Raw genomic sequence first — 113,795 nt, forward strand, 5'->3', positions numbered from 1 at the left:
TTCGACATCATGTCGACCTCCTTCTATCTCGGCCGACGCAAGCTGGTGCCGGACGCCAAGTCGGGCATGCCCTACTGGCAGGACCGGCTCTACATCGCGCTCGCCAACGCCGCCGCCAACCCTTCGGACTACTTCCGCCTGCCGGCGAACCGCGTGGTGGAACTCGGCTCGCATGTTATTATTTGATGGGTTGAAAGAGGGGCGCTTGCTTCGATCCTAGCTGTGCGATGTTTCGGATCTTCGGCCTTCGCGAAAAAGACCCCGCCCCAAACCCCTCCCCACAAGGGGGAGGGGCTTAACTTGCCGCTCCGGTGCTTCCCACTTTATCGTTTCATCCGCAGAACGGCTGATGTTTGTTGCGTGCGAGCGCCGCAAATTAGTCCCTCCCCCTTGTGGGGAGGGGTTGGGGAGGGGACTTTCGCAAGGTGGGGAGGGGACTTTCGCAAGGTGGGGAGGGGACTTTCACAAGGCTGCGACACACCTCATTCCACGAAACTATCAGCCACATTAGAACATCCAAAAGTTCCCACGGTCATATTTCGGCACAGCCCGTTAACCGGACATCAAGGTTAATGCGAGATTTTCAATGGAATGTTCCCGCGTTCCATGCCGGAGTCTGCGTTGCGTCGAAAGAGCCCTTCCCGTAGCAAGCTACGTCTTTTTCCCGAGAATTGGGTGTCGCCTGCAATCTTCGGTCTCGCCGGCTGGCTGATTTTCCCGAGTGTCGCATCCCATGCCGATCTCGCCGCTATGCTTGCCGGCCTCGATCATGAGGGTGAGAACTGGCGCATGGTGCTGACCAATTCGCCGGCCGGCTCCATCCACCAGGCCGAACTCGCCTTCGCCGAGCCGATGGTGACGGGTTCGATCTCCGCCGGTGCTGGCATGGTGCTGCCCGATGGCCGCAAGGTCGCTTTCACCGCCAAGGACAAGGGCACTGCCAAGGATAGGGGTCGCGAGGATACGCCGGACGAGGATCGCGTCAACCGCGGCGCTAAGAAGGGCCGGGTCGTCGCCGTCGAGCAGATGCAGCCGCCGAAGGATTTTTCCGCCGGCTCGATCCTCGAACGTACCAGGATGCTCTTCGCCCCGAGCTTCGATCTCAAGGACCGCTCGGCCTTCGTCAAGCCGAAGATCCAGGGCAAGGAAATCGAGATCGCCACATCTTTCTATAAGAAGCAGCCGGTGGCGATCGATAACGGCGTGCCGGCCATGCTCGCAAGCCTCGTCACCAGCGACAAGGCCGATGTGCTGGCCACCGCCTATGGGCCGACGGCACCCGACTATTCCCGCCAATCGCCCTTCGATTCGATCATGACCGATCAGGACAGCGGCCGCTTCGTTCCGGAGATCGGCCCGCACGACCATGCCTGGGCCGCCAGCATATTGTCGCCGAGCGTCTTTTCCGCTCGCGAACAGCAGTGCCTTGCCTCCGGTATCTATTTCGAGGCGCGTGGAGAATCGGTGAAGGGCCAGGCGGCCGTCGCCCAGGTCATCCTCAACCGCGTCCGCAACCCCTCCTATCCGAAGACCATTTGCGGCGTCGTCTATCAGAACGAGGATTGGCGCAACCGCTGCCAGTTTTCCTTCGCCTGCGACAGCATCAAGGACAGGGTGAACTCCGAATATCACTGGCGAGTCGCCCGCGATGTGGCGATGGCGGTGACATCAGGCAAGATCTGGCTGCCGCAGGTGGGCTCGGCGACTCACTATCACGCCGTCTATGTCAGGCCGAAATGGGCAAAGACCATGGAAAAGGTCGGCCGCATCGGACTTCATGTCTTCTATCGCACCTATGGCGGCGGCTGGAGCTGAGATAAATCGCTTGGGTAAGCCGATTTCCGGCCCGGAAAAGCGGATTCTTTCCGTCGAATTTCTGTGATCGACCCAGAGCCGATTTATCTCTTTGATTTAATGGAATTATTTTCTCGCTGGACAGAAGCTGTCTACGCCTTGACTATGCTAATCCCTAAAACTATGTTGCGCGCGACTTCAGAACGGGCCGGAAGGGTCTCAACCTTCGCGTCCGGGGTCCGAATGACCGGGGTAGCGGTAGTGCGGGCGACGGGCAAAGCGAGGAGAGATCCATGGCGGATGACCGCGAGGAAAGTCTTGAAAAGCGCCGTGCGCAACTGGGAGCGGAACTCGCGACCAAGCGTGTCGAGGCGGGAGTGGAACATGCAAGCGAGGCCCAAGCCGAGGTAAGCCGCAAAGGTTATGCCCAGGCGATGAAGCTTTCCAGCGAGTTCATTGCTGCAATCCTCGTCGGTGCTTTTCTTGGCTATGTTCTCGACCGTTTTGTTGGCACGGCGCCTTGGGGGATGATTGTTCTTCTGCTTCTCGGATTCTGTGCCGGCGTTCTGAACGTGCTGCGTTCTGCGGGGGTGGTGGCCCATCCTCTGGATGACGACAAGAAATAAGGACCGGTTCCTGGTCCAGTGCAATGACCCCGCGTCCTGCGGGCCAAAGAGAGAGAACAAGCGGTGTCTAACGATCCGACTCATCAGTTCCTGATCCAGAAGATTGTGCCGATCGAAATCGGCGGAATTGATTTTTCGTTCACCAATGCATCGCTCTTCATGGCCGTTTCGGCTGCCGCTGCCGCAGGCTTCCTCTATTTCGCGACGTCGAACCGCGCCACCGTGCCGGGCCGTTCGCAGTCGGTCGCGGAAATGTCCTATGAATTCATCGCGAACATGCTGAAGGAAGGCGCTGGCAAGCAGGGAATGAAGTTCTTCCCGCTGGTCTTCTCGCTCTTCATGTTCGTCCTGACGGCGAACCTGCTCGGCATGTTCCCGTATTTCTTCACTGTCACCAGCCAGATCATCGTCACCTTCGCTCTCGCGATTTTGGTTATCGGTACGGTTCTCGTCTACGGTTTCTATAAGCACGGCTTCAAGTTTCTGAATGTCTTCGTGCCCTCGGGCGTACCGGGCATTCTGTTGCCGCTGGTCGTCACGATCGAAATCATCTCTTTCCTCTCCCGTCCGATTTCGCTCTCGGTTCGTCTTTTCGCCAACATGCTCGCCGGTCACATCACGCTCAAAGTGTTCGCAGGCTTCGTCGCCTCGCTCGGAACCTTGGGTGCTCTCGGTGTCGGCGGCGCCGTTCTTCCCCTCATCATGACCGTCGCCCTGACCGGTCTCGAGTTCCTCGTCGCCTTCCTTCAGGCTTATGTCTTTGCGGTGCTGACTTGCATGTACCTCAACGATGCAATCCATCCGGGCGGGCACTAAGGATAACGACATCGACGTCAAAGGGCGTCAGTCATTTGCCGCAACAACCATTTCAAAGGAGTTCAACATGGAAGCGGAAGCAGCAAAGTACATCGGTGCAGGCCTGGCTTGCTTTGGTATGGCCGGTACGGCTCTCGGCCTCGGCAATATTTTCGGCAGCTACCTCTCCGGCGCTCTGCGCAATCCGTCTGCCGCTGACAGCCAGTTCGGCCGTCTGGTATTCGGCTTCGCCGTTACGGAAGCTCTGGGCATCTTCTCGCTGCTCGTCGCTCTCCTCCTCCTCTTCGCCGTCTGATATCGGCGAATAGATGGATCACGGCCTGCGATCGCAAGCCGTGATCCTTTGCATTTGCAGTCCACCTGGAGGTGAGCATGTTTTTTGTGACCCCGGCTTACGCTGAGGAAGCACCGGCGGCAGCGACGGGTACGGATGCGCATGCCGCTCCGGCCGCAGGCGAGGTCCATACCGAGACTGGTGTTGCCGAAGGCGGACACGTCCGCGGCCCGTTCCCGCCTTTCGATTCGACGACCTACGCGTCCCAGCTGCTCTGGCTGGTGATCACATTCGGCGTCTTCTATTTGCTCATGCAAAAGGTCATCGCGCCGCGCATCGGGGCGATCCTCGATCAGCGTCACACGCGCATTTCTCAGGATCTGGAAGAGGCAGGCCGCCTGAAGGCCGAAGCCGACGCCGCCGTCCAGACCTATGAGGGTGAACTGGCCGCTGCCCGCGCCAAATCCAACGCGATCGGCTCCGCCGCACGCGACGCCGCCAAGGCCAAGGCCGAAGGGGAACGCCGCGCTGTCGAGGCAAGCCTGTCGGAAAAGATCAAGGCTGCCGAGCTCCGCATCGGCGAGATCAAGGCCAAGGCCTTCGCTGACGTCGGCACCATTGCCGAGGAAACCGCGGCTGCCGTCGTCGATCAGCTGATCGGCGGCACCGTCGCCAAGGCCGATGTCGCCGCCGCCGTCGCGGCTGCCAAGAAGGAGGCTTGATCGATGGAATTTGCCTTTGATGCGACTTTCTTCGCCTTTGTCGGCCTCGTCCTCTTCCTGGCGCTGGTCGTTTACCTGAAGGTTCCGGGCATGATGGCACGGTCGCTCGACGACCGCGCCGACCAGATTCGCAACGAATTGGCCGAAGCCAAGCGTCTGCGCGAAGAGGCCCAGCACCTGCTCGCCGAATACCAGCGCAAGCGCAAGGAAGCTGAAGCCGAAGCGGCCCACATCGTTGCCGCCGCCGAACGCGAAGCCGAGATGCTGACTGCCGAAGCGAAGAAGAAGACGGAAGAATTCGTCGCCAATCGCACGGCGCTGTCCGAGCAGAAGATCAAGCAGGCCGAGGTCGAGGCGATGAAGGCGGTGCGTTCCGCCGCCGTCGATCTCGCAATCGCGGCCGCCGAAACCGTGCTTGCCAAGCGGGCCGACGTCAAGGTTCAGTCCGAGCTCTTCGGCAATGCCGTCGGCCAGGTCAAGACGCGGCTGAACTAAGCAACTTTGAAAAAGATTGAGAGGAAGGCCGGGCATGTCCCGGCCTCTTCTTTTGCTGGCAAGGCTTGGTCTTTACTCGGCTTGGGGCCGAGGACAATGCGGTACCGTTGAACCGGCATCGCCACCTTCGCCTGGGTCGAATCACGTTTCTCGAGCCGTCTTCGAACCGTTGTAAACAGGGCGAAGGGACATGCCGCAACGTCTCGATTCCCTCTTCTCCCCAGCGGGGAGAAGGTGCCCGTAGGGCGGATGAGGGGGCCGCGAATCCGATTTTTCCTACAATGCCGATGCGCGCTTCCCGCCCGGCTGGCATCGTCTCGACGTGTTCAGGGCGCTGGGACACATGGCGTTGCCGTCGCGGCGGATAGGTAAGTGGGAGCGTGATTGCCGTGCGGCCCCCTCATCCGCCTGCCGGCACCTTCTCCCCGCTGGGGAGGAGAGGACATGTCGCGACCTCTCCGTTCCTCGCGCCCCTTTCACAGAGCATACCGCGGGCTTTTCATTTGCCAGGTCTTCTGTGGGCGATCTATTCGGAAAGCAGTTCATCCGTCTCAGGACCATCTTCGACCTTGCGCAACGGCCTGAAGCTCATCCGGTGCAGCGAGCAGGGGCCGTGTCTCTCGATGCCGGCGCGGTGCTGCGCCGTGCCATAGCCCACATGCGCGGCAAAGCCGTAATCCGGAAATACCTTATGCGCTCGCGCCATCATCCGGTCACGCGTCACCTTGGCGACAATCGAAGCGGCGGCGATCGAGACCGAGCGGGCATCACCCTTGACCACGGCCTGTCCGGGGCAATCGAGGCCGGGCGGCACGTCGAGGCCGTCGGTCAGCACGTAGCTTGCCGGAATGGCGAGGCTGCAGATGGCGCGGCGCATGGCGTCGAGGCTTGCCTTGCGGATATCCGTCTCGTCGATACGCGTCGAACTGGAGGAGGCGATGGAAACGGTCGCAGTTGCCAGAATCTGCACGAACAGTTCCTCGCGCCGTTGCGCCGAAAGCTGCTTGGAATCGTTCAGACCCTCAGGGATGCGCCGGGGATCAAGGATGACGGCAGCAGCCACGACGGGTCCCGCCAGCGGCCCGCGGCCTGCCTCGTCGGCACCGGCGACCGGCCAATGGCCGGCCTTGCGGGCTTTGAGTTCCAGTCGGAAATCCGGCACGAGCGGAACCGTGTCGAAAAGCAGGGGAGAATCGGGTGGCGTGCGAGGTTTCATGCGGCTGAACCTCGCACGCCAACCCGATTGCCCGCAAGTCCCCGGATCAGGGCGGCGGCCGGGGACGCTCCGGCGGATGGTGGCGGTCAGGGCCATCCGCGGGAATTGCGCTCGGGGCTCGAAAACAGGGCGGTTTTGTCGAGCTGCCGATGCGCAAGCTAGAAGCAATTCCAGGAAAAGTGTGCAGCGGTTTTCCGTCCGGAATTGCGTAAAGGTTAGAGGAAATTCCAGGAAAAGTGTGCAGCGGTTTTCCGTCCGGAATGGCGTAAAAGGTTAGAGGAAATTCCAGACAAAGCGCGAAGCGGTTTTGCCGGAATTGCGTGGAAACAAAAGGTTAGAGCAGCGATAGTTGCACGCCGCTGCCGTCTGGCGGCACGAACAGATCGTCGCGTAGCGGCACGCTGCGGCGCGTCAGCTCGAAACGCCGGGCTGCCATTTCAAAGCGCCGGGCGATCTGCCAAGCATAGGGACCGGCGCCTTTCATGCGCTTGCCGAATTCGGCGTCATAATCCTTGCCGCCGCGCATCGAGCGCACCAGCGACATCACATGCCGGTAGCGATCGGGATAATGCTGCAACAGCCAATCGCGAAACAGCGGACTGACCTCGAGCGGCAGTCTGAGGATGACATAACTCGCCTCGGCAGCACCGGCAGCCTTGGCCGATTCGAGGATGCGCTCCAGCTCGTGGTCGTTCAGCGCCGGGATGAGCGGGGCGGCCATCACAGCCGTCTGGATGCCTGCTTCGGCCAGCGTGTGGATCGTCTCCAGGCGCCGCGGCGGCGTGGCGGCACGCGGCTCCATCGTCCGGGCAAGCTTGCGATCCAGCGTGGTCACCGAGATGCCGACACGCACCAGATTCTTGCTTGCCATCTCCTGCAGAATGTCGAGATCACGCAGGATCATCGCCGACTTGGTGACGATCGAAACTGGATGGTTCGCCTTGTTCAACACCTCAAGAATGCCGCGCATGATGCGCCATTCCTTCTCGATCGGCTGATAGGGATCGGTATTGGTGCCGATCGCGATCACCCGCACCTTGTAGCCGGGCTTGGCGAGTTCCCGCTCCAAGAGTTTTGCCGCATCGGGCTTGGCAAACAGCTTCGTCTCGAAATCGAGCCCCGCAGAAAGCCCCATATAGGCGTGTGTCGGCCGGGCGAAACAATAGATGCAGCCGTGCTCGCAGCCGCGATAAGGATTGATCGAGCGGTCGAAGGAAATGTCCGGCGATTCGTTACGGGTGATCGCCGTGCGCGGTTTCTCGACCTGCACTTCCGTCTTGAACGGCGGCAATTCTTCCCACGTCTGCCAGCCGTCGTCGACGGTCTCGCGCTGCTGCGCTTCGAACCGACCTGTCGGGTTCAGTCCCGCGCCGCGCCCACGCCGCCGATCGACCTCGACCCTCAGACCGGAGGAAACGATCATCGCATCGGCAATATCTGCCGTATTGGCAGGCGCGAATGCGGTCTGCCCTGCCAGGGACTGCTCTCTCATCGGATTCTCCCGCGGCGGAAAGCCATCGCTCCCGCTCGTTTTGCTGATTAAATTCCTATCCGCAAAACGAGAACAGTGCAAGAACAAAATGAGGAAAACGGCGCTGGCAAAAATTTGTGCGGCGCATTATAAATAGTCAATGTTGACAGTTGTTCTCGAATGTCAGGATCAGGAATCTGAGCTGGCACAGACTTTATCGGTATTGGTGGCGGGCGCGGTGGAGGGGCTGGTGAGCGATGTGGTCGTGCTCGATCACGGCTCGCGCGACGGCACCTCGCGGGTGGCCGACGCCGCCGGCTGCCGCTTCCATTCGCAATGGGATATCAAGGACATCGTCCGCGCCGCCCGCGGCGAATGGCTGCTTTTCGTCGAGCCGGGTGCAAGACCCCAGGCCGGCTGGATCGATGAGATCGCCGAATATGTGGCGCTGAACAAGCTGCCGGCGCGCTTCACCGCATCCCGCGGTTACCGGCGCCCGTTCTTCCAGCGTGTCGGCCGGACCGTGCCGCCGCTGGAACTCGGCTTTCTCCTGCCGAAGAAGCAGGCGCTCGCCATCGCCAAAAGCGGCATGCGGCTCACCGAATTCGTCAAGGGCCAGAAGCCGCGCCGGCTGGCGAGTGAACTCATTCCCTCCTGGGTCGCCCGCGCTGCGCGCTAGGTGTTGCGGCCTCTCCATCGTTCGCGCAAAAGATGGCGCCCAATAGGATTTCGCGCTATAATTCAAACATGGCGCCGTCGAAGCGCCTCGCTTCGCAACGGAATGGCCATGGAATGCCGGTGAACGGCAGAACAGGTCAGCAAAATCTCCTTTTCTGCCGGGTTCCCGGCGAAAGGAGGTGCGTCATGACACGCGGTAGGGTCTACGGCGTACGCAGTATGGTCTACGGCCTCATAGCCGTCATATCGCCGACAATGGTGATCGCGCATCCGCATTCGGCAGCATCGCAGATGATGCGCAGTTGCGCAGGCCGACCCGAAATCGTCAATTTCTTGGACAAGAACTTCGCCGAAAAGCTCACGGCAGTCGGACTGATCAACCAGAACGCCATTCTCGAGGTCTATGCCGCCGAAAGCGGCACCTGGACACTCATCGTCACGGATGTTCACGGCATAAGCTGCGTCCTGCTGTCGGGTGATAGCTGGGACACGATGCCCGTCCTGCCGGGCATTGCGACATAACGCATGTCGCGCAAAAGTGTGCTGCGGTTTTGCGATAACGACATGCGTAAAAACAACGACCTGAAGCGCAGGGAGCGAATCTGAAAGATTGCGACGCGCTTTAGGCGATGCCGCTGTTGCAGGCAGTCTATTTGGTCGCGCCGCGTTTCAGGTGCTCGTCCAGACGCGGCATGATCTCGACGAAATTGCACGGCACGCTGCGATAGTCGAGCTGTCCTTTCAGAATGCCGTCCCAGGCATCCCGGCAGGCGCCGGGCGAACCCGGCAGCACGAAGATGAAGGTGGCGTTGGCAACACCTGCCGTGGCGCGCGACTGGATCGTCGCCGTGCCGATCTTCTCGTAGGAGATCCGGTGGAATATGGCGGAAAAGCCGTCCATCCGCTTTTCGAACAAAGGTTCCAGCGCCTCGGGCGTCACATCGCGGCCGGTAAAGCCGGTGCCGCCAGTGGTGATGACGACGTCTATATCTTCGTTCTCAGTCCAGGCCTTCACTCGCGCGGCAATCTTTTCGCGATCATCGGGCACAATTCCCCGGTCGACCAGCCTGTGGCCCGCCTCCGTGATCCGCGCCGCCAGCGTGTCGCCTGACTTGTCTGTCTCCGGCGTGCGGGTATCCGAGACAGTCAGAACCGCAATGCCGACCGCGATGAAGGGCCGTTTTTCGTCCAGATCTGCCATCATGGGCCTCCCGAAACGGTTTCCGTCGCCTGGAAATACCAGTCAGGGCGCACGTCGTGAAGAGCTGCCGCCGCATCTTTGGCAGCAGTTATGCTCGCAAATATGCCGAAACAGGTGGCGCCGGAACCGGACATGCGGGTCAAAAGCGCGCCCTTCGCTTGCAGCATCGCCGAGATCTCCGAAATCTCGGGCACGAGTTCGCGCGCCGGCGGCTCCAGGTCGTTGCGGGCAGCAGCAATTACGGCGAGCCAGTCGGCAGTCTGAAGCCGGCTCGGTGCCAGGCGCAGAGCCGGATTGTTTTTCTCCGCCAGCCGGCGGAAGACCTCGGGCGTCGAGACGCCCTTCAGCGGATTGGCGAGCACCATGGCAAAGGCCGGCAGCTCCGGCACAGGTTCGAGCTCTTCGCCGATGCCGCGCGCAATCAGCGGCCGGCTCGCAAGGCACATCGGCACGTCGGCGCCGAGCTTCAGGGCGAGAGCTGCGAGCGCCTCCTCGGGCAATGTCGCGCCCCAGAGCCGCATCAGCCCGCGCAGCGTCGCGGCCGCATCGGCCGAGCCGCCGCCGATGCCGGAGGCAACAGGCAGGTTCTTTTCCAAATGGATGCGGACGGGGAAGGCGAGGGGACCGATCGCCTCGCGCAGGAGGTCGCGCGCCTGCAGCACCAGGTTGGTGCCGCCATCGCCGGCAAGTACCTCGCCGAAACGGCCAGACAGAAAAAATTCGTCGGCCGGCGACCGCGTGAAGCCCAGCCGGTCGCCATGATCTGCGAAGGTCACCAGCATATCGAGCAGATGATAGCCATCCGGCCGCTGGCCCGTCACATGCAGGGCCAGATTGATTTTTGCGCGCGCCTCCTCGGAAACGCTAGAAGCGCCGGTCAGGCCCTCGTCAGGCATGGCCCGTCAGGATTTCTTGTCGACCGGCGGCGGGATGACGGGCGCCGGATCCGGCTGCTTCTTGTCGGCCGCCTTGGCATCGTCGCTGGCGGGAGGCAGGCCGTTGGCGACCTTGTCCTTGATCTTCGGGATCTCGGTAGCTTCGGGCTCGGAGCTGAGCGCCCGGTTCCACTGGTAGACGGCCTCGAGCTTGCGGCCGACGCGCCAGTAGGCGTCGCCGAGATGGTCGTTGATCGTCGCGTCGCCGGCCTTGATCTGGGCGGCGCGCTCCAGCTCGTCGACGGCATCATCGAAGCGGCTGAGGCGGAAATAGGCCCAGCCGAGCGAATCGATGATGTAGCCATCGTCGGGGCGAAGGTCGACGGCCTTCTTGATCATGCCGAGACCTTCGTCGAGGTTGCGGTTCATGTCGATCCAGGAATAGCCGAGATAGTTCAGCACCTGCGGCTGGTCGGGATTGAGCTCCAGCGCCTTGCGGAAGTTCGGCTCCGCCTGGTCCCACTTCTTCAGCCGCTCATAGGCAATGCCGCGCTGGAAGAAGACGCTCCAGTTGGCGCGGCCGGGAATGGGGCCGATCGCTTCGACGGCCTTGTCGTAATTGGCGGCCATTGCCTCGTAGTCCTTGGCGTCGGAGAGCACGCTGCCATAGGCGAGGTAACTGCGGATGTCCTTCGGGTCGGAGGCGATCAGCGCCTGCAGGTGCTTGCGCGCCTCGTCCACCTTGCCGCCCTGGGCAAGGGCAAGACCGAGCTGCAACTCGGAGATGCGCCGCATCGGCGAATTCTCCGGCACCTTCTTGTAGAGCGCGATGGCGCGGTCCATCTGGTTCTGCTTCTCGGCGATGCCGCCGAGCAGCACCAGCGTATCGGCGCTGTTCGGATCGAGCGCATTGGCCGTCTGCAGGTACAGCGAGACGATGTCCTCGGCGCCGTCGCGGTTCAGCGCCCCGCCGACGGAGAAGAGCACGCCGGCAGCCCCTTCTTCGGCCGTCTTGACCTGCTGTTCCTGCTTCTCGTTCTTTTCAATGCTGTCGCGCAGCGCGTTCAGCGGCGCATAGTTCGGCAACAGGTTGTCGCCGACGGAAACGGCGTCGAGCGCCTTCTGCTTGTTGCCTTGTGTTGCTTCGAGGCGGGCAAGCGCCATCACCGCGCGCATGAAGGTATCCGGCGCCGTTGCGCCGCCTTCCTTGTCGAGCACGGCATCGTTCAGATGCTGACGGGCGGCTTTCACGTCGCCGGTGACGATGGCGATCGCCCCGGCATTGTAATTCTGGAAGATGCGGAACCAGTCCGGCCCCTTCATCTTCTCGACCATGGTGAGTGCTTCCTTGCCGCGGTCGGCGCCGACGCGGGCCCAGGCGAGCAGCAGGTCGTTCATCATCCGGTCGAGATCGTTCGGCCCCTTATATTTCAGGATGGACTCGGCGGTCTTGTAGTCGTCGCGGCGCACGGCATCCATGCCGCGCACGATCGTGGTGATGCGCTCGACGGAAGGATCGCCTTTCAGGTCGTTGGCATATTTGACGCCCTCCTTGATGTCGCCACTGAGCAGCAGCGAGATCATCAGCCGCTGGCGGATCTCGGGATTGCCTGGCTCGATCTGCAGCGCCTTCTTGTAGAGCTCGATCGCCGTTTCGTAGTCATGATCGACATCGGCGGTGCGCGCCGCGAGGAAGGCGCCGGAGAAAGTGGTCACGCTGTCCGCATCAAAGTGAGCGGCCGTACCGGCATCGTCTGCCTTGGCCGCATCCTCGGCGTTCACGCCGCCGACACTGCCCAGCGAAAGGACAGCTGCAAGCGCTGCGCTCGTAAGAAGACGGATGGCAAGTCTCTGCCGCATTAGGAAACCTTTCTTCGACAGCGTCCCGACAAATGCTGCCGGTCGCAAAACCAGTTGCGATCACTGATTCACAACAGGATGGCTTTTTTGAAGCGGCGCTGCAAGAAAATCAGCCTGCGATCAAGGACGTTTGATCAATTGACGCGCTCGATGCAGAAGTCGATCACTTCCATCAGGGCGGATTTCCAGACCGTATCGGGAAGGGGCGCAAGCGCGTCCCGTGCGATCGTTCCGTAATGGATCGCGCGGCCGATCGTGTCGCTGAGCGTGCCATATTTGGTGATCAGCCCCAGCGCTTTTTCCAGATTGGCGTCGGTGCTGTTGCCGGCTTCGATCGCATCGCGCCAGAAGGCGCGCTCGTCCTCGGTGCCACGGCGATAGGCCAGAATGACGGGCAGGGTGATCTTGCCTTCGCGGAAATCGTCGCCGACATTCTTGCCGAGATCGGCCGCCTTGCCGCCGTAATCAAGCGCGTCGTCGACGAGCTGGAAGGCGAGCCCAAGATTCATGCCGTAGGATTTCAACGCATTGCGGCCGGACCGGCCGATCTCGGCGACAATCGGCCCGACTTCGGCGGCAGCGGCAAAGAGGGCCGCCGTCTTGGCGCGAATGACGGAGAGATAATCGTCCTCGGTCGTCTCCATGTTCTTGGCGACGGAAAGCTGCAACACTTCGCCTTCCGCGATCACGCAAGCCGCGGAAGACAAGACGTCCAGCGCATCGAGCGAGCCGACATCGACCATCATCCGGAAGGCCTGGCCGAGCAGGAAGTCGCCGACCAGCACGCTTGCCTGGTTGCCCCAGATCATCCTCGCCGTCGATTTGCCGCGGCGAAGATCGCTCTCGTCGACGACGTCGTCATGCAGCAGCGTCGCCGTGTGCATGAACTCGACTGAGGTTGCGAGCTTGACGTGGTTTTCGCCCCTGTAGTCGAACAGCGAGGCGGAAGCCAGCGTCAGCATCGGCCGCAGCCGCTTGCCGCCCGATGAGATCAGATGGTTCGCCACTTCGGGGATCATCTGCACGTCGGAGCCGGCCTTGGACAGAATGAGCTGGTTCACTCGCTCCATGTCCGCCCTGGTGAGATCGACCAATGGCTTGATGGATGCCAGTTTGTTTTTGCTTTCTTCAAGCGGTATGACCACGCCCAACGACCCGGACTCCTGTTCATTCTTTGCATCTGACAATAGAAAGGGGCGATGGACGCGGCAAGGGGTGAATTGTCGCGCTGAGCGAAATTGGAAGGAAAACGACGGCAAATGCATGAACTTATCCGCGCCAACGACCCCGTTCTTCTCTCCTATGCCGAGAGTTTGATGAAGGATGCCGGAATTCACTGCTTCATCGCCGATCAGGGCATGAGCGTGCTGGAGGGCTCGCTCGGCATGCTGTCGCGCCGCCTGCTGGTGGATGAGGAGATGGCCGATCAGGCGCGCCGCATCCTCATCGATGCCGGTCTCGGCGGCGAGTTGCGCGAGCGGAAGTGAGCTCCGATGACCGGGGAAACCACTGACACCATCGATGCCTTTCATCGCGGCGCCTTCCACGTGATGCAGCCGAAGGGCAGGGGCCATCGCTCCGGCATGGATGCGATGCTGCTTGCGGCTCTGGTTGCCGACGATCGCCCGGTCAGGGTTGCCGATCTCGGCGCCGGCGCCGGTGCCGCCGGTCTTGCCGTCGCCTCACGGCTTGCCAATTCGCAAGTGGTGCTCTTCGAGCGCTCGGCCGAGATGGCCGATTATGCCCGCCGCAGCATCCTCTTGCCCGACAATGCCCATGTCGCGGGCCGCGTCAGCGTCGTCGAGGCCGATGTGACGCTGACCGCCAGGGCGCGCAACGATGCGGGGCTCACCGATGAGAGCTTCCACCACGTCATCATGAACCCGCCCTTCAACGACGCCGGTGATCGGCGCACGCCGGATGCGCTGAAGGCCGAAGCCCATGCGATGACCGACGGCCTGTTCGAAAGCTGGATCCGCACGGCCGGCGCCATCATGATCCCAGGCGGGCAATTGTCGCTGATCGCCAGGCCTCAGTCGATCGCCGAGATCGTTGCCGCCTGCGGCCGGCGCTTCGGCGGCATCGAGATCACCGCTATCCACCCGCGTCCGGGTGAAAACGCCGTGCGTATCCTGGTGACTGGTATCAAGGGATCGCGGGCGCGGCTGTCGCTGCGTGCGGCCCTCATCATGCACGAAGAGGGGAGCCACAAGTTCTCCCCTCTCGTCGATGATTTCAACAATGGCCGGGCGGCCTACGCCAGGCTCTAGACTGGCGCCACACTTTTCCTGGAATTGCTTCAGCCGGTGACGAAGTCGAAGAGCAGCTTGACGTTCAGCCCTGCAATGACGATCGCGATCAGATAGGCGATGCCGCTCAGCCAGCGGGGCGCCACGAGTTCGCCCATCTTGGCCTTGTTGGCGGTAAACATGACAAGCGGGAAGACGGCGAAGGAAAGCTGCAGGCTGAGTACCACCTGGGTGAGGATCAAAAGCTCCGCCGTGCCCTGGTCGCCATACCAGATGGTGACGATCGCCGCCGGCACGATGGCGATGGCGCGGGTGATCAGCCGGCGTATCCATGGCTTCAGCCGGATCTTGAGAAAGCCTTCCATGACGATCTGGCCGGCAAGCGTTGCCGTTACCGTCGAATTGAGACCGCAGCAGAGAAGCGCGATGCCGAACAGCGTCGGCGCGATGGCGAGGCCAAGCAGCGGCGACAGCAGCGAATAGGCATCGCCGAGTTCGACGACGTCGGTCTTGCCGTGCGCATTGAAGGCGGCGGCCGCCAGGATCAGGATCGAGGCGTTGATCAGCAGCGCGAAACACAGCGCCACCGTCGAGTCGATCGTCGCAAAGGTCAGCGCCTCCCTCTTTTCGGGAACCGTATGGCCGTAGGCCCGCGTCTGTACGATGCCGGAGTGGAGGTAGAGATTGTGCGGCATGACGGTCGCGCCGAGAATGCCGAGCGCCAGGTAGAGCATCTCGGGATTGGTGACGATCTCCGTGGTCGGGAAGAAGCCGGTGAGGACGGCACCCCATTGCGGGTCGGCAAGCAGGATCTGCACGCCGAAGCAGACCGCGATGACGCCGAGCAGCGCGATGATGAAGGCTTCCACCCAGCGGAAGCCGAGCTTCTGCAGGAAGAGGATCACGAAGACGTCGAGCGCGGTGATCAGCACGCCGAGTTCGATCGGGATGCCCATCAAGAGGTTGAGGCCGATCGCCGTGCCGATCACCTCGGCGATGTCGGTGGCGATGATGGCGATTTCCGCAAAAGCCCAGAGCGGCAGCGAGACATATTTCGGAAAGGCGTCGCGGCACGCCTGGGCGAGGTCACGGCCCGACGCGATCGCCAGACGCGCGCAGAGCGATTGCAGCACGATGGCCATCAGGTTGGAAAGCAGCGCGACGGTGAGCAGCGCATAGCCGAATTTCGAGCCGCCGGCGAGGGATGTCGCCCAATTACCGGGGTCCATGTAGCCGACGGCGACCATGTAGCCCGGCCCGGCGAAGGCCGCCGCCCTTCGCCACATCGAGCTGTGACGCCCGGTTCCGACGGTGCGGTAGACATCGGACAGCGACGCCTCGCCGCGTTCGTGCCGCCAACCGCTCTTTGCATTCGGATTAAGGACGTCCATGCGATTTCCACCTGTTTTATCGTCAGCGCACTATGACGAATTAGAATGATAATGCAAGTCATTCGCAACAACAAAATCAAACCTGATGTTTTCAGGAACGCGGGGATTGCGTTTGCCGTTCCAACGCATACATGGATGCCGATCGCGAACTGCGATCGTGCGACCCGAAGCGAAGGATGGGAAATGGCCGGATTCTTGAGAAAACTGCTGCCGAAACGGTTCCGCAAGGACGGCATCACCATCCCGGTCGTCCGGCTGCAGGGGGCGATCATCAGCGGCGGCGGCCAGTTCCGGCCGACCCTCAATCTCGCCAATGTCTCTCCGGTTCTGGAAAAGGCCTTCGCTATGAAGGACGCGCCGGCGATTGCCATCTCCATCAATTCACCGGGCGGCTCGCCCGTCCAGTCGCGCTTGATCTTCACCCGCATTCGCGAGCTCGCCCGCGAGAAGCAGAAGAAGGTTCTGGTCTTCGTCGAGGATGTCGCCGCCTCCGGCGGCTACATGATCGCGCTGGCCGGCGATGAGATCATTGCCGATGCCACCTCCATCGTCGGCTCGATCGGCGTCGTCTCCGGCGGTTTTGGTTTTCCCGAACTCTTGAAGAAGATCGGCGTCGAGCGCCGCGTCTATACCGCCGGCGAAAACAAGGTGATCCTCGATCCGTTCCAGCCGGAAAAGGAGAAGGATATCGAGTACCTGAAGAGCCTGCAGCTCGAAATTCATCAAGTCTTCATCTCCATGGTGCGCGAGCGTCGCGCCGGCAAGCTGACAGACGATGCGACGGTGTTTTCCGGCCTGTTCTGGAGCGGCACGCGCGGCTTGGAGCTCGGCCTCATCGATGGCCTCGGCGACATGCGCCAGGAGTTGAAGAGGCGCTACGGCCAGAAGACCAAGCTGGAGCTCGTCACCGCCGGCCGCGGCCTGTTCGGCCGCCGAATTCCCGGCGTGTCGCCGGTGTCGCTCGAGGGCGCTGCATCCGGTCTCGCAACAGGGCTTGTCGAAGCGGCGGAAGAGAGAGCATTGTGGAGCCGTTTCGGGCTTTGAAGGGAGCAAGAGAGGGGCATGCCGCAGTTAATTACCATTCTGATCCTGATCTTCTCAGCCTGGTGGCTCTACCGCCGCTTCGTCTCTGACGCCCGCAAGCTCGCCGAAAAGTCGCGCCGCGCCGAAAAGGAGCGCCAGACCGGCGCGATCGGCACGCTGGTCAAGGACCCGGAGACCGGAGAATACCGGCTGAAGCGCGAGGGAGAATAAAATTAAGAGCACAAATTAAAGGGTCTCGCCACTGCTCTGCCCCATCCAGCATCCTAGACCCCTCCCCAACCCCTCCCCACAAGGGGGAGGGACTAACCCGGAGTACCCGCCTCGCTCCTCCTTGAACGTCGAAGATCTGGAAAGCGGGCGCAGCAAGTTAAGCCCCTCCCTCTGGTGGGGAGGGGTTTTAGATCTCTCCGCCGCCGCAAAAGTCTTGACCCCTGCCGCCCTCCATGGCACCTGTCGCGCCGATAAATCCCACGCAATCGGTGCCGTTCGATGTCAGCTATCCCAGACCATATGAACCCGAAGCGCTCCTTTCAGGCGCTGATCCTGACCCTGCATAACTACTGGGCGGACAAGGGTTGCGCGGTGCTGCAGCCTTACGACATGGAAGTCGGCGCCGGCACCTTCCATCCGGCCACCACGCTGCGCGCCCTCGGCCCCAAGCCCTGGAAGGCCGCTTACGTTCAGCCATCCCGCCGCCCCTCCGACGGTCGCTATGGCGAGAATCCGAACCGGCTGCAGCATTATTACCAGTACCAGGTCATCCTGAAGCCGAACCCGCCAAATCTGCAGGAGCTTTATCTCGGCTCGCTGGCGGCGATCGGTCTCGATCCGCTGCTGCATGATATCCGTTTCGTCGAGGACGATTGGGAAAGCCCGACGCTCGGCGCCTGGGGCCTCGGCTGGGAATGCTGGTGCGATGGCATGGAAGTCTCGCAGTTCACCTATTTCCAGCAGGTCTGCGGCATCGAATGCTCACCCGTCGCGGGCGAACTGACCTATGGTCTCGAACGCCTCGCGATGTATGTCCAGGGCGTCGACAATGTCTATGACCTGAACTTCAACGGCCGCGACGGCGACGAGAAGATCAGCTATGGCGATGTTTTCCTGCAGGCCGAGCAGGAATATTCGCGCCATAATTTCGAATTCGCCAACACCGAGATGCTGCATCGCCACTTCGTCGATGCCGAGAAGGAATGCCGGGCGCTGCTCGATGCCGGCGCACCCGGCGACAACGCCAACCAGCGCCTGCACAAATGCGTCTTCCCGGCCTATGACCAGTGCATCAAGGCTAGCCACGTCTTCAACCTGCTCGATGCCCGCGGCGTCATCTCGGTTACCGAGCGGCAGAGCTACATCCTGCGCGTACGCACGCTCGCCAAGGCCTGTGGCGAAGCCTTCCTGCTGACCGATGCCGGCGGCGTCAATCTGGCCAAAGAGGCGGCGTGACGCAACAGCCAGCCAGCCGCATCATCCATATCAACGGCTGGCCGGGCACTGGAAAGCTGACCGTCGGCCGCCTGCTGGCGAAGAGGCTCGGCGCGCGGCTCGTTGATAATCACATGCTGCTCAATCCGGCTGAGGCCCTGTTCTCGCGCAGCGATCCGCTGCACGCATCGCTGCGGGGGCAGATCCGCCAGGCGGTTTTCGATCATGCCGTGCGCGCCGACCCGGCTGAAAGCTTCGTCTTCACCGATGCCTTGTCGGACGATGCACAAGACACTGCGACGTTTTCCTGGTATCGCGATCTGGCTGCCGCAAGAGGCGCCGATCTGGTGGCAATCCTGCTCGATTGCGCCCCGGAAGAGAACGCCAGGCGCCTTGTTTCTCCCGGCCGGTCCGAGGCGCTCAAGCTGACGGATATTGCGGTACTGCAACGGCTGCGGGCAAACCAGAGGCTGCTGCGCGGGCTGGCTGAACGCACCGCCGAAATCGACACGACAGGCCTTTTGCCGGAGCAGACGACGGCCCGAATCCTCGGAGATATCGGCGTTTGACGGCAGCCGGCAAAACCGCTTAGTGTCCGCCCGGACATTACTTCGCTGCGGGGGATTCGCGATGTATATTGCACTTGGCGTCATCGTTCTGGTCGCGCTCTATCTCGTCTTCATCTACAACGGCCTGGTTCGCGCGCGGCAGATGGCGGAAGAAGCCTGGTCGGGCATCGATGTCCAGCTCAAGCGCCGCGCCGACCTGATCCCGAACCTGATCGAGACGGTCAAGGGCTATGCCGCCCATGAAAAGTCGACGCTCGAAGAGGTGGTTGAGCTCCGCAACAAGGCGCAAGCCGTGCCATCAGGCGATGTCGCCGGCAGGGCGCAGGCGGAAGGCCTGCTCGGCCAGGCGCTCGGTCGTGTTATGGCGCTCGCCGAAGCCTACCCGGATCTCAAGGCCAACCAGAACTTTGCCGAGCTCCAGGCTTCGCTGGAAACCATGGAGGGCGAGCTGCAAATGGCGCGGCGTTACTACAACGGTGCTGCCCGCGATCTCAACGTCAAGGTCGAAAGCTTCCCGTCCAATCTCGTCGCCGGCCAGTTTGGTTTTGCCAAGCGGGAATATTTCGAAATCACCAACGAGGCCGACCGCGCCGTCCCCACCGTGAAATTCTGACGATCCGGCATTTTGCCTTTGCCAGAAAGCGATTAAGAGCAAGGGCAGTTCGCGGCCGGCGAGAACAGGATGATTTTAGGCCAGGTCGGCCTAAAATCTGAATCCTGTTCTCAATTAAAGAGTTAGAGCATGATGTCGCCCGAAAACCGCTGCACACTTTTCGGCATCATGCTCTGAGCATGTCGCGCAAAAGTGTGCAGCGGTTTTGCGATAACGACATGCGCAAAACCAAAGACCTAAAGCGCGGCACGCGCTTTAGGGACGCCCCACGGACGGAAGAAAATAGCATGACACGCACAGCCAAACTCACGATCATTCCGCCGGGCCGGCCGCTTTCGGGCCGCGCCATGCCGCCGGGCTCAAAGTCGATCACCAATCGCGCCCTACTGCTTGCGGGCCTGGCGAAGGGCACCAGCCGGCTGACCGGGGCGCTGAAGAGCGACGATACGCGCTATATGGCCGAAGCGCTGCGGGCCATGGGTGTTTCGATCGACGAGCCTGACGATACCACCTTTGTCGTCACCGGCAGCGGCAGGCTGCTGCCGCCGAAGGCGCCGCTCTTCCTCGGCAATGCCGGCACGGCGACACGCTTCCTGACGGCGGCTGCGGCTTTGGTCGACGGCACCGTCATCGTCGATGGCGACGAGCATATGCGCAAGCGGCCGATCGGCCCGCTGGTCGAGGCGATGCGCACGCTCGGCATCGACGTGATCGCCGAGACCGGCTGCCCGCCGGTCATCGTCAAGGGCACCGGCCGCTTCCAGGCCGACCGCATCCGCATCGATGGCGGCCTGTCCAGCCAGTATGTCTCGGCGCTGCTGATGATGGCGGCCGGCGGCGACCGGCCGGTCGATATCGAACTCGTCGGCGAGGATATCGGCGCACTCGGCTATATCGACCTGACCACGGCGGCGATGAAGGCCTTCGGCGCCAAGGTCGAGAAGACCAGCCCCGTCACATGGCGGGTCGAGCCGACCGGCTACCGTGCCGCCGATTTCATCGTCGAGCCGGATGCCTCGGCTGCGACCTATCTCTGGGCGGCCGAGGTTCTCACCGGCGGCGCGATCGATCTCGGTGTTCCCTCCGATACGTTCTCGCAGCCCGATGCGCGCGCCTATGACATCATCGCCAAATTCCCGCATCTGCCGGCAGAGATCGACGGCTCGCAGATGCAGGATGCCGTTCCGACCCTTGCCGTGCTTGCCGCCTTCAACGAGACGCCGGTTCGCTTCGTCGGCATCGCCAATCTGCGCGTCAAGGAATGCGATCGCATCCGGGCGCTCTCGACCGGCCTCAACCGCATTGTTTCAGGCCTTGCCCGCGAAGAGGGCGACGATCTGATCGTGCAGTCCGATCCCGCACTTGCGGGAAAGCGTCTATCGGCGGAGATCAACAGTTTCGCCGATCACCGCATTGCCATGAGCTTCGCGCTGGCAGGGCTCAAGATCGACGGCATTACCATTCTCGATCCCGATTGCGTCGGCAAAACCTTCCCCGCCTATTGGCGGACGCTCGCGGCACTCGGCGTGAAATACCAGGACAACGATTGACGGAACGCGCAGCCGAGGCTGCCGGCGAGGGGACAGGGATGGGGCGTCGGGTTTTCGGATTTTGCTTTGCGCTGCTGTTGATGCTCGCCGCTCCGGCGGTGTTTGCCGCCGAGGTGATCGACAGTTTCGCCTCCGATATCGCGCTCGAAAAGAGCGGAGCGATGACGGTGACGGAAACGATCACCGTTAATGCAGAGAACAACCAGATCAACCACGGCATCTTCCGTGACTTCCCGCTCTATTTCACCGATGCCGCGGGCCGCCGCCGCAGCGTTGATTTCGATATGGTCTCGGTCCAGCGTGATGGCGATAACGAGCCCTGGCACACCGAGTCGATATCAGGCGGCATCCGCATCTATGCCGGTTCTGCCGATGTGACGGTGACGCCGGGCCGTCATAAATATGTCTTCACCTACAAGACCAACCGCCAGATCCGCTATTTCGACGATCATGACGAACTCTACTGGAACGTCACCGGCAATGGCTGGATCTTCCCGATCCGCTCGGCAACGGCGACGGTGCACCTGCCGCCCGGTGTCGGCGCCACTGATACGATCTTCTTCACCGGCCCGGAAGGCGCGACCGGCAAGAATGCCCGCGTCAGCGAAACCGGCGCCGGCCTGGTCTTTTCGACGACCGAGCCGCTCGACGCACACGAAGGCCTGACATTCTCGATCAAGATGGCGAAGGGCGCCATCGATGCGCCGAGCGCCGATATGGAAAGCAGCTGGTGGTTGAAGGACAACCGCAATTATTTCATCGGCTTCGGCGGTCTCATCCTCGTCTTCGCCTACTATACGCGCTCCTGGCTGAAGGTCGGCCGCGATCCCGCCCGCGGCGTCGTCGTGCCGCGCTGGGATGCGCCAGACGGCATCTCGCCGGCACTGGTCAACTACATCGACAATAAGGGCTTCTCCGGCGGAGGCTGGACGGCGCTGTCCGCCACTGCGCTCAATCTCGCCGTCCGCGGTTACGTCAAGCTCGAGGACCTGAAGAATTCGATCGTCATCCACGGCACTGGCAAGCCGCTCGGCAAGGAGAAATTCCAGGCCGGCGAGATCGAATTGCTGAAGGTTGCCGGCGGCGCCAGCTCGACGCTGACGATCGACAAGGCCAATGGCGAGCGGGTGAAGTCCGTCGGCCAGGCCTTTCGCTCGGCGATCGAGAAGGAACACCGCGGCAAATATTACAATTCCAACCTCGGTTATACCGCAGGCGGCATCGTGCTCAGTGCCGCCGCCCTGGTGATACTGTTCGTCTTCGGTTCGCTGGAGCCCGAGACGATCGCGCTGATGCTGATTCCAATCGCCATCTCGGTCTTCGTCGCGGTGTTTGCCGCCAGCCTCGTCAGATCGGTGCATCGCGGCAAGTCGCTGTTCGGCAAGATCATCGCCATCATCTCCACGGCGATCGGCGTTTTCGTCGGCGTCAGCATCCTGGCGATCATGGTGATGGTGCTCACCTCGTCGCTGATGGAGCTCCATGAAACGCCGATGCTCTTTGCCGTCGGCGGCATCGTGCTTTTGAACATCCTGTATTTCTTCATCATGGGCGCCCCGACCCCGCTCGGCGCCAAGATGATGGACGGCATAGATGGCCTGCGCCAGTATATGACGCTTGCCGAGAAGGACCGGATGAACACGGCTGGCGCGCCCTCTATGTCGCCGCAGCATTTCGAGACGCTACTGCCCTATGCGGTGGCGCTCGGCGTCGAAAAGCCCTGGTCGCGCACTTTCGAGGCCTGGCTTGCGGCAGCTGCCGCCGGCGCGGCTGCCGCCTATGCACCCGCCTGGTATTCCGGCAATTTCAACAGCGGCGGTTTCTCCGATCGTATCGGCGGCTTTTCCTCGTCGATGGCCTCGACCATCGCTTCGACGATTCCTTCGCCGCCGCCGTCTAGTTCATCCTCCGGTTTTTCCGGCGGCGGCTCGTCCGGCGGGGGCGGCGGAGGCGGCGGAGGCGGGGGTTGGTGAGCTTTCCCGCTTGACCTTTCGGTCCTTCGCCCTTAACCGCCAGACGAAACAGGAAAGGGTCGCGCATGAAGGTTCTGTTGATCGGATCGGGCGGACGCGAGCATGCGCTCGCCTGGAAGCTGGCGCAATCGCCGTTGATGACGGAATTCTATGCTGCACCCGGCAATCCCGGCATTGCCGAACACGCCGTGCTGGTGCCCCTTGACATCGAGGATCACCAAGCGGTCGCGGCCTTCTGCAAGGACAAGGCGATCGATTTGGTCGTCGTCGGTCCGGAGGCGCCGCTGGTTGCCGGCCTCGCCGACCGGCTGCGCGCCGATGGCCTGGCGGTCTTCGGTCCCTCCGCTGCCGCAGCCCAGCTCGAGGGTTCCAAAGGCTTCACCAAGGATATCTGCGCCCGCTACGGCATCCCGACAGGCGCCTACCAGCGCTTCAACAATGGACCGAAGGCCAAAGCCTATATCCGCGCCGAGGGTGTGCCGATCGTCGTCAAGGCCGATGGCCTTGCCGCCGGCAAGGGCGTCACGGTTGCGATGACGCTCGAGGAAGCTTTGGCTGCTGTCGACGACTGCTTCGAAGGCGCCTTTGGCGTTGCCGGCGCCGAAGTCGTCGTCGAAGCCTATCTTGATGGCGAGGAGGCGAGCTTCTTCTGCCTCTGCGATGGCAAACATGTGCTGCCGCTCGCAACCGCCCAGGATCACAAGCGGGTGGGCGAGGGCGATACCGGCGTCAATACCGGCGGCATGGGCGCCTATTCGCCGGCGCCTGTGATGACCGCCGAAATGGTCGAGCGGACGATGAAGGAGATCATCGAGCCGACGATGCGCGGCATGGCCGAGAGCGGCCATCCCTTCTCCGGTGTCTTTTTCGCCGGGCTGATGATCACTAAGAAGGGGCCTGAACTCATCGAATACAATGTCCGCTTCGGCGACCCCGAATGCCAGGTGATGATGATGCGGTTGAAAAGCGACCTTCTGCCGCTGCTGCTCGCCACCGCCAGCGGCACGCTCGATCAGGTCAACGCCGAATGGAACGACGATCCGGCGCTGACGGTGGTCATGGCGTCCAAGGGTTACCCCGGCGCCTACGAGAAGAATACGCCGATCCTCTCCCTGCCTGATACGGGCGAGGGCGAGAAGGTGTTTCATGCCGGCACGGGTCTGAAAGACGGTGTGCTGGTTGCGACCGGCGGCCGCGTGCTGAACGTCACCGCGTCAGGTGGCACGGTCGCCGAGGCCAAGGACCGCGCCTATGCGCTGCTCGACAGGGTAAGATGGGAAAACGGCTTTTGCCGGCGCGACATCGGCTGGCGGGCGATCGAGCGCGAAACCGGCGCGGAATGAGTATAAACCGGCCCGTTCTTTAAATTTTTACCCTTTCCCCTGACGGGATAGAAACAAAGCTGCGCTAATTTGCTCCCAAGATGAGACGGAGTAGCGTTGATGCGTCAGATTTTCCTCGGTGCGGCAATCCTGCTGATGGCAGGTTCTGCGATGGCGTCCTCGATCGAGGTGGTCGGCAAGACTGCGCCGCGTGCTGAAGGCAGCATCGTCACCGAAACCTGCGCCCATTGCCCGCCGCTCCAGACCGAGCTGACCAAGAGGGACTATACGGTGCCGGAGCTGAAGCCCGGCGTCCTCGAGGCGAGTGAAATCCGCGATGTCGGCGGTGAAAAGAAGATCTTCCGCACCGAAGGCTGGATGGGTGGCTCGCCCGTCGTTTTCGTCAGCAAGGCGACGCCTGAATCCATGATTGCGGCCGCGCCGCCGGCGCCGCCGGTCGACGGCATCGACATGAATGCAACCACCGCGGCCGTCATTGGCGGCGACGCCAGGCCCGTTGCGGCAGGTATGGTGGAACAACCGGCAGCGCTTAACACTTCCGAATTCAAGCTGCGTTTCTAGGAGCAACTTCCGGCAAAAGTGTTGAGCGGTTTTGCGTCCGGAATTGCCTAAACAACAAATTCCCTGCCCCCGCCTGATCAAGGTTTCGATCGTTTGGGGGTCCACCACAGGTGGGCCGAATGCACCCTCGATGAGCAGCGGGGGTGCATTCATGTTTTGATGCACCGGGCACGCTGAGAATTCAAAAGAGAAATGATATTTGGCCGGCGGATGAAAATCCGGCGGTCGGCCTTGTAACTTTACCCCCTGATTTTCAGGGAAGTTCACATCGCGAACAATAAAATTAAAGCTTTTTTATAGGGTGAGCATCAATTGATACTTTACCCGGTCGCAGCATGTTTATTTTAGCAGCGGTAGACGCGTCCTCTTTTTCGGCGCGCTCGCACAGGCGGTAGAAGACCGCACCGGAATGCAGACATCCATTCCCGTTGCGAGGCGTCATGAAAAATTTGAAGATATCGAAGCAGCTCATATTGCTGGTCGTCGGCCTAATGATCGCCTTTGCGATCGCCACCTCCCTGCAGATCCGCTCCTCCGTCAATGCGATCTACAACGAACGCTACGACATGCTGCGGGCGGAGGTGCAGTCTGCAGTCTCTGTTCTCAAAATCTACCAGGCCAAAGTGACTGCCGGCGAAATGACGCTGGAAGACGCCCAGAAGCAGGCTTACGCCACGGTCAATGCGATGAAATACGACCCCGATGGTTATTTCTTCGGCTATAGCTACGACATCCAGATGATGTTCCATTATGATGCCGCGAAAGTCGGTCAGGTCAACAAGGGCCAGCCGGACAGCAAAGGCAAGCTCTATCGCGAAGAGATGGTCAAGCTCGGGCAGCAGGGCGGCGGTCTCGTCGAATATTATTCCACAGCCAAACCGGGCCACCCCGCTGGCGATTTTCGTAAGACGGCCTATGCACAGGCCTTCGATCCCTGGAAGGTCGTCGTCGTCACCGGCGTCTATATGGACGATCTCGATGCTCAGATAAACAGCACGATCCTGACCGCGCTCTCCGGCAGCATCGTTCTGTTCTTCCTTGCCATGACAGCCGCATACTTTGTCATCCGCGGTATATCGGGACCTCTCAACAACGTCCATGCCGCCCTGAAGGCCGTCGCCGAAGAGGATGTTTCGATCGCCATCCCACATACCGGGATGAACAACGAAGTCGGCATGATGGCGAAGGCGACGTTGTCGCTGCAGGAAAAGATCAGGGAACGCCATCAGATGTCCGATCGCGAGGCGGCTCAGCAGCTGGCGCTGGAAAGCGAGCGCGAAAACAATCTGCGCCAGCAGCAGGATGAGACGACGCTCCAGGCGCGCGTGGTGGCAACGATTGGCCAGGCACTGGCGATGATTGCCCGTGGCGATCTCACCGTCCGCTGCGCCGATCTCGGCCAGAAGTATGCCGCCCTCCGCGATAACTTCAACGATGCGCTGTCGCATCTCGAAGCCGCCATGGCCAAGGTCAGCGCCAAGGGAACCGACATCGGCACCAGCAAGGAAGAGATCCGCCGCGCTTCGAACGAGCTGTCGCAGCGCACCGAGCGTCAGGCGGCCAGCCTGGAAGAGACTTCGGCCGCCCTCGATGAGCTCACCGTCGCCGTCCGCCAGACGGCCGATGGCGCCCACGAAGCCAGCAAGCGCGTCCACTCGGTCAGCACCGAGGCCACCCACAGCGATGCGATCGTCACCCAGGCGATCGAGGCGATGAGCGGCATCGAGAAGTCTTCCTCGGAGATCACCAAGATCATCGGCGTCATCGACGAGATCGCCTTCCAGACCAACCTTCTGGCGCTGAATGCCGGCGTCGAGGCAGCGCGTGCCGGCGAATCCGGCAAGGGTTTTGCGGTCGTCGCCCAGGAAGTGCGCGAACTTGCCCAGCGTTCCGCCGCGGCCGCCAAGGAGATCAAGGACCAGATCGCCCGCTCTTCCAGTCAGGTCGACCATGGCGTCCGTCTGGTCGGCGAGGCAGGCGAAGCGCTGAAGCGCATCTCCGATCAGATCAAGGCCGCCAACGAGATCGTCGCCAAGATCGCCCACAGCGCCTCCGAACAGGACACGACGCTGCGCTCGATCTCCTCGTCGATGAACCAGCTCGACGCCGCCACCCAACAGAATGCCGCCATGGCCGAGGAGACCACGGCATCGGCAGAGACGCTGGCCACCGATACCGACGAGCTGATCGACCTCATCCGTGGCTTCCGCGTCAGTGGCGAAAGCGCTGCCCCGGCAATGCATCAAGGTCGCCGCGCCGCTTAAACGGCGCGGGGACAAAAGCGTTTTCATCACGAAATTCTTCGCGGCCGTCGGTTCTCCGGCGGCCGTGCCGTCTGAGGCTCACTGCGCGGTATGGTCCGGGCTATCTCGGCTTCACCACAGTATAAGATAGAGATCGTTCCACTCGGGATTCATGGCCTCGACTAGATCGATTTTCCATTGCCGATACCATCGCTTCAAGGATTTCTCGCGTTGGATCGCACTGCCGATGTCCCAGTGTTCCTCGTACCAGACGAGACGTGTGCATCCGTATTTCCAGGCAAAGCCCGGCGTTAGCCCTTCGCGATGCTCGTAGATGCGGCGCTCCAGATCGGATGTCACGCCAATATAGAGCGTCCCATTCTTCTGGTTGGTCACGATGTAAACATATCCGGCCATGCATGCAGAATGCTTGGGCATGGATGTTCGCGTCAAGTCTGAGCATGACAGGGTTTGAGGAGCGCAATCGGCGGAGACGCAGCTACGTCCGTATTCCGCCGTACGTTGCTCTAATTGCCACAGAGCTCACCCCACCCTCCGTCATGCTCGGGCTTGACCCGAGCATCCAGACGGCACCCGTGAGCGGTCGTGGCATGGATCCTCGGCTCAAGGCCGAGGATGACGGAATGTGCGGTGACGTTTCCGCCAAACTCGCCGCAGCGATGGAGGTGCCGGACCTCCTCCGTCAATTCCTGTAATGATTGTTTTGGATGATGTGGCCGCGATCGCCCGAGCCCTGGTAGTGCCCGCGCTGTGAATGTATCCTTCCGCCCGACCACCCTCCGTCATCCTCAGGCTTGACCCGAGAATTCATGCCGCAAGCACCCCGTTCGTGCAGACAGGCAACGGCATCCGGCCGAAGCCGAACATCACCCCGAAATCTTCGAGAAATCCGCAACCGTTCCCGTCGCCTCGCGGATCAGCCGCAGCAGGGCGAGACGGTTGGCGCGGATGGCGGCGTCCTCGTCGTTGACGAGCACGTCTTCGAAGAAGCGGTCGACCGGGCCGCGCAGCTTGGAGAGCGCTTCCATCGCCGAGCGGAAATCCTCGCGGGCGACGGCCTCCGACGCATCCTTCGAGGCGCTGGAGATGGCGACGAAGAGCTCCTTTTCGGCATCGAGCGACAGAAGCGCCTGCGACACGCCATCGGCGATCACCGTGCCCTTCTTTTCCTCGGCGGCAAGCAACTGCGTCGCCCGCTTGGTGCCGGCGAGCAGGTTCTTGCCGTCTTCCGAGGTGATGAAGGCCGTCAGCGCTTCGACGCGGCGCGCCACCATCAGCAGGTCGTCGGCATCTGAAGTCAGCACGGCGTCGATCAGATCGTGGCGAGCGCCCTGGTCGCGCAGATAGACCTTGAGGCGGTCATGGAAGAAGGAGAGCAGGTCGTCATCCCTTGTTGTTGCCAGCAGCGGCAGGCGGATCCTTCGCTCCAGCAGGATTCTGACGACGCCGAGTGCGGCACGCCTCAGTGCGAATGGATCCTTCGACCCCGTCGGCTTTTCATCGATCGCCCAGAAGCCGATCAGCGTATCGAGCTTGTCGGCAAGGGCGATCGTGATCGCCACTCTGTCCTCCGGCACGCGGTCCGACGGACCCTGCGGCTTGTAGTGATCCTCGATCGCTGCGGCAACGGAGGCATCCTCACCCTGCAGCACCGCATATTTGCGGCCCATCAAGCCCTGCAGTTCCGGGAATTCGCCAACCGCTTCGGTGCGCAGATCGGCCTTTGCAAGCACGGCGGCGCGATCGGTGAGAGCCGCATCGGCGCCGGTGATATCAGCCAATTGCTTGGCCAGGGCTCGGATGCGGGCGACGCGTGCGCCCTGCGTGCCGAGCTTGGCATGGAAGGTCACATCGAGCGCATCGAGCTTGGCCATGCGCTGGTCGAGCGGCTTGTTGATGTCGAGGCCGAACTTTGCCGCTGAAGCGGAGAGCATCTCAAGATCCGGCAGATTGCCCTGGTCGCGCTTCCAGAAATGCAGCGCATCGGAAAGCCTTGCCCGCACCACCTTGCCGTTGCCGTGGACGATTTCCTTGCCGCTGTCGCTCGCCTGGATGTTGGAGACGAGGATGAACTTGTTCGACAGCGTCTCGCTGCCGCTCGCGCGCGTCACGAAACACTTTTGGTTGGTCTTGATCGTCAGCCGGATAATTTCGGAGGGGATCGAGAGGTAATCCTCCTCGAAACTGCCCATCAGCACCTGCGGCCATTCGACGAGGCCGGAGACTTCCTCCAGCAGGCCTTCGTCTTCCACCAGCTCAAGCCCGTTGGCAAAGGCGATATCGCGGGCGTCGTGCAGGATGATGTCCTTGCGCCGCTCGGCATCGAGGATAACCTTCGCCTTTTCCAGGTTCGCCGCATAATCGTCGAAGCGTCGCACCGTGATCGCCTCGGGCGCGTGAAAACGGTGGCCGTAGGTGATGTTGGAGGCAGTGATGCCGTCGATCTCGAAGGGGATGATGGTGGTCTCTTCATGCTCCGGGCCGAAGGTGCAGACGATCGACTGCAGCGGCCGCACCCAGCGCAGCGCACCGGGCTTCGACGAGGCCTTGCCCCAGCGCATCGACTTCGGCCAGGGAAAATCGCGGATGATGCCGGGCATCACATCGGTGACGATCTCTTCGGTCGCACGGCCGGGCTTGGAGATGACCGCGACGTAGAAATCGCCCTTCTTCGGATCGCTCACCACCTGCGCCTCGGAGACCGAGGAAAGGCCGGCGCCGCGCAAAAAGCCTTCGATCGCCTTTTCGTTGGCGTCGGTCCGCGGTCCCTTGCGTTCCTCGCGCACATCGGCGGAGCGGGCCGTCAGGCCATGGATGTCGAGCGCAAGCCGCCGCGGCGTCCAATATTCGCGCGCGCCCTCGTAGGACAGGCCCGCTTCGACAAGCGCATCGGTGACGAGCTTCTTCAGGTCGCCGGCAGCCTTGCGCTGCATGCGGGCCGGAATCTCTTCGGAGCGGAGTTCGAGAAGAAGGTTTGGCATGTCAATCTTTTTCCTTGCGCCCGCGGGCAGGGCGATCCAAAAACGTTGCTTCTGCTATCAAAGAATGCCGCATCTGCACAACCGCAAAAACGGACGAGAGCGATGGGGTGGGGCGACCGGCGGGCGTGTTGCCGCGTGGCCCCCTCATCCGCCCTGCCGGGCACCTTCTCCCCGATGGGTAGAAGGGGAGTTGCGGCAGCGATCCATTCTTGCCACTGCCGTTTGTGATGGAGGAAAGCAGTGCGGCATATCCCTTCTCCCCTCGGGGAGAAGATGCCGGCAGGCAGATGAGGGGGCCACACGGCAACACGCCGATAATCCCCAATCCATTAACTTCCGCTGTGAAAACCACAGTCGGGCATTGCCTTGCCGCTTTTCGCCGCTATGGTCCCGCCACCTCTGTCGAAACAGGAAATCCCCAGGAACCCCATGGCAGCAGACCTCCGTTTTCTCGCAGCCCGCATCTCCGCCGAAATCAACGCCCGGCCCGAACAGGCCAAAGCCGCCATCGAGCTGCTTGACGAGGGCGCAACCGTGCCCTTCATCGCTCGCTACCGCAAGGAAGTGACGGGCGGGCTGGATGATACGCAGCTGCGCAATCTCGCCGAGCGGCTGGTCTATCTGCGCGAACTCGAAGCCCGGCGCGACGCGATCGTCGAATCGATCACCGGCCAGGGCAAGATGACCGACGAGCTGATGGCCAAGGTCGCAGGCGCCGAAACCAAGGCCGAGCTTGAAGATCTCTATCTGCCCTACAAGCCGAAGCGCCGCACGCGGGCCGAAATCGCCCGTGAACGCGGCCTCGGCCCGCTCGCCGAGACGATCCTTGCCGACCGCGCCAGGGAACCGGCGGTGTTGGCCGAAGGCTTCGTCACCGCTGATGTGCCCGATGTGAAGACGGCGCTCGAAGGCGCGCGCGACATCGTCGCCGAAGGCATTGCCGAAAACGCCGACCTGCTCGGCAAGCTGCGCGCCCATATGCGCCAGGCTGCGCTGCTGAAGGCCAAGGTCGTCGACGGCAAGCAGGCGGCGGGCGAGAAGTTTTCCGATTATTTCGACCATTCCGAACGCTGGGCGACCGCCCCCGGCCACCGCGCGCTCGCCATGCTGCGCGGCTGGAACGAGGAGGTGCTGACGTTGACGATCGAGGCCGACGCCGAGACGGCCTCCCCGAACAAGCCGGTCGAGCGCATGATCGTGGCGGCCTACGAGATCGGTACCAGCCGTCCCGGCGACCGCTGGCTGATGGAGGTCGCAAGCTGGACCTGGCGCGTCAAGCTTTCGATGTCGCTCTCGCTCGACCTGATGCGGGAACTGCGCGAAAGGGCCGAAGAGGAGGCGATCCATGTCTTCGCCCGCAATCTCAAGGACCTGCTTTTGGCTGCACCCGCCGGCTCGCGCGCGACGATGGGTCTCGATCCGGGCATCCGCACCGGCGTCAAGGTCGCCGTCGTCGACGGCACCGGCAAGGTGGTGGCGACATCGACCGTCTATCCCTTCCAGCCGAGGAACGATGTGCGCGGCGCCCAGGTCGAGCTGGCCTCGCTGGTCCGCAAGCACAAGGTCGAACTGATCTCGATCGGCAACGGCACCGGCAGCCGCGAAACCGAAAAACTGGTGGCCGACATGCTGGCCGATTTGCCCTCGCCGAAGCCGACCAAGGTCATCGTCTCGGAAGCCGGCGCCTCAGTTTATTCCGCCTCGGCGACCGCTGCGGCTGAATTCCCTGATCTCGACGTGTCGCTGCGCGGCGCCGTCTCCATCGCGCGGCGCCTGCAGGATCCGTTGGCCGAACTCGTCAAGATCGAGCCGAAGTCGATCGGCGTCGGCCAGTATCAGCATGACGTCGACCAGCAGAAGCTGTCGCGTTCGCTCGATGCGGTGGTGGAAGATGCGGTGAATGCCGTCGGTGTCGATCTCAACACCGCGTCTGCGCCGCTGCTCTCGCGCGTCTCCGGCCTCGGCCCGTCGATCGCCGACGCCATCGTTCGCCACCGCGACAGCGAAGGCCGTTTCGAGACGAGAAAGGATCTCCTGAAGGTCGCCCGCCTCGGCGGCCGCACCTTCGAGCAATGCGCCGGCTTCCTGCGCATTCCCAACGGCAAGGAGCCGCTCGATTCCTCTTCGGTGCATCCGGAGGCTTACGGCGTCGCCAAAAAGATCGTCGCCGCCTGCGGCCGGGATCTGCGCGCGCTGATGGGTGATAGTGCCGTCTTGAAATCGGTCGATCCACGCCAGTTTATCGACGAGAAATTTGGCCTGCCGACGGTCATGGACATCATCGCGGAGCTGGAAAAGCCCGGCCGTGACCCGCGTCCGAGCTTCAAGACCGCGACCTTCGCCGAGGGCGTCAACGAAATTTCCGACCTGACGCCCGGCATGGTGCTGGAAGGTACAGTGACCAATGTCGCCGCCTTCGGCGCCTTCGTCGATATCGGCGTGCACCAGGATGGTCTGGTGCATGTGTCCCAGCTTGCCGATCGCTTCGTCAAGGATCCCCACGAGGTCGTCAAGGCGGGCGATGTCGTCAAGGTGCGGGTTGTCGAAGTCGACGCCAAGCGCAAGCGCATCGGTCTTTCCATGCGACGCGACGATGGTTCGTCGGCGCCGCCGCCGCGCGGTGATTCTCGTCCAAACCAAGGGGCGCGGCCGCAGAATGAACGCCGGCCTGCGGCTCAGAAACCGGAAAGCCAGGGCGCATTCGGCGCGGCACTTGCCGAAGCCATGAAGCGAAAATAGGGGTTTAGCCGGCATTTCGGCAAAAATGCAACAGTTTGGCAGCGTTCTGAACGGAGTGCTAAATCCGGCGCTTGTAAGGCGAAAGAGAGCGACTAAGTTGATGTGACCATCCTGTCACATTTGCGAGGCGTGCATGGCGTCGGCATTCTTATCGATCGTCCAGCAAATCGTCCGCAAGGGTTCGTTGAAACTTACCCTTGCCAATGGCGAAACCCACACGATCGGCGACGGCATGGGTGAACCCATTGTCGCCCGCCTTGCCGATCAGGAGGCCGAGGACGCCATCCGGCGCGACCCGACCATGAAGCTCGGTGAAATGTACATGCAAGGCCGGTTCATTCTCGAACAGGGCAACATCTACGATTTCCTGTCGCTGGTGAAACAGAACACCACCAATGAAATCTTCGATTTCAAGATGGCGGCACTGCTGCTTGGCCGCATTGCCTGGCAGCAGCTGAAGAGCCGCGTGCCGGTCAATCGCAACAAGCACAATGTCGCCCATCATTACGACCTGTCGGCCAAGCTCTTCGATCTTTTCCTCGACGAGGACTGGCAATATTCCTGCGCCTATTTCGAACCCGCCGGCATCAGTCTCGATGAGGCGCAGCTCGCCAAGAAGCGCCATATCGCCGCCAAGCTTCTGCTCGAGCCGAACCAGCGCATCCTGGAGATCGGCTCCGGCTGGGGTGGCATGGGCATGTACCTGACGGAGGCGACCGAAGGTGCCGAGTTCACCGGCATCACACTGAGCGAGGAGCAGCTCAAGGTCTCGCGCACGCGCGCCGAAAAGCGGGGCCTTGCCGACCGGGTGCGGTTCGAACTGCAGGACTACCGCACCATGACCGGCCGGAAGTTCGACCGCATCGTCTCGGTCGGCATGTTCGAACATGTCGGCATCGGCAATTACGGCAATTTCTTCCGTAAGGTGTCTGACCTCCTCGACGACAACGGTGTGATGGTGCTGCATTCGATCGGCCGCCCGAAGCCGAGCTTTGCCACCAATGCCTTCATCGAGAAATATATCTTTCCCGGCGGCTATATCCCGTCCGTCGGCGAGGTCGTGCCGCCGCTCGAAAAAGCAGGGCTGCTGGTCAAGGATATCGAAATCCTGCCGATGCATTATGCCTATACGCTACGCCATTGGCGCGAGCGTTTCGTGGCACGCAAGGCCGAAGCGGTGGCGCTTTACGACGAGCAGTTCTTCCGCATGTGGGAATTCTATCTGGCCGGTTCCGAAATGGGCTTCCGCTGGGACGAGCTCTTCATCCTGCAGATTCAGATCGCCAAGAACCAGTTCGCCGTTCCCGACAATCGCAATTACATCGCCCGCAACGAAGCCAAGCTGAAGGAATTCGAGGCGAGGCGCGCCCCGCTGGAAAAGGTGACGTTCTAATCCCGCGGAAGTGCTGCTTCCGCTGGCGGTTTAGCCGAGGGACCGATTCTCATGAAAGGACGTGCCAATGAGCAGTGCGTTTCCCGAGACCTATCTAGTCCGCCACGGTGAAACCGAATGGAGCCTGTCCGGGCGCCATACCGGACGCAGCGATATTCCCTTGACGGCGAACGGCGAGGCTGCCGCCCGCAAACTCGCCGGCCGGCTGGCGGGCCTTACCTTCTCCGCCGTCTGGTCGAGCCCGTCCGAGCGGGCCCGCAAGACCTGCGCGCTCGCCGGCTTCGGATCGGACGCGGTGATCAAGGACGATCTCGCCGAATGGGACTACGGCGCTTATGAAGGCATCACCACAAAGGCGATTCTGGCGGAGCGCCCCGGCTGGCAGCTCTTTCGCGACGGTTGCCCGAATGGCGAATTCGCCGCCGATGTCGGCGCCCGCGCCGACGCCGTCATCCATGCGCTTCGCGAAACGGCCGGCACCATCCTGATCTTCTCCAGCTCGCATTTCCTGCGCGTCCTCGCTGCCCGCTGGCTGGGTCTGCCGCCGGAAGGCGGCGCGTATTTCTCGCTCGATACGACGAGTATCAGCGTGCTCGGCTACGAGCACGATCTGATCGAACCGGTCATCCGCCGCTGGAACCAGAGATAGGGAAGCGGGGGAGTGGTTTTGCGGAATTCGATAGCAGATGCCACCAGGGTGTGGCCCCCTTGCATGTTCAAACTGCATCCGTTGATGATGGGTGCGACCCCTGGGGGATGGCCATCCCCCAGGGGTCGGACGGGCGGGACCGTAACCCCCTTGGCGTGAACCGGGGATGAGCCTGGTCCGCCCGTCCTTCGCGTTTGTCCTGAACAGATAGTGGGGAGCAGGTCCCGTATGCAAGGCAAGGTATCGTCCGAACGCACCGCGATGGCGACAGTTTATGTCGGCATCGATGTCTGTAAAGAGTGGCTGGACATTCATCTGCATCCTCTCGGCCGCAGTTTTCGGGTGACCAACGACACGGCCGGCCTGCGCCGCCTCAAGCGGGAGCTCGATGCGCTTGACCAGATGCCGCGCTCGGCGCTGCGTATCGTCATGGAAGCGACCGGCAAGTGGCATCGCGCCGTCCAGCGCTCGCTGCATGCCGATGGCTTTTACGTGTCGGTCGTCGACCCGCTGCGCGCCCGGCTGTTTGCCAAAGCCTGCGGCTTTCTCGCCAAGACCGATCGGCTCGATGCGCGGTTTCTGGCCATCATGGGAGAAGCCCTCAAGCCCGCACAGACCCCACCGCCGGACCAAGCGCTGGAAGCCCTGCAGGAACTGGTCAATGCCCGATCTGCCGCCAATGGCGAACGCACCGCCCTGTCCAACCGGATGAAGACGGCCGTGACCGCCTTCCTGCGCAAGGAACTGACGCGCCGGCTTGCCGCGCTCGACACTCATATCGCAAGACTGGACGCCGAGATCGAGCGCAGCATCTGCGCCGATCCCGAGATGCGCCGCCGCCTCGACATTCTCATCTCCATTCCCGGCATCGGAGCCGTCACCGCCGCAAGCCTGATCGCTGGCCTTTGCGAACTTGGCGCCTGCTCCGGCAAGCAGGCCGCCATGCTGACCGGCCTTGCGCCGATTGCCTGCGAAAGTGGCGAGCGGGCCGGACATCGCTCCATCAGGGGCGGACGCCCAGCACCCAGGAACGCCATCTACATGGCCGCCCTGTCCGCCTCCCGTCACAACCCGGACCTCGCACGCTTCGCCGCAAGGCTGAAGAAAGTCGGAAAACCCAATAAGGTCGTCCTCGTCGCCGTCATGAGAAAGCTCATCGTCCTGGCAAACACCCTCATCACCAAAAACCGCATCTGGACACCAAATCCACCTTGACACCAAACACAGATGCTCATCCGACCCTTCGGGCCACCTTCTCCCCGAGGGGAGAAGAGGGGAGGAAGGCGCGCCGACACTGCCAAACGAACCCGCCTGCTCAACGGTACGCCATCCAATGGGGTTGCTGACGAAGCGGCATTCTCCCTCTTCTCCCCTCGGGGAGAAGGTGCCCGTAGGGCGGATGAGGGGGCCGCACGGCACCGACTTTCATGAGCGCCCTTTGTTTCACCGTGGTTAACATTGGGGTAACGACATCAGGATAGATGTAGCGAGCGCCGCTCTCCGCGGCTTTGTTTTTGCTTTTTCTGGAGTGCGGACGTGTCTCATCGATCAGTCGTATCGATCTCTCTGGCTATTGCCATTTCATCTCTAGGTTCGGCGGCCGCCCAGGAAAGCGGCCAGCACTTCTGGTCCGGCGACTGGTATTTGAGCGTCGGCGTCGCCGGCTTCTCCGCCCCGAAATTCGAGGGCTCGTCGCACAACGAATTCAAGTTCAGCCCACTGATCTCGGTTGGCCGCCAAGGCGCCGGCCAGCGTTTTTCCTCGCGCAACGATAATCCGTCCTTCGCCCTCGTCGACAAGGGTGCCTTCCGTGCCGGCATCGTCGGCAGATTCGTGCCGTCGCGCGATGACAGCGACGGCAGCGAGCTGAAGGGCTTGAAGAAGGTCAAATGGGGCGCGGAAGCCGGCGCTTTCCTAGAAATTTACCCGACCGATTTCCTTCGCGCCCGCGCCGAAGTCCGCCAGGGCATCCGCTCGCATGACGGCATTGTTGCCGATCTCGCGGTCGATGCCTTCACCGATATCGCGCCCGACCTGCAACTATCAGGCGGCCCGCGCGCGACCTTCGCCACCAGCGGCTATTACGACGCCTATTACGGCGTCAACGCCAAGCAGGCGGCGGCAAGCGGCCTTGATCCTTACAAGCCCTCATCTGGCATCCAGTCTTATGGCGCCGGCACGGCACTCACCTGGAAGGCGACTGAAAACCTCTCGGCCAGTTCCTTCCTCGAATATAAGCGGCTGGCAGGTCCTGCCGCCGACAGCAGTCTCGTGCGCGAGCGTGGCTCGAAGAACCAGGTCCTGGTCGGGGTCTCGGCGACCTACAAGTTCAATTTCTCACTGCAGTGATTGACGGCGCCGCGGTCCTTTCCGGATATGCGGCGCTGTAACGCTTTGAGTTGGCACATAACTTCACGCCTGGATCGATCCCGGTCTGAGGAACGATGCAAGTGGCATTGCAATGGTCGCTTCTTGACCGGATCGGCGGTCCGCCGCTAGATGAGCGGCATGCACGATACCGGCGATTTCAACGATCGCGTCTCCGACGCACCTTCCGATAACTGGGTCTACCGGATCCTGCCGCCATGGCTTTGGCCCTATGCGCAGCTCGCGCGCTGGGATCGCCCGATCGGCTGGCAGTTGCTGATGTGGCCGTGCTTCTGGTCGGCGACGCTTGCCGCCAATGCGGCGATCGGTGAGGGGATCTATTCCGGCAGTGTGCTGGTGTCTCACCTGTTCCTCTATTTCATCGGCGCGGTCGCCATGCGCGGCGCCGGCTGCACCTATAACGATCTCGTCGACCACGAGATCGACATGGAAGTGGCGCGCACGCGGTCGCGTCCGCTCCCCTCCGGCCGCGTCAGCCGCCGACGGGCGAAGATCTTCATCGGCCTGCAGGCGTTGGTCGGCCTCTTCGTGTTGCTGCAGTTCAACTGGCTCAACGTCTTCCTCGGCGTACTCTCGCTCGGGATCGTGGCGTTTTATCCCTATGCCAAACGCTTCACCGACTGGCCGCAATTCTACCTCGGACTTGCCTTCTCCTGGGGCGCGCTGATGGGCTGGGCCGGCATTTTTGGCGGCCTCTCCTTTGCAGCCATCCTGCTCTACGCCGCCTCCGTCGCCTGGACGATCGGTTATGACACGATCTATGCGCATCAGGACAAGGAGGATGACGAGCTGATCGGCGTCCGCTCCACTGCGCGCCTGTTCGGCGACAGGACGCGGCAATGGCTGATCGGCCTTTATGGACTGACGCTGGTGCTGATGTTTATCGCCTTCGTTCTCGCCGGCGCCAATCTCATTGCGTTCCTGGCCTTGCTCGGTGCGGCCGGCATGTTCGCCTGGCAGATCGTCCGGCTCGATATCAACGATGCCGACCAGTGCCTGGCGCTCTTCAAATCGAACAACCGCGTCGGCCTGATTATCTTCTTCGGCCTCTTCATATCGCTACTCTTCGCCATTCCCTGATTGGGACGATGGATGAAAACGATAAACCCGGCGCCGGCGCCGGGTTCAAAATGGTATTGCCAAATCGGGACTTTCGCGGTTTCGCTTAGGTCCGGGCGATGATTTCCTTGCCTTCGATCTTCATGGCAACGCCCAGCCGGCCGGTGGTGCGGCGCACGAGGAAGCGCGGACGGCGATTGGCAAAGTAGGAATGACGGCGGCGCGGCTTGAGATCGCTGGTGCGTAAGGCCCCGATGTGATCTTCGAGCGGCCGGGCGACACCATCGGCCTCGACCATCAGCATCGGAATGCGGAAGGCTTCGGACCAACTGCGCCAGTCGGCAGCGATGTCGCTGAGATCATGGGCGACGAGCAGCGGAATGCAGAGCTCCGGATCGGTGTGATGGAGTTCGAGGGTTACGGTGACATCGCCGTCGCCATGGTCGATGGCGCGGGCGGCGACACCTTTGAAAACGCGCTTCGGCAGCGCAATCGAGAGCGGCAGGCCGCTGGAGGGGAGGACCTTGCGCAGGACCGCACCGCGTTCGTCTATCGTGATATTGACGTCATCCGAACAATCGTGGATGGCGTAGCTGACCTGCTGGGGAAAGCGGGACGGATCGAGGCGCAACGTCGTGCCAGCCCAGGCGGGCTTCATAACGGGATTGTTCATTTCATTCTACCCTTGTCTTACCTGAGAGCCGATTTCCGGTCTTCTCCTTGGGACTTTTCGTCCTCTATGGCCGACAATAGGCAGCCGCCGTTCCGTACAGCTTAAAAATTGCGGTTAAGAAAACTTTGCCTCCTCTGATGGTTATCAAAACCGAATCCGGCAGGGTTTCCGGAAGGTGAACGGTGTGGTGTCCTGAAATGATGCATCCAGAGGTAAGCCTCAGGTAAGCTTTCCATGGCAAAATGTGCTCACCAGCAGTTCGTCTTTCTTTTAGAAATTTGGGTGAAAAGGGCGCTTTTCATGATCTCGGCTTCCCTCGCTTACACGATCCTGTCGCGGGATATGACGTCCAGCCTCAACAAGGTTGCGTCGCAGGCGACGGTCAAGAAGGATGCTCAGTACTACGCCGACCATATCAACAAGGTCGAAAACGTCGACGATTTCCTCGGCGACTACAAGCTCTACAGCTATGCAATGAAGGCCTATGGTCTCGAGGACATGACCTATGCCAAGGCCTTCATGAAGAAGGTGCTCGAAAGCGACCTCACAGACCCCGACAGCTACGCCAACAAGCTTTCCGATACGCGTTATCGCGAGTTTGCCGCCGCCTTCAATTTCAACGCGCCGGCCAAGGATGTGCAGACCGACGCGCAGGAAGATGACCTGATCGGCCTCTACAAACAGTCCTTCGTCGATGCCGACAAGGCCGCCAGCGCCGAGAGCACCTATTACAGCAACAATATCGATAGCGTGCAGACCGTCGACGACCTGGTCGACAACACCCGGCTGCGCACCTATGTGCTGAAGACCTTCAAGATCGATCCGACCTATGCGTCGAAGGATTTTCTGCGGCAGGTGCTGACGAGCGATCTCAGCGACCCCACGAGCGTCGTCAACACGCAAGGCGGCGACAAGTACAAGGCGCTTGCCGCCCAGTTCAGCTTCAATGCCGACGGCACCGTCACCGGCACGGCGCAGACCGCCGCGCAGAAGGCCTCGGTCATCGAATCCTACACCCTGAATTCCCAGTCCGTCATCATCGACAATTCGGTCGGCTCGGACGTCTATTACGTCGGCCAGACGGCGGCCGATTACAACAAGGCCTATTACACGGCGAAGATCGGCACGATCACCAATGTCGACGATCTGGTCGCCGACAAGCGCCTGACCTCTTATATCACGACGGCCTACAGCATGGGCGCCGACTTCACCGCCGCAGCGCTGCGCACAGTGCTGACCGATCCCGGCTATGCCCAGCTGATGGGCTTTACCAATGTTTACAACGCTTTCAACTTCAAGGCTGACGGGTCGGCCTCCAGCACGGCGCGCGTCCAGACGCTCGATCAGGCAAACAGTCTGAAGGCAGCCGCATCGAACACGAACAACTATTATACCGTCACCTCGCAGTCGAGCGGCATCACGAATGTCGACGACCTGCTCGCCGACAGCGTGCTGGCGCGCTACATCAAGGATGCCTACGGTCTCGGCACGAGTTTCAGCAATGCCGACCTGAAGAACATCCTGACCGATTCGGCCTATGCCGCCGCCCAGGGCCATGCCGATCTCAATGCCGACTTCAACTTCCAGGCAGACGGTTCGATCAACGGTTCCGTGATCCAGACCGCGGCGCAGCGGAAATCGACGACCGACAAGTCGACGGCGAATGCAGCACATTTCAACGGCATGATCGGCAACGTCACCAATGTCGACGACATTATGTCCGATGCGGTTGCGGTCAGCTATATCAGAAACAGCATGCAGATCGCAGACAGCGTCTCCGATGCGACATTGAGGACTTTCCTCGTCGACCGCACGGCTGCCAGCGCCCAGGGCTACAGCGACGTTCACGACCTCTTCAATTTCAAATCGGACGGTTCGATCGCGACCCTTTACGCCTCGCAGAGCGCGACGCAAAGTGCCAGCACCACCAGCAAGGCCGACAATGCGGCAGTCTACTACCAGTCGACCATCGCCGGCATCTCAAACGTCGATCAGTTGCTGGCGGACCAGAAGCTGAACAATTTCGTCCGCAACGCCTACGGCATCCCGTCGACGGTCAGCGACGTCGCTCTTCGCGCTATCCTGACCGATCAAAGCGGCACCGGAACCTATGCCGACGTCGCCGCGGCCTTCAATTTCAAGGCGGACGGCACGCTTGAGGACGGCATGGCGGCGCAGACGGCGACCCAGATCAGCAGCACGAAATTTGCCGCCGCGGCGCGCACCGATGATTATTCCGCCAGGATGTCGACGATCGGCAATGTCGATGATCTGCTTGCCGACAGCGCCATGACCAATTTCCTGAAGAGCACCTACAATCTGCCGTTCAGTATTTCGGACGCCGATCTGAAGAGCATCCTGACCGATGCGACGGCCGCTGCCGCAGCCGGCCATTCCGATCTCAATGCCGACTTCAATTTTGCCGCCGACGGATCGCTTCCTGTCCTCAGTTCGGCCCAGACGGCCGATCAGGCACAGACCACCAACGACAATTATGCGGCGCGCTACGACGACGAACGCGACGAGGCGATCGACGAGGTTGCATCCAACTACCAGAAGCTTATGGCCGACAGCAGCAGTCTGCTGAATTTCTCCGACGTCAACAGTGTCAATGATTTCCTGCGCAGCAATTCGTCGGCCGATTTCAGCAAGAGCAACGACAAGCTGCCGGATCTCTTCCATGTGGCGCTGCAGGCCTTCGGTCTGACCGACCAGGAGGTCTCGCGCTCGATGATGCGCAAGATCCTGACGAGCGATGCCTATGATCCGAATGGTTATGTCGCCTCGCTCAAGGATGAACGTATCACCAATCTTGCCCGGGCCTTCAATTTCGGCCCCGACGGCAAGGCGGCATCACCCTTCCAGGCGCTGCCCGACGCGACCATGGCCAAATACGCCACCGACTATCGATCGCATATCACCATGCTGATGAAGGACGGTCCGGTGAAGGACAAGGCGGCGAAGGACGCGACGGCTGAAGTCAACTATTTCGCCAAGGGCATGGCGAAGGTGAAGTCGCTCGACGATTTCCTCGACGACAGCCGCCTGACCGACCTGGTGCTGAAGGCGAACAACCTTGATCCGAAGGATTACGACAAGGCGACGCTCAAGAAGATCTTCACATCCGATCCAGACGACAAGAAGAGCTATCTCAACGCCACCGCCGATGCACGTTTCAAGGATATCGTCGCCGCCTTCAACTTCGACAAGGACGGCAATCTGACCCGCGCCAAGATCGGCACCATCCAGAACAAGGCGGCCGAGGAGCACACCCAGGAGCTCTATGTCAAGCAGACGATGGAAACCCAGGAAGGCGAAACCAACGACGGCGTGCGCCTGGCGCTCTATTTCAGCCGCAAGGCCCCGAGCATCACCTCGATCTATTCGATCCTCGGCGACAAGGCGCTCTATCAGGTCATCACAACAGCCTACAGCCTGCCGTCGCAGATCTCGGGCATGGATGTCGCCAAGCAGCGCGATCTCATCAACCGCTTCGTCAAGCTCGAGGATCTCCAGGATCCGAAGAAGGTCGACAAGCTGCTGCGCCGGTTTACCGCGATGTACGACGTCCAGAACGCCACCCAGCAGTCGCCGGCGCTGATGATCCTGACCGGCGGCGGCACGCAGCAGTCCTAAGGCAATTCCCAGCAGTACGCAGCGGGTTCCTCCACGTTTCGTCGTCCCAGGGCTTGAGCTACAGCTGTCTGGTTGGCGTCAATGACTGCCCCTCACCCTAACCCTCTCCCCCTTCTGACGGGGAGAGGGGACGTGCGCTGCGAGAGGTGAGCGAGGAACGGAAAGGTCGCGGCTTGTCCCTTCGCCGGGGAGAAGGTGGCGGCAGCCGGATGAGGGGCCGGCATCGGCGATCTCTTGGGCCGAGTGGCAGAAGATGGCATTGAACTCCCGCTCTCAACCATCCCCGTCTCTATAACGGCGCCGGCGACAAGATCTAAACCAGCACGACGATCGATGGGGTGACGAGCTCGACCGCCGTCGAATACGGACCGACAGGCAAGACCACGGCGATGAGCTATACGCCGACCACCCTCGTCGTCGGCAAAAGGACCTTGCCCTGGCTTTATAACGACGCCGATCTGCTTTCCAGGATCCCCGGGCTGATCGACTCGACGAGCTACGAGGCCGACGGCCAGACGAAGACAATCACCTACATCAATGGGGTGACGACCAGCTTCAGCTATTCGCCAACGCGTGCGCTGGCTGGACCGGGTGACGACGGCGAAGGGCACGACGGTGCTGATGGATAATCAACACAGGCGCGACTTGCTCGGCCGGATCAAAACGATCACCGGTCTGGCAGCCAACGACAACTGGACCTACGGCTACGACGATCTCTCTCGTCTGACCGGCGCCGACAATGCCGGCGACAACACGCTTGACGAGACCTACAGCTACGACACCAATCACAATCTTCTGTCGCGCACACGGGTCGGCGCCTATGTCTATCCGACGACGGCATCCGCAATCCGTCCTCATGCGGCAACGCAGATCGGTGCGAAGACCATCGGCTACGATACCAACGGCAACATGGTCTCGGACGGCACCCGCGCGCTGAGCTGGGATGGCACCAACCGGCTGTCGACCGTCACCCAGAACGGCGCCACCGTGAGCCGACTGCGCCGCATATTGGTAGACCTTCTGTACAGTTCAAGGTAACAGGGATGCCCACCGGCACGAAGCTTTGGCAACTGAGACTGAGGCCACCTTGGTGGGTGCAGGGGGCATCAGAACAAAGCGCAGAACATGGGTGAGCTGCCATTGGCCCCACTGTTGCCGGGCTCGATACTTGCCTCTTGGCAACCCTTGGCTTGATATCTGCGGCTCCTCGCGGGTGAGTTACAAACGCTGTTGATTCGATCCTTGCTTCCGCCTCAGAGTAAGCTGACGTGTGTCACACGCGAGTGGTTCCTGACCTGATCCGACGTCCGCTACTTCTTGCGCCAAGAGTTGATTTCTTTAGCGAGTTGCGGATCGTGTCGTAGTTCCTCAACCGCCTCTCTGCTGATAGTGGCTTTCGAGCGCCTTAAGGGTCCAATCAGCAAGAGGCGGCTTTCTCCATTGGAGGGATCTTTTGCCAATCGAATAAGGTCAGGGAGCCTCTCTTCAGTTACTGATCCGGAAAGCGCGCAAGCCAAGCCTTCCTTGAAACCCAGCACGAATTCCGTTTCCTCACCGGGGAAAACAGGGCCTTTGCCTTGTTTCGCGTTGATGTATTGCTGGACAAGGAAGTCCCAATATTCGCCGGCCGCGGGAACCGCTAGAGCTCTGGCAATCCCGCTTCGTGTTCGATCAGAGTAAGGCAATTGCAAATGCTTCATCAAGATCGGCACCAAATTCGGATATCCACTTCTGCTGTTAACTAGGTCCCAAACCGAGGTGATGTTCGCGCCTGCCTCGCGAAGGTCATTCACAATAGGTTGTTCCTCTTGAAGTAGGCGAGCGTCGCGAACGGCCCAAATATCGCTCATTCTATCCTCCTAAATCTACTGCACTCCCACAATGGTCACTGCCCTATGTCCCTACGGTTTATCAAGCCCTCGTCAATTGCCCTTTGGAGAGGCCCTGATCTTTGTGTCGTTGGTCGGTCGGAACAGATCGAAGCGCAACCCTCGAGATCTCGCGATGTCGATGTAATCTCTCAGAACCTGACTCGAAAAGGTTTCAACGATATCCGTACCGTGCCAAGCGTCGTGTCAGGACGCGGATGTGGGCGATAGGGATCCATGCTTCGGCTGAAGCGAGGGACTTTTCCCAATCCTTGGCCAAACGTCGGCATCTGCCAAGCCACGCGAAGGTGCGCTCCACGACCCAGCGACGCGGCAGAACCTCGAAGCCTTTTGCCTTGTCGGTTCGCTTGACGATCTGGAGAGTGAACTTTGCGATCTTTTGCAGTGCGCCCTTCAGCTTCGGTCCGGCATAACCACCGTCGGCGAAGATATGTCTCAGCCACGGCCAGCGCTTGAGAATGGTTTTGAGGACGGCAGGTGCACCATCGCGATCCTGAATATCGGCGCTGTGAACCATGAGGCCGACCATCAGTCCAAGCGTGTCGACGACGATATGACGCTTGCGTCCCTTGATCTTCTTGCCTGCGTCATAGCCCGAAATTCCACCGCTTTCCGTGGTCTTCACGCTTTGACTGTCGATCACGCCCGCAGACGGCGAGGCTTCCCGGCCTTCCAATTCACGCGCCTCCATCACAAGATGATGGTTGATCCGACCCCATAACCCTGTCGCTCGCCATTCATAGAAATAGGACTGCACAGTTGTAAAAGACGGAAAATCCTTGGGCATCATCCGCCATTGGCACCCCGTCGTGGCGATGTAAAGCAACGCATTCACGACCTCGCGAAGATCGGTGCTGCGCGGCCTGCCCAGCCGCCTCGGTTCGGGCAGGCAAGGCGAGATCAATCCCCATTCCCGGTCCGTCAGATCGCTTGCATACCGCATTGCGCGTCGGGCATATTGCCGACGGGTGAAATCAGTCCAGCCCATTGTGGTCTCCGTTCGTCCTAAGCAAACAAACAGAATCACAACTGGCTGATTTCACTCAACTCTTTTTCGGTCAGGCTCTCAGTTGCTGGGTAAGACTCAGTCTTCCGACGTTCTTAACCTCTGAAAGAGTTGATCGAGTCATCCCATCAGGAATTCGAACCCTTCGGGAAATGCCTGACCGTCGGCCTCACGAATCGAGGCTGACGACCTTTCCCGGATTCATGATATCGGCGGGATCGAAGGCGCGCTTGATGCGGCGCATCAGCTCGATTTCGATCACAGGCCGGATCGCCGCCAGCTCGTCGCGCTTCAGCTGGCCGATGCCGTGCTCGGCCGAGATCGAGCCGCCATGCGCAAGCACCCGTCCATGGACGATATGGTTCATCTCGTGCCAGCGGGCGATGAAGGCGTCCTTGTCGGCGCCGAGCGGCTGGGAAATATTGTAATGGATGTTGCCGTCGCCCATATGGCCGAAGGCGCAGATGCGGGCGCCCGGCATCGCCGCCATCACAGCTTCTTCGGCCTCGGCCATGAAATGCGGGATCTTCGATACGGGCACGGAAACATCGTGCTTGATCGAGCCGCCTTCCGGCTTTTGCGCATCCGACATGCTCTCGCGCATGCGCCAGAGCGCCTTCTGCTGCGCTACCGACGAGGCGATTGCCGCATCGAGCACCAGCCCGGCCTCGAAGCCCTGCTCCAGCACGCCATTCATCATCCGCTCCGCCGTCTCGGCCGAGTCCGACGTCGAAATGTCGATCAGCACATACCAGGGATAGGCGGTCTCCAGCGGATCGCGCACGCCGTCGATATGGCGGGTGGTGATCTCGACGCCGAAACGCGGCATCAGCTCGAAACCGGTGAGCGAGGCGCCGCAGAGACTGGAGGCGAGATTGAACAGGGCAAGCGCGTCCGCCACCGAATTCAGGCCGGCGAAGGCCACCTGATGGCCGAGCGGCTGGGGAAAGAGCTTCAGCACCGCACCGGTGATGATGCCGAGCGTGCCCTCGGCGCCGATGAAGAGATCGCGCAGATCGTAGCCGGTGTTGTCCTTCTTCAGCCGGCGCAGGCCGTCCCAGATCTCGCCGGTCGGCAACACCACTTCGAGGCCGAGGCAGAGCTGGCGCATATTGCCATAGGCAAGCACGGCCGTGCCGCCGGCATTGGTGGAAAGGTTGCCGCCGATGCGGCAGGAGCCCTCCGAACCGAGCGACAGCGGAAACAGCCGCCCATGCGCCTCGGCCGCCTTCTGCACCTCGGCAAGGATGGCGCCGCCATCGGCCACCAGCACGTTCGCCACCGGATCGACATCACGAATCCTGTTCATGCGCTCGAGCGACAGGATGATATCGCACTTGCCCTGACGCGGCGTCTGGCCGCCGACGAGGCCGGTATTGCCGGTTTGCGGCACGATCGCCGTTCCGGTCTCCGTCGCAAGCTTCATGATATCAGAGACTTCTTCGACCGAACCGGGTTTCAAGAGGAGAGGGGAGGAGCCGTGATAGAGCCCGCGGTTTTCGATCAGATGCGGTGCAAGATCTGCCTCGCTACGCAACGCGTATTTTTCACCGACGATGGCCGCGAAGCGATCGAGGAGTTCGGTGGAAATGCTGGAATTGCTCATCGGCCTCGGTTCTCCATCGTGATGCACTGTCCTTCAGTCGCGGGGCGCGGCTGCCCGCTGCAGCCGGTCGTTGATCGCTTCGCCGAGCCCATCCTCGGGAATCGGCGAAAAGGCGATGCTCTGGGCGCCGCTGGCATCGGCCCGCTTCATATAGTCGAATAGATTGGCCGCCGCCTCCGCCAGGTCGCCGCGCGGGCTGAGATCAAGGACGATCCGGGCACCGTTCGCGCCGGAAACCGCAGCGCTCCCGAAGGCAATCAGTGCCTCGCCGGGTTCCACCGCCGTCGCATTGAGGCGCACGGAAGCGCCCGGCGCGTAGTGTGAGGCGAGCATGCCCGGCGCCTCGATCGCCGCCGATGCCGTTTTCGGCCGCAGCAGCGGCTGGCCCGCGACACGCTCGATCTCGCGCGCCGCAAGTCCCCCCGGGCGAAGCAGCCGCAGCCGGCCGCCCTCTGCTTTGACGATTGTCGATTCGACGCCGACAGCACTTGGGCCCGCATCGAGGATCAACGGGATCCGCGCCCCGAGATCGGCTTCGACATGGGCAGCACTCGTCGCACTGATCCGGCCCGAGGTATTGGCGCTCGGGGCTGCGAGCGGCCGTCCGAAGGCGCCGATCAACGCGCCCGCAAAGCCCTTCGGCACGCGGATGCCGACGGTGTCAAGCCCGGCGGTCGCCAGCGAATGGATCGGGCTTTCTGGCTTCAGCGGCAGCACCAGGGTCAGCGGGCCGGGCCAGAAGGCTCTGGCCAGCGCCCGTGAGACCGGGTCGAACTCGGCGTGCTCTTCGGCCATGGCGAGATCGGCCATGTGGCAGATCAGCGGGTTGAAGCGCGGCCGTCCCTTTGTCTCGTAGATGCGGGTGATGGCTGCGGGATTGGTGGCGTCGGCCGCAAGGCCGTAGACGGTCTCGGTCGGGATGGCGATGGCAAAGCCGTCGGCAAGAGCAGCTGAGGCGGCCTCAAGCGCTGCCTGCCTGTCTGCCGTGATGTCGATTATGCGTGCCATATCCTGCCCGTGTTAGTCCTGGCAGTCATTAGGCTTTCCGCCGCTCGCGATCAATCGCTTTAGAGCTGCCGGATGATTTCGCGCAGCTGTTCGTTGCGGGCGCCGAGCAAGAGGATGTTGCGGATCGCAGCCTGCGGATCATGGGTGCGGAAGAGCAGGCCGTTGCCGCGCACCGACCGGTCGATGGTCATCTTTTCCGCGGAGTTCTCGCCAGGTTTGATGGCGACGGCGAAATACATGCGGGAATAACCGACATCGATGCGCTCGAAGAAATTATCGTTGTCGCCGATGTCGGAATAGAAATTGGCGATGTAGAAGGCCCAGCTTACCTCTTCGTAATGCGCGAATTTCGTCCGCGCGGCGGTGACGTGGCAATAGCCGAGATGCGGGCTGTCCTCCAGCGTCCGGTGGAAGATCATCTTCGGAAATTGGATCGAGTGGTGAAAGCCGTTGATGTGCTGATGCGTCTTTTCGCCGGCAACCTGCAGCTTGCGGCCGGTCTTTGCGGCGACCTCGTCATGGGTGAAATAGCGCTTTTCCTCGGCCAGCCAGTGCCGCCGCTCGCGGGGAATGCGGCCGGTGCGCAAAAATTCGGAATGCGCGGCAATCAGCTGCGGCTCTTGCAGTTTACCTGCTTCTTTCGCGTCGAAATACCGGAGTTTGGCCATGGTTCGCATTCTTCGGTCGGTCTGAATCAACAGCAGGATAGGACGGTATGCTTAAGGCGATGTTAAAAATCGCCATGGCGGCAGGCGGGCTGAAGGCAAATGCCGGTAGATGTCGCAAACACGACTGACATCGATATCAGGCAGTCGACCTCTTTGCGCAACGGGTCTTTACGCCATGTCGCAATTGAGGATAATTGCCGGGAGAGTCGGGCGAGGTGATCGACCGGGATGGGCCGCTTCAAGCCTTGCCGCATCCTGTCGTCAATTTCGAAGCCGATGTCGCATTACAACCAAGCGGCAGCCATGCTCGGTGATTAAATGACGCCATGAACAATTCTCCCGAAGGAGAAGGAAGCGGGCGCGCTTCCGCCGGCCTTCTTGCCGGAAGGCGGCAGCCGGGTGCACGAGGACATGAAGATGGATATTCGCAGCAACGTTTTGCGTCAGCTCAAGAGCCGCCGTGAGGGCTTCAGCCTCGAACAGCCGTTCTATATCGACGAGGAATATTTCCAGCTCGACATGGAGATGATCTATTATCGCGACTGGCTGTTCATCGGCCATGATTGCGAACTGCCGAAGCCGGGCGCCTATTTCACCGTCCAGATCGGCAGCTATCCCGTCGTCATCGTCCGCGGCCGCGACAATATCATCCGCGCCTTCCACAACAGCTGTCGTCATCGCGGCTCGCGCGTCTGCACCAAGGAGCACGGCTCCTCCGTGCGTCTCGTCTGCCCCTACCATCAGTGGACCTATGATCTCGAAGGCAAGCTCGCCTTCGCCCGCCACATGGGCGATGATTTCGACAAATCAGGTTTCAACCTGAAGCCTGTCCACTGCGAAACCGTCGCAGGCTTTGTCTTCATCTGCCTTGCCAACACCGCTCCGGATTTCCAGACGGTGCGCGACAAGATCGAACCCTACGTCGCACCGCACCGGATCAGCGAGAGCAAGGTTGCCTTCCAAAGCACGATCATCGAAAAGGGCAACTGGAAGCTTGTCTGGGAAAACAACCGCGAGTGCTATCATTGCGCCGCCAATCACCCAGAACTCTGCCGCACCTATCCCGAAGCGCCGAGCGTGACCGGCACGGATGGCGGCGCCGACGATCCCGAGATCGCCGGCCATTGGGCCCGCTGCGAGGCCGCCGGCCTGCCGAGCAAGTTCCAGATTTCGCCGGACGGTCAGTTCCGCACCGCCCGCATGCCGCTGATCGAGGATGCCGAAAGCTACACAATGTCGGGCAAGCGCGCCGTCAAGCGTCCGCTCTCCGACGATATCTCGATCGGCCATATCGGCACCATGCTGCTCTTCCACTACCCGACGACGTGGAACCACCTGCTCGGCGACCACGCCATCTCCTTCCGCGTGCTGCCGCTCAGCGCCAACGAGACCGCGGTGACGACTAAGTGGCTCGTCCACAAGGACGCCGTCGAAGGCGTGGATTACGATCTCGAGGAACTGACCCACGTCTGGACCGAGACCAACGATCAGGATCGCCGCATCGTCGAGGAAAACGCCTTCGGCATTCACTCGCCCGCCTATGAGCCCGGCCCCTATTCCACCCTGCATGAGGGCGGCGTCATGCAGTTCCTCGAATGGTATTCGAACTTCATGGTGAACCGTCTGCAGGGCGACCAGGCGAAAATTTCCGCCGTGGCCTGATCCATCGGCCCGGAACTGTTAGCGGTTCCGGGATCACGACATGCATGAACAGAGGACTGAAGTGCGTTCCGGGCGAGATCATCGAGGAAGGCCTCGCGGTTAATGCCCGGTTCAGATCGATTTCTTTAGACATACGAAAGCAGCCGGCCCCGGCCGCTTTCGGAACCATTCCGGCACGAAAGCGTTGCTGAGCAGGCGGTTATCGCTGTTGAATGGGAGAGAAGAATGTTCGGTTTGAGTAACAAGATCGCGACTGCAGTTCTGGCTGCGGCCGTCGTTCTGACAGGCTTCGTGCCGTCGCAGGCAATGCAGATGCCGACCGCCCCGCAGGTGGAGAAATCCTCCACCGTCGAGAATGTCCAGTACCGCCGCTATTATCGCCCCGGTTACCGTCCGGGCGCCTATTACCGGCCAGGCTATCGGCCCGGCGCCTACTACCGGCCCGGCTATTACGGCGGCTATCGCGGATATTCCTATTACCGCCCGGGCTATCGGCGTTATAACGGCTACTGGTATCCGCTCGCCGCCTTCGGCGCCGGTGCGGTCATCGGCGGCGCCATTGTCGCGCAGCCGCGTTACGTCGCGCCTGCGCCCCGCATGGGTTCGAGCCACGTTGCCTGGTGCGCCAACCGCTACCGGTCCTATCGCGCCTACGACAACACTTTCCAGCCCTATAATGGCCCGCGCCAACAGTGCTATTCGCCGTATTGATAAACGTGCTGTTCTCGAGAAACCTCTGCCCCTCACCCTAACCCTCTCCCCGTAAAAACGGGGAGAGGGGACGTGCCAAATGTGCAGCGTCGAGGTTGAGGAAAACGGTGCGGCATGTCCCTTCTCCCCGCCTGCGGGGAGAAGGTGCCGGCAGGCGGATGAGGGGCCGGTGCGGGTTGATCCCCATCGGATCGAGGCGTAGGTCCGCGAGCCCCGGCAGTCACGCCCGCACGTCCACCCTCAAAGAATATCCACGCGCCTCAATAACCACCAGGCAAAGGCGATGGAGGCGACGATCAGAGCGACGGCGTATTCGGTGCCGTAGTCGCCGACGGCGAAGGGCAGGTTTGCCGTGTTCATGCCGAAGAAGCCGGTCACCAGCGTCGGCGGCAGTAGGAAGGCCGTCATGATCGACAGCAGATAGAGGTGACGGTTGGTTTCGGAGGATTGTTTCGAATCGATTTCTTCGTGCAGCAGGCGTGCCCGATCCTGTAGTGCATAGATGTCGTGGTCGACCGTTTCCAGCCGGTTCGTCAGCCGTCGGGCAACATCGTCGAAGCCAAAGGGCATCTCGTCGTCGTCGGCCGCCGCCGCCCGGCGCATCAGCGCCAGCACGGTGCGCAGATGCCGATGCAGCCTGACCACGGTGCGCCGCACCGGCGCCAGGCGCCGGCGCTCGTCGCGCTGCGCGCTGTCGTAGACGATATCCTCGATCTGGTTCAGCTCTTCGGTGAGTTCGATGACGACCGCGATCAGCGTGCGCTGGAATTCGATCACCAGCAGTTCGAAGAGATCGACTGGCCGGGAGAATTTGCCTGGATTCTTCTCGATCAGGGCGCGTGCCCGTTCGACGCTGCGCAGCGGCTGCAGCCTCGTGGTGATGATGAAGCGGTCGGACATGGCGAAATGCAGCCAGCCGAGATTGTTGGTATCCTGGGCGAAATCGCGCTGGCAATCGACGAGCGTGCCATAGAGCATCTGCTCGTCGACAGTGATGGTCGCATGCGTATCGCGCGTCGTCAGCGCCGATTTCGCGTCCTCCGTCAGCCCGTCCAGCGTATCGAGCAAGGCTGGCACGCGGGCGTCGACAAGGTTGAGGTGCAGCCAGTAGAAACAGTTGTCGGCGGTCAGTTCCGCCACCGTTGCACTATTGTTCAGTCGTACCGCGGTCTTTTCTTCGGGTGAGAAGCGATAGGCCCAGACGAAACCGGGTATGTTGACGGGCAACGTGTCCATTGTTCGCCGGTCCTTTGCGAAGGCGATGTCATTCCTTAGAGTGTCTCCATGACGTGCATTTGTGCAAGGGTGCAAGAGCAAAGCGTCACGTCATGCGACTTATCGCATGACGGCCGAGGAAATCGAAATTGACGTTTACGTAAAAATCAATTAGCCCTTGCCTCGGAGGGGCTTTGCCGCTGTGAGGCCGGTCTGCGGAGGAAAAACCATGTACAAAGCGCCCGTCGAGGAAATCGCGTTCACGTTGAAGCACGTAGCGGGCATGGGCGAGGCAATTTCCAAGGGGCTGCTCGGCGATCTCGGCGAAGATCTGGTCGATGCCATCCTTGCCGAGGCGGGACGTTTTGCCACAGAGGAAGTGGCGCCGCTCGCCGACATCGGTGATCGTCAGGGCGCTCGTCTGGAGGGTGGCGAGGTCCGGCTGCCGGATGGCTGGCGCGAGCTCTATCGCCATTGGATTGCCGGCGGCTGGAACGGCCTGACGGCGCCCGAAGCTTTCGGCGGCCAGGCCTTGCCGCACATGCTGAATGTCGCAACACTCGAAATGTGGAATTCCGGTTCCATGGCCTTCGCCCTCGCCCCGACGCTGACGATGGGTGCCATCGAGGCCGTCAGCACCCATGGCAGTGCCGCGCTGAAAGCCAAATATCTGGAAAAGATGGTCTCCGGCGAATGGACCGGTACCATGAACCTGACCGAGCCGCATGCGGGCTCCGATCTCGGCGCCCTGAAGGCTCGCGCCGAGCGCCGCGACGACGGCAGCTACCGCCTGTTCGGCCAGAAGATCTTCATCACCTGGGGCGAACATGACGCGGCCGATAACATCATCCATCTGGTGCTGGCCCGTCTGCCGGACGCGCCGGCCGGCACACGCGGCATCTCGCTCTTTCTGGTGCCGAAGTTCCTGGTGAACGACGATGGTTCGCTTGGGGCTCGCAATGATCTCTTCTGCCACTCGCTGGAGCACAAGCTCGGCATCCATGGTTCGCCGACCTGCACGATGATCTACGGCGACGGAAAATTCGGCGGAGAAAAGGGCGCTGTGGGCTGGCTGGTCGGCGAGGTGAACAAGGGGCTCGCCTGCATGTTCACGATGATGAACAATGCCCGCCTCGCCGTCGGCATGCAGGGAGTGGCGATCGCCGAGGCCGCCACCCAGAAGGCGCTCGCCTATGCCAGGGAACGCACCCAGGGCAGGGCGCCGGGCTCAAGCGGCGCCGGCATGAGCCCGATCGTCGACCATCCCGATGTCGCCCGCATGCTCCTCACCATGAAGGCTCTGACGCAAGGGGCGCGCGCCATCTCCTATGCCTGCGCCCACGCGATCGACATGTCGCACCGGGCAGGCGACACCCGCCACCACTGGCAGGAGCGCGCCGCCCTTTTGACGCCGATTGCCAAGTCCTTTTCGACCGATGCCGGCGTCGATGTCGCCTCGCTCGGCATTCAGGTGCATGGCGGCATGGGTTTTATCGAGGAGACGGGTGCGGCGCGTTATCTCCGCGATGCCCGCATTGCGCCGATCTACGAGGGCACCAACGGCATCCAGGCGATCGACCTCGTCACCCGGAAGCTGCCGCTCTCCGGCGGCGATCAGGTGAAGGGTTTCATGGCCGAGCTTAAACAGATCGCCGAAGGCGTCCGCCGCTGCAATCTTAATGGTTTCGGCGAAACGGCTGTGAGGCTCGACGCTGCGATTGCCGATCTCGAACAGGCGACCGCCTGGCTGCTGAAGACGCTTGCCGATGAAAAGGCCGCCGAGGCGCTCTCCGGAGCCACCCCCTATCAGCGCCTGTTCGGGCTGGTGCTCACCGGCTGTTATCTCGCCAAGGGTGGTCTCGCTGAGGGAGCCGATGGGGCAGGCGAAAACCGCATCGCGCTCTGCCGCTTCGCCGCCGAAAACCTGCTTGCCGAGACCGCAGCCCTTCGCGATCGGGTCGTCAATGGCGCGGCAAGCCTTGCCGCCGCCCGCATACTGCTTGCCTGAGGAGACCTTATGACCGACCACATCATCGTCGAGCAGCCTTCCGCTTATCCCGGCGTGCAGTCCATCCGCTTCAACCGGCCGGAAAAGAAGAACGCCATCACCCGTGCCATGTACCGCACCATGGCCGATGCGTTGACTGCGGCCAACACGAACCCCGACATCCGCGCCACCGCTTTCCTCGGCACAGAGGGCTGCTTCTCGGCCGGCAATGACCTGAACGATTTTCTTGCTGCCGCGATGGGCGGCCGCGGCTTGGAGCAGGAGATCCTCGATTTCCTCTATGCGCTGGTGAAGGCCGAAAAACCCGTCGTCTCCGGCGTCGACGGCCTTGCGATCGGCATCGGCACGACGATCCATCTCCATTGCGATCTGACTATCGCCTCCAGCCGCAGCCAGTTCCGCACCCCCTTCGTCGATCTGGCACTGGTGCCGGAGGCCGGTTCCAGCCTCGTCGCGCCGCGCTTGATGGGGCATCAGCGCGCCTTCGCCATGCTTGCCGCCGGCGAAGCATTTTCGGCCGAGGAGGCGAGGGAAGCGGGTCTGGTCTGGAAGGTCGTCGACCCAGGCGAGGTCGATTCACTGACGCTTGGCCTCGCCGCAAAGCTCGCGGCCAAGCCGCCGGAGGCGCTGCGCATCGCCCGCGATCTCATTCGCGGCGATCGTGGCGAGATCATCGCCCGCATCGACGAGGAGGCCCGCTATTTCTCCGCGCGGCTGAAAAGCGCCGAAGCTCGGGCGGCCTTCGAAGCCTTCATGCGCCGCTGACCTCCGATTTCGGTCGTTTCCGAACAATCCATGGCACCAGTTCGGGAGCAACCGGACACCGATCAGACCGCCGGCACATTGAATACCTCGCCGGCCCTGAGCGGCCGGAACCGTTCCGGGGGAATATCATGCTCGCTCATGGCGTCTTGCAACGCTCTTGCCGGCGCGTCGACCGCTTCATTCGTCAGTTGGAACGTGGCGAAGTGGTGTCCGGCCACATAGGCCGCATTTGCCAACTTCATCCCGATCACCGCCTCCTGCGGATTCTGGTGCTGCCCTTTCATGAACCAGCGCGGCTCATAGGCGCCGAAGGGTAAAATGGCCAGGCGAAAGCCGCCATGCTTCTGCTGTGCCGCTTTGTAGTTGATGCCGTCGTGAAAGCCCGTATCTCCGACGTGATAAATCTTTCCGGCCGGAGTCGATAAAACGAACGACGCCCAGAGTGCCATCCGGCGATCGGCGGTGCCGCGGGCGGACCAATGGTGTGCAGGCTCGGCATCAATGCTTATTCCGGCGTGCGAAATGCGCTCGCCCCAGTCCATCGATGTCGTCTGTATATCGGGCACGGCGCGGCGCATGATCGTGTCATTGCCGAGCGGCGTCACGACACGCGGCCGATGCTTCGCAGCCAAGCGCCTGAGGGTTGCGATATCGAGATGATCATAATGATTGTGCGACACCAGCACGAGATCGATTGGCGGCAAATCATCGAAGGCGATGCCCGGTTGGACGACGCGCTTGGGCCCGGCAAAAGCGAAGGGACTGGCGCGCTCTGACCATACGGGGTCGGTGAGGATATTGAGCCCAGCGACCTGCACGAGCATAGTTGCATGGCCGACCATGGTCACTCTTAGGTCCTCGCCGTCGACGTATGAATCCGGTTTGGCCGCCGCGTACGGACTTGGGACCGACCTCGGCCAAGGCTCACGGCCACCGCCGAATTGCCACCGCAACACATCGCGGAAACCAAGCGGTTCGATACCTTCGGGATTGAAGAAATGCGTGCCGTCGAAATGATCGGACACTGGCCCCTTATAATAAGGGTTGCGTCTTTTGGCCTTACGCATGGCCGGTGACCAGGGCAACGCTTCTGTTTCTGTCGATCATGTTTCACATTTCATGGCGTGTGGATCACTGTTCGCCAATCTGTTACTATCTTTTCGATATCGCGTCACTATCGAAAAGATACCGATAAAAGCCTATCGATTCCGCGATGCCTTTCCGCTGCGGCCTTATCTGTGGCGATGTGCGTGGAGCATTCTCGTCTTGCAGGATGCACATCGGGGCCTCATCCGGTTCTACCAATATAGGAAGAGCCGCGGCATCGTGACCACTATGGCGGGCTCGGAGATCCAACCCATTGCAACAGATGCCGTTTCAGGCACACAAGCCGGGACTCGGGCAATGCGACGCAGCTCGGATCGGGACACGAAAACCGGAAACCGACAAGGTAGCTCCAACGCTAGGAAGACGGTTCGGGCACCACACCGCCGGCACAGAGAGCAAAAACTTAGCCGACAGGCACGCCTATTTCTCCAGCGTCGCCACCACCTCGACATGCGAGGTCCAGAGGAACTGGTCGATCGGCGTTACCCCAGTGATCCGGTAGCCGCCCTCGACGAGGATCGCGAGGTCGCGGGCCAGCGTCAGCGGATTGCAGCTGACCGCCACGACCTTCTTTACGCCTGAGCGGGCGAGCTCCTGGCACTGGAACTCGGCGCCGGCCCGCGGCGGATCGAAGACGACGGCGTCATAGGGCTTGAACTCCTGCGTCATCAAGGGGCGGCGGAAGAGATCGCGCTTTTCGACGGTGACCGGTTTCAGCCCCTGTGTGTTGCGGGCCGCATGATCGAGGGCTGCGAGCGCCTTTGCCTCGGCTTCGACGGCGTGCACGCGGCCGATCCGCGCCAGCCGCAGTGAAAACGTGCCGGCGCCGGCAAAGAGATCGGCGATCCGCTTCGACTTGCCGACATGAGCAAGTACCAGTTCGGCCATCGCCTCTTCCGCCGGCTTGGTTGCCTGGGTGAAGCCGCCCGGCGGCGGTGAAACCTGGACGCCACCGAATTCGACCATCGGCTTCGACGGCTCGACGAGGATTTCGCCGTTCAGCGAAACACGGGCGATGCCGCGCAGGCTGAGCGCGGTCTCGATCGCCTTGCGCCGCTGCGGATCGGAGAGTTTCTTCACCTCGTCGACTGATATGTCCAGGCCCGAAAGCGTTTCGAGCACGGCGACGCGGAAGGGTTCGGCGCTGGTCGCCAGCGATGCAGCAATCGCCCTGATCGCCGACAGCCGGGCGATGATCCCTGCCGACGAGATCGGACATTCCTCGATCGCGACGATATGGTGGCTTTCGGCCTGGTTGAATCCAACAAGCATGTCCTTCTCGGTCTTGCGCGCCGCAAAGACGAGGCGCCGGCGCTCGCCCGGCCGAGCCGGAACGATCTCGCCGACCTCTGACGTCAGACCCTTCGATTTCAGCGCATCGATCACCAGCTGGCGCTTGAAGGCGCGGTAGGGCGCATCTGCCATATGCTGCAGTGTGCAGCCGCCGCAGGTGCCGTTGACGCCATCCGGGCCGAAATGCCGGCAAGGCGGCTCCTGCCGGTCGGGCGAGGGCGTCGTGATCGACATGATCGTGCCCTGGCTCTTGACGCGGGCAATCGCCACCGTTTCGCCGGGCAGGGAAAAGGGCACGTAGACAGGGCCACCGGCGCTGCTGGCGATGCCGTCGCCCTGGGCGCCGAGCTTCTCGATCTTGACGGTTTCGGTGCTCACGGTTTCAATCCTGCCAGAAGAAATTCCTGATTGCCATCGCCGCCGGAAATCGGGGAAGGGATGAGGCCGAGGCTTTTCCAGCCCATGTCCTCTGTGAACCAGCGCTCCAGTTCCGCCGCAACGGCGGGAGCGGACGAGGGGTCCTTCAGCATCCCGCCCTTGCCGATCGCCTCGCGCCCGGCCTCGAACTGCGGCTTGACCAGCAGCACGGCGATAGCGCCAGGTTCGGCGATATCGAGAGCCGGCGCAAGCGCCAGCCTCAGCGTGATGAAGGCGACGTCTGAAACGATGAAGGTGGCGGGATGGCCGATATCCTCTGCCGTCAGGTTGCGGGCGTTGAGGCCTTCCTTGTTGGTCACGCGCGGATCGCCTGATATGCGCGGGTGCATCTGCCCATGGCCGACATCGATCGCGGTGACATGCGCAGCCCCGCGCTGCAGCAGCACCTCGGTGAAGCCGCCGGTGGAGGCCCCGACATCGAGACAGTGATGACCGGCGGGATCGAGCCGGAAATGGTCGAGTGCGGCGGCAAGCTTCAGTGCGGCGCGCGAGACATAGTCCTGGGCCGGATCGTCGATCTCGATTGCCGCGTCTGCGCCAAACAGCGCGCCGGCCTTGGTGACCACCTGGCCGCCGATCCTGACGGTGCCGCGCTGCACGGCGTCGCGGGCGCGTGAACGGCTGGCAAAGAGGCCGAGGGAGACGAGAAGCTGGTCGAGGCGTTGGGTGTTTTGATCTGACATCGGCTGTGCATGACCGGCAAAGCCGCCGGTTGCAAGCATTTTGTTCCCAAGACCGTCATTGACCCTCAAAAGCTTTCGGCGATAATCCTGCCGCGGCGACCGCGCCGCAGACACGGGGGTGTTCCATGCTGAAGCTCTTCACGCTGATTGCCGCGGCAGTGATCGCATCGCCCGCGCTCGCGAACGACACGATGGCCGAGGTCAAGACCGGCGGGCTGATCTTTGCCCAATCCGACGATGTCAGCATGGCTGAAGAGGATCTCTTCATCTCCGCTTCGGAAGTGCGCGTCGACTATATCTTCGAGAATAGTTCCGACAAGGATGTCGAAAGCCTGGTCGCCTTTCCGATGCCCGACATCACTGGCCAGGTCGACAACAATTCCGCCATCTCCGATTATGACAGCGACAATTTCCTGCATTTCTCCACCGTGCAGGACGGCAGGCCGATCACCGCCAAGCTGCAGCAGCGCGTCGTCTCGCTCGGCATCGATGTGACCGACGAGTTCGCCAAGCTGGGCATTCCCGTCCTTCCCTATAGCCAGAAGACGACCGAGGCGCTCGCCAAGCTTCCCGAAACCGTCCGCAAGGACTGGACCGCCCGCGGCCTCGTCTATCCCATGGCCGAGGGCGATGCCGATGGCGTCGCAAAGGTTGATCTCGTGCCGCTCTGGACGCTGCGCTCGACCTATTGGTGGCGTACCACTTTCCCGGCGAAGAAGAAGGTCAGCGTCCAGCATCGCTACAAACCGGCCGTCGGCGGCACCGTTGCCATCAGCTTTCTCGAAGGTGGCGAGCCGAAGGGCGAGCGTTTCGATGACTATTCGCGCAAATACTGCCTCGACGGAGATTTCGTCAAAGTTGCCCAGCAGCGTGCTCGGGAAGCCGAGGCCGGGGGCGCCAACTATACCGAAAGCTGGATCTCCTATGTGCTGTCGACCGGCGCCAACTGGGCGGGACCGATCAGGCGCTTCCAACTGACGATCGACAAGGGGAAGCCGGGCAGCCTCATCAGCTTCTGCGGCAGCAACGTTCGGAAGATCGGTCCGACGACCTTCCGGATGACATCAGAGGATTTCGATCCCACAAAAGATTTCGACATCTTGATCCTCAATCCTCCGGAAACGGCACAATAATCCGCGCGCTCGGCCTCGGTTGCAGTGCACAAATTTAAACAAATTTAAAGCCTGCCCAGATAGGTTCGGCGTGATTGCGGCGGTTCATCTGAACTGCTCGGCGCCATGAAGGCGCACGCGTTTCCACGCCAATCATGTTCTCAGTTTCAAACATCCCGGCGGTTGCGTCTCGCGCGACCTGCCTCTCGCCGCGTCGACTGTCGTCAGGAGAAATCACCGATGTCCGCCAAAAACATATCCTTGAACGGTAAACTTGCGGCCACGTTCGCAGCCCTCATTCTCATTTTCGTCGCCGTTTCCGCTTTCGTTTACTCCAAGGCGACGGCGTCCGCGGCCGCGTCTGCCGAGCAGGAAAAGTCCGAGCTGCTCGTCAACCAGATCGACGATGCGCTGCAGGCGATGCTCGAACAGGCTGTCAATCTGCGTGGCTTCATCCTCTTCCGCAGCGACAGCACCTATGGTGATGTTTTCGCCAATCGCGAGCGCATGCTGAAGGCGATTGCCGCCACCAAGCAGACGGCGGCCGGCGAGCCGCAGCTGGTCGAGATGATCGACGGCATGCAGAAGGCCGCCGATCTCTATTTCCATGAACTTGCCGAGCCGCAGACCAAGGCGCGCAAGGAAAGCGATATGCCGATCGAAGAGGTCGTCAAGATCGGCGTCAACGCCACCAAGGGCCAGCTCGACGGTTTCCGCCAGGCCTCGGCCAAGATCAAGGCCACCGCGCGTGAAAAGTCGGAAGCGCTTGCCGAGATCCGGGCTGATGCCAACAGCGATCTGAAGATCACGCTGCTTGCCGGCGGCATCCTCGCCTCGCTTGCCGCTGCCATGCTCGCCTGGCTGATGTCGCGCATCATCGTCCGCCCAGTCGTCGGCATGACGAGCGCCATGGATCGCCTCGCCGGCGGTCAGAACGACATCGAGGTTCCGGCTACCGACCGCGGCGACGAAATCGGCCGGATGGCCCAGTCGGTCCTGGTCTTCAAGCAGGCGGCGATCGAGAAGCTGCGCCTTGCCGGCGAGACCGACCGGATGCGCGACGACGCCGAGCGCCAGCGCCGGGCAGGTGATGAGCAGAAGGCGCGCGAGGAAGGCGAGATTCGCTATGCCATCGACGCTTTGGCGGGCGGCCTTGCCGAGCTTGCCAACGGCGATATGGCCGGTCGTCTCCAGACGCCGTTCGCCTCGCAATATGACAGCCTGCGCAATGACTTCAACCATGCCGTCGAAAAGTTGCAGGCGGCGCTGCAATCGGTCGGCCGCAACGCCTCGGCGATCAATGCCGGCGCCGGCGAAATCCGCTCGGCTGCCGACGATCTGGCCCACCGCACCGAGCAGCAGGCTGCCGCCGTCGAACAGACCGCCGCCGCACTCGAGGAAGTGACGACGACCGTCCGCGACAGCGCCAAGCGCGCCGAGGATGTCGGCAATCTCGTCGAGCGCGCCCGCCTCGGCGCCGAAAAGTCAGGCGAAGTCGTCCGCAAGGCCGTCTCCGCCATGCAGCAGATCGAGAAGTCCTCGGGTGAGATCTCCAACATCATCGGCGTCATCGACGACATCGCCTTCCAGACCAACCTGCTTGCTCTGAACGCCGGCGTTGAAGCCGCCCGCGCCGGCGATGCCGGCAAGGGTTTTGCGGTCGTCGCCCAGGAAGTGCGCGAGCTCGCCCAGCGCTCGGCCAAGGCCGCCAAGGAGATCAAGGCTTTGATCACCACATCGGGCGAACAAGTCGTTGCCGGCGTTGGCCTCGTCGGCGAAACCGGCAAGGCGCTGGAGGTCATCGTCTCCGAGGTGCAGGAGATCAACCACCACGTCAGCGCCATCGTCACCGCCACCCGCGAACAGTCGATCGGCCTGCAGGAGATCAACACTGCCGTCAACAACATGGACCAGGGCACACAGCAGAACGCCGCCATGGTCGAGGAGCAGACTGCGGCCAGCCATGCGCTCGCCCAGGAGGCAAACGCTCTCGAAGAATTGCTGCGCCAGTTCAAGCTCGGCCAGCTGGCCCCGGCGCCGCGCGCAAGCGTTGCCGGCACCAACGCCCGCCCGGTCGCCTCCCCGGCCCACGCTTTGACCCGCACCGTCGCTAAGGCTTTCGGCGGAAGACAGGCGAGCGCTGCGGCCGTGAAGGAAGACTGGACGGAGTTCTGAGAGGGGCTTCTCTTAGAGCGGTTCATGTTTTGACTGAAGCGTATCCTGCATTGCGGAAGTAGTTTTCGCATTCGTCTGGTTTGATGGTTTCGACGAGGTGCCCGAGATGGCGCCATGTATCCTCGCTGGTTCGCTTTTGAGCTTCGCGCATCCAATGCTTGATTTTGGCGAATGTCTGTTCGATCGGATTGAGGTCGGGCGAGTATTTCGGCAGGAACCACAGCCTTGCCCCGACCGCCTTGATGGCATCCCGGATTGCTTTGGATTTGTGAGAACCGAGATTGTCGGCGATGACAATGTCGCCGGATTTGAGGGTAGGAATCAGTTGCTGGCTCACATAGGCGCGGAAGCACTCGCCGTTGATCGGGCCGTCGAAGACGCAGGGCGCGGTTAGCCGATCGCAGCGGAGCGCGCCGAGGAAGGTCAGCGTTCGCCAGCGGCCATGCGGGGCAAAGCCGTGCAGCCTTTTGCCCTTTGGCCCCCAGCCCCGCAACGGCGTCATGTTGGTTCTGATCCAAGTTTCGTCGATAAAGACCAAACGACTCGGGTCGAAACGGCTTTGCCAGGCTTTCCAGCGCCTGCGGTGCCGGGCGATATCGGCACGGCCTTGCTCAAGGGCGAATAGTGTTTTTTTTAAAGCTGAAGCCTTCGCGACGCATGAACTGCCAGATGGCGTTGTGGGAGACTGTCACGCCGTGCGCCGCCAGTTCGTCCTTCAGACGATGCAGCGTCAGATGCGAGGTCTTCTCAATCCGCTCGATGATGAAGGCACGATGCGGCTCCAGCACCCGCCGGCGATGGCCGCCCATCTTCCCAGGCGTAACGCTGCCCGTCGTTCGATAACGCTGCGACCACTTCACCACAGAGGAAACAGCTATATCGAACCGATCCGCCACCACCCGGCAGCTCTGACCGGCCGCAACTGCAGCGACAACTCTTTCACGAAGATCATTGGAATATGGTCGTGTCATGGATACTGGCCTCCTTTCCAGTACCCATCAGGAATCACATATTTGCTGATTCGAGAATCTAGCGATTCCGAGAAGCGATGAACCGCTCTAGGGACGTTAAATGAAGAGGGCGGTGCAGTGATGCGCCGCCTTTATTGTTGAGAGGACCTGCCGGGCAGCCCCCTCATCCGCCCTACGGGCACCTTCTCCCCGAGGGGAGAAGAGGGAATCGAGACGTTGCGGCATATCTCTTCTCCCCTCGGGGAGAAGGTGCCGGCAGGCGGATGAGGGGGCCACACGGCACGCCCTCACCAAAGCATTACCCCGCAACCCCAACCGCAACACCGCGCCCCAGCGCCCTGAACACCGTCGAGACGATGCCGGCGCGGTCGAGGCCGGCGTGGGCGTTCATGGCTTCGGGCTTGGCCTGCTCCATCCAGATGTCGGGCATGACGAGCGAGCGCAGCTTCAGGCCGTTGTCGAGCAGGCCCTCGTTGGCGAGGAAATGCATCACGTGGCTGCCGAAGCCGCCGATTGCGCCTTCCTCGACGCTGATCACCATCTCGTGGTGGCGGGCAAGCTGGCGGATCAGGTCGTGATCGAGCGGCTTGGCGAAACGCGCATCGGCGACCGTCGTCGAAAGCCCCGCAGCGTCGAGATCCTCGGCGGCAAGCAGGCAGTCGGCAAGACGCGTGCCGAAGGAGAGCAGCGCCACCTTGGTGCCTTCCTTGACGATGCGGCCCTTGCCGATCTGCAGGATTTCGCCGCGCGCCGGCATGTCGACGCCGACGCCTTCGCCGCGCGGATAGCGGAACGAGATCGGCCCGCCATCATAGGCGACAGCCGTTCGCACCATGTGCTTGAGTTCGGCCTCATCGGCGGCCGCCATCACCACGAAGCCGGGCAGGGTGGTGAGGAAGGTGGTGTCGAAGGAGCCGGCATGCGTCGGCCCGTCGGCGCCGACAAAGCCGGCACGGTCGATCGGAAAACGCACCGGCAGTCCCTGGATCGCCACGTCGTGCACGACCTGGTCGTAGGCGCGCTGCAGGAAGGTCGAATAAAGCGCTGCGAACGGCTTGTAGCCTTCCGCTGCCAGGCCGGCAGCGAAGGTCACGGCATGCTGTTCGGCAATACCGACGTCGAAACAGCGCGACGGAAAGGCCTCGGCGAGCTTGTCGAGGCCGGTACCATTCGGCATGGCGGCGGTGATGCCGACGATCTTGTCGTCGAGGGCGGCTTCCTGCACCAGCGCTTCGGCAAAGACGCTGGTATAGCTCGGCGCATTCGGCTTGACCCTTGCCTGGGCACCGGTGATGACGTCGAACTTGTTGACGCCGTGATATTTGTCGGCCGCGGCTTCCGCCGGCGGATAGCCCTTGCCCTTCTGGGTGACGACATGGATCAGCACCGGTCCGCGCCCATTGTCGCGCACGTTGCGCAACACCGGCAGCAGGTGGTCGAAGGAATGCCCGTCGATCGGGCCGATATGATAGAAGCCCATCTCCTCGAACATCGTGCCGCCGGTGACATAGCCGCGCGCATGCTCGACGGCGCGGGTGATCGCCCGGTCGATGTTCTTGCCGAGATAGGCCGTCAGCTTCTTGCCGAGATCGCGGAAGCCCATATAGGTGCGCCCCGAGGCAAGGCGGGCGAGATAGGCGCTCATGGCCCCTGTCGGCGGCGCGATCGACATGTCGTTGTCGTTGAGGATGACGATGAGGCGCGCATCCAGCGCCCCGGCATTGTTCAGCGCCTCATAGGCCATGCCGGCCGACATCGCCCCGTCGCCGATGACGGCGATGACGCGGCGGTCTGATTTGTCGAGGTCGGCGGCAATCGCCATGCCGAGGCCGGCCGAGATCGAGGTCGAGGAATGCGCGGCCCCGAAGGGATCGTATTCGCTTTCGGCCCGGCGGGTGAAGCCGGACAGCCCGTCTTCCTGGCGCAGCGTCCGGATGCGGTCTCGCCGGCCAGTGAGAATCTTGTGCGGATAACATTGATGGCCGACATCGAAGATCAGACGATCATCAGGTGTGTCGAAGACGCTGTGGATGGCGATTGTCAATTCGACAACGCCGAGACCGGCGCCAAGATGGCCGCCGGTGCGCGACACCGCATCGATCATTTCGTCCCGGACTTCGCGGGCAAGCTGCGGCAGGTCGCGATCCTCGAGCTTGCGCAGGTCGGCGGGATAGATGACCTGGTCGAGCAGGGGGGTCTTCGGCAGTTGTGTCACGGGCGGGCGCTCTTTCTTGCTTTTCCTTGTTCCGCTTTTATTCGATTAGATTGCGGCAAAACAAGTGCATTTCAGGAACCGAAGGTTTTCACCTTAGAGCATGATGCCGAAAAGTGTGAGCGGTTTTCGGATAACATCACGCTCCCACTGTTAGAGCATGATGCCGAAAAGTGTGAGCGGTTTTCGGATGACATCATGCTCCCACTGTTAAAGCATGATGCCGAAAAGTGTGAGCGGTTTTCGGCGGAGATCCAGCTCTATTTCTCGATCCCGATCCGGAGGATTCGGATCATTGGGATCCATTTAGCCTTCCGGCAAAGGCACGAATTCCTCTTCGTCACCGGGAACGATATCGAAGCGGCCGGTGCGCCATTCCTCCTTGGCCTGTTCGATCCGCTCCCTCGATGAGGAGACGAAATTCCACCAGATATAACGTTTCGAATTGAGCGCCGCCCCGCCGAAGAGCATCAGATGGCAGCCATCGCGGCCGGCTTCCAGCGTGATCTGATCGCCCGGCCGGAAGACCAGCAGCTGATCGGCAGCGAAACGGTCGCCTGATATGACGACCTCGCCCGACAGCACATAGACGGCGCGCTCTTCGTGGCCCGCGCCGAAGGGAAATTTGGCGCCCGGCTGCAGATCGAGATCGACATAGAGCGTGTCGGAGAAAACGCCGACCGGCGATGTCATGCCCTCGAACGAGCCGATGACCACGCGCCCGCGCACGCCTGCCGTCTCTATCAGCGGCATGGCGGACTTTTCCGTATGGGCGAAGGCGGGATCGATCTCTTCCTTGTCGTCGGGCAGCGCCAGCCAGGTCTGCAGCCCCGACATCAGCAGCGGATGGCCACGCAGATTGTCGGGCGTGCGCTCGGAGTGCACGATGCCGCGGCCTGCCGTCATCAAGTTGATATCGCCGGGACGGATGACCTTTTCGGTGCCGAGGCTGTCGCGATGGCGGATCTCGCCGTCGAACAGATAGGTGACCGTCGACAGCCCGATATGCGGATGCGGCTTGACGTCGAGCGCCTCGTCGGGCTTCAGGATCGCCGGACCCATGCGATCGAAGAAGATGAACGGCCCGACCAGCCGCCGCTGCCGGCTGGGCAGCGCGCGGCGCACCTGGAAACCGCCGATATCGCTGGTGCGCGGGATGATCAGGTTCTCGATCGCGTCGCAGGCGAAGGCATCGCCGGGCAGGGGATCTTTACCGGGAAAAAAGGACATGAGGGATCTCCGATCGCTACAGGGCCGCGCGTCATCGCCCACAGATAGCGCCTGGAGCGCCGCGCGTCCAATCGGATGCGCAAAGGACGCTCCAGCGCTGGAAAGTGCGCCGCGCGTCCAATCGGATGCGTTAAGGATGCTCCAGCACTGGAAAGTGCACCGCGTGCCCAATCGGACGTGCACTCGCTCAGATTGCGGTAAAACCATTGTCGACGAAGAGATGGGCGCCATTGACGAAGCTCGATTCGTCGCTGGCGAGATAAAGCGCGGCCCGCGCCACGTCTTCGGGTTCGCCGATCCGCCCCTGCTGGGCGGCAATGGCGGCATCCGAAACGTCGACGCCGAGCGCCTGCAGGTCGGCAACCTCGCGCAGGCCGTGCGGCGTGCGGATGAAGCCGGGGCAGACGGCGTTGCAGCGGATGTTGCGGTCGCGGAATTCCACCGCGATGGCGCGGGCAAACATATGCACGGCACCCTTGGTCGTGTCGTAAAGGACTTCCATCGGCGTGGCGGCGACCGCCGAGATCGACGAGGTGCAGACGATCGACCCGCCACCGCTCGCAATCATCTTCGGCAGCACGGCCTTGGTCATCAGGAACATCGAGCGCACATTGACGGCGTGCAGCCAGTCCCATTCCTCGACGGTTGTTTCGAGAAAAGGTTTGATGACGATCGTGCCGGCGTGATTGAAGAGCACGGTGACTGCGCCGTAGCGTTCCTCGACACCGGCGACGGCGGCATTGACGGCGGCTTCGTCCGAGACATCGGCCGTCCAGCAATCGGCCTCGCCGCCGGAATCACGGATCGCCTCGACTGTCTCGGCTGCTGCTTGCCGATTGCGGTCGATGATCGCAACGCGCGCGCCTTCCGCCGCAAAAAGCTTCGAGGCGGCACCGCCCATGCCGGTTGCGCCGCCCGAGATAATGGCGACCTTGCCCTTCAATCTGTCCGTCATTCCGCTGTCCCCTCATTGTTTGGGAGGGGATCATAGATCGGTCCGAAGCCGATAGCCAAGCGTCTTCAAAAGGTAGTTTGCTGTCTCAGGCGCCGTCGAGCGGCTCGACGCCCTGCGGCTTGCCGGCGCGGTCGAGCCGGATCTTCTCGATGCGGTTTTCGGCGGCCGAAAGCAGGGTCTCGCAATGTTTCTTCAGCGCTTCGCCGCGCTCGTAGATCTCGATCGATTCATGCAGCGCCACATCGCCGCGTTCCAGCCGGGCGACGATGCTTTCGAGTTCGGCGACCGCCTTTTCGAAGGAAAGGCCTGATACCTCAGGCTTGGCGCTGTCAGTCATTCTCAACCCTTCATCATTCTCAGAATATGCATGCCCGCCGATTCGGCGAGTCCCTCGAGATCATAACCGCCTTCGAGCAGGCTGACGACCCGGTTCTTGGCGTGCCGGTCCGCCAGTTCGAGCACCCGCCCGGTCGCCCAGTCGAAATCCTCGCCGGTCAGGTTGATCTGCGCCAGCGGGTCGCGGTGATGCGCGTCGAAGCCGGCGGAGATGATGATGAGATCCGGCCGGAAATCGTCAAGGGCGGGCAGCACGCGCGATTTGAACGCTTCGCGAAAATGGTCGCTGCCGACATTCGGCGAAAGCGGCGCATTGACGATGGTATTGTGCTTGCCCTTCTCGTCCTTGGCGCCGGTGCCGGGATAGAGCGGCATCTGATGCGTCGAGCAGAACAGCACCGAAGGATCGTCCCAAAAGATATCCTGCGTGCCGTTGCCGTGATGAACGTCCCAGTCGACGATGGCGATGCGCTCGGCGCCATGCGTCTTTTGCGCATGCCGGGCGGCGATCGCCGCATTGTTGAAGAAGCAGAAGCCCATCGCCGTCATCTTCTCGGCATGGTGCCCCGGCGGGCGGGCGGCGACGAAGACATTGTCGGCCCGGCCGGTAAAGACGTCGTCGACCGCCGCCATCGCCCCGCCGATGCCGGTCAATGCCGCCTGCAGGCTCTTGCTGCTGGCATAGGTATCGGCTTCGATCTGGTTGATCTCACCCTCTTCCTCGGGAATCTCCCGCATCACGGCGGTAAGATGCTCCTCCGGATGCGCCAGCAGCACCGCATCCTCATTCGCCTGCGGCGCCTGCCGGCGCTCCAGCCGCTCGAAATTCGGATGTTCCAGCGCGACATTGATGGCGCGAATCCTGTCCGATCGTTCCGGATGGCCAGCGGGTGTCACATGTTCCAGGAAGATCGGGTGTTCATAAAGACGGGTGCTCATGAAGACACTCTATCGGTCGCTTATGTCATGTGCCACAGCAGATGGGGCATCGCCTGACGATTTCAACAAGCGCTCTTGCCGCGCCGTCCGACCGTTCGCTTATCACAACTTTCTCGTTTGTGCCGCTCCCGTCGATCAGGGCCATTGCAACGGCCCGCATCTTTCCTGTACGTGAAGGACGCTGTAACACTTTGAACTATTGCGTAATTTTATCCTTAAGCCGGTTCCGGTATAAGCTATTATGAAGTAGTGTTGCCATGGGAACTCTGTAAGGCAGATCTGTTGATGAGTCAGTCGAAACGTCCTGATGTGGCGGAAATACGCGTGCCGTTTCGCGATGTCGATATGACCGGCCGGATGTTTCTGGCCTCCTATATTTCCTATGCCGAGTCCGTGCTCGCAGGCTTCTGGTCCTCACGGCCCGATGTCGACGACGAACCCGTCTATAGCCCCAGCAAGGTTTCCTGCTTTCTCCACCGCCCGCTGCACTATGACGAGCGGGCAACCTTCACCGCCACCGTCGACAAGATCGGCGTGCGCTCCATCGGCTTCCTCATTTCGATCGAGACGGGCGAGGAGCGCGCCGCCGAGGTGGAAATCATCTGGCAGGCCCACGCCCCCGAAGACGAATCGCCGGCTCCGTTGCCGGAGGAGACGCGCGACTGGCTTTATCGGTTTTTGAATTAGGGGATGCCAGAAAAAGTACAAAGTAGGTTCCTCGTGAATTGCGTAAGAACAAAAGGCTAGCGTTCGGTCCATGTCGGGCAAGGGTGGCCATCGTGGCGATTTATTCATGCCGAAATGTCAGTAAATTTGCTCCGATGGCCAAGCTTTCATATGAAAGCTTGCGGCGTTTTCCTGAGGTAAATCTTCAGCGATTCAAGTTTAAACGAAAAAGATTGGCCGGTGAGAAAATATGTTCCACTAAACATCGGGGTCGCCATTCGGGCTAGCACCAGCGACCTCCATTCCTTCCGCTGGAAGACCGGCAAACGCGTCGAAGCAGACTTTCTTATCGATGACCTCCAACATTTGCTGAGGGTCTCATTTGATGGTCCCTGTATCGTCCGATTGATTGATGGAATGCCGCTGAGCACCGAACACGAGCACAGTGCTGACGAAGGCTTGGTTCGCGACCATTTCGCATATCAAGTGGAGGAAGCTGCCTTCAATAAGTCGCAGTCTGAAATCTGGAAGACGGCTGTTGGCATACACGGCCCGACTTTACACTTCCGCTTCGTAACTGGCTGGACGTGCATGGATGTTGTGACACCAGCCACGCCCGAATTTGAGATAGTCCCCAAAGCCATTGCACAACAAACCTAACCTGCATCGGGTTGGGATTTGTGCAATCAGGCAAATCTAGATTCAGGGGGGCGTGATGCTGCTTGAATCACCGTAAAATGATGCGCGTCATATGACATCCTGATTGCCTTAGACGAGCAGGGCAGTCCGTCCCTGTGGCCCTTCACGTCGCCCTGGACCGGATCACCCACGACGCGCGATCGGCCGGAGCCAATGCCCGGCTATGCGATGACCGGCTCCGAAACGCTCTTTCGCGAACTCCACTCTTCGTTGGTCTGCGTCTTGACGTCGAATTGGTCGCGTGTCCTCGCATATGTGTGGCCACCCATTCTTCCGACGGCGTCCATCAGTTGCTGGTCGATATGCAGGTTGGTCGGATTGACCGCATCGCTTCTGACATAGACGCCGAGGACTTCGCCGAGGATGATTTCTCGCGCCGGGCCGACCTGCAGTGTGGTGTGGCGGCGGCATTCGAGTGCTGCGGGCGCGGCCACGATGCGCGGGCTTTTGACCATCTGTCCCGGCGCCGTTGCCAGTCCGGCTTCGGAGAGCTCATCGACCTCAGGGCCGAACTTGATGGCGCAGACCTCCATCTGCTCGACAAGGGCGTCATCGCAGATATGGACCGTGAACTCGCCGGTCTCGCGGATGTTGCGGGCGGTATCCTTGAAGCGCATGTCGGCATAATTCTCGACGCCGATGGCGACGATTGCAGGGTCGTGGGTCAGGACGTTGAAGAAGCTGAACGGGCCGGCATTCGGCTGGCCCTCCTTGCTCAAGGTGGTGACCAGCGCGATGGGCCGCGGAATGACCGTGCCGATGAGGATCTTGTAACGCTCGCGCTCGGTCAGCTTGGCGAAATCGAAATGCGTGTGTTTGTTGTTGGTCATGTCAGGCCTCGGCAGCGACGCGGTGGGTTTCAAGCGGGGTATGGCGGCTGAGGTTCTCGAAACCGTCCTTGGTCACGACATACATGTCGCCGATATTGCAGCCGGCCGACAGCGGCTCCAGCCATTGCGTGTGCAGCACGAAGACCATGCCCTCCTCCATCCTGTCGTAGTTATGCGAGGAGATGTTGAAGCTGTTCTGGCCGCCGGCCATGCCGACCGAATGGCCGAGGTTCGGATTGTGCGGTCCGTGCGTTGCCGGGTAGACGTGCATCAGCTTGCGGCCCTGCGCCTCCCAGTCGATGTCCTTCACATGCTGATGGGGGATCAGGCGTGCGCCGCCGTCTTCCATCGGCGACCAGTTATAGGGCATGGTGCGCGCTTCCGGTGACGAAAGCATGCCACGCTCGATCATCGGTTCGAAGGCGGCATTGTTGACGTCGCGCATCAGTGCGCCGGGCTTGATGAGCTTTTCGGCCCGCTTGACGCCCTCGGTGCAGGCGGCAAGCACGACTTCCTGACGGCTGGTGATGTCGCCAACCGCGATCATGCGGGCGGTCTGGGCCGTATAGCCGCGATAGGTGACGTTGGAGATATAGAGATTGATGAGGTCGCCCGGGCGGACAATGTGGCCATAGGGCTTGCCGCAATGGGTGCCGAATTCGTTGATGCCGATCTGATAGCCGTCGCCGGTTTCGCCGCCGAGCGCCATCTGCGCATAGGTGAAGGCGGCCAGGATTTCATGGTCGGTGACGCCTGACTTCGCCACATGATAAGCGGCCTGCGTGCCGATGCTGATCAGTTGGGCGGCGGCGCGGAACATCTCGATCTCGCGCGGAGAGCGGACCTTCTGCATGCGGTCGAGGATGGCGTTATCGGCGACGAACTTGCTCTTCGGCATCAACTCGTCCAGGGCAGACCAGAAGGTCAGCGACGTGCGGTCGCCGATCCTGCCGATCTGGGCCTTAGCAAGACCGAGACTGGCGAGAACCTCGGCGCATTTCTCGGCGGTCTTGATGACGGAATCGCCGGGACGGTCGGCATATTCGCGGCCGATCGGGCCGATCTGCCAGATTTCGTCGACGAGCACAGGCTCGCCGCCCGGCGGCAACAGGACGGATTGGGTGAAGAAGGAGAGAAGCACCGTCGCCTTGTCGGCATCGGTCGGAATGATCAGCACGCCTTCGCGCATCCAGTCGCAAATATAGCGAAGATAGGCGTTCGAAGCGTGGAACCAGCCGACGCTGCCGGCATGAACGATCAGCGCGTCATGACCGGCTTCGACCGCCTGACGGCGAATTCTGCGAAGGCGATCCTCGAACTCTTCGACAGGAAGCGGCAGCGGGGCGGAGAAATCGAAATCCGGCTGGAAATCGACCAGCAGCGATCCCATCCCGCCGCCTGCGTTTGTCGCGCGCATGTTCATGAGTTTGTTCCTTCCAATTCAAGCATAGGTCAAATGGCGGATCGTTCAGGCCTGCCGCGGCGGCGCGAGAACGCGCCGGGCAACCAGCAGTCCGACCAGCGTCACGGCGATCAGAATTCCGGAGATTGCCGCGACGCGCACATCGAGCGATTCCTCGATCAAAGCGAACATGCGGAGCGGCAAGACGGTCGTTCGGGCGTCGGCGAGGAAAAGCGATACCGACACATTGTCGAGCGACTGGATGAAGACGAGGAATGCGCCGGCCAAAATGCCGGGCATCAGCAGCGGCAGGGTCACGCGCCGCAACGTCATGAACCAGCTGGCGCCCATCGTCGTCGATGCCTCGGCAAGCGAGGGGTTGAGACCCTGGGCGACGACGGAGGCGGCGCGGTACATCAGCGGCCCGAAGACGACGACATGGCCAGCCACGGTCAGCCAGAGCGACGGCTTGAAGCCGATGAAGTTGGCGACGATCAAGGCGGCAAGGCCGTAGACCAGGCTCGGCAGGACGAGCGGGGCGAGCAGCAGCGGCTCGATAGTGCCGGCGGCGCTGAGCTTCATGCGCGTCATGCCGATGGTTGCCGGAACCGCAAAGATCAGCGATCCGAGGACGGCAAGGCCGGCAATCTTCAGCGAGTTCCAGGCGGCGATATGTTCGGTTGCCGAGCGAACGGGATCGAGCAGCGCCGCGTACCACCGGAGCGAAAAGCCCTGCGGCGGATATTTCAATGTCTGCCCCGAGGTGAACGACATCGTCAGCGCAATCACGATGGGTGCCACGAGATAGATGACGCAGAGCCCGCCGAAACCGTAGACGAATGCCTTGTAGAGCATGACGGGAATGGGATTTTCGCGACGATCAGGCATGACCGAACAACCTCCTGTGACGGGACATCATGGTAAGGGCGACCAGCAGGCAGCCGGTGGACAGCAGCAGGACGACGGCGATGGCCGAGGCCAGCGGCCAGTCGAACAACGTGCCGACTTCGCGGTAGATCAACTGTGGAACATAGACGTTGCGCGCGCCGCCAATGACGGCCTGGGTAACGAAGGAACTGCTGGTGCTGGCAAAGACCAGGATCCAGCCCGCCAGCAGGCCCGGCAGCATCAGCGGCAGAAGCACGGTGACAAAGATGCGCCACGGACCGGCGCCGGAAACCTGGGCCGCTTCCGTCAGTTGCACCGGCGTGCGCGACAGGATGGCGATCAGCGGCAGGATGATCAGCGGCAGGTCGATCTGGCACATGGCCATGACCAGGCCGAGTTCGGTAAACAGCAGGCTGGTCGGCATGCCCGTCAGGCCGAGCCCGACCAGCGCTTCGCTGATCGGCCCCTGGCGCCCGAGGATGACGATCCAGGCGAAGGTGCGCACGACATTGCTGGTCAGCATCGGAATGAGCGTCAGGAAGATCAGAATCTGCCGCAGGTTTCGGCCGCCGTGCCAGTAGAGAAGCGCGATCGGCACGCCGAGCAAGGTCGTGCCGATGACGGTTTCGAGCCCGAGCCTTGCAGTATTGACAAGGACGCGGAAATTGAACGCGTCGCCGAAGAAGCGGGCATAATGTTCGAGGGTCGCCCCGCCGGGGCCGGCGAAGCTGAAACCGACGAGGACGGCGAGCGGCGTTGCAAAGAACGCCACGGAAAGCAACAGCATCGGCAGGACGTATGGGAAGCCGCTCGCCTTCATCACGTCACCTCAACCGGCAACGAGAGCGTCGAACTGGCGGATCCAGTCGTCGCGGTTCTTGTTGATCGCCACCCAGTCCGGATAGACCATGGTCTTGATCTGGTCGCGGGTGACATAGGCTTCGATGCCCGGTGTCAGCGCCACGTCCTTGTTGGTCGGGAACATCTCTGTCGGCGGCTCCTTGAGCTGGTCCTGGGCGGCCTTGGAAATGGCGGCATCCATATAGGCATAGGCCGCGTCGAGATTGGCCGAGCCCTTGGTCAGGTGGATGTTGACGGGGGCTGCCGGCGAGCCGGTTTCGGGGTGGACGAATTCGGCATTGAGGCCGAGGCTTTTCAGGTGGGCGACGTTGCCGGTCGAGCACATGAAGACGGCGATTTCGCCCTGCTGGAACAGCGTCATCTGATGGTTGGTGCTGTCGACCACGCCCTTCAGATGCTCCGGATGATCCTTGAACAGCTTGAAGACGGCATCCATGTCGTTCGGGCCGGAACCGAAGATCTTGGCGATCTCGGTATAGGCCATGACGGCGGTGTTCGAGGCAAAGCCAGTCCAGGAAACCTTGCCGCTATAGGCCGGGTTTTCGAAGAGATCGCGATAACCCTTCGGCTTCGGAACGAGATCGGGATTGTAGGCGATGCCGTTGACTTCGATGGTCACGGTCGGGCCATATTCGCCCTGGAAGGACGGATCGAGCATGCCCCAGTTCTTGAGCTTGCTCGGATCGATCTTCTGGATGAGATCCTTCTCGATGGCGACGGCCATCTGGCCGGGCGACATCAGCAGCGTGTCATAGGGCGGGTTGCCGGGGCTTGCCATGATTTTGGCAAGCTGGTCCTGCGCCATCGCCGGCGCAATGGTCAGGTCGTAGCCTGCATCCTTGACCATCGGCGTCAGCACTGTGCGGTAGGCATCCTCCCAACTGCCTGGGAAAGTGGCGGCAACGGCTCCGCTGCCGGCGGCGCGGGCGGCAAATGGAAGCATGGCCGATGCGGCAACACCGGCTGCCAGGAAACCGAACCCACGGCGGGTAATCTGAAAGTCCTTCATCTCGTTCACCTCTGTTGAATTGTTTCTTCACTCATGATTTCCGGTTCGGCCGGAAAGGCGTGACACCTTGCGGTGTCGATCTCGGCAAATAGCTGCGTTCCCGGTTCGGGAATGAATGTGGTGGGGCCTCTGACCTCGGAGGCGCGCAGGCCCGTGCCGTCTTCCAGAACAAGGTCATGGACGAGGGAGGGGCCGAGCGGCACGGAAACCGTCATGTGAACGGGCAGGGTACTCTCGCCCGGCTGCGTCGACAGGCGAACCTCTTCCGGCCGGAAGGTGATCATGACCTTCGAGCCGAGGGTGAAATTCAGCCGGCGCGGCAGCAGCAGGGTCCGGTCATTCGCAAGGCCGATCAGCGAGCTCTCGGCATCGAGCCGCAGCACCGTTCCATTGAGCAGGTTGGCCTGGCCGATGAAGGTGTTGACGAAGAGCGTCTTCGGGCGGTCATAGACGGTCATCGGCGTGTCGATCTGTTCGACATTGCCCTTGTTCATCAGCACCAGGCGGTTTGCGAGGCTCTGGGCCTCCTCCTGGTCGTGCGTGACGATCAGCGTCGTGATGCCGAGCGTCTTCTGCAGGTGCAGCAGCTCCACCTGCAGATCGAAACGCAAGGCGCGGTCGAGCGCGCCGAAGGGTTCGTCGAGCAGAAGAAGGGACGGGCGCCCGGCGATGGCACGCGCAACGGCGACGCGCTGCTGCTGGCCGCCGGAGAGTTCGCGCGGCAGGCGGTTGCCATAATCCTTGAGCCTGACGAGAGACAGCATCTCCTCGACGCGCACCTTGCGCTCGGCGCGAGGAAGCTTCTGGCAGGCCAGCGGATAGGCGATGTTTTCTGCGACCGTCAGATGCGGAAACAGAGCATAGTTCTGGAAGACCATGCCGACGCCGCGTGAGCGGGCCGAGACCTCTGCCAAGTCTTTCTCTCCGAGCACAATCCTGCCGGTCTTCGGCTGGATCAGCCCGGCGATGGCGCGCAGCACGGTCGACTTGCCGCAGCCGCTCGGCCCGAGCAGAGCAACGATCTCGCCGGCCTCGATATCGAAGGCCACGTCGCTGATGGCGTTCTGGCCACCGTAACTGTGGGTGAGGCCCTGAACGCTGAGCCGCTTGCGTTCAGCCATATTCGGTATGCCTGGCATAGGGCCTCCCTGGTTCTGGGTCGAGGTCACGGATTGCTGTGCTGTCTCCGGCACAAGACGGAGATGCGGTCCGGCGAGAAATTTTGCGTCGAGCTTGTTCATGAGAAACGAATTGCAAGCGGCATGCCAGTTTTGCCGTTCGTCATTGTCGTCAATTCTAAGTCAATGAAAATTAAGCAACATTTTAGATTTATAAAGTTTCGAAAGTTCATAATAATACATATGAGATTTAGAATTCGCATTTAGCTTTTGTATAAATTTTCGCCAGTGTCGTATATTAAATGGGCATCAGATAGAAACAGCCACGGCCCCTGAACGGGCGATCAAGCGCCGAAAAGCGCGGGATTTGGCATCTGAAGAGGTGTTTTTGGGTCTCGTGAGCCAATGAGGCGGTCAAAAGTGATGCGGCAGGGCAGGGGAGCGTAAAAATTGTGCATCATACGTTCGAAACTTAATGCGAATTATGTTGCGAAACTCTATCCGAAATATCGTCATCAACAAAAATCATGTTGATATCAGATATTTATCGACGCGCCACTGCAGGTGGCACGGCGATTGCATGGATGATCCCCGAGACTTCACCGACACAAAAATGAAAGGGGATCACATGATGCGCATCCAGAAAATCTTGAAGGCCGGGGTTGCCGGAGCGATGGTCTCTTTGATCGCGGCCTCTGCTTACGCCGCCGGAGGTGCCGCCGAGAAGATGACGGCCGATGCCGATGTCGCCAAGCTCCCCGGCGTCGTCCTCACGCAGAAACTGGCCGACGGGCTGCCGCCCTCCATCAAGTCGCCGGGCGTATTGAAGGTCGCGACCGACCTGACGCCGCCGATCAGCTTTCACGGCGAGGAGGGCAAGCTGATCGGCATCGATGCCGATATCGCTGCAGCACTCGGCGTCATCCTGGGCGTCGATGTTGAGATGACCGATGTCGGGGCGGGTGCGGCGATCGTGCCCTCGATATTGGCAAAGCGCTTCGACATCTCCATCTCGGGTATCAACGACGATCCGGAGCTGGAAAAGCAGGTCGACGTCATCGACTATATGTATGACGCAACGACGATCATGACGATCAAGGACAATCCTCTCGCCATCAAGGGCATGGAGGATCTGTGCGGCAAGAAGGTCGCCGTTCCCGTCGGCACCTTCCAGGCGAAGATGGTCGAGGCGGCATCGGCCAAATGCGCGACCCCGGTCAATATCATGTCGATCCCGAAAATGCCGGATGTGCTGCAGGCCGTCCGCACGGGGCGGGCCGATGCCACGGTCAATGGTTACGCCACCAGCGTCTACACGACCGAGCACCAGACCGGAAACGGCAAGGGCCTGCAGGCGCTGCCGGATATCCGCCTTGCCGTCGGTTATCTCGGCATGCTGACGGCCAAGGACAATTCGCAGCTGCGCGACAGCGTCGTAGCCGCCTTGCAGCAGATCGTGGACTCCGGCGCCTACGAGACCATCATGAAGAAGTGGAGCCTCGGACCGCTGGCCGTGAAGACCGTCAAGGTCAATGATGCCGCCAGCATGCCTGCGGATTGACGTCGATGGCCCTTTTTCAAGCGTCACCCATATCGCTCTCCCTTGCGCCATCGGTCGGAAGACCGATGCATTGGGGGCAGATCGCAACCGGTGCCATCGCGATGTCAGCGCTGGCCTTCTTCGCGCTCGTCGTCGGGCAGAGCCAGAGCATCCAGTGGTCCGAAATCCCCCGCTATCTGGTGGATCCTTCGATCCTGCGCGGCGTGCTGCTGACGCTTGAACTGACGGCTGGCGCCATGGTGTTCGGCATTGTGCTCGGATGCCTGCTGGCGCTGATGGCGACGAGCCATAACCTCGTTCTCAAGGTGATCGCCGCCGGCTTCGTCTGGTGGTTTCGCGGCGTGCCGCTCATCGTCCAGATCTTCTTCTGGTTCAATATCGCCCTCTTCATCCCGCAGATCGGGATGGGAAGCTTCACCATTTCGATCAACGATCTGGTGACGCCAGCCCTGGCCGGCTTCCTCGCACTCGGACTGCACGAAGCCGCGAACATGTCGGAGATCATCCGCGGCGGCCTGGTCGCGGTCGATCGCGGCCAGCGCGAAGCGGCCACGGCGCTCGGGCTAAAAAAGACACAGACTTTTTTCACCGTCATCATGCCCCAGGCGACGCGTATCATCGTGCCGCCGACGGGGAACCAGGCCATCGGCATGCTGAAAGCCAGTGCCATCGTCTCGGTCATCGGCATGCAGGATCTGCTGACGCAAGCCCAGGCGATCTACGCCCGGAACTTCCTGGTCATCGAACTGCTGTTCGTCGCTTCGATCTGGTACCTCGCCATCACGAGCGTCGCATCCATAGGCCAGCACTATCTCGAAAAGAGTCTTGTTCCGAAAGGCCGGACAGCAACGAAGCCTCGCGCTCCCGGACGGGTGTGATCGCGGATCCATCGACGTGAATTGAGATCAACAACGAAGGGGTCGCCAGTGCAGCGCGCCCCATCAGGAAACAGCAGAGGAGCATGACATGAAATTGGGTATCGACAGCATAAAGCTGCCCGAGGCGAAGAAGCGGGGGCCTCTGGCAAGCCTTGATCACGTCAAGGAACTGGGGCTCGCAGGCCTTTTCTTCAGTACGGCGCTGGACATGAGTCCTGACCTCGACAGCGGCCTGCTGCGCGAGATCAGGGCGAAGGCTGACGACCTTGGCCTCTATCTCGAAAGTGGCATCGGCAAGATCAATCCCTATTGCAGCGCCGAGGAACCGGCCCTGCGGGCAGCCGGCGGCGGCGATATCATTGCCGGTTTCACGCGCATGATCGAGGCAAGCGCCGCGATCGGCTGCCATGAGCTCTGGGTTGCTCCGGGCAATTTCAAGAGCGAATATCGCGGCCGGCTGGCCAATGACCGCTTCCGCACCGATGTGACCTGGGAAGATCAGTTGCTCGGGATCGAAAAGGTCCTCCGCAAGCTCGCTCCCGTCGCCCGTGCCAATGGCGCGCACATGAACATCGAAACCCATGACGAGATCACCTCCTTCGAGATCCTGAGACTGATCGAGAAGGTCGGCGCCGATTGCGTCGGCGTCGTCTTCGACACGGCAAACGGACTGCAGAGGGGCGAGCATCCGGTCTTCGCCGCCAAGCGGCTGGCTCCCTATATCCGCCAAACCCATATCAAGGATGCCTATGTCGGGCGCGCTCCGGGCGGTCTCGATTTCCAGACCAGACCCGTTGGCGGCGGCATCGTCGATTTCGCCGCGATCCTTCCCATTCTTGCCGACGCCAACGCCGCGCTGAACCTGTCGCTGGAAGTCGCCCAGTCTGTCGCCGACAAGCCCCGCAAAGCCAATCCGCGCCAGTGCATCGAGATCGACGATCCTATCTGGCGCGCCGGCCACCCCGACCTGACGGCGGATGAGCTTTCGGCCTATATGGCGATGGTGGATGCCTATGAGAAACGCGTCGCCTCAGGTGAAATTCCGGACTGGGTCGCCTATGAAAGCAGCCAATACGGCTACCCGACTTACGAAAATCAGTCCTACGGCTTTGCCGAGGCGATCGGCTTCATCCAGCAATCGGCGCTTCATGTCGAGGCGGTTTGCGCCGAAAAGGGCATTGCCCTGTCCGCATCGGTGAAGAAGCAGAAAGCGGCTTGATTTCCCAAGGCGGTGTCGGCGTTTTCGCCGGCACCGTCGATCGAAATGCATGTGCCGAGATGATCTACGCAGGAATATTCTTATGGAAATAATTATCGGGCACGGATATCTGGTGATCGATCGAATCCACACCGGGCCGCCAGAGGCAATTTGGAGACTGAAATGAGAAAGATGCGCCGTCAGAGTCCCAAGGCGATGACCGCGGCCAATGGGTCGGTAGAGAGCGCCGATACCCATGACGATGTTTCGGAACGTATCCGCGCCACACTTGCCGCCGCCATCGGCGAGGGTGCGCTCAAGCCCGGTACCAAAATTCTGGAGGAGGCGATCGCCGAGCATTTCGGTGTCAGCCGCACCGTCGTGCGCGGGGCGCTCGGTGTGCTTGAGAGCGACCACCTGCTGGAACGCAAGAGAAATCGCGGCACCTTCGTCGCCGAGCCGAGCGTCGAGCAGGCAAAGAGCCTTTTCGAGGCGCGGCGGAAGATAGAGAGGCTGCTTCTGGAACTCGTTATCGCCCGTGTCACGCCGGAGCAGCTGGATGCATTGCAAAAGCTGACGGACGAAGAAGAGCACATCCATCACCATGGCGACGAAAAGTCGAAGACGGTTCTGTCCGGCAAGTTCCACATCGTGCTTGCCGAAATCGCCGGCAACCCGGTGCTGACGGAAGTGCTCGCCAAGATCGTTGCTCGGCTTTCGCTCGTCATGTCCTTGTACGAAGAGGACCGCAAGGACGACTGCGGCGCGGACCACCATCGCATGATCGTAGCTGCCTTGAAGGCAAAAGACCTCGCCAAGGCGCAACAGCTGATGGACCACCATCTCGCCGACATCGAGGGTCGCGTGCGCCTGACCGAAGGGCAGGGCGACCGGCACACATTCCTGGCCGTACTGGAGAATTTTTCCTGATGGAGATCCGCGCGTATCGCTGATGCTTGCTCCAGGACTTGAATCAACAAGAGTCCGGCGCGCTATCTGCCGGCGGGTTCGTGCGTACAGCCCTCGCGGCTGCCTGGAGACGGCAAAAGAGGGCAGTCATCTTCGGATTGGCTGACAGCGGACATTCGCATGAACTGTAGGATCGACGAGACGTCTGTCTTCGGTCACATCGCAACGGCCAAAATTCCAGTGTAGGTCAGATGATGCAACAACTGATCGGCTCCGTGCGCGGCCCAGTAAGGACGGCTTGTCATGGCAGCCGGATGGCGGCGCGCGTGAACGGCCTTTACGTGATCAACGGTAAAGTGAATTAGAAATTCGCCTAGCGCCAAGACCGTGATCGTCACGCCATCCAGCCCGAACAAAAGCAATCCCGGAAGGGTGCCCGCTACGTGGATCGCGGCATGAATATAGCCTCCCGGGTGGCGGATATCGCCCTTGCCCTGCAGAATCCAGGCCGGCTGCAAGAGATAGTCGGCGGCGAAATGTTTGACCTGCAGCCAGGCGAGTAAGCCAATAAGGAAAGATGCACTTTCCATGATCCATCCTCCCTCAAATCGGGGGCGATTTCCGGTCCAGGGTAAAGATCGGCACCGGTTGCGATTTGCCGCGCACCACCGTCTCTCCCAGCGAGCGGGCATCGAGCCGCCGGTCTGCCCGTTCCCACGTCTCGCCACTCAACACGATTTCAACGCCTTTGTCTTTGGCGACGCCGACCAGGCGGCTTGCGAGGTTTACGGCATCGCCAATCGCCGTGTAGCTCAGGCGTTCGGCCGAGCCGATATTGCCGACGAGTGCCGTCCCGCTGTTGATGCCGATCCTGACCCGCACTGCGTCGTGCTGGGGCGCGAGCGGCGGCATGGCGTGCATCGCGTCACGGATCGCGGCTGCCGCACGGCAGGCACGCGACGCGTGATCGGGCTCGTCGTTCGGCGCATTCCAGATCGCCATCACAGCGTCGCCGATGAATTTGTCGACCGTGCCGCCCTCGGCATGGATCGCGGCGATGGAAAGCGTCAGGAAGCGGGTGAGATGCGGTTCGACCCCGGCGCCGAGTTCCTCGGTCATCTCCGTAAAGCCCGGCAGGTCGGCGAAGAGAACCGTGATGTCGGTAAGCTTGCCGCCGGGTCTGGGCTCGATGCCGCCGTTGACGAGCGGCTTGACGACATCGAGCGGCATGAAGCGGGCGAAGGCCGATAACCCTGAAGACATCCGTTTCAGCGCAACGGAGAAGTCATTGAGTTCAACCAGCACGGTGGGTGTGTGGCTGACGGCATCGAGTTCGAAGCGTTCGACCGCATGCAGTTGTTGCGCCAGGCGGGCGAGCGGCCGGGCGAAAAGCAGGCGGGCGAAAATAATCGCGGTGACAGCGGCGAGTAGCGCGATGCCAACGACGATGAAGAGCACGCGCTTGGTGTTCTCATCGATATCGCCGGCGAAAGTGGAGCGCGGAATCGCCGTCAGCAGCCGCCAGTCTTCAAACGGCAACGTGCTGGATGAAATGAACACCGGCCCGAGAGCGGCACTTTGTTGCAGCGTGCGAAAGACGTTTTGAGGATGGGTTCGGCGCGCGGATGCGACGGCAGCGGAAAGCACGTCGGTCGTCGGAAAATCGGCGAGATGGGCGGCCATGATCCCGTCCGACGGTTCAGATGTGGCGAGGACCACATCGTCCTTCGCGAGCACATAGACTTTGCTCTCCGAGGGCATGTTGAGATCCTGCAGCGTCAGCGACAGCCGCCTGAGGCTGACCGCTACCATGACGACACCTTCGAGCCGCCCGAAGGCTTCGACCCGTTTTGAAAGAACGATCGAAGGCTCGAAGCCGCTTGGCAAGATGTCCACGACGGTCCAGACCGGATCGGTGCGGTCCTTGCCCTTGCGATACCAGGTCGCGCCCTCCGTCACATAGGCGCTCTCGGTCTCGACGCGTTCTTCGAAGAATATGTCGCCGGGGATCGGCTTGTATCGGTCACGGCGCAGCGTGCGAGGTTCGCCGGGCGCGGCTTTTCCGATTTCGATCATCTCGATCCGGCCGTCGAGGGCGGCATGTGAACCGAAGAAACGCCCATCGGTGAAACCGAACCCAATCCAGGCGATCGCCGGCTGCTCACGCAGCAGCGAGAGAAACAGGAACTCGCGCTTGACCTCGTCATCGGGCTTGATGGCGCCCTGGAAGAAGACCGAGCGGATTATTTCCGCGGTACTCGATACCAGTGCGAATTGCGAGGCGAGTTCGTTGCGGACGGCGCCGGTGCTTTGCGCATCGAGCGCTGCCACGACATTATCGACATTGGCACTCGCGGTGCGTTGCCAGATCAGATGTACGAGGACAGCCGTCGAGATGACGGCGAGCAGCAGCAGGATAGTGACTGCGCGGCCCATCTTCACGCGTGGAAGGAAATCAGCGCTCATGGCGGTCGGTGATGAGGCGGGCGCTCCGCTCGTAGCGAAGATAGGCCAGGCCCCAATCCATGAAAACCACGAGGCGATTGCGGAAACCGACGAGGAACCAGAGATGGGCGAGGTTCCAGATCAGCCACGCCGAAAACCCGGACAGCCTGATCCGTCCGAAATCGGCGACCGCCGCCTTGCGGCCGATCGTGGCGAGATTGCCGAAATGCCGATAGCGGAACGGCTTGACCGGATTGCCCGCGATGAGCGCCCGGATGGCATGCGCGGCATGCTCGCCCATCTGCTTGGCGGCCGGCGCTGTGCCTGGCACGGGGCGGCCGTCCTCGCGCTTCGCCGCGGCGGTATCGCCGATGACGAAGATGTTGTCGTGGCCGGGGACATTCAGCCGTTGGTCGACCACCGCGCGGCCGGCGCGGTCGGCCCCGGCGCCGAGCCATTTGGCCGCTTTGGATGCCATGACACCTGCCGCCCAAAGTACGCATGCCGAGCGAATCTGGCGGCCGTCGCCGAGCATGACGCCTTCGCTATCGCAATGGGTGACGGCAGCGGTGGGCAACACTTCCACGCCCAAGCCTTCGAGGTGACGCTGCGCCTTTGCCGAAAGGCAGGCCGGCATGGTGGGCAGGATCCGGTTGCCGGCTTCGACCAGGACGACGCGCGCCGAAGCGGCATTGATGCGACGGAAGTCGCGAACCACGACCTTGCGGGCAAGTTCGGCAATCGCACCGGCCATTTCGACGCCTGTCGGGCCGCCGCCGACCACGACGAAGGTCAGTAATGCCTCGCGCCGCTGATCATCCTCAGTGACTTCGGCGCGTTCGAAAGCGGAGAGAATCCGGGCGCGGATCTCCGTCGCATCGCCGATCGTCTTCAGGCCCGGCGCGCTTTCGGCCCACTCTTCATGGCCGAAATAGGCATGACGGGCGCCGGTCGCGACAACAAGATAGTCGTAAGGGATGGTCCGCTCGGCGGTGTGAACAAGCTGCGTGGCTTTGTCGATCCGCTCTACCCTTTGCATCAATACCGTCACATTCTTCTGGCGCGACAGGATGCGACGGATCGGCATCGCGACTTGAGCGGGGGATAGGCCTGCAGTCGCCACCTGGTAGAGCAGCGGCTGGAAGAGGTGATAATTGCGACGGTCGATGACGGTGATATCGACCTGGATATTCTTGAGCGCCATCGCGGCGGCGAGCCCGCCGAAGCCGGCACCGAGAATGACCACGCGCGGGCGGCCATTCCCGGGCATTGGGCGGATCATGTTCGGCGCACCGCCCGTCATCGCGCCCTCGGCTTCGATCCGCATGGCTCAGCGCTCCCGCGAGAAAAAGCGGCCGGCGAGATGGTCGAGCGAGATGACCCCCGCGCCTCGCGCGAAAATCAGCAGCAGCGGAGCCGCCCACGTCAGATGTTCGCCCCAATGGGTGGGATAGACGAAGATCTGGATCGTCGCCACGACCCCAAGCAGCATAAGCGCCGCGAGTCGCGAGAAGAGGCCGAAGAAGATCAGAATTGCACCCGACAGTTCGGCGGCCGTGGCGAGCAGGGCCGCGACACCGGGATCGAGTACCGGCAGGCGATATTCCAAGGCGAAGAGCTGGACCGTGACGGGCCAGGAGGCGAGCTTGCTCTGCGACGATTGCCAAAACACGTTCGCAACAGTGAGCCGGGCGACGAACTGCACCGCCGAAAGCGGCACGGATGAGGCTAGCCGGAGTGCCTGCGAATAAAGGCCGGCGAAACCGCCTCGTTCGGGCATGGATGTTGGGGTCATCATGGTCATCGATCCATTCCTTCTCAGTTGATGTTTGCAGGTTGGTGGCGGACGCGGGTGACGAGGCCGTCAGCAAAGAGACCGCCGAGCGAGGAGACGAGGTCGAAATTCGGATCGCGCGCGGCGGCTTTCCGGACTGCATGTTCAAGTCCGCGGCCGCTCTTCAGCGCCTGCAGAAAGGCGTAATGGGCGCCGCTGAGGCGGAGAAAGCGAACGCTGTCCCGGTTCCGCCACAGCGCGATCCGCTGCGGTTGCCTTCTGATGCCGCCAAGCTGTTCGAGATCGCCGCTTGCCTGGTGCGCCGACCAGATGTCGAGCGCCGGCCAGCGGCAGAAGAGCAGTCGCAACGACGGCTGGAGGATCAGGTCGGGCATGGTGTCTTCGCCACCCCGGGAGAGTTCCGCCATATTCGCAGGCGGCAGCGCCGGCGCATCGAGCGCCTCGGCGATCAACCATTCAAGCCGCGCCGTATCGGCGATGAAGGGCATAGGCTTGAGGTCTTCGAGCCGGCCGAGGAAGTCGGCGAAGTCGCCGCCATAGCGTACCAGCCGCGCTTCGGAGGGCGGGCTTACGCGAATGAAGCTCGCGGCAATATGGCGGAAATACCGCTCTCCAATCAGGCTGACGGCGACAGGAAAGACCGACACGAGCGTGGCACTCAGCGATGCGAATGTGTTGTTGCGGTAGATGTTGAAGCGGCGCATCGGGTCGAAGCGGCCGCCCGTATCGAATGAGAGGCCGAGATCCGGCCCTCGGCGGTTAAGGATAGCATCCGCGACGGCGTGCTGCAGTTGTTCGAGTTCAGGCAGCATAACGCGCCCTCCGTGTGACGGAGTTGCTCGCGAAGACCGACGGTGTGATCGTCGTCAAGGCCGAGATCGCCGGCATGGCGCCGCGTGCGAGATTGCTCGTGGAGAACAGCTCGATGCCGTGGAACCGGCGGTCCGGCTGCTGGGCGATCTGCGGCGGGCCACGCTTTTCGAAATCGATCGAGGCGGCCATCATGTCGGCCCACATTGCTTCGCCGAGCAGCACATCGAGCGCGGGAACCTCGGTGTCCCATTCAATCAGCGTCGGTCGTGGGCCGATCTTGCGCAATACGTGCGCATAGAGCGACCAGACGGCCGGCGGCACGCGGGAGCCATGATCGTCGATCAGCACGATGTCGCCCTCGACTTCGTTGACTGCATGGCCGGCGAGATGGATTTCGCCGATGGCATCGGCGGGCAGGTCGTCGATGAAGGCCTTAGCGTCGAAATCGAGATTACAGGCCGAGACATAGACATTGTTGACGTCGAGCAGCAGGCCGCAGCCGGTACGCTTGACGAGCTCGGCGAGGAATTGCGCCTCGGTCATCGTGGAATTGGCGAAGGCGATATAGGCCGACAGGTTCTCGATGAAGACGCGGCGCTGCAGCCTGTCCTGCAACTGATCGACATTGGCTGCAACGCTATCGAGCGCATCGTCGTCATAACGGAGCGGCAGGAGATCGTTGAGATAGGCGCCGTCGGCAACGCTCCAGGCCAGATGTTCCGAGACCAATGCTGGCTGGAACCGGATGCACACGCTCCGCAACCGTTCCAGATGGTCCCGATCAAGGCCCGAAGCGCTGCCGAGCGAGAGACCGACGCCGTGCACCGACAGCGGATAGGTCTCGCGCAACTTTTCCAAAGCATCGACGGCGGCGGAATCGCCCATGTAGTTTTCAGCATGGACCTCCAGCCATCCCGCCGAAGGCCGGCGGGAGATCATATCGGAAATATGCCGGGAGCGCAGACCAATGCCCGCGGCATCCGGTACTGGAAGATTAGGAAATATCTTGGACATTGGTCACTCCTTCATATGGGTTGAATGAAGCTTGGGAGGCCTCAGGCCTTGGGTTCGATGGCGCCGCCGGAAATCTTGGCGCAGGTGCCGGCCGGCACGTAGACCCAGGCATCACCCTGGTTGTCGGCCGTCGAGGTGCCGGCGCAGGAATGGGTGGCCGTCTGGCAATCGTTGAGGCCGGCCTTGACCACGCCGTAGCACTTCTCGAACGAGAATTCGGGCTGTGCAGCCGGGCCAGCAAAGGCGCTGGAGGCAGCCATGGAGGTGATGGCAGCAAGGGCGGAGCCGATGAGGATGCGGGTCGAGTTCATGGAAATGTCTCCTGGTTGAGGTTGGATCAAACCGGTTTTCGGCTTGACTGGAATTACTTTCCCGCATTGCCGGTGATGTTTGAAATGCTGTTGCGGCATGGTTTTGATAGGCTGGCGCTATGCGCGGCGGCGGCTGGCGAGAAGGCAAAAAATACCCCCGGGGCGACCGGGGGTAGAAGTGGCGTGGCCCGCGACGGAGGGAGCGGAGCGGAGCCGGCGACGCGGAAGGAAGTCCTTGGAAAATCAGAGATATCGTTCGCGAATGTCGACCGTCGATCGCTTGCCGATGTCCTGGTAGTTGGCCAGCAGCCACATGTCGGCGCATTCCCGGCCGCGGTCGCGCAGATCGACCAACGCCCCCCAGTCGGCATTGAGTTTGCTCGACACGGAAAGGCTCTTCATCGTCTCGTCATCGGAGATGCCGTGCACGAAGATGCGCTTGAGATTGCCGGTACTTTCAGGAGATGCATCGATCAAATCGGTGACGAAAGCCACCGCCCGCATTTCCCGCAGCAGCGATGAATTGAAACTGATCTCGTTGATGCGATTGAGGATCTCGGAGGCGGTGTGCGGCACCTCGGCCCGCTCGATCGGATTGATATGGACGACCAGCACATCCGGCGTGTCGCAGCCATAGATCAGCGGAAAGATTGCCGGATTGCCCATATAGCCGCCATCCCAATAGGACTCGCCGTCGATTTCGACAGCCTGAAACAGAAAGGGCAGGCAAGCCGATGCCATGACGGCGTCGATCGACAGTTCGTCATTGCCGAACACCTTGACCTTGCCGGTTCGGACATTGGTAGCGCAGATGCTGAGTTTCACCGGACAGCGCGCCGTGCGGATCGCATCCATGTCGACCGATTGCTCCAAGATCTGCCGCAGCGGATTGAAATTGAAAGGGTTGAACTGGTAGGGCGACATCAGTCGCGTCACCATGTCGAACATCATGAAGGCCGGCGAAAATTCCAGCGCCCGCGATCCGGTTATCTTGTCGAAGATCGTCGGCTGCAGAGGTCCGGATGCCGACGCATGGCTGACGCGCCGCCAGAAATTGGCGAGCGCGGTCTGCGCCCCGCTCCGCCCGCCTTCGGCCAGGCCATAGGCCAATACGGCGGCATTCATTGCGCCGGCGCTGGTTGCGACGACACCTTCCAACGACAGGTTCGGCTCGTCGAGCAGCCGGTCGAGCACGCCCCAGGTGAAGGCGCCATGCGCGCCTCCGCCCTGGAGCGCCAGATTGAGCGTCCGCGGCTCTCGCTCAGAGGAGGCGACAACCGCGCTGTCGGCGATAATTTTCTTCACACCTGTGTGCTTGTTCATGGTCCTCACTCCCCGATTTGTTGGTGTTGAGATTTTCAATGCGCCGTCCAGCCACCATCGACCGGAATGGCCGTGCCGGTGATGGAGCCTGCGAGATCGCAGCAGAGAAAGACGCTGAGCGCGCCCATTTCCTCGACCGTCGCGAACCGCTTGGTCGGCTGGTTCTTGAGAAACACGTCGCGGATTACTGCGTCGCGTGCGATGTTATGCGACTTCGCCTGCGCGTCGATCTGCTGCTCGACAAGCGGCGTCCAGACATAGCCGGGGCAGACTGCATTCGATGTCACGCCGAATTCGGCACCCTCAAGTGCAATCGACTTGGTGAACCCCACCATGCCGTGCTTTGCTGCGACATAGGCCGACTTGAATGGCGAGGCGACAAGGCCGTGCGCCGAGGCGACATTGATGATGCGGCCATAACCGCGCTCGCACATGCCGTCGAAAGTGGCCTGGACAAGATGAAAGGCGGCCGACAAGTTGATCGCCATGATCGCATCCCACTTCTCAGGCGGAAATTCGCCGATGGGAGAAACGTGCTGGATGCCGGCATTGTTGACGATGATATCGATTTGGCCGAATCGAGCCTTGGCGCGCTCCACCATCATCAGGATAGCGTCGCGCTTCGACATGTCGGCGCTGTCATAGGCGACATCGACATCGTTGCTCTCGGCCATCTCGGCGCGCAACGTTTCAATGCCGGCGGGATCGCCGAATCCATTGAGCATGATCGAGGCACCCGCCCTTGCCAGCGCATGGGCAATGCCAAGGCCGATACCGCTGGTCGAGCCGGTCACGATCGCCGTACGACCCTCGAGCATCTTGCGGCCAGCCAGGGGTTCAGTTTCGGTAGCAAGCAGATTGAGCATTGCGTTCTCCATTTTTAGACGCCACGATGTGTAGCTTCCCGTTCAAAATGGCGCGGTTGCAGTCATAAGAGAAATGCCGCTCACTAATGGAATTGATAATTCGGTGGCATTGGCCGAATATAGCGCCGGGGACCAGAGTAGATGCATTGGCTTACTTTGGAATTGTTGGGGAGCGGATATGGATATCCATCACATCCGGTATTTTCTGGCCGTTTGCGAAACGCGCAACTTCACGCGCGCGGCGCAGAACTGCAATGTCACTCAGCCCGCGCTGAGCAGAGCGGTTCAGCAGCTCGAGGACGAGGTGGGCGGGCTGCTTTTCCGTCGCGAACGAAACCTCACCCACATCACCGATCTCGGCAATCTCTTGCGTCCGCGTTTCCAGCAAGTGCAGGACGAACTCCTGGGCGTCAAAACCGAGGCATCGAAATTTCTCTGTCTCAACGACGCGCACCTCAAGGTCGGCATCATGTGCACGATCGGACCGCGGCGCTTTACCGGCCTGCTCACCGATTTCAACATGCGCCACAAGGGTATCCAGCTCCAACTCGTCGAGGGCATTCCGGCCAAGTTGGCGGGATTGCTGGAGCAGGGCGAACTCGATATCGCGATCATGTCGAGCGCCGACAATTTTCCGGAGCGCTTCGATGTGACGCCGCTGTTTCGGGAACGGTTCATGCTGGCCTTTCCGGCGGGGCACCGGCTTAGCCAATACGATGCCATTCCGATCGCCGCGATCGATGGCGAGATCTATCTTCGCCGTGTCAATTGCGAGTACTGGGACTATCTGACGGATCTCTGTGACGCTCAGGGTGTGAGCACTATCGTCTCCTATTCGAGCGAACGTGAGGACTGGATTCAGAATCTTGTCGCTGGTGGTCTCGGTATCTGTTTCATTCCTGAATACAGCGCCGTCGTGCCTGGCCTGCAAGTTCGGCCGGTCGCCGAACCGGAGGTAACCCGCGAAGTCTGCCTTGTAACCGTAGCTGGCCGCCGCTTCTCCCCCGCCGTCTCGACTTTCGTCGGCGCTGTCAAATCTTACGGCTGGGCCGCGCTGCCAGGCCGCTCACATTGAAAGCATAACGAATAATGAACTGTGCTCCGTGTCCTGGCGATGCGGAGCGTCCGCACGTCCTGCGTTTCACGATAGCCTCAGGCTATGGAATTGAGAATGAGGCGGCATTTCTCATTCGCCATCACCTTCTCCATGCTCCTTGTCATGCCCGGCGCGAACGCTTCATCCGGGCCCAACCAGGAGAACTCTGATGAAATTCGAACTGAATGCCAAGCGCCTGACGCTCGCCTCCGTCCTCGCTCTCGCGTCTTTCACCACCATGTCCACAGGCCAAGCCTATGCCGGCGAATGCCCGGCCGGCCAGGTCGCCGAAAACGGCATGCAACCCGGCGAAATGATGCCGAAGGGTGTGACTGACAAGCTCATCTCATCGATTGACCTCGCCTCCAAGGGAGACGCCTGGAAGAACAGCGCCCTGCGGATGCGCAAGCTGGTCGTGCAGCCTGGCGGCGTCGTGCCGTGGCATTCGCATGAGAGCCGTCCGGCCAACATCCTGATCGTTTCGGGCTCGATCACCGAATACCGCAGCACGTGCAAAGTGCCGATCGAGCATAAGGCTGGCGACGTGACTGCCGAATTCGGCATGCTGTCGCATTGGTGGAAGAACAACGGCAGCAAGCCGGCTGTTCTCTACTCCGCCGACATCCTGACCTCGGAAGAGCAAAAGAACGAATCCATGTGAGCCGCTTCCGAACTCGCTGACAGCCATCTCCGGCCCGCCAAGCCGGAGACGGCACACGCATTCACCCGACACTTGGAGTGATCGCCATGACCGGCATCGAACATGTCCTCAATCCGCCGAGAACGACCCTCGGCGCTACCGCCGCCGATGGCTGGCGCTTTGCCGTCATCGCGCTGATTTCTTTCCTGACATTGGTTGATCTCTTCGCGGCTCAGGCGATCCTGCCCGCGCTTGTGGAGAAATTCCAGGTCAGCCGCGCCGCCATGGGCTTTGCCGTCAATGCCAGCACTTTCGGCATGGCCGTCGCCGGGCTTGGCATAGCTTTCTTCGGTCGCAGGATCGATCGCCGCAGCGGTATCTGGATCAGCCTTGCGCTGCTTTCCCTTCCCACGACAGCTCTGGCCTTTACCCACGATCTGACGGTTTTTGCCATCCTCCGTATCGTCCAGGGCCTCTGCATGTCGGCAGCCTTCACGCTGACCATTGCCTATCTCTCGGAACACTTCTCGCCAGCCCAGGCGACAGGCGCCTTGGCGGCCTATGTCACCGGCAATGTCGCGAGCAATTTCTTCGGCCGCATCCTCTCTGCAATAGTGGTCGGGTTCGGTGGGCTTGAAATCAACTTCCTCACCTTCGCGGCCCTCAACATCGCCGGCGCGCTGCTTGTCCGGCTCACCCTCAAAAAGACCTCGGCCATGATGCAAACCAGCGAAGACGGCTCATTCAACATGCGCCGCTGGACTTATCATTTCGCCGATGGCGAGCTGCGCCGTGTCTTCGCGATCGGCTTCCTCATCCTTTTCGTCTTCATCGGAACCTTCACCTATGTGAACTTCCAACTCGTGGCTCTCGGCCTGTCGCCGATGACACTCGGCCTCGTTTACCTGGTATTCCTGCCGTCGATGCTAACCACGCCGATGGCAGGCAAGCTCGCGGTCCGAATCGGAGCAAAACTCGGGATCATCTCGACGCTTGGGCTCGCCATTGTCGGCGTCGCGGCACTTCTGAGTGTCAGCTTGCCTCTGGTGTTGGCCGGACTGGCGCTGGTGGCAATAGGGACATTCCTCGCCCAAGCGATCGCCACCGGTTTGGTTGGCCGACGCGCGGTTACGGACAAGGCAGGCGCCAGCGGAATTTACCTCGCCTCCTATTACACCGGGGGTCTCGCAGGCAGCCTCGTACTCGGTCAGATCTATGATCAGGTGGGCTGGCCGGCCTGTGTCGGCATGCTCGTCGCAGCACTGCTTGCGGCCATCGTGATCGCCCTTCCCATCGGCTCAACGCCCGGTCCAATCCGGCGATGATCCAGGGCCATCGAAACGCACATCGAACGGCATTCTACAGTGTCGAGACGGCCACAGGCGGGAACGCAGGCAGAGCGACCGAAAGCTATCCGAGGGGCAAGTGGACGAACCGATCTACCGTCCGGATCAATCCAACGGCATCACAAAGGTGAAGCGCGTCTCCTTGTCATCGGAACTGACCGTGATCGTCCCGCCATGGGCGCGGGCGATTTCCGAAGCGATGTGCAGACCCAGCCCCAATCCTCTTTGATTTGTACCGATTTCGCCTCTGAAATAAGGCTGAAAAAGCCTTGTCATCGCATCGCAGGAAATCGGAGGGCCGCTGTTGGCGATCCAAAGTTCCAGTCTTCCGCCGACAGTTGCCGCCGAGAGCCGCACCGGTTCGTTCGGCGTCCCATGGGTAAGGGCATTTCCGAGCAGGTTGGACACCAGCTGGCCAATCCGGCCGCTGTCGCAGTTTATCGGTCCGGCGAAGTCGATACTCACCTCAATTGCGCGGTCGAGATGACAGGAGCGGAGTTCTCCGATGACCTGTCGCAGGATCGGTTCGAGATACTCCGCTCGCCTCTCGATCGTGATGCCGCCACCCAATCGTCCGCGCGCGAAGTCGAGAACGTTGTCGATCAGGCCGGACATGCGAACGACGCTGCCCTGCATCAAATCGAGAATGTTGGTCGAGCGATCGGTCTGCTCCTCCTTTCGCAGCATGCGAGCCGCAGCGGCAATCGAGGCAAGCGGATTGCGCAGGTCATGGCCAAGGACAGCGATAAACTGCTCCCGCAATTCGGCGGTTTGCTGTTCAAGGTCGAGCTGGGATTTGACGATGGCGCCGGCTGCGTCCGCGGCTGCGCGCGCCTCGACCAGCTCCCGTTCATAACGGCGACGCTGGGCAGCCTGGAACATCGTCACGCGGGTGAAAAGCAGGGCACCGTCTTCTGCGCGTCTTTCCATTGCATTGGCGAGCACGGGCAAGGTTCTGCCGTCGGCCGTCACAAGATCGAGAGCAACCTCATTGAAAACCCCCTGCATGCGCAGCAGAGGCGCAAAATGGGTCTCGTAAAATATCCGGCCCGACGTATTGAGCAGGTCGCGAAGTCGTTTGCCGAGGAGTTGCTCGGCAGGGATGCCGATCCAGGTCGATAGCGTTCGGTTCACCTTGACGATGCGCCCGTCCGGCTGCAGCGAAAGATAGCCGCATGGCGCGTTTTCGTACAGGTCCTCAAGGTCTTCCGCCGGCATGACGATTTGCGTGTCGCCACCGGTCATCGGACGAACCGCCGGATTGCGGATATGACCTCGTCGGGAGCGCTGAGATTGGGGCAGTGGCCCCTGGCGTTCAGCACGACCAATTGACTGTTTGGGACCTGCTGATGCACGAATTCGCCGACCGGGGCGACGAAGCGCCCCATATTTTGGTCGCACCCGAATCCATGCGAAAAGATCATCGCACGCTGGCCATCGCCCCGGACTTGAACATGATTTCGATCGATGACGGTCATCTCGCCCTCTGCCCTGCTTTCATAGCATGTTCAGCCTGTTTTGGATTGAGGAAAGAATTGGGCAATGGGTTCGATGGTCTTGTGCCGCGATGTTCCAGACGTGGCCGCCAGCCATTTGCTGCATACCTCAGTCCGTCAATTTCCGGAGCTTGAAGAAGAACCGCCGAGGGTCGCCGCGCACGCACATCATTCCGGCAATCTCGTCATCGTCAATCCTGCGGAAATAGTCCACGATCGGCTGTTTGTCGTAGATCATCGCAGCCGTTTCGACGCCGTCGAGGGCCTGAAGCCGCAACGAAGCTGTGGTGCCTCTCGCTCGAAGCATCTTCTGCAGGTATGAGAACCAGCCGCGGGCAACGAATGTCCGGCCAAAGGGCGCCATCTTGATCGCCAGACCAATGGGTAACAAGCTTGGCTCGAGCGGCACGAGTCGGCCCGGTTTCCATGTGAAGAGCAGGGCGTCCGCCCGCATATTGGAATAAAAGCGCTTGCCAAACCAGCTGAGGTTCTCGAGCACGCCGTCCAGTGGATGACCTGACGGGATACCGACGCCGCTCCAAAGGCCGACCATGTCCTTCGGCTGGACAGGATCCAGCGACCGGAACCAGGCAGCCACCTCCTCCTGCCGGTCGCCTCGCATGGGTTCTCCTTCAGGGACGTTCATTGCAGAAAAATGAAAAGAAGGCTTGGAAGTTCCCGCTCATGCGGACCTGGCGGAAGCGCAACGGCCCCCGAGGGGCCGTCAGGGTATCCACCGGACAGGACTGGCCTATGCCTCAGGCGCGCGACGGCAGCAAGGGATAGCCGACCATGACGGCGCGGCCGAGCAGGGCTGCGACGAAAGCCTTGATCACATCGCCGGGAATGAAGGCCATCGAGCCAATGAAGGCTTTCGTGAAGCCGAGGCCGGCGACGGTGGCGAGATAGGTGATGCCGAAGGCGTAGAGCACGACGATGCCGCCGACCATGGCGGTGAGGAAGAAGCTGACCGTCTGCACCAGGCCGGATTGCTGATGGTTGACCAGCCGCTCGCTGAGATAACCGGTGACGAAGGCGGCAAAGATCCAGCCGATCAGGAAGCCGGCCGTCGGCGACGCGAAGATCGCAAGCCCGCCGCGGCCGCCGGAAAGCACTGGCAGGCCGATCGCGATCAGCACCAGCACGATCAGCACGGCAATCGCGCCGCGCCGGGCGCCGAGCACGACGCCGGCCATCATCACGCCGAGGGATTGCGCCGTGATCGGCACCGGAATGAAGCCGAGGGAGATCGGCGGCAGCAGGCCAAGCGCCACGATGATCGCAGCAAAGAGGGCGGTAAGAACGAGGTCGCGAGTGCTCATCATGAATTCCGTGTTTATCAATCGTTAACTCACATGCCGCCGAATGCCGCGCGCGTCAATCGCCGCGGCGATATTATCCGCATCCTTGAGCGTCAGGATGATCAGCGGCGCAAGCAGCGTCGTCGGCCGCACCTTCAGCCCGCGTGCCTTGTGCGCCTCGCGGATCGCCTGATAACGGCCGACGATCTCCGGCACGAAACGCAGCACCAGCCCAAGCGCCAGGCCGATATCGTCGGCCTGCACCCAACCGGTGCGTTCGAGCGGGCGGGCAAGCGCCGTCACCTCGTCGATGAACTCGGTGATCGACGTCGTCGCCGTCACGGTGGCGGCAAGCAGCATCAGCGCCGTCAGCCGCAACAGGGGCACGAGCGCCTCCTGCCAGGGATTGAAGATGAGGTTGAAGAGTGCGACGACCGCGATCGTCAGCAAGACCGGCCGCAGCCGTCTGAGCCCATCCGCAAACGGCAGGCCGACCATCCTGTAGAGAACCGCCGTCAGCAGCACAGCGATCGAAAGCAGGGCGAGGTTTCCGCTGATGAACAGCACCACGCCGAAGATCGTCAGCGACAACAGCTTCACCCGCGGCGAAAGCCGGTGCATCACGCTGTTGCCTTCGACATAGAGCGATTGCATCAGGCGGCGATCTCCTTGTAGCGGGCGATCGCCTCGGTAGCCGGCGCATCGGCGGCAAGCCGCCCTTCATGAAACAGCAGCACCCGCTCGAAACCGGCGATCAGCTCCAGATCATGCGTGATGATGATGGCGCTTTCCGGCAGCCCGGCGATAATCCCTTCGACCAGCGCCCGGTTCTTGAGGTCGAGCTGGTTGGTCGGTTCGTCGAGGATAAGAATGCCAGGCCCAGTCGCCAGCACCGAGCAGAGGGCCGCCACCTGCAGCTCGCCGCCGGAAAGCTCATGCGCGCGCCTGTCGGCCAGCGCCTCGGCGCCGAACCGGGCCAGCACGCCCTCGACCTTCGCGTCGATTTCCGCCTTGCTGAAGCCGCGCCGCTTCAGCCCGAAGGCGATGTCGTCTTTGACGATCGGCAGGATGATCTGGTTCTGCGGCGACTGGAAGATGAAGCCGACATTGGCCACCGCAGTCTTTTCATCGCTGGTGTCGCGGCCGTTGACGGTGACGCGGCCGACCGATGGTTTGGTCAACCCGTTGATCAGCCGCGCAAAAGTGGTCTTGCCCGAACCGTTCAGCCCGATGACGCCGATGCGTTTTCCACTGATGCCAAGCGTCAGCGGCTGCAGCGCCACCCGCGCCCCGAAACTGACACCGGCACCTTCGAAACGAATATCCAAACCAATCCCTCGCATCCTGCGTGGTACGTCTTCGACGCCTTGCCCCAGGAGATTGCCGCCCGACCCTCATCCGCCTGCCGCCACCTCTGCCTGGGTCGAGCCACATGTCTCGACCCGTCCTTCGGACCCCCGCTCGCGGGGAGAAGGGGATATGCCGCACCCGCTTCCTCAATCTCGACGCTGCGTTTGGCACGTGCCCTCGCCCCGCAGGCGGGGAGAGGGTTAGGGTGAGGGGCAGTCATCGGCGCCAACCTGATAGCAGTGCTTCTATACGGGGAACCCGTGATGATGAAAGTGCAATCTCGCTCTCGATATTGGGAGGATATCGGGTGGCTAGGAAGATTTTCCGGATTATGATGGGGTCATGACGAATCTGCTTTCCAATTCCGACGCCCGCCGTGTCTTCCTCGCCAAACAGGGCCTCAGCGCCCCGCCGAACCGCGCCTTGACCAAGGCCGGCCTGCTGCAGCTCATCCATGAGCTGGGTTTCGTCCAGGTGGACAGCATCCAGACGGTGGAGCGGGCGCATCATCAGATCCTGTTTTCCCGCAACCAGACCTACAGGCGCGAGCATCTGAAGGCGCTGCTCGAAAAGGAACGCGCGTTGTTCGAGCACTGGACGCACGATGCCTCGATTTTGCCGAGCGCCTTCTTCGTCTATTGGAAACACAAGTTCCGCCATCAGGAAAAGGTCCTCGTCGAACGCTGGCGCAAATGGCGCGGTGAGGGTTTCGAGGCAGCCTTCGAGGAGACCTATGAGCGCGTGCGTCGCGACGGCGCGCTGCTGGCGCGCGACGTCAAGGCCGACGGCCACGTTTCCGGCGGCTGGTGGAACTGGCATCCGAACAAGACGGCGCTCGAATATTTCTGGCACACCGGCAAGTTCGCCATCGCCGGCCGCTCGAACTTCCAGAAGATCTATGACCTGGCGGAGCGCGTCATCCCGGCCGAGTTCCGCGAGCCCGAGGTGAGCCGCGAGGAATTCATCGACTGGGCCTGCCGCAGCGCGCTCACCCGCCTCGGCTTCGCCACCCACGGCGAGATATCGGCCTTCTGGAACCTCGTCTCGCCCGATGAGGCCAAAGCCTGGGTTTCAGCCCATCGCGACGAACTGATCGAAGTGCTGATCGAACCGGCGCTCGACGGCAAGGCGCGCCCATCCTGGGCCTTTGCCGATTTCCCATCGACGCTCGACAGCTATCCCGATGCTCCGCCGCGCATCCGCGTTCTCAGCCCCTTCGATCCGATGATCCGCGACCGCAACCGCACCGAACGCCTGTTCGGCTTCTTCTACCGCATCGAAGTCTTCGTGCCCGAGCCGAAGCGCGAATATGGCTATTACGTCTTCCCGCTGCTCGAAGGCGACCGACTGATCGGCCGCATCGACATGAAGGCGGATCGGAAGAAATCGACGCTCGACATCAAGCGGCTGTGGCTGGAGCCGGGCGTGAAGCCGTCGGCCGGCCGGCTGGAGAGGTTGGAAGCGGAGTTGGAGCGGGTCGCGCGGTTTGCCGGCGTGGAGAAGGTCGTGTTTCTGGAGGGCTGGAGAGGGTAAAGCTTTCGCCGGAGCAGCAGCATCCTGCGCGAAAACCCCTCCCCAACCCCTCCCCACAAGGGGGAGGGGCGGCCGTGTGGCGCCCGTCGCATTTCATTCCAGACGATCCGGCATGTGGCGGCGTATTTTGGTGGCAGGACTATGCCGCGGGTTAGTCCCTCCCCCTTGTGGGGAGGGGTTGGGGAGGGGTCTTTGTCTCTGCCTTGCCGACGGCGGGCTCCCCTCTAGCAGATTTCCGTCGTGCTGATCTTGATGCCGAAGCCTTCGAGGCCGACATAGTGGCGCTCGCGGCTGGTCAGCAGCTTGATTGAGCTGACGCCGAGATCCCTGAGGATCTGTGCGCCGAGGCCGATTTCCAGCCATTCGCTCTCGCGGGTCTGGGCTTCGGAATGGGCCTCGCGGCCCTGGTTGCGGGCCTTGCGGCCGTTGTCGTGATGGCCGACGCCGACGGAGCCTTCGCGCAGGTAGACGATGACGCCGCGGCCCTGCTCGGCAATCTTCTGCATGTAGAAATCGACCGGACTGTTCTTGCCGAAAAGATCCTCGGCGACATTCTCCGGATGCAGCCGCACCGGAATGTCGACCCCGTCGCGAATGTCGCCGAAGACGACGGCGAGATGCTGCATCGGATCCCAGGGCAGGGAATAGGTATGGGCCTTGGCCTTGCCGAACGGCGTCTCGATGTCGAAGCTGGTACCGAGTTCGATCAGCGTTTCCTTGCGCTGGCGATAGGCAATGAGATCGGCGACCGAGACGAGTTTCAGCCCGTGCTGTTCGGCGAAGTCGACCACCTCAGGCCCGCGTGTGACGGTGCCGTCGTCGTTGACCAGCTCGGAGATGACGCCGATCAGCGGCAGGCCGGCGAGCTTGCAGAGATCGACGGCGGCTTCCGTGTGGCCGGAGCGCATCAGCACGCCGCCTTCGCGGGAAACCAGCGGGAAGATGTGGCCGGGGCGGACGAAATCGGAGGCGCCGACATTCGGATTGGCGAGGTTGCGCACCGTCAGCGTCCGGTCGTCGGCCGAGATGCCGGTCGTCGTGCCGTGCTTGAAATCGACCGAGACGGTGAAGGCCGTCGTATGGGCCGAATCGTTTTCCGCCACCATGGCATTGAGGTTGAGGCGTTTTGCCTCTTCCTTCGGCATCGGCGCGCAGACGATGCCGGAGGTGTGACGCACGATGAAGGCCATCTTCTCGGGTGTGCAATGCACCGCGGCGACGATCAGGTCGCCTTCGTTCTCGCGGTCATTGTCGTCCATGACGACGACGATCTCGCCGGCCTCGAAGGCCCTTATGGCGTCGACGACGCGCTTCTGGTCATAAGACATGGGGCAAGCGCTCCTATTTCAGGCGGCCGGTCTGGCCGCGGTCGCGAAGATAATGATCGGCGATGGCGCAGGCGACCATCGCCTCGCCGATCGGCACGGCGCGGATGCCGACGCAGGGGTCGTGCCGGCCCTTGGTGCGGATATCGACATTCTTGCCGTCCGCATCGATCGACTGGCGTTCGGTCAGGATCGAGGACGTCGGCTTGACGGCGAAACGCGCCACCACCGGCTGCCCGGTGGAGATGCCGCCGAGAATACCGCCGGCATTGTTGGAAAGGAAGATCGGCGTGCCGTCATTGCCCATGCGCATCTCGTCGGCATTGTCTTCGCCCGACGTTTCGGCGGCGGCAAAACCATTGCCGATCTCGACGCCCTTGACGGCGTTGATCGACATCAGCAGCGAGGCGATATCCTGGTCGAGCTTGGCATAGATCGGCGCGCCGAGGCCGGCCGGCACACCTTCGGCGATCACTTCGATGACCGCGCCGATCGAGGAGCCGTTCTTGCGGATGCCGTCGAGATACTCCTCCCAGACCGGCACGATCGCGGCATCGGGCGAGAAGAACGGGTTCTGATCGATCTGGCCCCAATCCCAGTTGCGGCGGTCGATCTTGTGTTTGCCGATCTGCACCAGCGCCCCGCGCACGGTAACGCCTGGTACGACAAGGCGGGCGATGCCGCCGGCGGCAACCCGGGCAGCGGTTTCGCGCGCCGAGGAGCGGCCGCCGCCGCGATAGTCGCGAATGCCGTATTTGAGGTCATAGGTATAATCGGCATGGCCGGGGCGGTATTGCCGGGCGATCTCGCCGTAATCCTTGGAGCGCTGGTCGGTGTTTTCGATCAGCATGGAGATCGGCGTGCCGGTGGTCGTCATCGTCTCGCCATCGGCATCGAGCATGACGCCGGACAGGACCTTCACCAGATCGTCCTCGCGCCGCTGCGTCACGAACCGGGATTGCCCGGGCTTGCGCTTGTCGAGCCAGACCTGCAGGTCCTCGAGCTTGAAGCGCAGCCCCGGAGGGCAGCCGTCGACGACACAGCCGAGCGCCGGACCATGGCTTTCGCCCCAGGTGGTTACGCGGAAAAGGTGACCGAATGTATTGTGCGACATGTGTTCCCACGGTGGCGCGCCAAAGCCGGTCGCTGCCGGCTGCGCCATTGCTTGAAAAGGCGCGACACTCATAGGCCAAAAAACCGCCGAGGCAAAAGCCTTTCTTTGCGCCAAACCGGCAGCTCAGGAAATGCTGTTTCCGTCCGTTGTGATGGACGGGCGGTGCATTGTGCCGCCATTCTCTCTGCACAGGCGGGGAGGGGTCAGGGCTGGGGGCGATCGGCAGGCAGCGATCAGGACGCCAGCCGCCACCCCGTTCCGGTGGCTTCCTCGGTGAAGTCGTCGAAGGAGAGCGGCCGCGAGAAGGCATACCCTTGCAGGATATCGCAGCCGAGATCGCGCAGCAGTGCGGCATGTGCCGCCGTCTCCACCCCTTCGGCCACCGTCTCGACCCCGAGCGAGCGGGCGATTTCGATGATCGAGCTGACGAGTGCCCGCTCCTGCGAGGCATTGACGATCGGCTGCACCAGCTGGCGGTCGATCTTCAGACGCTTCGGCTTCAGCTTCAACAGGCTGACGATCGAGGTATGGCCGGTGCCGAAATCGTCGATCTCGATATCGATGCCGAGCGCCTTGATGCGCTCGAGATTCTGCGAGACGACGTCCTCGCTCTCGTCGAGGAAGATCGATTCCACCAGTTCGAAGGAAATCTCGCCCGGACGGATATGCAGGTCGGCGAGTGATTCCAACAGGCTGCCGTCATGCAGCCGCCGCGCCGAAACATTGACCGAGACCTTGGGCACCACAATGCCACGGGCTGTCCAGCGCACCTTGTCACGCAGCGCCGTTTCCAGAACGATCCGGTCGAGCATCTGCACGACATTGATCTCGTCGGCAATGCGCAGGAACTTGTCGGGGGCGAGCCACCCCTTGGACGGGTGGTTCCAGCGCACCAGCGCCTCGACGCCCGTCAGTTCCATCGTCCGGGCCGAGAATTGCGGCTGATACCATGCGGTGAATTCGCCATTGTCGATGCCGGCAAGGATCTCGTCGGCGGTGCGCTTGGTATTGATGATATCGGCCTGGAGATTGTGATTGAAGAACTCGAAGCGGTTGCGGCCCATGCTCTTGGCGCGGTAGAGCGCGATATCGGCGTTGATCAGCATCTTGCGCGCATCGACATGGATGCCATTGGCGAGCGCAATGCCGATCGACACGCCGCAGCGGCAGGAAAAGCCCTGGAAATCGATCGGCTGGCGCATCTCCTCGATGATCCGCGTCGAAAGTTGCGCCATCTCCTTGTCGCCGACGTCGAGGGCGAGGATGACGAACTCGTCGCCGCCGATGCGCGCGACGACGTCGCTGCCGCGGACATTCTTGGCGAGCACCTTCGAGGCGTGCACCAGCATCGCATCGCCGGCGGCATGGCCGAGCGTATCGTTGATGTCCTTGAAGCGGTCGAGATCGATATGCAGGATCGAGAATTTCTGCCGCTCTCGGCGTCCGTCATGGGTCAGATTTTCGAGCGCGATGTCGAGCTTGCGGCGGTTGGCGAGTGCAGTCAGCGGATCGTGCAGCGAGTTGTGCTCAATCCTGTTCTTGGCAAGCTCGAGCTCGATATTCTTGGCGACCGCCTCGTCCTTGGCGGCCTTCAGCCGGATCGTCATCAGCACGTCTTCGGTGGCGTCGAAGGCGATGCCCATGACCTTCATCTCGCCCGTCCCCGTCTGGTGGACCTTGCCGACCGAGCGCACATAACGCACCGAGCCGTCGTCGACCAGCACGCGGCAGACGAGCGTGTGCGTATCGCCGTTCTTCTTGAAGTGGCGTGCGCTTTCGAGCGCTAAGGCTCGATCCTCGGGGTGGATGCAGCCAAGCCAGATCTCCTCGGTCATGAAGCCGTTGCGCGGCGCAAGCCCATAGAGCTCGTGCATCCGCTCGTTCCAGATCGAGCCGCCTCGGCCGGGCCGGGCTTCCCATATGCCGCACTGATAGGAATCGAGCGCCAGGTCGAGCCGGCTGGAAAGCTCGGCCAGCTGCCCCTCGCGGCTCGAGAGTTCTTCAAGCGCCAGCTCCAGCTCGGCATTCTTGACCTCGCTCATATCCTTGGCCTTGCGCAGCCTGTCGGTGATCTCCGCATCGGCTGTCACGTCCCAGACGATGCCGATCGTCTTGCTGATGCCGCCGGCATCCGTATAGAAGGCGCCGACCGAGCGCAGGTGGCGGATACCGCCGTCGGCAAGCATGATGCGGTATTGTGCCGTGCAGGCAGCACCGGCGATGCTGCAGCTGAAGAAATGCACTTCGGCGATGTCGCGGTCCTCGGGCAGGACAGCCGCCAGCCATTCGTCGAGCGCCCAGCTTCCTTCCTCGGCCGGCTTGCCGTGCAGGGCCGCGGCGCGCGTGTCCCAGAGCAGGCTGCTCGAATCATCCTGCAGCTCCCAGATGCCGATATTCGAGGATTCCAGCGCCAGATTGAGCCGCTGCGACAGTTCCAGCAGTTTTGCCTCGCGCGTCTCCAGCGCGGTAATGTTGCGATTGCGCTCGCCGAGCAGGAGGGTCGCGAAGAAGATCGGCACGATGATGACGAAGCCGCCGGCAAGGATGATCAGGCGCAGCTCGGTGCGGTTTTCGGGTATCGCGTCCCAGCCGCTGTTGGGGACCGCGGAAAGCTCCCACTTGCCGCCGGCAAAGCCGATCTTCTGGCGCATCGGATGCTTGTCATCGATATCGGACGAACCGAAGAACGGTGCCGGCAGAGCAGCATTGGTCGCGGCCGCCGCGCCGATATCGCGGATGGCGATCGACAGATGGTCGAGATGCGGATAGCGTTCCCGGTTCTCGCGGTCGCGTGCCGGCATCAGCCCGGTCGCCTGGTAGAACATCGTCTGGTCGATGGCGACTTCGACCGCCCCCCAGAGCCGCCGTTCGCCGTTCTCCCTGACAAAAACCGGGAAGAAGATGGCAAAGGCGTCGCGGCTGTCAATGCTGATCGGGCCGTAGAAGCGCGCCGACTGGTCGCCGGCCGCGCCGGTCATCGCCTGGCGGAAGAACAGAGCCTCGCGCACGTCGCGGCCGATCCGCTCATTGCCGGATTGCGGCGGGTGGATGTCGCGGACGATGAAATCAGGCGCGACGGCGATATGAATGAAAGAGGGGTTCTGGATCAGCAGCCAGTTGATCTGGCGCTCCATCTCCTCTCCGTTTACCGTGCTGACGGAGATCAGGTTCGTCAGGTCGCGCACGATGCTGAGGTCCATATTGATCTCGGCCATGACGCGGGCGCGGATCAGGTTCGTCTCGTTTTCGGTGCGGATACGAAGTTCGCGCACATGAGACGCAGTATTGGCCTGGTCGAGCCCGAAGCCGACCACGATGACGACCAGGGCGACAAGCGACGAAACCACAAACGAGACGCGGCTATTCTTCAACACGCGCCGCAACTGCTTGCTGTCGCTGAGCCTGGATAACAAAATGAAACCCCCATGTTGACGAGCAACTCTAGGGCGCGCGGGTTAATTTACGATTGCCCGCCGTCGATTCCGGGAAGGCGAAGAAAGGCGTAAAAACCCGGGTTAACGCGGCATCTTGATTATATTTAAAATCCTATTCATCAATTGGGCGGGGAAAGCCATTCTTCCGGGCAATTTTCGCCATATTCAGGAGCTTATCTGTGGCCAGTCAGTTTCTCGTGCAGCGTCTTATAAGGATTGTCGCCATGCGTTTCGTCGTCGCCACGCTTTTGGCAACAGCAAGCTTCCTGTCCCCGATGAGCGGTTTTGCCGAGAGCGCCGATGTCGAGGCGACGATCAAGAAGGTCGACACGGCCAACCTCGTGCTGACCCTAGATGACGGCAAAACCTATCAGGCGCCCGAGGAATTCAATTTCGACGGCCTCGAAGCCGGCGTGAAGGTGATCGTCTTCTATACCGAGGTCGACGGCAAGCGCGTCATCAACGATCTCGATATCGTCAAATAGGCAGCGTAACGCCTAGATCGGCGTATAAAATTCACTTCCATTCCACTACATATGTACACTATGCCACGTCGGCGTAGTGCCCACAGTGGTGCGCAACCTCGTAGGACAATCGTGTCCGCTATGGAGACTGATCGTATGAAGCACGCCTCGATCATAGTGCGCGCGGATTGGGATGAAGAGGCTGGTGTTTGGGTTGCCAGTAGCAACGATATCGAAGGGCTGGCCGTCGAGGCCGACACCCTCGAAGCCCTCGAGCCTAAAGTTGTGGCAGCTATAACCGACCTTTTCGAGCTTAACGGCTTCACCTCGAGTCTGCCGGAAATCCCCGTCCATATCATGGCCGAACAGCTCGTTCGCATCCCCAATCCGACCTACTGAGCGCATGGCCGGCTATCTCCGCGAACTCAAAGAGTTATTGCTGAAAGCCGGCTGCGAATACGTGCGACCGGGAAAGGGTGATCATGAAATCTGGTACAGCCGATTTCTAACCGCCACTTCACGGTCGACCATGGTGTAAAATCCCGCCATACGGCCAATGAAACGCTAAAACAGGCCGGACTTCCGAAGGCTTTTTGATCGAGGCGCAATGGCAATGCCTACAGCCAGACGATCGTCCGCTCCGTGGTTTCGATCCTGATGATCCGATCCTGTGGGATCGCACCTTCCGCAGCAGTGCTTTTCGGCAGGTCGGCGATCGTCTGGAACAGCGTGCGGATGACGCCGCCATGCGTCACGCAGACCGTCGGCCGATCGACCGAGTTCAGCCAAGAGCCGGTGCGCCAGGAGAGGATTTCATAGCTTTCCGCATCATCGCCGGGCGGGATAAAATCCCATTTCGAGGCGTTGCGCTCCGCTACCCGCTCGCGCTGCGTCGCCTTCAACTCCTTGATCGTTGAGCCTTCCCAGTCGCCGAAGGAAATTTCCACCAGCCTTGGATCGGTGCGATAGGCCAGCGGCGGCAGGCCCATGGCGGTGCGCATGATTTCCATCGTCGCGCGCGTGCGCTGGAGCGGGCTTGCGACGAAATCGAACTGGTCGATCGTGTCGCCGAGAATCCCGGCAAGCGCGATGCCGTTCTGCCGGGCCTGTTCCAGGCCCGTGGCATTCATCGGGATATCCTTCTGACCCTGCAGGCGGCGCTCGGCATTCCAGGCGGTCTGGCCGTGTCTGATCACGTAGATAAGCACGGTCTCGCATCCATATGGAGAAATCAGTCCTTGATGACGGAAATGTCGGGCGCGTCGACCGCCTTCATGCCGATGACATGATAGCCGCTGTCGGCGTGATGCACTTCGCCGGTGACGGAGCGCGAGAGATCCGACAGGAGATAGAGGCCGACATCGCCGACTTCCTCGATGGTGACGGTACGGCGCAACGGCGCGTTATATTCGTTCCACTTCAGAATATAGCGGAAATCGCCGATGCCGGAGGCGGCAAGCGTCTTGATCGGTCCGGCCGAAACGGCGTTGACGCGGATGTTCTGGGGGCCGAGATCGACGGCAAGATACTTGACGCTGGCTTCGAGCGCGGCCTTGGCGACACCCATGACGTTATAGTTCGGCATCACCTTTTCGGCGCCGTAATAGGTCAGCGTCAGCATGGCGCCGCCATCCGTCATCAGCTTCTCGGCGCGGCGTGCGACCGAGGTGAAGGAATAGACGGAGATCTGCATCGTCTTGGTGAAATTGTCGGGCGAGGTGTCGACGTAGCGGCCGGTCAGCTCGTCCTTGTCGGAAAAGCCGATCGCATGCACGAGGAAATCGATCTTGCCCCAGAGCTTTTCGACGTTTTCGAAAACGGCGTCGATGGTTGCTTCGTCGGCGACGTCACAATGGCCGACGAGCGTCGCGCCGATTTCGGCGGCGAGCGGCTCGACGCGCTTCTTCAGCGCATCGCCCTGGTAGGTGAGCGCAACTTCTCCGCCCTGCGCATGAATGGCCTTGGCAATACCCCACGCAATCGAACGATTGTTGGCGACACCCATGATGACGCCGCGTTTGCCTGCCATGAGGCCGGATGCTTGAGCCATATTTCGCTCCCTAGGATTCTGATCGATCCTGCCTATGGCATAGGCCGTTAATCGGTTCAAGCTTGGCCGGGATCATCAACTGTTAGGGATCGTAATAAAGGGTGCGAATGTCATAAAAATTTCATAGGAACAGGCCTTCGCGCATGCTCCGCATGAGATCGGTGATTTTGTCGTCGGGTTTTTCCCACAAGATAATGCGCAATTCGACGACGAGATCGCCTCTGCCGCCCTCTTCGCGGGGCAATCCCTGGCCGGGAACACGGATCGTCTTGTCCGAGCCCGACCATGCCGGGATCGTCACGTTCAGCGGGCCGCTCGGTCCTTCGATACGCGCCTCGGTGCCGAGCACGGCATTTTCGATGCTGAGCGGCAGCACGGCGTGCAGATCGAAACCATCGACCGTGAAGCGCGGATCGGGTGCAATGCGAATGTTGACGACGGCGTCGCCGCGCTGCATGCCCGGCAGTTTGAAGCCCTGTCCCTTGAGCCTGATCTCGTGACCGTCGGTCGTGCCTGCCGGCAATGCGAAGCCGACTTCGCGGCCCTCCGGCAATGACGCCGTGATCCAGCCGCTCTTCAACACGTCGTCGATAGTGACCGTCGCCGTTGTCACCTCATCCGGCGCCCTTTCGAGGCCGGTGTCCTTGGCGCCGGTGAAACGGCGCACCAGATTTGTCAGGATGCTGAGTGGCAGCGACAGGTTGGCGGCGGCATTTGCCGCCGCTTCGCCCGCTTCCTCGTCGCCCTTGGTGTCGGCCTCGGCGGCGTCGCCATCCATGCGCTTGCCGGCGTCGCCCTGGGCGTTTTGTGTCTGCTGATTTTGGGCCTGCTGATATTGCGTCTGCTGGGCGCGACCCTGCGCTTGGCCGCCGGCGGCAGCCCGGGCCTGGGCGCCGAAAATGCGATCCACCATCTCATCGGCCGCCTCAGCGGAACCTGCCTGTTGCCTGGAGCCGTCGGCGGCAGCCTTCTGGGCGGCGGCGCGCGCCAGCTCTTCCATCACGCGCTCGGCATTGGCCTGCGCCGCCTTGGCGCGCACGGCCGCCTCGCGGGCGGCCTGGCGCTGCTGCATGATCGTCTGTTCGTGCTTCTTGGCTTCGGCCATCCGCAGGGCATTGTCGAACAGGCTGCGTTTGCGCGGGTCCTTCAGCGTTTCATAGGCGCGGCCGATCTCGGCGAATCGGGCCGTTGCTGTCGGATCGTCCTGATTGTGGTCGGGATGGGCTGATTTGGCCATGTTGCGCCAAGCCGCCTTGATCTCGTCTACTGCCGCGTCGCGCTTGACGCCCAGAATTTTATAAGGATCGCGCATGTTAAAACCGCCGGTGTTGCGATGCGGCAAGCCTCGTCCTTGCCCGGCATCCCCGTTCAATAAAACGTATGTGGCGCCGCCCGCTACATAGGCAGGAACAGCCACTCTCAACGCCGATCCTGCGGCGGAGTTGCTAATCACTTGTTATTTCTGTGGAGACATGTGGGGTGTTTTGCGGCGAATGGTTAGCTCTTTGCTAAGCACGCGGCAGAAAGTGGACGGGCGTTAACCTGTCGGCGACGGCGCTACCCGTCTTTTCGGGCGCGCAAAAGGACGCTGTCACACATTTGATTATGCAGAGGCAGATCAGCTTTCCCGCCGGATCAACTTTCCCGCCGGATCAACTTTCCGGCTGGAAGCTCAGAAGCTGCCAGTTGCCGCCGCCGACGAGGCAGGTCTTGCCGTAGAATTTGGCGATGCCGACATAGGAATGGCGGGTCGTGCGGAACTGCCGGCAGACCTGGCCGGACTCATTGTTCTCGACGATCGTTTCGATGACGCCGGCACTGCCGGTCGATGCGTTCGCCCAGGGAAGCGGCTGGCCCTCCAGCCTTTCCACGTCGGCCGACGTGACGGCGTTGCGCACGGTCATCTCGTCGGAGAGCGTGTCCGTGCTCGGCGGCGTCTGCGGCACGGTGCCGGTTGCCACCGACCGGTCGACCTTGGCGTCACTCAGGAAATCCATGCCGCCGCCGACGCAGCCGGAAAGCGACAACATCGCGACGCCGATGACGAAGGATGCGCTGCTGCGTCGCCGCAGCCCCTTTGTATAGCGAGATGACTTTGCTATGACTTCCACCCTGCATCCTGTCCAGTTATCAAAAGCTGGGCGAGTTTTGAATAATCCGGGGCATTTGAACCAATATGTCGGCAAACGAGTTAACAAGCGGTGACTTTACCGAAAGTGGCGAGCCCTTCAAGCTCTTTGCCGAATGGCTGAAAGAAGCGGAGGCCTCCGAGCCCAACGACCCCAATGCGGTGGCGCTGGCGACGGTCGATGAAGATGGTCTTCCGAATGTCCGCATGGTTCTCCTGAAGGGATTCGACGAAGATGGTTTCGTCTTCTACACCAATTTCGAGAGCCAGAAAGGCCGCGAAATTCTTGGCCAGAAAAAGGCCGCCATGTGCTTTCACTGGAAAAGCCTGCGCCGTCAAGTGCGGCTGCGCGGTCCCGTCGAGATCGTCACCGACGCCGAAGCCGACGCCTATTTCAAGACGCGGGCGCGCGGCAGCCGCATCGGCGCCTGGGCCTCCAAACAGTCCCGCCCGCTCGAAAGCCGTTTCGCGCTGGAGAAGGCCGTGGCCGAATATACCGCGCGTTATGCCATCGGCGAGATTCCGCGCCCCGCCTACTGGTCGGGCTTCCGCATCCGGCCGACCTCGATCGAATTCTGGAAGGACCAGAAATTCCGCCTGCATGACCGCGTCGAATTTCGCCGGCCATCACCGGAAGGCGAATGGGACAAGGTGCGGATGTATCCGTAACGGGCTTTACCGGCCCATCAGCTTCAGCGGTATGCCGGAAGCAAGCGCCGAGACGTAGCGTCGCTTCTGGTAGAAGCCGTTGAGCGAAATGCGCGGGAGATAACCGGTGAGCCGGGCTGCCGGCAGCCCGGGTTGCGTGGTGACCGCGAGGGTAAAGCCGAGATTGCGTGCGATGCGCGCCTCGCGGGCGGTCGCAGCCTCCGGCGTGCCGTAGGGGTAGGCGATCGTCTCGGGACGGATGCCGGTCACCGCCTCGAGGTAATCCGCCGAAGCCTGCATCTCGATTCGCGCTTCGGCTTCCGGCAGGCGGGCGAGCGCGCGATGGCTGATCGTATGGGCGCCAAGCGCTGCGAGCGGATGGCTGGCGAGCCAATGCAAGTCGCCAGGCCCCATTACCAGTTTGCGAACGATGTCCGTCGGCTCGATGTCGTTTTCCCGCGCCAGCAGATCGATCGCGGCGACGGCGCGCGCCTCGTCGGAGCGGTGGATATACCAGGCGAAGCGGTCGAAGGCATGCCATTGCTGCTGCAGGCTGTCGAGCACCAGGCGCTCCATGCCGCGGCCGAAATCGAAGCGGATTTCCGGCGCGTGGCGCAAGAGGATTGCCAGCGTCTCCCACCAGATACTGTGAGAGCCCTCGGCAAAACCCTTGGCGACGAACACCGTGAACGGCGCCTGATGCCGCTCGAACACCGGCAGCGCATATTCCAGATTGTTGCTGTATCCGTCGTCGAGCGTGAAGGCCGCAAACGGCTGTGCGCCCTCGGGCTCTGCCAGCAGCGCCGGCACCTGATCGAGCGGCACGAAGCGATAGCCCTGCCGCCTCAGCCGCTGCAGCGCCGCGTCGAGAAAACGCGGGGTGATTTCGAGATGCGCATTCGGTTCGAAGGACTCTAGCACGTGCGGGCGGACATGATGCAGCGTGAAGACGACGCCGCGCCCGCGCGCTTCGCGCATCAGCCCGGCCGAGCCAAGCAGCCAGGAAAGCTCGAGCCCGGCGCCGATCGCAGCGCGTTTTGCCAGTCGCTTGAATTGTCCCGTCATGCGGCGCCCGTTCCTTGCCTTTGCCGGAAACTAGCAAGTGCGGCTTAAGCCTTGCTGAATCCCAGTTTGGAACAGCTCTTTGATTTCCTGTTAACCAAGGTGATGAAAAGACTAGAAAAATGATAGGCGTTGCCTCAAAGTCGCGCCAAACTTGCGGCTTCTGTCACATTACGGCACAAACGCCGGTCTGACCGAAAGCCCGCATCGAGGGCTGCGCATCAGGGGCCAGCGCATGAAGGGCCAGCGGATGAGGGCCAGCATATGGGGGAAAGTGCATGAGAAAGCTTTTGGCGGCTGTGTTGACCGTAACGCTTGCCGTTTCGGCGCCGCTTGCGGCCCTTGCCGGCAGCGCTTCGCTGATCCTCGATGCCCGCACAGGCAAGGTTCTCGCCGCTGAAAACGCCGATACGCTGAACCATCCGGCCTCCCTGACGAAGATGATGACGCTCTATCTCACCTTCGAGGCATTGAAGCGCGGCAAGATCGCCTGGGACACCCCGATCAGGATATCGAAATACGCCGCTGCCCGGCCGCCGACCAAGCTTGGCGTCAAGGCGGGCGGCACGATCACCGTGCGCGAGGCAGTCTATGGCATGATCGTCAAATCCGCCAATGACGCCGCCTCCGCCATGGGCGAGAAGCTCGCCGGCTCGGAAAGCGGTTTTGCCCGGATGATGACGGCCAGGGCCCGCCAGCTTGGCATGAGCCGCACCGTCTTTGTCAATGCCTCCGGCCTGCCGGACGGCCGCCAGGTCACGACGGCGCGTGACATGTCGACGCTCGCCGTCGCCTTGATGAAGAATTATCCGAACGAATACCGGCTGTTTTCGATGGCAAGCTTCAATTTCCGCGGCCGAACCGTGCGCGGCCACAACAATCTCATGTACCGCTATCAGGGCATGGACGGCATCAAGACCGGTTATACCAACGCTTCCGGCTTCAACCTCGTCAGTGCGGTCAAGGACGGCAACCGCCGCGTGGTCGGCGTCGTGCTCGGCGGTCGCACCGCCCGCAGTCGCGACGCCAAGATGGCTGGTTTGCTCGACCGCTATCTCGGCCGTGCCTCATCTTCCGGCGGCGCAAAGCTGGTGGCGAGCGTCGGCGCCAAAGATACTGTCGAAGTCGCGTCCGCCGCTGACGCTTCGGATGTTCCGGTGCCGCTCAATGCTCCGCGCCAAGCCGACGATCTCGCAGCCAAGAGCCTGGCCTACGCCGATGACGCCGTCGTGCCGCTGGAGCGTCCGGTCGCGATGGACGAGATCCTGAACGCCGGCAAGACACCGAAGACATCGGCAGAGAAGACCAATGGCGACTGGCAGATCCAGATCTCGGCCGCTCCGAGCGCCGACGCCGCACGCGCGCTTCTCGCCCAGGCGAAGTCGGAAGGCGGCGCGCCACTCCTTTCCGCTTCGCCCTATACCGAGGCGGTCGGGCAGGGGGCCAACAAGATCTATCGCGCCCGCTTCGTCGGTTTCGCCAGCAAGGATGCTGCCGTCTCGGCCTGCGATGCGCTGAAGCAGCGCTCCTATGACTGCATGCTGCTGCCGGATCGCGGCTGATCGCCGCCCGGCACTCTGGGTAATCCCAGTCTGGACAATTGTTGGGAATCAGCGTCTCCTCCATAAACAAAAGGAGAACGCCCATGCTGCGCCATCTCGCCGATCAGTTCGAAATTTCTTCCTCCACCCATGTCGCAGCCAACGGCATTGAGCGTGATGCCGATTGGTTCCTTCTGAAACTACAGGAGGAAATGGGCGAGCTGACACAGGCCTGGAACCGGCTGACGGGGCGCGGCCGTGCAAAGGGGCGTTCACCGGAAGATATGCAGCAAGACCTTGCCGACGAGACCGCCGACGTTCTCGGCCACCTCCTGCTCTTCGCCCGACGCAACGATATCGACCTTGCCGCCGCGATCGAAAGGAAGTGGCTGTTTCAGCCGGCGCAGATGTCGAAGAGCTGATGCAGGGCGGCCAAAACGTGCGGCGGTTTTCGGACGACGGCATAGTCGCTTTAGGCGAGGCTGTTGGTGTTCAGCCGCATCACGATATTCCCAAAGGTTAAGTCAGCCGACCTTATGGCGGTAGAATTTGCTGTCCACCGCCATCAGCGGGAAGGCGCGGGGCAGGGCGCTCTTGGCAATCTCGCTAAAGCCGTTCTTCTCGTAGAAGCGATGCGCCGCGACGAACTTGTCCGTCGTGCCGAGGAAGATATCGGTAAGGCCGGCTTCCCTGGCATGGGCAAAGAGCCGATCGAGGAGCCGCGCCGCGACGCCGTGCTCGCGGCCGCGAACCGCAGCTGAGACGAACATCTTGCGCAGCGCCGCCTGATTATTGCCGATATCCTTGAGCCCGACGGTGCCGACGATGGCGCCATCCTTGACTGCGACCCAGAACTGTCCCTTGCCGGACTGATAGAAATCCGGGATCACCCGGAGATCCGGCTGCGCATCCGCGGTGATGTCGATGCCGAACTCCTCGCGCTGGATCGGCAGGATCACCGAAAGCACGGCATCGGCGTCATCGGCTGTGAAGGTCCTGATTTCGATGTCCGCCATCACAGAATCCTTTCGCCTCAGGTCTGAGTGCCGCCGACCGTCACCTGATCCATGCGCAGATGCGGCTGGCCGACGCCGACGGGAACCCATTGGCCGGCCTTGCCGCAATTGCCGATACCGGTATCGAGCTTCATGTCGTTGCCGATCATCGACACCCGCTTCATCGCATCCGGACCGTTGCCGATCAACATGGCGCCCTTGATCGGCGCGCCGACCTTGCCGTTCTCGATCAGATAGGCCTCGGTGCAGCCGAAGACGAACTTGCCGGAGGTGATATCAACCTGGCCGCCGCCGAAGGAGACGGCGTAGATGCCCTTCTTCACCGAGGCGATGATCTCCTCGGGCGTCTTGTCGCCGCCGAGCATATAGGTGTTGGTCATGCGCGGCATCGGCACATGGCCATAACCCTGGCGGCGACCGTTGCCGGTGGGCGCCATGCCCATTAGCCGGGCATTCTGCCGATCCTGCATATAACCGACGAGTTTGCCGTTTTCGATCAGCACGTTGTAGGCAGACGGCGTACCCTCGTCGTCGATGGTGATCGAGCCGCGGCGATTGTCGATCGTTCCGTCGTCGACGACGGTGACACCGGGAGCGGCGACCATCTGGCCGAGAAGCCCGGCGAATGCCGACGTCTTCTTGCGGTTGAAATCGCCTTCCAGCCCATGACCAACAGCCTCGTGCAGCATCACGCCCGGCCAGCCCGAGCCGAGCACGACATCCATCGTGCCCGCCGGTGCATCGATCGCCTCGAGATTGACGAGCGCCTGGCGCAGCGCCTCGTCGGCGCCGTATTGCCAGCTGCCCTCGGCGATGAAGTCGCCGAAGCCGATGCGCCCGCCGTGGCCATAGGAGCCGCTCTCCTGCCGATCGCCTTCGCCGACCATGACCGAGATATTGATGCGCGTCATCGGCCTGATGTCGCGCACACGATGTCCGTCGGCCCGCAGGATGTCGACGACCTGCCAACTCGCGGCGACCGAGGCCGTCACCTGCCGCACTTTGTCGTCCTTGCCCCTGAGATAGGCGTCGATGTCCTGCAGGACCTTGACCTTCTCCTCGAAGCTCGGCTGGCCGATCGGGTTCTCGTCGCTGTAGAATTTCTTATTGGTGCCCTGGGGCGCTGCCGCATAGGAGCCGGAATAGCC

Annotated in this window: 107 protein-coding genes and 3 pseudogenes (2 of these 110 cut by a window edge); 52 read left to right on the forward strand and 58 right to left on the reverse strand. The window is 61.6% G+C overall.

Going from position 1 to position 113,795, the window contains the following annotated elements:
- The 7 genes from N1937_RS02770 to N1937_RS02800 form a co-directional block, all read left to right on the forward strand.
- Positions 1-186 carry the 3' end of a potassium transporter Kup gene (locus tag N1937_RS02770; RefSeq protein WP_260057399.1) on the forward strand. The gene continues 1,713 nt to the left of window position 1, outside the view, so 186 of the gene's 1,899 nt are visible here — the last part of the coding sequence; the start codon falls outside the window, past its left edge; it ends in the stop codon at positions 184-186.
- A gap of 435 nt (positions 187-621) precedes the next feature.
- Entirely contained in the window at positions 622-1,815 is a 1,194-nt protein-coding gene (locus tag N1937_RS02775; protein WP_260057400.1) for a cell wall hydrolase, read from the forward strand.
- A gap of 272 nt (positions 1,816-2,087) precedes the next feature.
- A complete protein-coding gene (locus tag N1937_RS02780; protein WP_017963019.1) occupies positions 2,088-2,420 on the forward strand; it encodes an AtpZ/AtpI family protein in 333 nt (110 codons plus the stop codon).
- Between the two features lie 63 nt (positions 2,421-2,483).
- Complete coding sequence (locus N1937_RS02785) at positions 2,484-3,236, forward strand: F0F1 ATP synthase subunit A (protein WP_017963020.1); 753 nt, start codon at positions 2,484-2,486, stop codon at positions 3,234-3,236.
- Positions 3,237-3,303: 67 nt separating this feature from the next.
- Complete coding sequence (locus N1937_RS02790; RefSeq protein WP_003545854.1) at positions 3,304-3,531, forward strand: F0F1 ATP synthase subunit C; 228 nt, start codon at positions 3,304-3,306, stop codon at positions 3,529-3,531.
- Positions 3,532-3,608: 77 nt separating this feature from the next.
- Positions 3,609-4,232 carry a F0F1 ATP synthase subunit B gene (locus N1937_RS02795; RefSeq protein WP_017963021.1) on the forward strand — a complete coding sequence of 208 codons (624 nt, stop codon included), beginning with the start codon at positions 3,609-3,611 and terminating at the stop codon, positions 4,230-4,232.
- 3 nt (positions 4,233-4,235) lie between these two features.
- Positions 4,236-4,727, forward strand: coding sequence for a F0F1 ATP synthase subunit B (locus tag N1937_RS02800; protein WP_162119674.1), 492 nt, complete (start codon positions 4,236-4,238; stop codon positions 4,725-4,727).
- A gap of 526 nt (positions 4,728-5,253) precedes the next feature.
- On the opposite strand, the gene N1937_RS02805 is transcribed toward N1937_RS02800, so the two are convergent.
- On the reverse strand, positions 5,254-5,943 hold the full coding sequence (locus N1937_RS02805; RefSeq protein ID WP_162118375.1) for a ribonuclease HII: 690 nt from the start codon (positions 5,941-5,943) through the stop codon (positions 5,254-5,256).
- 334 nt (positions 5,944-6,277) lie between these two features.
- Positions 6,278-7,435 carry a PA0069 family radical SAM protein gene (locus tag N1937_RS02810; RefSeq protein ID WP_260057401.1) on the reverse strand — a complete coding sequence of 386 codons (1,158 nt, stop codon included), beginning with the start codon at positions 7,433-7,435 and terminating at the stop codon, positions 6,278-6,280.
- Positions 7,436-7,574: 139 nt separating this feature from the next.
- Here N1937_RS02810 and N1937_RS02815 point away from each other — a divergent pair, with 139 nt between their 5' ends.
- On the forward strand, positions 7,575-8,093 hold the full coding sequence (locus N1937_RS02815) for a glycosyltransferase family 2 protein (protein WP_017963026.1): 519 nt from the start codon (positions 7,575-7,577) through the stop codon (positions 8,091-8,093).
- A 185-nt stretch (positions 8,094-8,278) separates the two neighbouring features.
- The gene (locus N1937_RS02820) at positions 8,279-8,614 is read left to right on the forward strand and encodes a hypothetical protein (protein WP_260057402.1); all 336 of its coding nucleotides are present in this window, start codon (positions 8,279-8,281) and stop codon (positions 8,612-8,614) included.
- Between the two features lie 127 nt (positions 8,615-8,741).
- Here N1937_RS02820 and moaB read toward each other — a convergent pair whose 3' ends face one another.
- From moaB to N1937_RS02840, 4 genes are all read right to left on the reverse strand, one after another.
- The gene (gene moaB, locus N1937_RS02825) at positions 8,742-9,293 is read right to left on the reverse strand and encodes a molybdenum cofactor biosynthesis protein B (RefSeq protein WP_170283047.1); all 552 of its coding nucleotides are present in this window, start codon (positions 9,291-9,293) and stop codon (positions 8,742-8,744) included.
- Positions 9,293-10,189, reverse strand: coding sequence for a 4-(cytidine 5'-diphospho)-2-C-methyl-D-erythritol kinase (locus N1937_RS02830; protein WP_260057403.1), 897 nt, complete (start codon positions 10,187-10,189; stop codon positions 9,293-9,295). Before N1937_RS02830 ends, moaB begins: the two co-directional genes overlap by 1 nt.
- Positions 10,190-10,195: 6 nt before the next feature.
- Complete coding sequence (locus tag N1937_RS02835; RefSeq protein WP_017963030.1) at positions 10,196-12,028, reverse strand: tetratricopeptide repeat protein; 1,833 nt, start codon at positions 12,026-12,028, stop codon at positions 10,196-10,198.
- A gap of 134 nt (positions 12,029-12,162) precedes the next feature.
- Entirely contained in the window at positions 12,163-13,179 is a 1,017-nt protein-coding gene (locus N1937_RS02840) for a polyprenyl synthetase family protein (RefSeq protein WP_017963032.1), read from the reverse strand.
- A 108-nt stretch (positions 13,180-13,287) separates the two neighbouring features.
- Here N1937_RS02840 and N1937_RS02845 point away from each other — a divergent pair, with 108 nt between their 5' ends.
- Together N1937_RS02845 and N1937_RS02850 are read left to right on the forward strand one after the other, a co-directional pair.
- Positions 13,288-13,515 (forward strand): putative signal transducing protein, encoded by a 228-nt coding sequence (locus tag N1937_RS02845; RefSeq protein ID WP_024321294.1) that lies wholly within the window; start codon positions 13,288-13,290, stop codon positions 13,513-13,515.
- A 6-nt stretch (positions 13,516-13,521) separates the two neighbouring features.
- Positions 13,522-14,298 carry a tRNA1(Val) (adenine(37)-N6)-methyltransferase gene (locus N1937_RS02850; protein ID WP_260057404.1) on the forward strand — a complete coding sequence of 259 codons (777 nt, stop codon included), beginning with the start codon at positions 13,522-13,524 and terminating at the stop codon, positions 14,296-14,298.
- 29 nt (positions 14,299-14,327) lie between these two features.
- On the opposite strand, the gene N1937_RS02855 is transcribed toward N1937_RS02850, so the two are convergent.
- Positions 14,328-15,668 carry an Nramp family divalent metal transporter gene (locus N1937_RS02855; RefSeq protein ID WP_260057405.1) on the reverse strand — a complete coding sequence of 447 codons (1,341 nt, stop codon included), beginning with the start codon at positions 15,666-15,668 and terminating at the stop codon, positions 14,328-14,330.
- A 183-nt stretch (positions 15,669-15,851) separates the two neighbouring features.
- Here N1937_RS02855 and N1937_RS02860 point away from each other — a divergent pair, with 183 nt between their 5' ends.
- The 10 genes from N1937_RS02860 to N1937_RS02905 all read left to right on the forward strand — a co-directional run bounded on the left by N1937_RS02860 (position 15,852) and on the right by N1937_RS02905 (position 27,010).
- On the forward strand, positions 15,852-16,712 hold the full coding sequence (locus N1937_RS02860) for a S49 family peptidase (RefSeq protein ID WP_162118367.1): 861 nt from the start codon (positions 15,852-15,854) through the stop codon (positions 16,710-16,712).
- 18 nt (positions 16,713-16,730) lie between these two features.
- Complete coding sequence (locus N1937_RS02865; protein WP_162118366.1) at positions 16,731-16,922, forward strand: hypothetical protein; 192 nt, start codon at positions 16,731-16,733, stop codon at positions 16,920-16,922.
- Between the two features lie 279 nt (positions 16,923-17,201).
- On the forward strand, positions 17,202-18,158 hold the full coding sequence (locus tag N1937_RS02870) for a glycine--tRNA ligase subunit alpha (protein WP_222385783.1): 957 nt from the start codon (positions 17,202-17,204) through the stop codon (positions 18,156-18,158).
- A complete protein-coding gene (locus tag N1937_RS02875; RefSeq protein ID WP_260057406.1) occupies positions 18,155-18,706 on the forward strand; it encodes an AAA family ATPase in 552 nt (183 codons plus the stop codon). The genes N1937_RS02870 and N1937_RS02875 overlap by 4 nt, the downstream gene beginning before the upstream one ends.
- Before the next feature lie 61 nt (positions 18,707-18,767).
- Entirely contained in the window at positions 18,768-19,319 is a 552-nt protein-coding gene (locus N1937_RS02880; protein WP_164577536.1) for a LemA family protein, read from the forward strand.
- 287 nt (positions 19,320-19,606) lie between these two features.
- Positions 19,607-20,869 carry a 3-phosphoshikimate 1-carboxyvinyltransferase gene (gene aroA / locus N1937_RS02885; protein WP_260057407.1) on the forward strand — a complete coding sequence of 421 codons (1,263 nt, stop codon included), beginning with the start codon at positions 19,607-19,609 and terminating at the stop codon, positions 20,867-20,869.
- A gap of 38 nt (positions 20,870-20,907) precedes the next feature.
- A complete protein-coding gene (locus tag N1937_RS02890) occupies positions 20,908-22,842 on the forward strand; it encodes a DUF2207 domain-containing protein (protein WP_260059047.1) in 1,935 nt (644 codons plus the stop codon).
- Positions 22,843-22,907: 65 nt separating this feature from the next.
- Positions 22,908-24,185: a phosphoribosylamine--glycine ligase gene (gene purD, locus N1937_RS02895; RefSeq protein ID WP_260057408.1), complete on the forward strand. Its 1,278-nt coding sequence runs from the start codon at positions 22,908-22,910 to the stop codon at positions 24,183-24,185.
- 99 nt (positions 24,186-24,284) lie between these two features.
- The gene (locus N1937_RS02900; protein ID WP_260057409.1) at positions 24,285-24,746 is read left to right on the forward strand and encodes a plant virulence effector HPE1-like domain-containing protein; all 462 of its coding nucleotides are present in this window, start codon (positions 24,285-24,287) and stop codon (positions 24,744-24,746) included.
- 440 nt (positions 24,747-25,186) lie between these two features.
- Entirely contained in the window at positions 25,187-27,010 is a 1,824-nt protein-coding gene (locus tag N1937_RS02905; protein WP_260057410.1) for a methyl-accepting chemotaxis protein, read from the forward strand.
- Between the two features lie 111 nt (positions 27,011-27,121).
- On the opposite strand, the gene N1937_RS02910 is transcribed toward N1937_RS02905, so the two are convergent.
- Both N1937_RS02910 and glyS read right to left on the reverse strand, forming a co-directional pair.
- Complete coding sequence (locus N1937_RS02910) at positions 27,122-27,406, reverse strand: GIY-YIG nuclease family protein (protein WP_170258253.1); 285 nt, start codon at positions 27,404-27,406, stop codon at positions 27,122-27,124.
- Positions 27,407-27,876: 470 nt separating this feature from the next.
- Entirely contained in the window at positions 27,877-29,991 is a 2,115-nt protein-coding gene (gene glyS, locus N1937_RS02915) for a glycine--tRNA ligase subunit beta (RefSeq protein WP_260057411.1), read from the reverse strand.
- Positions 29,992-30,420: 429 nt separating this feature from the next.
- Between glyS and N1937_RS02920 the strand changes: the two genes are divergently transcribed.
- The 6 genes from N1937_RS02920 (at position 30,421) to ubiA (ending at position 38,240) form a co-directional block, all read left to right on the forward strand.
- Positions 30,421-32,730: a Tex family protein gene (locus N1937_RS02920; RefSeq protein WP_260057412.1), complete on the forward strand. Its 2,310-nt coding sequence runs from the start codon at positions 30,421-30,423 to the stop codon at positions 32,728-32,730.
- A 133-nt stretch (positions 32,731-32,863) separates the two neighbouring features.
- A complete protein-coding gene (locus N1937_RS02925) occupies positions 32,864-34,123 on the forward strand; it encodes an SAM-dependent methyltransferase (protein ID WP_170258256.1) in 1,260 nt (419 codons plus the stop codon).
- Between the two features lie 67 nt (positions 34,124-34,190).
- Positions 34,191-34,772 (forward strand): histidine phosphatase family protein, encoded by a 582-nt coding sequence (locus N1937_RS02930; protein ID WP_170282375.1) that lies wholly within the window; start codon positions 34,191-34,193, stop codon positions 34,770-34,772.
- Between the two features lie 228 nt (positions 34,773-35,000).
- Entirely contained in the window at positions 35,001-35,987 is a 987-nt protein-coding gene (locus N1937_RS02935) for an IS110 family transposase (RefSeq protein WP_222281449.1), read from the forward strand.
- Positions 35,988-36,308: 321 nt separating this feature from the next.
- Positions 36,309-37,121: a MipA/OmpV family protein gene (locus N1937_RS02940; RefSeq protein ID WP_260057413.1), complete on the forward strand. Its 813-nt coding sequence runs from the start codon at positions 36,309-36,311 to the stop codon at positions 37,119-37,121.
- A gap of 159 nt (positions 37,122-37,280) precedes the next feature.
- Positions 37,281-38,240 carry a 4-hydroxybenzoate octaprenyltransferase gene (gene ubiA / locus N1937_RS02945; RefSeq protein ID WP_260059048.1) on the forward strand — a complete coding sequence of 320 codons (960 nt, stop codon included), beginning with the start codon at positions 37,281-37,283 and terminating at the stop codon, positions 38,238-38,240.
- An 85-nt stretch (positions 38,241-38,325) separates the two neighbouring features.
- Here ubiA and N1937_RS02950 read toward each other — a convergent pair whose 3' ends face one another.
- Positions 38,326-38,892 carry a DUF6101 family protein gene (locus tag N1937_RS02950; protein ID WP_027666623.1) on the reverse strand — a complete coding sequence of 189 codons (567 nt, stop codon included), beginning with the start codon at positions 38,890-38,892 and terminating at the stop codon, positions 38,326-38,328.
- Positions 38,893-39,192: 300 nt separating this feature from the next.
- Between N1937_RS02950 and N1937_RS02955 the strand changes: the two genes are divergently transcribed.
- The 3 genes from N1937_RS02955 (at position 39,193) to N1937_RS02965 (ending at position 43,566) form a co-directional block, all read left to right on the forward strand.
- Positions 39,193-42,528 (forward strand): DUF1217 domain-containing protein, encoded by a 3,336-nt coding sequence (locus N1937_RS02955; RefSeq protein ID WP_260057414.1) that lies wholly within the window; start codon positions 39,193-39,195, stop codon positions 42,526-42,528.
- A gap of 338 nt (positions 42,529-42,866) precedes the next feature.
- Positions 42,867-43,157 carry a hypothetical protein gene (locus N1937_RS02960; RefSeq protein ID WP_260057415.1) on the forward strand — a complete coding sequence of 97 codons (291 nt, stop codon included), beginning with the start codon at positions 42,867-42,869 and terminating at the stop codon, positions 43,155-43,157.
- Positions 43,120-43,566 carry a hypothetical protein gene (locus tag N1937_RS02965; RefSeq protein ID WP_260057416.1) on the forward strand — a complete coding sequence of 149 codons (447 nt, stop codon included), beginning with the start codon at positions 43,120-43,122 and terminating at the stop codon, positions 43,564-43,566. Before N1937_RS02960 ends, N1937_RS02965 begins: the two co-directional genes overlap by 38 nt.
- A gap of 272 nt (positions 43,567-43,838) precedes the next feature.
- Here the strand turns inward: N1937_RS02965 and N1937_RS02970 are convergent, their stop codons facing one another.
- The 6 genes from N1937_RS02970 to N1937_RS02990 all read right to left on the reverse strand — a co-directional run bounded on the left by N1937_RS02970 (position 43,839) and on the right by N1937_RS02990 (position 48,705).
- Positions 43,839-44,378 carry a hypothetical protein gene (locus N1937_RS02970; RefSeq protein ID WP_260057417.1) on the reverse strand — a complete coding sequence of 180 codons (540 nt, stop codon included), beginning with the start codon at positions 44,376-44,378 and terminating at the stop codon, positions 43,839-43,841.
- Between the two features lie 193 nt (positions 44,379-44,571).
- Positions 44,572-45,405 carry an IS5 family transposase gene (locus tag N1937_RS02975; RefSeq protein ID WP_260057418.1) on the reverse strand — a complete coding sequence of 278 codons (834 nt, stop codon included), beginning with the start codon at positions 45,403-45,405 and terminating at the stop codon, positions 44,572-44,574.
- A 70-nt stretch (positions 45,406-45,475) separates the two neighbouring features.
- Entirely contained in the window at positions 45,476-45,547 is a 72-nt protein-coding gene (locus N1937_RS31485) for a hypothetical protein (protein WP_441005665.1), read from the reverse strand.
- A gap of 45 nt (positions 45,548-45,592) precedes the next feature.
- Positions 45,593-47,029 (reverse strand): FAD-binding oxidoreductase, encoded by a 1,437-nt coding sequence (locus N1937_RS02980; protein ID WP_260057419.1) that lies wholly within the window; start codon positions 47,027-47,029, stop codon positions 45,593-45,595.
- 33 nt (positions 47,030-47,062) lie between these two features.
- Entirely contained in the window at positions 47,063-48,037 is a 975-nt protein-coding gene (locus N1937_RS02985; protein WP_260057420.1) for an L-threonylcarbamoyladenylate synthase, read from the reverse strand.
- 59 nt (positions 48,038-48,096) lie between these two features.
- Complete coding sequence (locus tag N1937_RS02990) at positions 48,097-48,705, reverse strand: DUF6656 family protein (RefSeq protein ID WP_017963056.1); 609 nt, start codon at positions 48,703-48,705, stop codon at positions 48,097-48,099.
- Between the two features lie 417 nt (positions 48,706-49,122).
- On the opposite strand from N1937_RS02990, the gene N1937_RS02995 reads away from it, so the two are divergent.
- Positions 49,123-50,367, forward strand: a complete 1,245-nt coding sequence (locus N1937_RS02995) for an aromatic ring-hydroxylating oxygenase subunit alpha (protein WP_162118348.1) — start codon at positions 49,123-49,125, stop codon at positions 50,365-50,367.
- Between the two features lie 225 nt (positions 50,368-50,592).
- On the forward strand, positions 50,593-51,078 hold the full coding sequence (locus N1937_RS03000; protein WP_260057421.1) for a BA14K family protein: 486 nt from the start codon (positions 50,593-50,595) through the stop codon (positions 51,076-51,078).
- Between the two features lie 240 nt (positions 51,079-51,318).
- Here the strand turns inward: N1937_RS03000 and N1937_RS03005 are convergent, their stop codons facing one another.
- The gene (locus tag N1937_RS03005) at positions 51,319-52,314 is read right to left on the reverse strand and encodes a transporter (RefSeq protein WP_260057422.1); all 996 of its coding nucleotides are present in this window, start codon (positions 52,312-52,314) and stop codon (positions 51,319-51,321) included.
- Between the two features lie 208 nt (positions 52,315-52,522).
- Between N1937_RS03005 and N1937_RS03010 the strand changes: the two genes are divergently transcribed.
- Together N1937_RS03010 and N1937_RS03015 are read left to right on the forward strand one after the other, a co-directional pair.
- Positions 52,523-54,301, forward strand: a complete 1,779-nt coding sequence (locus N1937_RS03010) for an acyl-CoA dehydrogenase (RefSeq protein WP_260057423.1) — start codon at positions 52,523-52,525, stop codon at positions 54,299-54,301.
- A gap of 9 nt (positions 54,302-54,310) precedes the next feature.
- Positions 54,311-55,066: a crotonase/enoyl-CoA hydratase family protein gene (locus tag N1937_RS03015; protein ID WP_260057424.1), complete on the forward strand. Its 756-nt coding sequence runs from the start codon at positions 54,311-54,313 to the stop codon at positions 55,064-55,066.
- 62 nt (positions 55,067-55,128) lie between these two features.
- On the opposite strand, the gene N1937_RS03020 is transcribed toward N1937_RS03015, so the two are convergent.
- From N1937_RS03020 to N1937_RS03030, 3 genes are all read right to left on the reverse strand, one after another.
- Positions 55,129-56,133: an MBL fold metallo-hydrolase gene (locus N1937_RS03020; RefSeq protein WP_260057425.1), complete on the reverse strand. Its 1,005-nt coding sequence runs from the start codon at positions 56,131-56,133 to the stop codon at positions 55,129-55,131.
- 460 nt (positions 56,134-56,593) lie between these two features.
- A complete protein-coding gene (locus N1937_RS03025; RefSeq protein WP_260057426.1) occupies positions 56,594-57,844 on the reverse strand; it encodes a class I SAM-dependent RNA methyltransferase in 1,251 nt (416 codons plus the stop codon).
- Positions 57,841-58,626, reverse strand: coding sequence for a TlyA family RNA methyltransferase (locus N1937_RS03030; protein ID WP_260057427.1), 786 nt, complete (start codon positions 58,624-58,626; stop codon positions 57,841-57,843). Before N1937_RS03030 ends, N1937_RS03025 begins: the two co-directional genes overlap by 4 nt.
- An 86-nt stretch (positions 58,627-58,712) precedes the next feature.
- Between N1937_RS03030 and N1937_RS03035 the strand changes: the two genes are divergently transcribed.
- Positions 58,713-59,720: a DUF4424 domain-containing protein gene (locus N1937_RS03035; RefSeq protein ID WP_260057428.1), complete on the forward strand. Its 1,008-nt coding sequence runs from the start codon at positions 58,713-58,715 to the stop codon at positions 59,718-59,720.
- A 219-nt stretch (positions 59,721-59,939) separates the two neighbouring features.
- Positions 59,940-61,874 carry a methyl-accepting chemotaxis protein gene (locus N1937_RS03040; protein WP_260057430.1) on the forward strand — a complete coding sequence of 645 codons (1,935 nt, stop codon included), beginning with the start codon at positions 59,940-59,942 and terminating at the stop codon, positions 61,872-61,874.
- A gap of 22 nt (positions 61,875-61,896) precedes the next feature.
- Here the strand turns inward: N1937_RS03040 and N1937_RS03045 are convergent.
- The 7 genes and pseudogenes from N1937_RS03045 to N1937_RS03070 form a co-directional block, all read right to left on the reverse strand.
- Positions 61,897-62,845, reverse strand: a protein-coding gene (locus tag N1937_RS03045) for an IS630 family transposase (protein WP_085991549.1) whose coding sequence is annotated in 2 segments (ribosomal slippage) — positions 61,897-62,508 and positions 62,510-62,845 — 948 coding nt in all. Because the reading frame shifts where the segments join, the coding sequence is not laid out codon by codon here.
- Positions 62,846-63,001: 156 nt separating this feature from the next.
- Positions 63,002-63,139, reverse strand: a pseudogene (locus tag N1937_RS31490) (endonuclease domain-containing protein); the annotation flags it as partial.
- Between the two features lie 4 nt (positions 63,140-63,143).
- Complete coding sequence (gene dxs, locus N1937_RS03050; RefSeq protein WP_260057431.1) at positions 63,144-65,060, reverse strand: 1-deoxy-D-xylulose-5-phosphate synthase; 1,917 nt, start codon at positions 65,058-65,060, stop codon at positions 63,144-63,146.
- Positions 65,061-65,363: 303 nt separating this feature from the next.
- Positions 65,364-66,287 carry a pirin family protein gene (locus N1937_RS03055; RefSeq protein WP_260057432.1) on the reverse strand — a complete coding sequence of 308 codons (924 nt, stop codon included), beginning with the start codon at positions 66,285-66,287 and terminating at the stop codon, positions 65,364-65,366.
- 187 nt (positions 66,288-66,474) lie between these two features.
- Positions 66,475-67,242, reverse strand: coding sequence for an SDR family NAD(P)-dependent oxidoreductase (locus N1937_RS03060; RefSeq protein ID WP_162118337.1), 768 nt, complete (start codon positions 67,240-67,242; stop codon positions 66,475-66,477).
- A gap of 85 nt (positions 67,243-67,327) precedes the next feature.
- A complete protein-coding gene (locus tag N1937_RS03065) occupies positions 67,328-67,579 on the reverse strand; it encodes an exodeoxyribonuclease VII small subunit (RefSeq protein ID WP_260057433.1) in 252 nt (83 codons plus the stop codon).
- Between the two features lie 2 nt (positions 67,580-67,581).
- Positions 67,582-68,517 (reverse strand): histone deacetylase family protein, encoded by a 936-nt coding sequence (locus N1937_RS03070; RefSeq protein WP_017959231.1) that lies wholly within the window; start codon positions 68,515-68,517, stop codon positions 67,582-67,584.
- Between the two features lie 285 nt (positions 68,518-68,802).
- On the opposite strand from N1937_RS03070, the gene N1937_RS03075 reads away from it, so the two are divergent.
- The gene (locus N1937_RS03075; protein WP_170263093.1) at positions 68,803-69,204 is read left to right on the forward strand and encodes an acyl-CoA thioesterase; all 402 of its coding nucleotides are present in this window, start codon (positions 68,803-68,805) and stop codon (positions 69,202-69,204) included.
- A gap of 219 nt (positions 69,205-69,423) precedes the next feature.
- Positions 69,424-69,843: a hypothetical protein gene (locus tag N1937_RS03080; RefSeq protein ID WP_260057434.1), complete on the forward strand. Its 420-nt coding sequence runs from the start codon at positions 69,424-69,426 to the stop codon at positions 69,841-69,843.
- Between the two features lie 200 nt (positions 69,844-70,043).
- On the opposite strand, the gene N1937_RS03085 is transcribed toward N1937_RS03080, so the two are convergent.
- The 6 genes from N1937_RS03085 to N1937_RS03110 are packed head-to-tail and all read right to left on the reverse strand — an operon-like array spanning position 70,044 to position 76,113.
- On the reverse strand, positions 70,044-70,712 hold the full coding sequence (locus tag N1937_RS03085) for a flavin reductase family protein (RefSeq protein ID WP_260057435.1): 669 nt from the start codon (positions 70,710-70,712) through the stop codon (positions 70,044-70,046).
- Between the two features lies 1 nt (position 70,713).
- Positions 70,714-72,135: a M24 family metallopeptidase gene (locus N1937_RS03090; protein ID WP_260057436.1), complete on the reverse strand. Its 1,422-nt coding sequence runs from the start codon at positions 72,133-72,135 to the stop codon at positions 70,714-70,716.
- A gap of 45 nt (positions 72,136-72,180) precedes the next feature.
- Positions 72,181-73,002, reverse strand: coding sequence for an ABC transporter permease (locus tag N1937_RS03095; protein WP_260057437.1), 822 nt, complete (start codon positions 73,000-73,002; stop codon positions 72,181-72,183).
- Complete coding sequence (locus N1937_RS03100) at positions 72,995-73,822, reverse strand: ABC transporter permease (RefSeq protein WP_260059049.1); 828 nt, start codon at positions 73,820-73,822, stop codon at positions 72,995-72,997. Before N1937_RS03100 ends, N1937_RS03095 begins: the two co-directional genes overlap by 8 nt.
- Before the next feature lie 9 nt (positions 73,823-73,831).
- Positions 73,832-74,881, reverse strand: coding sequence for an ABC transporter substrate-binding protein (locus N1937_RS03105; RefSeq protein WP_222385808.1), 1,050 nt, complete (start codon positions 74,879-74,881; stop codon positions 73,832-73,834).
- Positions 74,878-76,113, reverse strand: a complete 1,236-nt coding sequence (locus N1937_RS03110; RefSeq protein ID WP_170282394.1) for an ABC transporter ATP-binding protein — start codon at positions 76,111-76,113, stop codon at positions 74,878-74,880. The genes N1937_RS03105 and N1937_RS03110 overlap by 4 nt, the downstream gene beginning before the upstream one ends.
- Before the next feature lie 505 nt (positions 76,114-76,618).
- Here N1937_RS03110 and N1937_RS03115 point away from each other — a divergent pair.
- The 4 genes from N1937_RS03115 (at position 76,619) to N1937_RS03130 (ending at position 80,557) form a co-directional block, all read left to right on the forward strand.
- Positions 76,619-77,551, forward strand: coding sequence for an ABC transporter substrate-binding protein (locus N1937_RS03115; protein ID WP_260057438.1), 933 nt, complete (start codon positions 76,619-76,621; stop codon positions 77,549-77,551).
- 5 nt (positions 77,552-77,556) lie between these two features.
- On the forward strand, positions 77,557-78,429 hold the full coding sequence (locus N1937_RS03120) for an amino acid ABC transporter permease (protein WP_260057439.1): 873 nt from the start codon (positions 77,557-77,559) through the stop codon (positions 78,427-78,429).
- An 88-nt stretch (positions 78,430-78,517) separates the two neighbouring features.
- Positions 78,518-79,648 (forward strand): sugar phosphate isomerase/epimerase family protein, encoded by a 1,131-nt coding sequence (locus tag N1937_RS03125; protein WP_260057440.1) that lies wholly within the window; start codon positions 78,518-78,520, stop codon positions 79,646-79,648.
- 162 nt (positions 79,649-79,810) lie between these two features.
- The gene (locus tag N1937_RS03130) at positions 79,811-80,557 is read left to right on the forward strand and encodes a GntR family transcriptional regulator (RefSeq protein WP_017963084.1); all 747 of its coding nucleotides are present in this window, start codon (positions 79,811-79,813) and stop codon (positions 80,555-80,557) included.
- A 194-nt stretch (positions 80,558-80,751) separates the two neighbouring features.
- Here N1937_RS03130 and N1937_RS03135 read toward each other — a convergent pair whose 3' ends face one another.
- From N1937_RS03135 to N1937_RS03175, 9 genes are all read right to left on the reverse strand, one after another.
- Positions 80,752-81,126: a DUF3307 domain-containing protein gene (locus tag N1937_RS03135; RefSeq protein ID WP_017963085.1), complete on the reverse strand. Its 375-nt coding sequence runs from the start codon at positions 81,124-81,126 to the stop codon at positions 80,752-80,754.
- 13 nt (positions 81,127-81,139) lie between these two features.
- The gene (locus tag N1937_RS03140; RefSeq protein WP_260057441.1) at positions 81,140-83,002 is read right to left on the reverse strand and encodes an adenylate/guanylate cyclase domain-containing protein; all 1,863 of its coding nucleotides are present in this window, start codon (positions 83,000-83,002) and stop codon (positions 81,140-81,142) included.
- Positions 82,992-84,308 (reverse strand): NAD(P)/FAD-dependent oxidoreductase, encoded by a 1,317-nt coding sequence (locus N1937_RS03145; protein ID WP_260057442.1) that lies wholly within the window; start codon positions 84,306-84,308, stop codon positions 82,992-82,994. The genes N1937_RS03140 and N1937_RS03145 overlap by 11 nt, the downstream gene beginning before the upstream one ends.
- A gap of 3 nt (positions 84,309-84,311) precedes the next feature.
- A complete protein-coding gene (locus N1937_RS03150; protein WP_260057443.1) occupies positions 84,312-84,785 on the reverse strand; it encodes a DoxX family protein in 474 nt (157 codons plus the stop codon).
- Positions 84,786-84,799: 14 nt separating this feature from the next.
- Positions 84,800-85,588, reverse strand: coding sequence for an HvfC/BufC family peptide modification chaperone (locus tag N1937_RS03155; protein ID WP_260057444.1), 789 nt, complete (start codon positions 85,586-85,588; stop codon positions 84,800-84,802).
- Positions 85,578-86,603, reverse strand: coding sequence for an MNIO family bufferin maturase (gene bufB / locus N1937_RS03160; protein WP_260057445.1), 1,026 nt, complete (start codon positions 86,601-86,603; stop codon positions 85,578-85,580). The genes N1937_RS03155 and bufB overlap by 11 nt, the downstream gene beginning before the upstream one ends.
- 41 nt (positions 86,604-86,644) lie before the next feature.
- Complete coding sequence (locus tag N1937_RS03165) at positions 86,645-86,914, reverse strand: BufA1 family periplasmic bufferin-type metallophore (protein ID WP_003545955.1); 270 nt, start codon at positions 86,912-86,914, stop codon at positions 86,645-86,647.
- Between the two features lie 243 nt (positions 86,915-87,157).
- Positions 87,158-88,237, reverse strand: a complete 1,080-nt coding sequence (locus N1937_RS03170) for a patatin-like phospholipase family protein (RefSeq protein WP_222385817.1) — start codon at positions 88,235-88,237, stop codon at positions 87,158-87,160.
- A gap of 35 nt (positions 88,238-88,272) precedes the next feature.
- A complete protein-coding gene (locus tag N1937_RS03175) occupies positions 88,273-89,103 on the reverse strand; it encodes a 3-hydroxybutyrate dehydrogenase (protein WP_222294446.1) in 831 nt (276 codons plus the stop codon).
- 178 nt (positions 89,104-89,281) lie between these two features.
- Here N1937_RS03175 and N1937_RS03180 point away from each other — a divergent pair, with 178 nt between their 5' ends.
- The 3 genes from N1937_RS03180 (at position 89,282) to N1937_RS03190 (ending at position 92,164) form a co-directional block, all read left to right on the forward strand.
- Positions 89,282-90,178, forward strand: a complete 897-nt coding sequence (locus N1937_RS03180; RefSeq protein ID WP_162118318.1) for a LysR family transcriptional regulator — start codon at positions 89,282-89,284, stop codon at positions 90,176-90,178.
- A 190-nt stretch (positions 90,179-90,368) separates the two neighbouring features.
- Positions 90,369-90,860, forward strand: a complete 492-nt coding sequence (locus N1937_RS03185) for a cupin domain-containing protein (RefSeq protein ID WP_162118317.1) — start codon at positions 90,369-90,371, stop codon at positions 90,858-90,860.
- A gap of 86 nt (positions 90,861-90,946) precedes the next feature.
- Positions 90,947-92,164: an MFS transporter gene (locus tag N1937_RS03190; protein WP_260057446.1), complete on the forward strand. Its 1,218-nt coding sequence runs from the start codon at positions 90,947-90,949 to the stop codon at positions 92,162-92,164.
- A gap of 126 nt (positions 92,165-92,290) precedes the next feature.
- Here the strand turns inward: N1937_RS03190 and N1937_RS03195 are convergent, their stop codons facing one another.
- The 6 genes and pseudogenes from N1937_RS03195 to N1937_RS03220 form a co-directional block, all read right to left on the reverse strand.
- On the reverse strand, positions 92,291-93,430 hold the full coding sequence (locus N1937_RS03195; protein WP_260057447.1) for a PAS domain-containing sensor histidine kinase: 1,140 nt from the start codon (positions 93,428-93,430) through the stop codon (positions 92,291-92,293).
- A pseudogene (locus N1937_RS31495) lies at positions 93,427-93,552 on the reverse strand (alpha/beta fold hydrolase); the annotation flags it as partial. The gene N1937_RS03195 and the pseudogene N1937_RS31495, both read right to left, overlap by 4 nt.
- A gap of 238 nt (positions 93,553-93,790) precedes the next feature.
- Positions 93,791-94,327 (reverse strand): GXWXG domain-containing protein, encoded by a 537-nt coding sequence (locus tag N1937_RS03205; protein ID WP_222281441.1) that lies wholly within the window; start codon positions 94,325-94,327, stop codon positions 93,791-93,793.
- A 112-nt stretch (positions 94,328-94,439) separates the two neighbouring features.
- On the reverse strand, positions 94,440-95,003 hold the full coding sequence (locus tag N1937_RS03210; protein ID WP_170263081.1) for a biotin transporter BioY: 564 nt from the start codon (positions 95,001-95,003) through the stop codon (positions 94,440-94,442).
- A gap of 24 nt (positions 95,004-95,027) precedes the next feature.
- On the reverse strand, positions 95,028-95,636 hold the full coding sequence (locus N1937_RS03215; RefSeq protein WP_222281442.1) for an energy-coupling factor transporter transmembrane component T family protein: 609 nt from the start codon (positions 95,634-95,636) through the stop codon (positions 95,028-95,030).
- Positions 95,636-96,310 carry an energy-coupling factor ABC transporter ATP-binding protein gene (locus tag N1937_RS03220; protein ID WP_222281443.1) on the reverse strand — a complete coding sequence of 225 codons (675 nt, stop codon included), beginning with the start codon at positions 96,308-96,310 and terminating at the stop codon, positions 95,636-95,638. Before N1937_RS03220 ends, N1937_RS03215 begins: the two co-directional genes overlap by 1 nt.
- Before the next feature lie 364 nt (positions 96,311-96,674).
- On the opposite strand from N1937_RS03220, the gene N1937_RS03225 reads away from it, so the two are divergent.
- On the forward strand, positions 96,675-97,865 hold the full coding sequence (locus N1937_RS03225) for a winged helix-turn-helix domain-containing protein (RefSeq protein WP_260057448.1): 1,191 nt from the start codon (positions 96,675-96,677) through the stop codon (positions 97,863-97,865).
- A 224-nt stretch (positions 97,866-98,089) separates the two neighbouring features.
- Here the strand turns inward: N1937_RS03225 and ribB are convergent, their stop codons facing one another.
- From ribB to N1937_RS03240, 3 genes are all read right to left on the reverse strand, one after another.
- Complete coding sequence (gene ribB, locus N1937_RS03230; RefSeq protein ID WP_162118308.1) at positions 98,090-99,193, reverse strand: 3,4-dihydroxy-2-butanone-4-phosphate synthase; 1,104 nt, start codon at positions 99,191-99,193, stop codon at positions 98,090-98,092.
- Between the two features lie 13 nt (positions 99,194-99,206).
- On the reverse strand, positions 99,207-100,304 hold the full coding sequence (gene aroC / locus N1937_RS03235) for a chorismate synthase (RefSeq protein ID WP_260057449.1): 1,098 nt from the start codon (positions 100,302-100,304) through the stop codon (positions 99,207-99,209).
- Between the two features lie 233 nt (positions 100,305-100,537).
- Complete coding sequence (locus N1937_RS03240) at positions 100,538-103,717, reverse strand: bifunctional diguanylate cyclase/phosphodiesterase (protein ID WP_260057450.1); 3,180 nt, start codon at positions 103,715-103,717, stop codon at positions 100,538-100,540.
- Between the two features lie 245 nt (positions 103,718-103,962).
- On the opposite strand from N1937_RS03240, the gene N1937_RS03245 reads away from it, so the two are divergent.
- From N1937_RS03245 to N1937_RS03255, 3 genes and pseudogenes are all read left to right on the forward strand, one after another.
- Positions 103,963-104,223: a DUF1344 domain-containing protein gene (locus N1937_RS03245; protein ID WP_003569889.1), complete on the forward strand. Its 261-nt coding sequence runs from the start codon at positions 103,963-103,965 to the stop codon at positions 104,221-104,223.
- Between the two features lie 135 nt (positions 104,224-104,358).
- The gene (locus N1937_RS03250; RefSeq protein ID WP_037115447.1) at positions 104,359-104,601 is read left to right on the forward strand and encodes a DUF1902 domain-containing protein; all 243 of its coding nucleotides are present in this window, start codon (positions 104,359-104,361) and stop codon (positions 104,599-104,601) included.
- Positions 104,602-104,605: 4 nt separating this feature from the next.
- Positions 104,606-104,799: pseudogene (locus tag N1937_RS03255) on the forward strand (type II toxin-antitoxin system HicA family toxin).
- Positions 104,800-104,819: 20 nt separating this feature from the next.
- Here N1937_RS03255 and N1937_RS03260 read toward each other — a convergent pair.
- From N1937_RS03260 to N1937_RS03275, 4 genes are all read right to left on the reverse strand, one after another.
- Positions 104,820-105,410: a histidine phosphatase family protein gene (locus tag N1937_RS03260; protein ID WP_162118305.1), complete on the reverse strand. Its 591-nt coding sequence runs from the start codon at positions 105,408-105,410 to the stop codon at positions 104,820-104,822.
- Positions 105,411-105,433: 23 nt separating this feature from the next.
- A complete protein-coding gene (fabI, locus tag N1937_RS03265; RefSeq protein WP_017963100.1) occupies positions 105,434-106,252 on the reverse strand; it encodes an enoyl-ACP reductase FabI in 819 nt (272 codons plus the stop codon).
- Between the two features lie 121 nt (positions 106,253-106,373).
- Complete coding sequence (locus N1937_RS03270; RefSeq protein WP_260057451.1) at positions 106,374-107,594, reverse strand: J domain-containing protein; 1,221 nt, start codon at positions 107,592-107,594, stop codon at positions 106,374-106,376.
- 310 nt (positions 107,595-107,904) lie between these two features.
- On the reverse strand, positions 107,905-108,363 hold the full coding sequence (locus N1937_RS03275; protein WP_017963102.1) for an RT0821/Lpp0805 family surface protein: 459 nt from the start codon (positions 108,361-108,363) through the stop codon (positions 107,905-107,907).
- Positions 108,364-108,428: 65 nt separating this feature from the next.
- Here N1937_RS03275 and pdxH point away from each other — a divergent pair, with 65 nt between their 5' ends.
- Positions 108,429-109,049 (forward strand): pyridoxamine 5'-phosphate oxidase, encoded by a 621-nt coding sequence (gene pdxH / locus N1937_RS03280; RefSeq protein WP_260057452.1) that lies wholly within the window; start codon positions 108,429-108,431, stop codon positions 109,047-109,049.
- A gap of 6 nt (positions 109,050-109,055) precedes the next feature.
- Here pdxH and N1937_RS03285 read toward each other — a convergent pair whose 3' ends face one another.
- Entirely contained in the window at positions 109,056-110,093 is a 1,038-nt protein-coding gene (locus N1937_RS03285; protein ID WP_260057453.1) for a polysaccharide deacetylase family protein, read from the reverse strand.
- A 275-nt stretch (positions 110,094-110,368) separates the two neighbouring features.
- Here N1937_RS03285 and N1937_RS03290 point away from each other — a divergent pair, with 275 nt between their 5' ends.
- Both N1937_RS03290 and N1937_RS03295 read left to right on the forward strand, forming a co-directional pair.
- Positions 110,369-111,652 carry a D-alanyl-D-alanine carboxypeptidase family protein gene (locus N1937_RS03290; protein ID WP_260057454.1) on the forward strand — a complete coding sequence of 428 codons (1,284 nt, stop codon included), beginning with the start codon at positions 110,369-110,371 and terminating at the stop codon, positions 111,650-111,652.
- 83 nt (positions 111,653-111,735) lie between these two features.
- Positions 111,736-112,053 (forward strand): MazG nucleotide pyrophosphohydrolase domain-containing protein, encoded by a 318-nt coding sequence (locus tag N1937_RS03295; RefSeq protein WP_170282408.1) that lies wholly within the window; start codon positions 111,736-111,738, stop codon positions 112,051-112,053.
- A 102-nt stretch (positions 112,054-112,155) separates the two neighbouring features.
- On the opposite strand, the gene N1937_RS03300 is transcribed toward N1937_RS03295, so the two are convergent.
- Both N1937_RS03300 and tldD read right to left on the reverse strand, forming a co-directional pair.
- Positions 112,156-112,647 (reverse strand): GNAT family N-acetyltransferase, encoded by a 492-nt coding sequence (locus N1937_RS03300; RefSeq protein WP_260057455.1) that lies wholly within the window; start codon positions 112,645-112,647, stop codon positions 112,156-112,158.
- 17 nt (positions 112,648-112,664) lie between these two features.
- A protein-coding gene (gene tldD / locus N1937_RS03305) for a metalloprotease TldD (RefSeq protein WP_260057456.1) crosses the window boundary here: on the reverse strand, positions 112,665-113,795 show its 3' portion. 285 nt of this gene lie beyond the right edge of the window; only the last 1,131 of its 1,416 coding nucleotides appear in the window; the start codon falls outside the window, past its right edge — the gene reads right to left on this strand; the stop codon is at positions 112,665-112,667.

The organism is Rhizobium sp. WSM4643, assembly GCF_025152745.1.
Taxonomy (GTDB): Bacteria; Pseudomonadota; Alphaproteobacteria; order Rhizobiales; family Rhizobiaceae; genus Rhizobium; species Rhizobium leguminosarum_I.

Coding starts and splice junctions, on each gene's coding strand:
- N1937_RS03040 (WP_260057430.1), top strand. CDS start 59,940: ATGTCCGCCAAAAACATATCCTTGAACGGTAAACTTGCGGCCACGTTC.
- N1937_RS03055 (WP_260057432.1), bottom strand. CDS start 66,287: ATGTCCTTTTTTCCCGGTAAAGATCCCCTGCCCGGCGATGCCTTCGCC.
- ubiA (WP_260059048.1), top strand. CDS start 37,281: ATGCACGATACCGGCGATTTCAACGATCGCGTCTCCGACGCACCTTCC.
- N1937_RS03090 (WP_260057436.1), bottom strand. CDS start 72,135: ATGAACATGCGCGCGACAAACGCAGGCGGCGGGATGGGATCGCTGCTG.
- N1937_RS02790 (WP_003545854.1), top strand. CDS start 3,304: ATGGAAGCGGAAGCAGCAAAGTACATCGGTGCAGGCCTGGCTTGCTTT.
- N1937_RS02820 (WP_260057402.1), top strand. CDS start 8,279: ATGACACGCGGTAGGGTCTACGGCGTACGCAGTATGGTCTACGGCCTC.
- N1937_RS03245 (WP_003569889.1), top strand. CDS start 103,963: ATGCGTTTCGTCGTCGCCACGCTTTTGGCAACAGCAAGCTTCCTGTCC.
- N1937_RS02810 (WP_260057401.1), bottom strand. CDS start 7,435: ATGAGAGAGCAGTCCCTGGCAGGGCAGACCGCATTCGCGCCTGCCAAT.
- N1937_RS03250 (WP_037115447.1), top strand. CDS start 104,359: ATGAAGCACGCCTCGATCATAGTGCGCGCGGATTGGGATGAAGAGGCT.
- N1937_RS03075 (WP_170263093.1), top strand. CDS start 68,803: ATGAGTCAGTCGAAACGTCCTGATGTGGCGGAAATACGCGTGCCGTTT.
- N1937_RS03060 (WP_162118337.1), bottom strand. CDS start 67,242: ATGACGGACAGATTGAAGGGCAAGGTCGCCATTATCTCGGGCGGCGCA.
- N1937_RS03210 (WP_170263081.1), bottom strand. CDS start 95,003: ATGAGCACTCGCGACCTCGTTCTTACCGCCCTCTTTGCTGCGATCATC.
- N1937_RS02900 (WP_260057409.1), top strand. CDS start 24,285: ATGCGTCAGATTTTCCTCGGTGCGGCAATCCTGCTGATGGCAGGTTCT.
- N1937_RS03215 (WP_222281442.1), bottom strand. CDS start 95,636: ATGCAATCGCTCTATGTCGAAGGCAACAGCGTGATGCACCGGCTTTCG.
- N1937_RS03115 (WP_260057438.1), top strand. CDS start 76,619: ATGATGCGCATCCAGAAAATCTTGAAGGCCGGGGTTGCCGGAGCGATG.
- N1937_RS03155 (WP_260057444.1), bottom strand. CDS start 85,588: ATGCTGCCTGAACTCGAACAACTGCAGCACGCCGTCGCGGATGCTATC.
- N1937_RS03000 (WP_260057421.1), top strand. CDS start 50,593: ATGTTCGGTTTGAGTAACAAGATCGCGACTGCAGTTCTGGCTGCGGCC.
- N1937_RS02805 (WP_162118375.1), bottom strand. CDS start 5,943: ATGAAACCTCGCACGCCACCCGATTCTCCCCTGCTTTTCGACACGGTT.
- N1937_RS02835 (WP_017963030.1), bottom strand. CDS start 12,028: ATGCGGCAGAGACTTGCCATCCGTCTTCTTACGAGCGCAGCGCTTGCA.
- N1937_RS02780 (WP_017963019.1), top strand. CDS start 2,088: ATGGCGGATGACCGCGAGGAAAGTCTTGAAAAGCGCCGTGCGCAACTG.
- N1937_RS02930 (WP_170282375.1), top strand. CDS start 34,191: ATGAGCAGTGCGTTTCCCGAGACCTATCTAGTCCGCCACGGTGAAACC.
- N1937_RS02925 (WP_170258256.1), top strand. CDS start 32,864: ATGGCGTCGGCATTCTTATCGATCGTCCAGCAAATCGTCCGCAAGGGT.
- bufB (WP_260057445.1), bottom strand. CDS start 86,603: ATGTCCAAGATATTTCCTAATCTTCCAGTACCGGATGCCGCGGGCATT.
- N1937_RS02905 (WP_260057410.1), top strand. CDS start 25,187: ATGAAAAATTTGAAGATATCGAAGCAGCTCATATTGCTGGTCGTCGGC.
- N1937_RS02995 (WP_162118348.1), top strand. CDS start 49,123: ATGGATATTCGCAGCAACGTTTTGCGTCAGCTCAAGAGCCGCCGTGAG.
- N1937_RS03070 (WP_017959231.1), bottom strand. CDS start 68,517: ATGAGCACCCGTCTTTATGAACACCCGATCTTCCTGGAACATGTGACA.
- fabI (WP_017963100.1), bottom strand. CDS start 106,252: ATGGCTCAAGCATCCGGCCTCATGGCAGGCAAACGCGGCGTCATCATG.
- N1937_RS02800 (WP_162119674.1), top strand. CDS start 4,236: ATGGAATTTGCCTTTGATGCGACTTTCTTCGCCTTTGTCGGCCTCGTC.
- N1937_RS03085 (WP_260057435.1), bottom strand. CDS start 70,712: ATGACCAACAACAAACACACGCATTTCGATTTCGCCAAGCTGACCGAG.
- N1937_RS03150 (WP_260057443.1), bottom strand. CDS start 84,785: ATGACCATGATGACCCCAACATCCATGCCCGAACGAGGCGGTTTCGCC.
- ribB (WP_162118308.1), bottom strand. CDS start 99,193: ATGTCTTATGACCAGAAGCGCGTCGTCGACGCCATAAGGGCCTTCGAG.
- N1937_RS03180 (WP_162118318.1), top strand. CDS start 89,282: ATGGATATCCATCACATCCGGTATTTTCTGGCCGTTTGCGAAACGCGC.
- N1937_RS02860 (WP_162118367.1), top strand. CDS start 15,852: ATGGCCGGATTCTTGAGAAAACTGCTGCCGAAACGGTTCCGCAAGGAC.
- N1937_RS03130 (WP_017963084.1), top strand. CDS start 79,811: ATGAGAAAGATGCGCCGTCAGAGTCCCAAGGCGATGACCGCGGCCAAT.
- N1937_RS02795 (WP_017963021.1), top strand. CDS start 3,609: ATGTTTTTTGTGACCCCGGCTTACGCTGAGGAAGCACCGGCGGCAGCG.
- N1937_RS02970 (WP_260057417.1), bottom strand. CDS start 44,378: ATGAGCGATATTTGGGCCGTTCGCGACGCTCGCCTACTTCAAGAGGAA.
- N1937_RS02985 (WP_260057420.1), bottom strand. CDS start 48,037: ATGGCACGCATAATCGACATCACGGCAGACAGGCAGGCAGCGCTTGAG.
- N1937_RS02950 (WP_027666623.1), bottom strand. CDS start 38,892: ATGAACAATCCCGTTATGAAGCCCGCCTGGGCTGGCACGACGTTGCGC.
- N1937_RS02955 (WP_260057414.1), top strand. CDS start 39,193: ATGATCTCGGCTTCCCTCGCTTACACGATCCTGTCGCGGGATATGACG.
- N1937_RS02880 (WP_164577536.1), top strand. CDS start 18,768: ATGTATATTGCACTTGGCGTCATCGTTCTGGTCGCGCTCTATCTCGTC.
- N1937_RS02845 (WP_024321294.1), top strand. CDS start 13,288: ATGCATGAACTTATCCGCGCCAACGACCCCGTTCTTCTCTCCTATGCC.
- N1937_RS03010 (WP_260057423.1), top strand. CDS start 52,523: ATGTACAAAGCGCCCGTCGAGGAAATCGCGTTCACGTTGAAGCACGTA.
- N1937_RS03300 (WP_260057455.1), bottom strand. CDS start 112,647: ATGGCGGACATCGAAATCAGGACCTTCACAGCCGATGACGCCGATGCC.
- glyS (WP_260057411.1), bottom strand. CDS start 29,991: ATGCCAAACCTTCTTCTCGAACTCCGCTCCGAAGAGATTCCGGCCCGC.
- N1937_RS03110 (WP_170282394.1), bottom strand. CDS start 76,113: ATGAACAAGCTCGACGCAAAATTTCTCGCCGGACCGCATCTCCGTCTT.
- N1937_RS02990 (WP_017963056.1), bottom strand. CDS start 48,705: ATGGCCAAACTCCGGTATTTCGACGCGAAAGAAGCAGGTAAACTGCAA.
- N1937_RS03165 (WP_003545955.1), bottom strand. CDS start 86,914: ATGAACTCGACCCGCATCCTCATCGGCTCCGCCCTTGCTGCCATCACC.
- N1937_RS02890 (WP_260059047.1), top strand. CDS start 20,908: ATGGGGCGTCGGGTTTTCGGATTTTGCTTTGCGCTGCTGTTGATGCTC.
- N1937_RS03035 (WP_260057428.1), top strand. CDS start 58,713: ATGCTGAAGCTCTTCACGCTGATTGCCGCGGCAGTGATCGCATCGCCC.
- N1937_RS03120 (WP_260057439.1), top strand. CDS start 77,557: ATGGCCCTTTTTCAAGCGTCACCCATATCGCTCTCCCTTGCGCCATCG.
- N1937_RS03225 (WP_260057448.1), top strand. CDS start 96,675: ATGACGAATCTGCTTTCCAATTCCGACGCCCGCCGTGTCTTCCTCGCC.
- N1937_RS03135 (WP_017963085.1), bottom strand. CDS start 81,126: ATGGAAAGTGCATCTTTCCTTATTGGCTTACTCGCCTGGCTGCAGGTC.
- N1937_RS03100 (WP_260059049.1), bottom strand. CDS start 73,822: ATGAAGGCGAGCGGCTTCCCATACGTCCTGCCGATGCTGTTGCTTTCC.
- N1937_RS03290 (WP_260057454.1), top strand. CDS start 110,369: ATGAGAAAGCTTTTGGCGGCTGTGTTGACCGTAACGCTTGCCGTTTCG.
- N1937_RS03005 (WP_260057422.1), bottom strand. CDS start 52,314: ATGGACACGTTGCCCGTCAACATACCCGGTTTCGTCTGGGCCTATCGC.
- N1937_RS02975 (WP_260057418.1), bottom strand. CDS start 45,405: ATGGGCTGGACTGATTTCACCCGTCGGCAATATGCCCGACGCGCAATG.
- N1937_RS02865 (WP_162118366.1), top strand. CDS start 16,731: ATGCCGCAGTTAATTACCATTCTGATCCTGATCTTCTCAGCCTGGTGG.
- N1937_RS03015 (WP_260057424.1), top strand. CDS start 54,311: ATGACCGACCACATCATCGTCGAGCAGCCTTCCGCTTATCCCGGCGTG.
- N1937_RS03170 (WP_222385817.1), bottom strand. CDS start 88,237: ATGAACAAGCACACAGGTGTGAAGAAAATTATCGCCGACAGCGCGGTT.
- N1937_RS03285 (WP_260057453.1), bottom strand. CDS start 110,093: ATGACGGGACAATTCAAGCGACTGGCAAAACGCGCTGCGATCGGCGCC.
- N1937_RS03020 (WP_260057425.1), bottom strand. CDS start 56,133: ATGCGTAAGGCCAAAAGACGCAACCCTTATTATAAGGGGCCAGTGTCC.
- N1937_RS02855 (WP_260057405.1), bottom strand. CDS start 15,668: ATGGACGTCCTTAATCCGAATGCAAAGAGCGGTTGGCGGCACGAACGC.
- N1937_RS02830 (WP_260057403.1), bottom strand. CDS start 10,189: ATGCCTGACGAGGGCCTGACCGGCGCTTCTAGCGTTTCCGAGGAGGCG.
- N1937_RS03205 (WP_222281441.1), bottom strand. CDS start 94,327: ATGAACGTCCCTGAAGGAGAACCCATGCGAGGCGACCGGCAGGAGGAG.
- N1937_RS02850 (WP_260057404.1), top strand. CDS start 13,522: ATGACCGGGGAAACCACTGACACCATCGATGCCTTTCATCGCGGCGCC.
- N1937_RS02870 (WP_222385783.1), top strand. CDS start 17,202: ATGTCAGCTATCCCAGACCATATGAACCCGAAGCGCTCCTTTCAGGCG.
- purD (WP_260057408.1), top strand. CDS start 22,908: ATGAAGGTTCTGTTGATCGGATCGGGCGGACGCGAGCATGCGCTCGCC.
- N1937_RS02980 (WP_260057419.1), bottom strand. CDS start 47,029: ATGAGCAATTCCAGCATTTCCACCGAACTCCTCGATCGCTTCGCGGCC.
- N1937_RS03145 (WP_260057442.1), bottom strand. CDS start 84,308: ATGCGGATCGAAGCCGAGGGCGCGATGACGGGCGGTGCGCCGAACATG.
- N1937_RS02935 (WP_222281449.1), top strand. CDS start 35,001: ATGCAAGGCAAGGTATCGTCCGAACGCACCGCGATGGCGACAGTTTAT.
- N1937_RS03030 (WP_260057427.1), bottom strand. CDS start 58,626: ATGCTTGCAACCGGCGGCTTTGCCGGTCATGCACAGCCGATGTCAGAT.
- pdxH (WP_260057452.1), top strand. CDS start 108,429: ATGTCGGCAAACGAGTTAACAAGCGGTGACTTTACCGAAAGTGGCGAG.
- N1937_RS03195 (WP_260057447.1), bottom strand. CDS start 93,430: ATGACCGGTGGCGACACGCAAATCGTCATGCCGGCGGAAGACCTTGAG.
- moaB (WP_170283047.1), bottom strand. CDS start 9,293: ATGGCAGATCTGGACGAAAAACGGCCCTTCATCGCGGTCGGCATTGCG.
- N1937_RS03065 (WP_260057433.1), bottom strand. CDS start 67,579: ATGACTGACAGCGCCAAGCCTGAGGTATCAGGCCTTTCCTTCGAAAAG.
- N1937_RS03140 (WP_260057441.1), bottom strand. CDS start 83,002: ATGAGCGCTGATTTCCTTCCACGCGTGAAGATGGGCCGCGCAGTCACT.
- aroC (WP_260057449.1), bottom strand. CDS start 100,304: ATGTCGCACAATACATTCGGTCACCTTTTCCGCGTAACCACCTGGGGC.
- N1937_RS03295 (WP_170282408.1), top strand. CDS start 111,736: ATGCTGCGCCATCTCGCCGATCAGTTCGAAATTTCTTCCTCCACCCAT.
- N1937_RS03185 (WP_162118317.1), top strand. CDS start 90,369: ATGAAATTCGAACTGAATGCCAAGCGCCTGACGCTCGCCTCCGTCCTC.
- N1937_RS03190 (WP_260057446.1), top strand. CDS start 90,947: ATGACCGGCATCGAACATGTCCTCAATCCGCCGAGAACGACCCTCGGC.
- N1937_RS03125 (WP_260057440.1), top strand. CDS start 78,518: ATGAAATTGGGTATCGACAGCATAAAGCTGCCCGAGGCGAAGAAGCGG.
- N1937_RS02910 (WP_170258253.1), bottom strand. CDS start 27,406: ATGGCCGGATATGTTTACATCGTGACCAACCAGAAGAATGGGACGCTC.
- N1937_RS03095 (WP_260057437.1), bottom strand. CDS start 73,002: ATGCCTGATCGTCGCGAAAATCCCATTCCCGTCATGCTCTACAAGGCA.
- aroA (WP_260057407.1), top strand. CDS start 19,607: ATGACACGCACAGCCAAACTCACGATCATTCCGCCGGGCCGGCCGCTT.
- N1937_RS02815 (WP_017963026.1), top strand. CDS start 7,575: ATGTTGACAGTTGTTCTCGAATGTCAGGATCAGGAATCTGAGCTGGCA.
- N1937_RS02920 (WP_260057412.1), top strand. CDS start 30,421: ATGGCAGCAGACCTCCGTTTTCTCGCAGCCCGCATCTCCGCCGAAATC.
- N1937_RS03175 (WP_222294446.1), bottom strand. CDS start 89,103: ATGCTCAATCTGCTTGCTACCGAAACTGAACCCCTGGCTGGCCGCAAG.